Source organism: Bacillus methanolicus PB1 (genome assembly GCF_000262755.1).
Lineage (GTDB): Bacteria > Bacillota > Bacilli > Bacillales > Cytobacillaceae > Bacillus_Z > Bacillus_Z methanolicus.
Genome location: NZ_AFEU01000003.1, coordinates 1 through 115343, shown reverse-complemented (window position 1 = coordinate 115343; position 115343 = coordinate 1). Strand labels below are relative to the sequence as shown.

The following is a 115343-nucleotide window of genomic DNA, read 5'->3' as shown; positions in this document are numbered from 1 at the left end:
AAGATACATTTCCGGAAATTGAGTTAGTAACCATTGATGAAAAATTCGGTGGATGGAAAAAAGCTCAGGAAACACACTTTAATGATGGTGGAACATTTGATCAAATTTATGAGCCTAAATAAAATGTTTGCTGTGATAGGGCGGACTCCAACACAACATATAAAACAAACACTAAAAAACATTCTATATATTGTCTTTGCCGGAGGGAGTCAGACCCTTCGCTTTTTTCTGATTAATAAAGTCATCTTTGGAAAGGAGAGTTCATGATAAGCTTGTCGAAATTAAAAAGGAAAAAACCGAATATACTGCCTGGATTCGGGTTATCTCTAGGATTTACGATGCTATACATCAGTCTTCTTGTCTTACTTCCTCTATCTATGATTTTTTTTCATACAATCAATATGGGGTGGAAGGATTTTTGGGAAACGATAACAGAACCTAGGGTCGTAGCTTCTTATAAATTGAGTTTTGGAGCATCTTTTGCAGCAGCACTTATAAACGTAGTATTTGGAGTTTTAATTGCATGGGTGTTAGTACGTTATCATTTTCCGGGAAAACGTATTGCAGATGGATTAGTTGATTTGCCTTTTGCATTACCAACCGCTATAGCCGGGATTTCTTTAACGGCATTGTATACACCTAATGGATGGATTGGGCAATTTCTAGGATTTAAAGTAGCATTTACTCCTATAGGAATTATCATTGCTTTAACGTTCATTGGTTTGCCATTTGTTGTTCGCATGGTTCAACCAGTCTTGCAAAACATAGATAAAGAAATAGAAGAGGCTTCAGCAAGTCTGGGGGCAAGTCGCCTCCAAACGTTTTTAAAAGTTATTTTTCCAGAAATATTGCCTGCGGTCATTACCGGATTTTCATTAGCATTTGCAAGAGCACTAGGGGAATATGGCTCAGTTGTTTTTATTGCAGGAAACATGCCAATGCGTACAGAAATTACACCTCTCTTAATTATGACAAAACTGGAACAATATGATTATGCAGGAGCAACCGCCATTGCCACGGTTATGTTAGTTATTTCTTTTATCCTTTTATTTCTGATTAATTTCTTTCAATGGTGGACAAATAAAAAATTTGTACATAGTTAGGAGGGATTGGCATGGCTGGATATATACCGATGCAACAAACGAATCCACCGCTGGAATCATCCAGAAGCACAACTGAACCGCGTCTTGTTCGTTTTTTTCTTATTGCGATTGTCATAGTATTTTTAAGTCTATTTCTTGTATTACCTCTTATCGCCATTTTTGTAAAGGCTTTTGATAAAGGCATAGATGTTTATTTCGCTTCCATACGTCATCCTGACGCTTTGGCGGCTATAAAATTAACATTAATTGTCGCTTTAATCATCGTTCCATTAAATGCCATATTTGGAATAGCTGCTGCATGGTTAGTTTCAAAATTTGATTTTAAAGGAAAAAATATCCTAATTACCATTATTGATCTTCCATTTGCTGTTTCTCCAGTGATTGCAGGGTTAGTTTTTGTCTTATTATTTGGTACTCATGGTTTTTTAGGTCCATGGCTCTTTGAACACGATATTAAAATCATTTTTGCTGTACCGGGAATTGTTCTGGCAACATTATTTGTAACACTGCCGTTTGTTGCTCGTGAACTTATTCCATTAATGCAAGCCCAAGGATCTGCAGAAGAGGAAGCGTCATTCACTTTAGGTGCAAACGGTTGGAAAACATTCTTGTTTGTCACACTCCCAAAAATCAAGTGGGGGTTATTATATGGGGTTATCTTATGCAATGCCCGTTCGATTGGAGAATTTGGAGCTGTATCCGTCGTTTCCGGGCATATTCGGGGATTAACAAACACAATGCCACTACATATTGAAATTTTATACAATGAATATCAATTTTCAGCTGCTTTTGCAGTGGCGTCATTAATGTCCATTCTCGCGATCGTTACCTTAGTTGTGAAAAATTTCATTGAATGGAAAACGAAAACAAATAAATAATTCGAAATACTTCGGAAAAGGAGGTTTTTCAAGTGAGTATTAAAATACAAAATATCTCAAAATCGTTCGGCTCATTTAAAGCTCTTGATGATATTCATATTCATATTAAAACAGGTGAATTAGTAGCACTACTTGGACCATCAGGATCCGGGAAAACAACGCTGCTTCGAATTATTGCAGGATTAGAAGCTGCCGATCAAGGATCAATTCTTTTTGGCAATGAAGACATCACTCATATTCGTACAAAAGAGAGAAAAGTCGGATTTGTTTTTCAACATTATGCTTTATTTCGCCATATGAGTGTTTTTGATAATGTCGCTTACGGTTTAAAGGTTCGGCCCAGAAAGTCACGCCCTTCAAAAAAAGAAATTGAAGAAAGGGTATACGAATTACTTCGGTTAGTGAAGTTAGAAGCTTATGCAAATCGTTATCCAACGCAGCTTTCCGGAGGCCAAAGACAACGTGTTGCCTTAGCCAGAGCATTAGCGGTTGAACCAAAGGTATTATTACTAGATGAACCTTTCGGTGCTTTAGATGCGAAAGTAAGAAAAGATCTTCGGCGTTGGCTAAGAAGATTGCATGATAATTTTCAAATCACAAGCATATTTGTCACTCATGATCAAGAAGAAGCTTTAGATGTCGCAGATCGTGTTGTCATTATGAACGAAGGAAGAATTGAGCAAATTGGGAGCCCAGAAGAGGTATATGACCATCCGAACAGTCCTTTTGTTTATGACTTTTTAGGAAATGTGAATTTATTCCGAGGTCGTCTTCATAAAGGAAAGCTTCATCAAGGGAATTTTCAAATCGATGCCCCGGAGTTTTCTGATGCGGAAAATAAAACAGCTATTGGATATGTTCGTCCACATGATATTAGTATCGAAAAAGAAGAAAACAGCAAAGATGGTGTTTCAGCCGTTATCAAGCATATTCATGTGGTTGGTCCTATTGTTCACTTGGAATTAAAAAGAAACGATACAGAAGAATATCTTGAAGCTGAACTAACAAAAGATTTATACAATAACTTGCAACTGAAAACCGGAGAAAAAGTATTTGTGAAACCAAAACAGTTGAGAGTTTTTATACCTGAGGACTATACAATATAGGATTGCAGTATCATTTGGAGGTGCATACTGGGTATACTTTTGGAAGATGAGTGGTTCACTTACTTTAAATCAAGATCAAGGATATTTATCAAACATGAAAAGGCTGACTCATAAGGGTCTGACGCCTCCGACAAAGTCAATATAGAATGGTTTTTTAGAGTTTGTCTATATATGTATTGGAGGGGTCTGATCCTTTGCTTATGGGTCAGCCTTTTTATATTGGAAAAATTAATGTTCTGTTAAACTTGATAAAGAAACATTTTGTATTTTTTCTGGTTCATCAAGAGGATAGATCGTAGCTGTTTCATTTTTTTCATCCACGTGTTGAATATAGATCGGCACTCCATTATAGGTTACATTAGCCATAATCGGTGAAGCAGCAATTTCTTGCGCTCGTTGTACATTCATAATAAGAACCTCCTTTTGATTTGTAACAGTTATAATATTTGCCCGAAATAACTTAAATATTCTTGATAATAACAATTCCAAAGAATTTTTCTTTTAAAATAATTTGCAGCCAGACCGGAGAAAACCATAACTTATGATCATTGTATACCAATTAATGTTCTGATAAGTTCCAATCATTATTTTAGGGGTGAGACAGAAATTCATAACAATAATAACTTGGAATAATTATGTATATGTCAATTAATTTATGGAATACTACCATGGAAAAATATAAAAAAGGAGTCTTCCTAATGTTAATTGAAGAAGGTACTAAATATCGAATATCTCAAGGTATAAAAAGCTTTTTTAATTCAGCTGAAACGCTCACTGTAATCCGTCAAAATGGAATCACAGTACAATTCACTCTTGGGGAAGGCAAAGGTTATGGTTCAATGCCTCTTCAACATTTACACTATTTATTAAAAAGGAACGATCTGACTCAAATGAAAAATAAAAGATCATTATTGAATACGGAAAATGAGGAACAAATTGGGTAATAGGCGAGTGTCATACTTGGCCAATTTTTTTGGAAATGCAGTGAACAAAATAAAAAATAAGCGGAAGTTCCGAAGACTGACACGGCATTATGATTGTGGATGCACCAAAAAAGGAGACCTGCATCGCGTTTTTTCAACCAAGTTCTTCTCTTGCAGACTTAGTTTTGTGCAAGTTAGAAAGAAAAAGGGGCTGTCTCATAAGGGTCTGACCCCATGTGCATTTATCAATAAATAGCACATTTATGCGACATTATGTCCTATTTATTGTGTTATGGGTCTGACCCTTAGGCTTTTGAGACAGCCTCACTACTCAAAATTCGTTAAATTTTAGGAAGGATTAGTTTATTCTCCGCCTTTTACCCAAAGTTCAAGCGGGAGTCCCACGAGGCCTTTTCCAATCCATTCTCTCGCAATGTTATTGGATGGCCCCATCGCTATTCCTGCTCGAGCATCACGGAAAAGACGTTCAATAGGTCCTTTTATATATCCATATCCTCCGGTTACATCCATTGCAATTTTCGTTACTTTATTCGCTACCTCGGAAGTATGAACTTTGAATTCTGTAAGAGGAAGGATTAGCACTCCCTGTTCCTTTCCTTCTGATTGTAATATATCTAATTGCTCAGCAAGGTCGAATTGCCATGGTTTTGCACTTTCGATTAATACTTTGGCTTCTCCTATTTGCTGGCGGATCACTTGGTAATCACTTAAACGGTTGTCAAAGTCCCGATGTATCGTTTTGGTCACATGTTCTGTCGCTAATTGGAGAGCATATTCTGCTACACCTAACCACACCGATCCGAGACCAATCAGGTAAATAGGGGATACACCATGCAATAGGATTTCCTTTCCTCGGTTTTCTCCTCCTAAAATATCACGTTTAGGAACTAATACATTCTGATATGAAATGGGACCGCTATGATTGCCTCGTACACCTAGCGCTTCCCACGGGCTTGCTTTAATTCCAGGAAGCTTTCCATCTACAATAAAGAAATTGATATCGGTCGCATCCCGTGCTTCAGGGCTCCTTGTTTGGACCACGTAAAAATCAGCTTGACCGGCACTTGTAGTAAAAGATTTATCGGCATTTAAAACATAGTCCTCTCCATTACGCTGTGCCTGGCTGAAGTTATACCACCAGTGTCCGCCAGAAGCCTTTTCACTTGTTGAATACGTACCGATCAATCCGCGCTCAATAGGCTTCAACCAGCGTTCCTTCTGATCATCATTTCCATAAAGGGTTATCGTTTGTACTGCTCCTACGTGCATCACATAAACAAGGGCAGTGGAAGCGCATGCTTTCCCGATTTCTTCTGCCGCAATAGCAAACGCTACATGATCAAGCTCCAAACCGTTATATTTCTTGGGAACGAGAATATTTCCCCATCCTTTTTTGATAAGAGCTTCTAAATTTTCTCTGGGAAATTTTCCTTCCCTGTCTGTAATTTCAGCGTTGGGACGTATCACAGTATCTACAATGTTACGGATCTCTTTTCGGATTCCCTCGTAATATTCACGGGTAGTTTTATTATATGCAGGCCGCGTTTCAACAGCTAAAGACATAGATAGTACCTCCTCCGGGACTTTGTTTACATTTCAAGAGTAAATTTTTATAATATAACTGTTGACTTCATTTTTATTAAGCAGGATGCAGCCCCTAAACTGCACCTGCTTTTTCTTTCAGCTGTTCTTCTTTTTCTCTTACAAGCGGAATAACTTTCTCTCCAAATTTCTGCAATTCCTCTTCATAGTGCAGGAAACCTGTCAGGATAATATCTACACCGATTTTTTTCAGTTCGATAATGCGGTCGGCAACTTGTTCGGCTGTCCCTATTAATCCTGTGCGGAATCCATCGTTGTATTGAACAAGGTCCTCAAATGATGAGTTTTCCCACATTCCTTCTCCTTCTGGGGAGGATTGCCCTGCAAATTTCACTTGGCTTTTAAATCCTTCTACAGCTTCTTTATCTGCATGTGAAACTATTTCTTTTAGAACTTGCTTTGCTTCTTCTTCTGTTTCACGGATAATAACGAAGCCATTAACACCGAATTGAATGTCTCTTCCATTTGATTGGGCCAATGATTTTACGTGATCAATTTGCTGCTTTAATTTATCCAAAGAGTTTCCGTTCATGAAGTAAACATCGGAAACGCGTCCGGCCATCTCTCTTGCTGCTTTCGAATTCCCGCCTTGGAAGATTTTTGGGAGGTTAATAGGTTTCGGTTTTAATGGTGCTTCATTTAGACGATAAAAATCCCCTTTAAAAGTAGTGGTTTCCTTTGTCCACAGTTCGCGCAGAACCTGAATAAATTCTTCAGAACGACGATAACGTTCATCATGGTCTAACCATGGTTCTCCGTATCCAATAAACTCTCCTTTAAACCACCCGCTTACAATATTCACTGAAGCTCTTCCGTTGCTGATGTGGTCAATGGTGGAGATTATTTTTGCCATGACACCTGGATGCCATAGTCCAGGAAGAACGGCTGTTATAATGTTAATCTTTTCTGTTACGGCTGCCAATGCAGATGCAAGAGTAGCAGCTTCTAATTGTTTCTCTGCACCATAGCTGGCAAAGAACCTTGTTTGTAGCAAAACATAATCAAAACCAGAGCGTTCAGCAATTTGTGCATAGCGTTTATTCGCTTCAAACGACCAATCAGTCTTTTGCGGAAGATTGGAAATAACAAGTCCGCCGCTCACGTTTGGGGCCCAATAGGCAAATTGTAAACTCATATTAATACTCCTCCCTTTTAATTAATAAAGTAGTTAACCGATCCAAAAATCTTTTCTTCTCCTCCTTTCCTTATAAAGGAAGGCTCATATCAGTTCCCTTAAACATAAAGGACCGACATGAGCCTCCAGTAGACCGGTTGGCGTATTCAGATCTTTATAAAAAAAACTGATACTGTATAAAATGATAAAACCAATAAATCCTATCTGTCAAGTAGGTATTAGAAATAAAAATAGAAATTACTTTGAGCTTCATTTTTTGCTTATATTATGTTATGGAAACAATAATTTTTTAGAATGTTGATTAAATCAGCTTCTTGGGCGGTTTTGTTTAAAAAATAATTTATAATTCCGACTTGACATATAGGTTTAATATAATTTAATATTACCCTAAAGATTTACTTGAAAATTTCAAACATGCCGACTAGGCCACTAGAGGCTCTCAATTCAAGGTGGATTTTATCTTGAACTGAGAGCCTCTTTAATTTAATGGAATTTACATTATAGAAAGGTTGATGAATATGCAGCAAGCAATGGTTATTCAGGATGTTGAGGAACAGATATCAATATGCGGAAGAGTGGTTCATGGAAGGAAGAAGGGGCGGGAGATCGGTTTTCCTACAGCAAATGTTGAAGCTGATGCCGGGCTGTTAGAGAACGGTGTGTATGGTGTTTCTGTGTCTTTAAAAGGAGATCTATATAAAGGCATTATGAACATTGGTGTCAAACCAACGTTTGAATCAAACTTAGAAAAGACGATTGAAGTCCATCTTCTAGATTTTCAGAATGATATTTATGGAGAGTTAATGGAATGTCAGCTTCTCTTTAAAGTAAGAGATGAACGGAAATTTCCATCTATCAAATTATTAAAAAATCAAATTAAGGAGGACATTCGGTATGCAAAACAAAAATTCAAAAGCATGGGCCCTTTCTATAAAAACTGTAAGAAAGAATTCTTTAGAAAAGAGCAAATATCTTAATCTGCCTGATTTACAGTTTTTTCAATGGTGCCACCAACGGTATGGGCTAAATAAAGGTGTTTATAATACGATTGATAACTGGTTTTATGATTACGGGATTGTCAATATTCTTCACCGTCGCATCTATCTTTTAGCTTTTTTGGATTTTGTCAAAGATGCCGGACTGAAACAAGATAACCATAAATTTATCAGATTTGGGAATGGAGGTCTCATCAGAAAGCTTCATGAATTTATAAGGGAAAAAGAAAATGAAAAGTACATTATATAAGCTTCTATTAAAATTCAGCGAACTGAGGGCTTGAGGATTGCAGCGACTGGTCTGCCAGAGCGAGGATGTCTCAAAAGCCTAAGGGTCAGAACCTTATGAGACAGCCTCGCTCTATTTAATATAACGAATGAAAACAGTCATGAGGAAATTAAATTGAACTTAAAACGATATTGCAACCGCCCCAATTCCGATCCCAGTGATAGAAATAAGAATTTCCAGATTATCTAACCAGACAACTGGAGGCTCCCTTTGAATTTTTTATATAGGGAGCTTTTAATTTGAAATGATAATAAAAAAGAGTGATGAGAAGTGAGTAAGAAGATTAAGAAAGGAATGAAACTTTCCATGCATAGAAAGAAGAATTTTGTTCAATTGGTTAAAGACAATCGAGAACAAATATTAAATAGTAAAGAAGAAATAGAACGAATATTTAAAAAGATTGACGAGAAAGTGTTTAAAAAAGAAAGCAAAAGTAACAAAGTGTAATATATAAGGGATGATTTTAGTAGATAATAGAAATATATTTTCCAAGACAAATTTTAAATTCATACTTGACAGCTAGGAAAAGTATGAATAAGATAAAAACAATATTATTTAGTATTTTAAGTTAATTTAACAGAAAGCCGGCCGGACAACCGAAGGCTCCTATCTCTTTTTTCGAGATAAGGAGCCTTTTTTCATATACAAATTAGGGATTAGGGGGAATATTTAGTGATTAAAAATGACAAGCGAATCTGGTGGACCGCATTCATTTTTATTTTATCTTTTCTCATAAGTGGATGCAGTGCGTCCACGTCTGGAGAAACAACAGAAAACAATTCAAATGACAAAGAAAAAAAGGTTGTTCATATCGGTTACCAAAAATTTGGTACCTTAAATATTCTAAAAGCGCAGGAAAACTTGGAAAAAGAATTAGAACCGGTTGGTTATTCTGTTAAATGGACAGAATTTCCTGCCGGACCCCAGCTATTAGAAGCACTTAATGTAGGAAGTATAGATTTTGGTCATACGGGAGAGGCGCCGCCTATTTTTGCTCAGGCAGCAGGTGCCCCGCTGGTGTACTTCGCCAATGCTCCGTCCAATCCTAAAGGAGAAGCCATTATAGTAAAAAAAGATTCGCCCATAAAAACGATCAAAGATTTAAAAGGAAAAAAAATTGCGTTAAATAAGGGTTCAAACGTCCATTATTTATTAGTCAAAGCATTAGAAAAAGCAGGCATTAAATATGAAGATATCGATACAGCCTTTCTCCCTCCTGCAGACGCTCGTGCAGCATTTGAAAAAGGCGATGTAGATGCATGGGTTATTTGGGATCCCTTTTTGGCTGAAGCAGAACGTGCTGCAAATGCCCGTATTCTAACGGATGGAACAGGACTAGTAAAAAATCGTGAATTTTTCTTAGCTTCCAGAAAGTTTGCAAAAAAGCACCCTGATGTATTGAATATAATTTTTAAGGAACTGCAGAAAACGGAAAAATGGGTTGAAGAGAATCCAAAAGAAGCAGCAGAATTCCTTTCTCCTCAAATTGGAATGGATGTTGAGACATTGGAATTAACACTTAATCGAAAAACGTTTGGATTAGAAAAGTTGAGTGAAGAAGTGGCAAAGGACCAACAGCAAATTGCAGATCAATTTTTCAAACTTAAACTAATTCCGAAAGAAATTAATGTAAATGAAGCTATTTTATTATCTGCAAAATAAGAAAGGAGATTCTAAAATATGAAGATTTTTTGGTTTATACCTACACATGGAGATTCACGATATTTAGGAGTAACAACAGGCGGAAGAGCAGTTAGTTACCCTTACTTAAAACAAATTGCTCAGGCGGTCGATCATCTTGGGTTTGCAGGTGCTTTACTTCCTACAGGAAGATCTTGCGAAGATTCGTGGGTGGTGGCTTCATCTTTAATACCTGTGACTTCGCGGATGAAATTTCTTGTCGCTGTACGCCCCGGTCTTATTTCGCCATCTCAAGCGGCGAGAATGGCAGCCACTTTTGATCGTCTGTCAAATGGACGTTTATTAATCAATGTTGTAACGGGAGGAGATCCGGTAGAGCTCGCCGGTGATGGTCTGCATTTAAACCATACTGAGCGTTATAAACTAACTCATGAGTTTCTTACGATTTGGCGGGATTTGTTAGCTAAGGGGGAAGCAGATTTTTCCGGAGAATATTTAAAAATAGATAAAGGCAAATTATTATATCCACCTATTCAAAAACCTTATCCGCCACTTTATTTCGGCGGATCTTCTGAGATTGGGCAGGAAATTGCCGCAAGCCATGTGGATGTATACTTAACATGGGGCGAACCACCTAAAAAAGTAGCTGAGAAAATCGCAAAAGTGAAACAATTAGCTAAAGAAAAAGGTAGAACCGTTCGTTTTGGCATTCGATTACATGTCATTGTAAGAGAAACGGAACAAGAAGCTTGGGCGGCAGCCGATAATTTAATTAAATATGTAGATGATGAATTAATTGCTTCATCTCAAAAGGTTTTCTCGCGTTTTGACTCAGTAGGCCAACGGAGAATGACGGAATTACTTAATGGACGGAAGGATCAATTAGAAATCAGTCCGAATTTATGGGCCGGAATTGGTCTTGTTAGAGGAGGGGCGGGAACAGCTTTGGTAGGAGACCCTGAAACCGTAGCTCTAAGAATGAAGGAATATGCTGACCTTGGAATCGAAACATTCATTCTTTCTGGATATCCGCACTTAGAAGAAGCTTATCGTGTTTCAGAATTATTGTTTCCGCATCTTCCTTTAGAACGTGATTTTACCGTTCCTGATTCTACTAATTTAATAAGTCCATTTGGAGAGATTGTCGCAAATAATGAATTCCCTAAAAAACAAATAACAATTAGGTGATGAATATGAATAAAAAAAAGATTGTTCCTTGGATTGTACCTATTTTATTGCTTGTATCTTGGCAGTTGCTATCTCAAATTGGAATCTTATCTTCCAGGGTTTTACCTAACCCGGTAGATGTCCTCAAATCAGCTATTGAGTTAAGCAGATCAGGTCAACTTTTTGAATACATTGGTGCAAGCACTAAGCGAGCATTTGTTGGATTTCTTCTAGGAGGAGGAATTGGTTTTGCGTTAGGATTAATGAACGGTCTTTCTAGGATTGCAGAAGACCTATTGGATACTACTTTACAAATGATTCGAAACATACCTCACCTTGCTTTGATTCCAATAGTCATTTTATGGTTTGGCATTGAAGAAGAAGCAAAGCTGTTTCTTGTTGCTTTGGGTACTTTTTTTCCCATTTACTTAAATACATTCCATGGAATACGGTCTGTAGACAAAACTCTTATTGAAATGGGAAATGTATATGATTTAAAGGGTTTTGCTCTCTTTTGGCATATTATTTTACCAGGTGCACTTCCTTCTATTCTAGTCGGAGTCCGCTTTGCTCTGGGTATTACATGGGTTACGCTTATTGTTGCTGAGACAATTGCATCTAATTCTGGAATTGGTTATATGGCCATGAATGCTAGAGAATTTATGCAACTGGATGTAGTTGTATTAAGTATTATCCTTTATGCACTTCTTGGAAAACTGTCAGACATAATAGCAAAATTAGCAGAGAGAAGATTTTTAAAATGGCATCAAACTTATCAAAAATAGGAAGGAGGGTTATCCATGGTTTGGAATAAAGAGAAAGAAGCTATTTTAGAACTTTCTGGCGTACATAAATCCTTTGGTGTTCATAAAGTACTTCAAAACATTAATTTAAAAGTTTTTCAAGGAGAATTCATTGCGATTGTTGGGAAAAGCGGGTGCGGAAAAAGTACGTTATTGCGGTTGATAGCAGGTCTTGAGCCGGCGAGCAGCGGTAACATTCTTATTAAAGGTAAACGACTGAAGGGAAGGAACCAATTAGCAAAAATCATGTTCCAAGATGGCCGTCTTCTTCCGTGGAAAAAGATTCGTCAAAATGTAAGCTTAGGATTAAAAGCAGACTGGGAAAAGCAGGTTGAAAAAGTATTAGAACAAGTTGGATTAGCAGACCGAGCAGATGATTGGCCATCTGTACTATCCGGGGGACAGAAGCAAAGAGTAGCACTTGCAAGGGCACTTGTACACGAACCAGATATCTTATTGTTAGATGAACCACTTGGTGCTTTAGATGCGCTGACACGTATAGAAATGCATCAGCTAATTGAAGATTTATGGAAAGAAAAACAGTTTACTGCTGTTTTAGTGACACATGATGTGGAAGAAGCCGTAGCTCTCGCCAATCGAGTAATATTGATCGAAGATGGAGAAATTGTTATGAACTTTCCAATTAAATTACCTTATCCCCGTCAGCGGGATCATCCTATCTTTGCAACTACGATTAGCCAGATACGCAACCATATTTTAGGATTAAATACTTTCTCAAATAGAGAGTTGAAACTTACCAAATAATACAAATGAAAAGAAGGTGATTGTAACTTCACCTTCTTTTTTTTCATACTGACATAAGTATGTTTACTGTCAAGACATGTGTTAATATTTAATATGGGAGGCTTACTTTTTTTTCCTAAAAAAATTGAATGGAGCAAAATACGCCTGTGATTATGAATTCAGGAGGACATGCATGAACAGACAAAATGATATTTCAAACAAGAAGCTGCTTGGGATTGCCGGTGTCGGTTGGATGTTTGATGCGATGGATGTTGGAATGCTTTCATTTATTATTGCAGCATTAAAAGTTGATTGGAATTTATCGGCCGAACAAATGGGCTGGATTGGCAGCATCAACTCAATCGGAATGGCCGTCGGGGCTTTTCTTTTCGGACTACTTGCTGACCGAATAGGCCGGAAAACTGTCTTTATTCTTACTTTATTATTATTTTCACTAGGCAGCGGTGCTTCGGCATTTGTGACTTCGTTGAGCGTCTTTTTAGTTTTAAGATTTCTGATCGGGATGGGGCTTGGCGGAGAGCTGCCAGTTGCCTCCACACTTGTATCGGAAAGTGTTCCGCCAGAAAAACGAGGAAGAGTCGTTGTGTTATTAGAAAGCTTTTGGGCGGTCGGCTGGTTGATTGCAGCAGTCATTTCTTATTTTATCATCCCTAAATTTGGCTGGCAGCTTGCCTTGATATTGAGTGCGATTCCAGCTCTTTATGCCCTTTATTTACGTTGGAATTTACCTGATTCACCAAAATTCCTTTCCGTGAAACAAACAGAAAAGCATTCGGTGCTATCAAACGTTACGGCTGTCTGGTCAAAAGAGTATCTCCGAGAAACTACGATGTTGTGGATTCTCTGGTTTTGCGTCGTCTTTTCCTATTATGGAATGTTCCTTTGGCTGCCAAGTGTCATGATGATAAAAGGATTTAGTTTAATTAAAAGCTTTGAATATGTGCTGATTATGACACTTGCCCAATTGCCGGGATATTTTACCGCTGCATGGCTCATTGAAAAAATCGGAAGAAAATTTGTTCTCATTGTCTACCTGATTGGCACCGCCCTAAGTGCTTCTTTCTTCGGTATCGCGGAATCAGAAGCGCTATTGATTACAGCAGGCGTTTTCCTGTCGTTTTTCAACCTCGGAGCATGGGGAGCTTTATATGCCTATACACCCGAACAATATCCTACAAAAATCCGGAGCACAGGGGCAGGGATGGCTGCTTCCTTTGGTCGCATAGGCGGAATACTTGGTCCATTATTGGTGCCATATCTTAGCGCCAGAGGTTTTTCTATTTATGAGATTTTTACAATTTTCTGCGTATCTGTCTTAATCGGAGCAGCAGCTGTTTTGTTCATGGGAAAAGAAACAAAAAGTCAGGAATTAGCATAACCATCCCTCGTGAAAGTCAGGGAGTTAACGATTTTTCAAAATGAAATATTTGAGTATCACAAACCGTAACTAGAACAATAAATGTGAAGCAATGCCAAACCACAAAAGAGACTCATAAGGAGTCTCTTTTGCGGTTAACCATAAATCCAAATGTAAATTCTATTTTATAGCTTGCACCAGTAAGTGCCCAATTGGACTATTTTTTCTTCTGATCTCATTCAAGTTGCATTTCTCATGTTCAGATGACGGTTGCTCTCGTTCGGATGGAGTTTACTCCCGTTCAACGTTCATTTACTCTCGTTCGGAATGTGTTTACTCCCGTTCAAGGCGCCTTTACTCCCGTTCAGAAGACGTTTACTCCCGTTCAAGGCGCCTTTACTCCCGTTCAGAAGACGTTTACTCCCGTTCAAGGCGCCTTTACTCCCGTTCAGAAGACGTTTACTCCCGTTCACCATTTCTAAATTAGTTATACAGATTTCAAAGGAGAGACAAGGCAAATAACCTTGTCTCTTTTTTAATGAAAAAAAGTTAGCTTTTGTTAAAACTATTCGTCCATTTTTTACGAATATAATAATGAAAGCAACAATTCCAAGCTGGAAGTGGACAAGAAAACATGAATAAAGAGAAAAAATGGATCAAGTTGATCCAAAAGAAAGCAGACGAAAAGGCAGCCAATGAGCTCGTTTCGTTTTACTATCAACCGATTTACGCCTTTGTATATAAGCAAACTCTAAATAAAGAATTATCGATGGATTTAACGCAGGATATTTTCATTAGTATGCTGCAATCCATCCAAAATTTTGATACAAAAAAGTCATCGTTTAAGACTTGGCTCTATATGTATGTGCTGGGAATTGCATTACTTTTCCTTGTTGCATTCATTTCAAGCTTAGCGCCTAACTACATGACCAATATTGGGGTGCAAATTCCGTTAGCATTTGTCCTATTTGGAATAGGAAAAAGTTATTTGGTACAGGATATAACCAATCTATTTCTGCCCAAATATTTTTTGTCCATTGCGTTAGTGTTTATTTTAGCAGGTAGTGCAGTAATCTTCGTTCTTAAATGGAAAAAGGAAAGCATAAAAGATATCTTGTAACGTCAAGAAAAACCGCCTTATCATGATGATCAGGTGGTTTCCTACTACATAGATAAATTTAGCGTCTCCTCATTTCGTCCTATAAATTACAATCCTCTATTTTTCCTATTTTTTTTAACCAATTTTCAAATCATTTTTAATATTCTCTTTAAATCTATTTTCTACGATGAAGGGGAAAGAAATCACTAAAATTTGGAGGAGAGTGAGAAAGCTGTGAAAAAGACAGAAATGATTAGTTTATCCCTTTCTCTATCGTTAGGATTACTCGCGAGTTATACTCCCGAAGCAATGGCAGATGATAAACAGGTTAAACAGCAATCTATGCTGCAACCGATTGTTGACCATGTTGATGTCATTGCCCACCGCGGTGCCTCAGGTTATGTACCTGAACATACGCTGGCAGCATATGAAAAGGCGATCCAAATGAAAGCAGATTATGTCGAACTGGATTTGCATATGACAAAAGATGGCGAGTTAATTGCCATTCACGATTCCACGCTGGCAAGGACGACGAATGTAGAAGAATTATATCCCGACCGCGCCCCTTGGAGTGTAAAAGACTTCACTCTTGCCGAAATTAAACAGCTGGATGCCGGTTCTTGGTTTAACAAGACTTACCCTGAATACGCAAAAAAACAATATGCCGAAGAGAAAATTCCAACCCTCCAGGAAGTGATCGATTTTATCAAAAAGAAAGATAAAAATGCTGCTCTGTACATAGAAACGAAGGCACCTGACGTTTACCCGGGCATGGAAGAAAAACTCGTTGAATTTTTGAAAAAGAACGGTTACTTGAAAAAAGACAAAGTCATTTTTCAATCATTCAGTGAAGCGAGCTTAAGAAAACTGCAGGAGATCATTCCTGAGGATATTCCCCTTATCCAGCTTTATACTCCAAAGATGATTCAAGGTCTAAATCTTGATGATGTTTTTAACCGGGCAGCGGAATATGCGGAAGGTGTAGGGCCGGATAAATCGCTCGTCACCCCGGCATTTATGCAGGAGGCCCATGAACGTCATATGATCGTTCATCCGTATACCGTGAATACAATGGATGAAATGGTCGAGCAATTATCCCTTGGTGTTGATGGGATGTTTACGAATTATCCTGATCGATTAGTAGAATTGAATAAAAAACCGTACATTTCTCACGGGGCAGCCAGCGGCGAAGTGACGGATACATCCGCGGTTTTATGGGCTAGGACAAGCCAATCCGCAAATGTACAATTTGAAGTTTCCGAAGATTCTTCGTTTAAAAAGGCCATCACAAAAACCGAGAAAGCGATTTCCAAACATGATTTGACCGTACAAGTAAAAATTACAGGATTAAAACCGAATACGATTTATTACTACCGTATTCAAGCACTTCCGGGATCCCATCAGGTGTACGGAAGCTTTAAAACAGCACCGGCTGAAAATGAGTTGAAGCCGTTAACGATTGTTTGGGGCGGCGACACAGGCGGCCAAGGCAAAATACCGCCATTCAAAGCTTTTTCAGCAATGGCCGATTTAAGACCGGATTTCTTCTTGTTTAGCGGGGATACGATTTACGCAGATAATGCTACTCCGGCTGTTCCAAATCCGCCATCGAAAACTATTGAGGATTTCTGGGCGAAATATAAAGAAAATCGAACAGACCCTTACTTAAGAAAATTACTTCAATCGACAAGTATATATGCGATATGGGATGATCATGAGGTAATTAATGACTTTTCCGGACCATTTGAGCCGCTTACCTCAACAGGGTTTCAGGCTTTTACGGATTTTTGGCCAATGTTGAAAGAGCGGAGTTCATCCGGAAAGCTTTATCATAAATTTTCATGGGGCGATACACTTGATTTATTCATTTTAAATAATCGCAGTTACCGTGATCCAAATACGAAGCTAGATGGGCAGGACAAAACCATGCTTGGTCAAGAGCAGCTCGAATGGTTGAAAAAAGAGCTATTGAATTCAGATGCCAAAGTGAAACTTGTTGCTTCATCCGTACCGATTTCCATTCCGACAGGGAAGCCGAATGCACGAGATGGATGGGCAAATGGCGACAACATCAATCCTGACGATAAAACAGGGTATGAACATGAATTTGCCAAGATTTCAACATTCATTAGGGAGAATAAAATTAAGAACGTGAATTTTGTCACTGCTGATGTTCATTTTGCAGATATTATTCAATATGATCCTGACCATAATGGTACCGTTGATTATCGCGAACTGGTAAGCGGACCGATTGGGGCAGGTATGGGTCAGCCGCCGACACTTGATCCTACATTTGGGCCGGAACGATTGTATGCAGAAGGAGGGTTTTTTAACTTTGGTGTCCTCAAGGTTGATCCGGGTCGAAAACAAATGACAGTCGAAATTCATGATGAAAACGGCAAAGTTCATTTCCAACGTGATTTTCCAATTGAATAACAGAATATGCTAATCAATGAATGAGCTGTCTACGATAGATGTAGGCAGCTCTGATCTTTTGTATAACATTCTTAATTCTAAGTGGCTGACTTTTATAAGGAAATTGTGAAAATAGGTTCTTCCAGTTATGTGTTGCCATGCGAACTTAATGAGAGAGAAACGGTGTTATGCTTGCTTTTGTTATTAGTTTACATAATACAAAACTATTAGAGTATGGCATTTATGAGTTAATAGAAAGTGGAAATTAATTTCTAAACACTACTTTATTCATTTCTACAAACAATAGCGGGAACTGTTTTCTTAACTTTTTTAAAAGATTTAGTAATTTTATTTACTCAATATTTATAAACCATTATCAATAGTTTAATAAATTTATGCTACTTTTAGAGTGAAACGAAGAAGAAAAGGGTGTGTTGGATAAAATGTTTACTAAAGTGAGTATAAGTTTTTTGCTTTTAATGATTCATTTTTATTTGGTTTGAGTTCTTTATATTCATCTTTTTACATATTGAAGAAAATCTGGATTTATTAAATATATTTAACCATTGCGGTTTCATCACAACAATCAAATTTGGGGCAATGCATACAATCAATCCATACTTTTTCAGGTAAAGTTTCTTTTTTAACAATTTCAAATCCACATTTTTCAAAAAATTCAACTTGATATGTAAAGGATATTAATCTTTTAACCCCAAGTCTGGTTGCTTCATTTACAATATGGTTTACTAGAATGCGACCAATGCCTCGACCCACATGTTCTGGTGGTACAACTAATGAACGTACCTCTGCAAGATCATGACCCAAAACATGTAATCCAGCAATTCCAACTATTTTATTTTCATCTTTTACAACATACATACACTGTAAATACTGATATATTGATAAGAACGAACGAGGTAAAACTAATCCTTTATTAGAATATAATTGAATTAAATCGTGGATATCTTTAACATCGCTTGTAACTGCATTATAGATTTGCATCATTATCCCTCACAACCAAAAAATCTATTTTTATAAATATACAACAGATTGTTTATATATGCAAATATAAGTTTTGAGTTCAGTTTGTTTTTTTCTTATATTTCAAGGATACTTGGTTCATTCCATATCCGGTTTGATATCAAAATGCAAGCATTGTCTTCATGAATAATTATAAGGCTAACATATTATAAAAGATAAACTATCATCCCGTAACACCTTGCCATGTTTCGGGATTTTTTTACTCTAACTGTATAATATATTTTCGTACTAAAATAAATATTAATTATTTTTGAATAATACAGTTGTTATGTCTATCATTTATTTTTATAATATTTAAAAAGATTTATCTATTTTTTATTGGTAGATAATAAATTTTATGAGAAAAATTATTGATAGACAGGGAGAAAGAATGATGAAAGATTATAAAATTGAAATTAACCTAACTACAAAAAGAAAGACAAAACCTCAATTTGACCGCCTTGAGTTCGGAAAGCATTTTACAGATCATATGTTTATTATGGACTATACCGAAGGAAAGGGCTGGCATGATCCTCGGATCGTTCCTTATCAACCAATCACCTTGGATCCTGCTGCCATGATCTTTCATTATGGTCAAACTGTATTTGAGGGGTTAAAGGCTTATCTTACAAAAGATGAAGAAATTCTATTATTTAGACCAGAGCAAAATATGAAAAGATTAAATCGTTCAAATGCCCGGTTATGTATCCCGCAAATCGATGAAGAGTTAGCATTATATGCCCTGAAACAATTGATTGCCATTGACAGGGATTGGATTCCCTCTTTAGAGGGCACTTCCCTTTATATTCGTCCGTTTATCATTGCAACAGAACCATATCTTGGTGTTGCATCTTCTAAGAGCTATCAATTCATGATTATTTTATCACCTGTAGGTGCTTATTATAAAGAAGGCATGAATCCTGTTAAAATTGCTGTAGAAAGTCAATATGTGCGTGCCGTAGCAGGTGGAACGGGGAATGCCAAAACAGCCGGTAATTATGCTGCTAGTTTAAAAGCTCAAGAAGAAGCCAGCAAAACTGGTTATTCTCAAGTTTTATGGCTGGACGGGAAAGAAAATACGTACATTGAAGAAGTGGGTAGTATGAATATCTTCTTTAAAATTAACGGAGAAGTCATAACACCAGCTTTAAATGGAAGTATTTTAGAAGGTGTTACAAGAAATTCAGTCATTCAGCTTTTAAGACATTGGAATATAACTGTTGTGGAACGTAAAATTTCGATTCATGAGATTCATCAAGCTTATAATGAAGGGTTGTTAGAGGAAGCCTTTGGGACAGGAACAGCTGCCGTCATTTCACCAATTGGTGAATTCTTTTGGAAAAACGAAAAGCTTGTTATTAATAACGGTGAAACTGGTCCATTATCTAAAAAATTATACGATTCATTGACCGGTATACAAAATGGAACACAGCCTGATCCATTTGGCTGGGTTGTGAGAGTATAAATATCAAGTCTCTATTAAAAATAAGTGACACCGTAACCTTTCTTCAAAGCAATCATTCTGGAGGATGAAATGAAGAAAACAAGTGGTAAATCGAATGAAAAAGATGCAAGGTTAAAAAAAATCGCCACCAAAGTCATTCGCAGAAATTACAAAGGTTTAAAGAGGTTGAGTAAAAATTGAGCATCGAACCTTTAGAACCTAAGCACATCAGAATGTTTCATGACATGGCTTTGAAAGAGTTTGGAGGTTTGTCTGGTGAACATGAACCAAACCTCATCGATAGCCTTGCATACAAACCATTTTAGGAATATGGTTTTAGTGGAGAATCCATCGAATTATATCCCGGACTTTTTAAAAAGGCCGCTGTATATATGCATACTTTAGCCACAAATCAATATTTTGTGGATGGTAACAAGCGAACAGCATATATTACTGCGGCATCTTTTTTGGAATTAAACGGCTATGTACTTTGCATCACTTATTGGGATTTATTTTTTGCTACGAAACTAATAGCAAACCAGAAATGGGAGCTGGATCGGATAGCCCAATGGTTAAATGAGAATAGTATACCTGAATCTGAATATGTCGAAGGAATGGAAACAGAGAAAGAGATATTAATCGAATTGTATGAAGAGTACATATAAATGGCGAAAGAGCTGGAACTCCAAGAATTTTTAACGGAAGAAGAAAAAGAGGAGCGCAAAGGCTTAGAATACATTTTAGCTGAAATGAAACGAAAAAGATAGCTATCAAAAAACATGGTAGCTTTTTTATGCTTTTCAAGCATATATTTAACATTTATTCCGAGAAGTTTTCCTTTTCGAAGTTAAGTGTAGAAGGAAGTGTTCATTAATATTAATTGATTTTTTATAATATTCTTAAAAATAGAGGTGAAGTGCTTAATGGAAAGTATCATCAGTATGAAAAATGTGTCCTTGATAAGAGAAAATCGAGTTATTTTAAAGGATATTAATTGGGAAGTAAAAGAAAAGGAACAATGGGTCATATTAGGTTTAAACGGTTCAGGAAAAACGTCCATATTAAATATCGTAACCGCCTATGAATATCCGACAAAAGGTGAAGTTTCCGTATTAGGACATAAATTCGGGCAAACAAACTTGCCTGAGCTTAGAAAGCAAATCGGATTTGTTAGTAGTTCTCTTGACCGTTTTAGTCAAACTTTAAAATCGGAAACGGTAGAGGATATTGTGATAAGCGGTAAATTTGCTATGATAGGATTATATGAAAATGTGACCATTGAGGATCGAGAGCAGGCCGAACAGATAATGGCATCTTTTCGAATCAATCACTTAAAAGGGAAAACGTTTGACACATTATCAGAAGGTGAAAAAAGAAAAGTATTTATTGGAAGAGCGTTAATGACAAAACCGAAATTGCTTATATTAGATGAGCCATCTGTAGGATTAGATATTTTAGCAAGGGAAGATATTTTATCATTAACGAAAGAAATTATTGAAAATCAACAATGTCACGTACTATATGTCACTCATTATATTGAAGAAATTGTAGAAGAGTTGACACACGTATTATTGCTAAAAGAGGGACAAATTGTAGCTGCAGGACAAAAAGAGGATATATTAACAGATGAATTGTTATCAGAGACATTTCAATTAACGATGAAAGTTCATTGGGAAAATAAAAGACCATGGATTTCCATACATAAAAACATAGGCTGGACAAAATTTGCGAAAGTAGAATCAAATATATAGAGGAAACTTGAGGATGCCAAGTTTCCTCTATTGCATTATAGTAGTAAAAGACTCAGGATACCAAATTTAATTCTTTGAATCAGTTGATAGCTACGAAACATTTGTGGCATATTGGAATGAGAAATGCTTAAAAAGGTGAAATAGGATGCTTGCAATTCAATGTACAAAAAACTAATGCACGAGCATAGCCGGATGGGAAAGGATAAATAAGCATGGGAATAATAGTTAATCTACAAGAAATCATTGAAGGAATGGATATGCAATTTGAAGGTACAAATACATATTTAAATCGAAAGACTGGAGAAATTATTTCGATATCCGAAGAAGACCTTCGTGCTGCTGAGGATGATGATACGTTTGAACATTTGCCGGAATGGCATCAAGAGGCCATGAAAGTTGCTATAGATGTTATTGAAAACTATGGAGATTACAATCGGCTCCCAACAAACTATGATATCAATGAATATGAAATGATGGAGGATTTTTGCTTTACAATTATTGATGAGAGAAGTAAGAATATGTTATTAAACGCAATTCAAGGCAGAGGTGCCTTTAGAAGGTTTAAAGACCATATTTATCGTTTAGGAATTGAAAAAAAGTGGTATGCCTTTCGTGAAGGACGGTACAAAGAAATAGCAATTGATTGGTGTAAAAATCATAACATACACTGGATTGAATAAACTCAATTGTAAGAAAAAAGATTTAAGTTAAATCATTAACAATTGGAGTGTGTTTGAATTACAAAGGGAGAGAATCACTCCGAAATTCAATTTGTCCAGATAAAGCACCACTTTTTCTTTGCTGATACGAATATCACAGTAGAAATATTGAATATTGTGTTTTTGCATAGGAGGGGAAAGATGTTCACATTATCGGACTTCAAGGATGCATTAGAACAACAGTTACTCCATAATTGAAATAAGAGTCTTTTTTATGAGTTGGCAAATGGACGACTGGTATTAAATCCTTCTAAAGAAACTACTGAGTTACTAAAACATAAAGCACAAGATATCTCAAAATTTATTCAATCTACAAAGGTAGATGGCACGTTTAAACAATTACTTAAGTATGTTACGGACAAAATTGTTAAATTATTTATGGAAGTTAACCAGTATTTAGATTTTAGATCTGATGATTACCATAAGCTTGAAAAAATCTATGGAGATTTATTTGAGCGGGTCTGTAAAATTGGTAATCAAAAAAAAATTTCTGAAAGTGAAATTGATCATTTGTTTTGTTCACATTATAAAAATTTACAGTCCTTTTTATTAGACTCGAATGGAGCTGAAATTTTTAAAAAATATAGGACAAATCCCAATTTGTTCGAGGTAAAATGTGAAGAATATACCCCTGAATTTCAAATAAAATTATTAAATATCAATTTGGAAACGATTAAAGAACCTATTTTAGATTTAGGCTGCGGTCAACAAGCCCTTTTAGTCCATTTCCTTAGAGAGAATGGGTTTGAAGCATTTGGAGTAGATAGAAATGTAGATGCAATGAATTACTTATATAAGATGAATTGGCTTGAAAGTACTTTTATATCAAACACTTGGGGAACTATAATTTCCCACATGGCTTTTTCAAATCATTTTATGCATCATCATTTAAGAACGGATGGAGATTTCGAAATTTACGCTAGGAGGTATATGGAAATATTAAAATCGTTAAAGCTTGGTGGAAGCTTTATTTACGCACCAAGTCTGCCTTTTATAGAACAATTATTAATAACATCGAATAAATCATTTGTCGTAGAAACTAGTGTACATTCTACCAAAGTAATACGGATAAAATGAAGTGAACCTAATTGTGAAGAAATTAAACTATTGGGTGCAATAGATGAGTTTCTTGGTTTGAAAATTAACAACAAACGATAACAAAGCCTATAAAATAATAAATACATTCACCCAATTTTGAATGATAAATTTGAATGATAAACGAGAAGATAGACAGATTTAACATGTAGGGGAAAGATGTTCAGAACGGCTATATAAGCGTTGACAGACGTGTCCAAAAAATTGGCATGTCTTTTTTGGGTACCATGTAAATATACAAAGATTTAAACTCTATAGGCAATACAGCTTATTTTCATGCATCGTTGTACCCAAAAAATTGGTATGAATGTTGGCTAACTCCAACTTAATCCATGATGCATAGTATGCAAAAATAAAACAACGGGCACGGATTATAACGCCTCCACATTTAGACCAACCCGAGTTTTTTAGGGGACACGTACGACTACGACTTACTTGGGAGCAATCAAAGGTTGAAGGTAGAATAACATAAATAGGTTATTTTTAAGGGGTGATTACTCTGAATATTAAGGTGATTGAAAAGGGAGAGATTAAAGTAACTGGGATTGCATGGAATGGTTCATATTCTCAAATGAACATGATTCCTGCCTTGTTTGACCAAATGGAAGCACGTATAGGAGAGGTATTACAAAAAACAAACGAACCTTTTTTAATTGCTCCTTTTCATAGTAGAGAAACAGAATTTACTTAGTATGTGACAACGCCAGTTGAAAAAATTGAAAATATTCCTGATGGCATGATAGGATTTACTATTCCCGGAAAGAAATATGTCTTTGCAACTCACAATGGAGCGTCCAATGAAGTTCACAATACGTATTTACGAATGTTTTCATGGATGAAAGAACATGGATACGAACAGGATTATCATGCATTGAGTATGGAGGTATATAAAGACGAACACAAGGAGATTAATGCTTCAGGCGAAATACTTTGCTTCGATATTTATTTGCCTTTAAAGGAAAGGAAAAACGAAAAATAACAACCTTTCAACGAATTGGAACGATGCTGAAACTACTTAAGATTTCTTGGCTTTCTTTATTGAACTATGGTGGACCCCATCATCAAGACATTAATTTTATTTTTTTAAGGTGGGGCAGAAACCAAAAAGGATATCTGCATTCTAGAGCTTGGGGTGCTCATTGAGGCCAATAAAGTGGGAGTACACATTTTTTTGGAGTGATTCATCCTGCTTTTATTTTTCCTTCTCAGGGGAGGTTCTGTCAAGGGCGAGCGAAGCGAGGGCTCTGCCGAATCCTTGACAGGTTCTCCCGTGAGAAGGATCCTCTATAAAGGATGAATCACTCACAGGCCATAAACAGAGGCAGGTGGTTTATAGCCTAATGATTGATGAGGGCGTTCATGGTTATAGAAATGGAGATAGTTATTGATCTCTTTTCTTGCTTCTCTTGGACTCTCGTATTCCTTCAAGTAGACCTCTTCATATTTAATCGTCCGCCACAATCGCTCGGTAATGATATTGTCAAGAGCCCGACCTTTGCCGTCCATACTGATTTGAACTTTCTTATCCAGTACCAGCTCGGTATATTTCGGGCTGGTGAAGTGGCTACCCTGATCACTGTTTATAATCTCAGGTTGAGCGTGCGACAGCGCCCGTTTGACGGCTTCAAGGACAAAATCGATTTCCAGCGTCTGATCCAGCTCCCAACTAACGACGTAACGGGAATACCAGTCAATAATGGCGACGAGATACATCCAACCGCGTTGAAGCCGGATGTAAGTGATATCAATCCCCCATACCTGGTTGGGGTGAGTGATGTCGAGATTTCTAGAAGATAGGGATAAATCCGTGTTCCAGTTGCGCTTACTAAAGGTTGGGACCAGGTGAAATCCCGGCAATCCCCATCTCCCTCATATGGCGCTGAACGGCCTTTCGGGTTAATGTGTAACCCGTTTTCATTCAGAACGGCCGTGATCCGCCGGGAGCCAAAAAACGGATATTTGGTGTAAATTTCATCAATTCGGTGCTTGATGAACACTTCTTCAGGAGAAGGCTCCACAGGCTTATAATACAAGCTGGACCGATTGAGTCCGAGCAATTCAGCCTGGGTGGCAATAGGGAGTTCTGCATCGTCCCAATCAATCATGTCAATACGTTCTGCCCTACTCCTTAAGGCCAGATTTTTTTTTAAGCCACGACAATTGCGTGGTTAAACGACCGACTTCGGCATAAAGGTTTTCAATTTGTTGTTCATAGTCAGCCTTCATTTGATCTACTTTCTTATTTTCTTTCGCAAACAACTGGGGCATTTGTTCAAGAAACGCATTCCTCCATTGCCGAATCTGATTCACATGGATTCCATGAGAGGAAGCAATTTCACTCATAGTTTTTTCTTCTTTTAGGACCTCTAGCACGATCTGGGATTTAAACTCTGGTGTATATCGTTTTCTTTTCATAAACCTACTTTAACATCTCCTCATTTCGTGTCTAGTTTTATGGGTCCATTATAAAATTTTCAAACAATAAAAGCAGCCACAAATAGTATCCTTTTCTAAATCTTTTCTATTATGATTGCTAAAACGATGTGCTTCTTTAAAGTGTTTTTCCATCACTATATCCCATCCCTTTCTCTATGTCTGTATTTTATTTTTCACTTGGACTTCCTTTTCTTTATAAAACTAAAATGTCTCGTTTGTTGGGAGTTGCGGCATCTTCTCACTCCTAAACTCAAGCTCCCTAACACTTTAATATGAACCTATCCAATACCAATTTCCATCTATTTTTTCTATTTCTTTCAAGTCCCCACCAAAATCACTTCTCGCAGGTCTTTGGCCGTTTGGTGAATACACAAATCCTGAAAAATTATCTGAAATGCCTCGAAATGTAAAGAAAAGAATGGAATAGTTGTCACCATTTTTCTCTAAAACAATCTCTCCGCCACCTTTAGATCATTGATCATAATCTTTAGGTAATTGGATAAGTGATGGATTGTAAGAAACATTTGGCTTAAGTGTTCCATTCTCGATCTTCCTTGCAACCTCTTCTCTATCAGATTTATTTATTTTAAAATCTATATGCAATACAACTTATGTAAAAGGAAAGAAGAGCCATAACATGATGGTAACGGTCTGGATAACGAGTGGCTTCCAATCTTTATTTTTGAGAAGATTGATTACGGATCGTAATGTAATAGCAAAGAAAAAACCAAATATTTAATAACCATAGTAAAGGCATAAGAAATGGTGTTAAGATTTCAATGATTTGCCATTCGAAAATCTTATATAAAACAACTAAAGTGCTACTTACTAAAGATATAAACAATAATCGATTATGTTGCACTCGTTTCCCTCTTTCAATCCTTTTTTTAATTGTACAAAAAACTAAGACATAGTAATGATTTATTTTGGTGAAATCATGTTCGACTAATCTCCCAGTTTGCTAATAAGAAAAAGAGTTATTGTAGCAACCCTTTTTCTTAAACTCAAGCACCAGTTAATTGAAAAAAGCTTTTTTACTCTGCTATTTCAATAAAGTGTAAACACAGCAGGGTACCAGGCCATCATTCTTCAGTACGCAGTTATGAGACATTGACCTAAGACTCCGAAAGGAAGGTAAAAAACCGCCTGCAGGCGGCAATCATTAAATTGTTTGTTTATGCGATTCGGAAATTGTCTTTCTTATGATGAATCGCCTGTCAATATAGAAAGCTGCCAACAATGCCAGTAAACCAATCAGCAGCGGTATACCAAAAGCTTCAAGCGAAAACGGGCTTCCTTCAAGGGTTACATGGTTGGCACGGTACTCAAGTCGTTTAGCTCCATATTTAGCGGTTAACATGTCCTCTTGCTTTGATAAATCTTCAAGCGGCGCTTCGAATACAAATCTATCCGGCGAATCACTGTGCAAGAACAAGAACTCCTTCGCCTTACCCTTCTTGTTCCATTGTTTTATGTCCCCCGCAGCTAAAGTTTTTGCCTCCGTTCCCGGAACGATCATTTTTTCAACCTTCGGGGCATTCGACATTTGATATCTGGCGATCAGGTTAAGGTGATGTTTTGTAACAATGGGCTGTTTCGAGCTTGAAATAGTAAAGACCTTTGTCGTTCCGGAAGCAGAATACGTATCAAATATCGAAGCCAATGCCCCTTCCTCCATACCATTATACAGCAAAACACCCGTTTTTTTCTTGTTCCATTGAAATGCTAGATTTGCTATATAAACTGCTTCGCTCCGATCAATATAATAAGGGTCGATCTTCGGATTTTTAACGAAGTGGTAGGAAGGATAATGCATTTCTTTTGCGATTTTTTCTGCCATAGGTTCGCCTGATTTTTGGGAAATCACATAGAGGACGGCATCGATTCCTGATGTGAGGCCGGCCGAAGCCACGATGTTCCCGTCATGGACATATCGTTGATCCCTTTTCCAGTGAGTGTCAAGATATTTATTTTTCGTTTTATCGAAATATTGCCAGTGTATGGTTGCAGATTTTCCTTTCAATAAACCGGTGTCGGCAAGATTCGCTGACCCGCCACAAATACTTAATAAAGTTGCATCCTTGTGTTGTTGTATCCATTCCCGAACAGGTTGATATTTCTTTTTGTCAACCATAGGCATGTAAGGGATCACGATAATGTCGGGACTTTTTCCTAATAATTGATCCATTTCTTTAAAGGAGTAGTGCGGTATCAAATCGAGACCTCCCGTTATTGACTTCACCTTATTGTCTGGAGCAACAGCAAAAACATTAAACGCACCTGTCATAGCGAACATTTCGTACGGAACCATAAAATCGAATACTTCCGTGGTTGGATTCGATAACAGCACTGCCACAGTAGGTTTATTCGGGTTATAATCGGGTCTTTCCACTTTTTGTAAAGAAGGGACGGGCTGTTTGCGAACGGAAAACCAATAATCCTTCTGTGAACGGCTAAATCCGATTAATCCGCTGCCCCCCACAAATAAAACGAAAATACCTACATAAACAACGACACGCAACAATAACCTCTTCATACATTTTTCCTCCTAAAAAAATTCTGATTTCTTTGCCACAGGTATAATATAAACCTGCTTTTTGAACTCAATATGAACGGAACAAATAATTGAAAAAAAATAAAAAAACCGCCTAGTGGCGGAATTTAAATAGATTCTTTATATTGCAGCTTCCATCACTTTGGCAGTTGAACAGTAAAAGTTGCACCTTCCCCGAGGCGTCCGGATACTTGGATATTGCCATTATGAAAATCTACAATTTTTTTTACGATCGATAAACCGAGTCCGTTTCCCTTCACAGTACTGTTTCGAGATTTGTCAACTTTATAAAATGGCTTAAAAATGTCGTCCTGCTCTTCTTCCGAAATCCCCGGACCATTATTTGTTATGGAGACGACATTCTGATCTTCTTTTACCGCTTCCTTTATATGAATCTTTCCGTGCGCAGGGGTGAATTTGATACTATTACTCAGTAAATTGGTCCATACCTGATTGAGTTGGTCTTCATCCGCTTGAATGGTTATTGCATCAAGCTTAAGGTCAATTTCAATTTCTTTCGCGGCCCATTGAGGCTCCAACGCTATGACGACTTTCCGTATTTGTTCATCCAGTCGATAACTGCTAATCTTCAACGGATGTGTCTCTTGTTGTAAATAGGATAGCAGCAGCAAATTTTCACTTAATCGCGATAACCTCTCGCTCTCTTCCTCAATGATGGTCAAATAATGGAGGCGGCTTTCCTCACTCATTTTCTTCTGTTTTAACGCCTTCGTAAATCCTGAAATGGAGGTTAAAGGTGATTGAATTTCATGTGAGACGTTAGAAACGAAATCTTGCCGCATTCGATCCAGCTTAGCCAGCTCTTTCGCCATTTCATTAAAGCTAACGGTTAAAAGACCAATTTCATCCTTGCGTTTCGTATGAAGCTCAAAATCGAATTTTCCTTTCGCCATATTCTTGGTTGCATTCGTCAATCGAAGAATCGGGTTTACGAAATGGCGTGCAGCAACTAAAATCAGAAAACTGCCGAAAAACAAAATAATGATGTACATGATATGAATGGAGTTCATGATTTCTTCCTCGATACTATTCTTCTCCACCGTTAGAAATAAAGCGTAAGGCTCCCCGTCAACCTGAAATGGAAGTCCGATTATAGGAGGGTAAGGCTCCCTTATATCGATATCTCGAGCGATATCACCGGCAAGCACGGTCTTAATATATATAGGATCAACCTGTATTTCCCCATTTTTTTCATCAAGGAGGGGCTTGCCATCCTTATTATAAAGTTGGAGAAGGTTACCGGAAAGGCCTGAGAAGTTTTGCATAAATGGTATCAAATTAGCTGAAGGTACAGACTTATAGGTTTGGATAAATTTTTTGCCATTCGTAATCAGAATTTCTTCTACCAAATTTGTAATTCTTTCTTGATACAGCAGGGAAGTAACAAAATCTGCAATGAACAGACTCAACATGACGATTCCAACGAATATTAATACAACACGGGTATATAGTGACTTAATATAATGGACCCATAAAACTAGACACGAAATGAGGAGATGTTAAAGTAGGTTTATGAAAAGAAAACGATATACACCAGAGTTTAAATCCCAGATCGTGCTAGAGGTCCTAAAAGAAGAAAAAACTATGAGTGAAATTGCTTCCTCTCATGGAATCCATGTGAATCAGATTCGGCAATGGAGGAATGCGTTTCTTGAACAAATGCCCCAGTTGTTTGCGAAAGAAAATAAGAAAGTAGATCAAATGAAGGCTGACTATGAACAACAAATTGAAAACCTTTATGCCGAAGTCGGTCGTTTAACCACGCAATTGTCGTGGCTTAAAAAAAAATCTGGCCTTAAGGAGTAGGGCAGAACGTATTGACATGATTGATTGGGACGATGCAGAACTCCCTATTGCCACCCAGGCTGAATTGCTCGGACTCAATCGGTCCAGCTTGTATTATAAGCCTGTGGAGCCTTCTCCTGAAGAAGTGTTCATCAAGCACCGAATTGATGAAATTTACACCAAATATCCGTTTTTTGGCTCCCGGCGGATCACGGCCGTTCTGAATGAAAACGGGTTACACATTAACCGAAAGGCCGTTCAGCGCCATATGAGGGAGATGGGGATTGCCGGGATTTCACCTGGCCCCAACCTTAGTAAGCGCAACCTGGAACACCGGATTTATCCCTATCTTCTTAGAATCTCGACATCACTCACCCCAACCAGGTATGGGGGATTGATATCACTTACATCCGGCTTCAACGCGGTTGGATGTATCTCGTCGCCATTATTGACTGGTATTCCCGTTACGTCGTTAGTTGGGAGCTGGATCAGACGCTGGAAATCGATTTTGTCCTTGAAGCCGTCAAACGGGCGCTGTCGCACGCTCAACCTGAGATTATAAACAGTGATCAGGGTAGCCACTTCACCAGCCCGAAATATACCGAGCTGGTACTGGATAAGAAAGTTCAAATCAGTATGGACGGCAAAGGTCGGGCTCTTGACAATATCATTACCGAGCGATTGTGGCGGACGATTAAATATGAAGAGGTCTACTTGAAGGAATACGAGAGTCCAAGAGAAGCAAGAAAAGAGATCAATAACTATCTCCATTTCTATAACCATGAACGCCCTCATCAATCATTAGGCTATAAACCACCTGCCTCTGTTTATGGCCTGTGAGTGATTCATCCTTTATAGAGGATCCTTCTCACGGGAGAACCTGTCAAGGATTCGGCAGAGCCCTCGCTTCGCTCGCCCTTGACAGAACCTCCCCTGAGAAGGAAAAATAAAAGCAGGATGAATCACTCCAAAAAAATGTGTACTCCCACTTTATTGGCCTCAATGAGCACCCCAAGCTCTAGAATGCAGATATCCTTTTTGGTTTCTGCCCCACCTTAAAAAAATAAAATTAATGTCTTGATGATGGGGTCCACCATATTTTTAGTCCTGCTGAAATTACGGAGTGGTGGGATGATGAAGACACAGCCGTTTGTCCTCATTGTGGAATTGATTCGGTTATAGGGGAGAGTTCTGGATTTCCAATTACAAGAATGTTTTTAAAAGGAATGCATATGGAGTGGTTTTAGTAGACAGGCATCTTAATGAATAACAACAAAAACGTGATACTATTGGAATAGTTTTCATTAATAAAATAATTATAATTATGAGACTAACATGTTTAGGAAAATACATTGAAGCTTATAAAAACACTTGGTTAATCGCCATTAATTATCCTACAGATAGATGATTGTAAGCTGAAACCCCTTAATCACCAAGGAGTTTTGTTGTTCGAAAAATTCCGAAAGAAACATTATGTAAACTAGATTTTTAATATTTGCAACTAAATCACAGTGATTTTATAGCCTTTATAAGGGGAGAGGAAAATGTTAGTTAGAAACTCTGCAAGAGCTGTACTTATTAAAAATAATAATGTTTTGGTTGTTAAAGTAAAGGAACCTTATGGGGAGTGTTATTTCTTGCCAGGTGGAGGTCAAGAGTACGGGGAAAATCTTCGGGATACTGTTCAGCGTGAGTGTTTGGAGGAGATAGGAGCAGAAATCGAGGTAGGAGACATGCTCTTTGTACGCGAGTATATTGGAAAAAATCATGATTTTGCTCAATATGATGGTATGATTCATCAGGTAGATTATGTATTTTTTTGTCATTTAAAAGATCCTCAACAAGAAATAAAAACCGAAATAAATCCTGATGAAGGACAAATTGAAGTAGAATGGCTTCCGTTAAATAACCTAGTTCAATACAATTTTTATCCAAAAGCGATGATCGGATATATTATAGACTATCTAAATAAAAAACCCGTTCCTACGTATCTCGGTGATATTGTCTAATGATGGACTAAGTAAAAATTAAGGATGGACGTTGTGTTTCAACTAAAATGAATTTTTATTGCGCATATCCGCGAAAGAGATCAACAAATTTTTTCTAAAATTTTGTATTTTTTTAATAAAGTTCTTTATTCCTAATAAAGAAAATAGCGAATTTTTGATTGAAATAACGTCAGTTGACAGTTATTTCAATCAAAAATCGCTGTCGCATCCTACATGGATGCGTGGATTGAAATTTTTGGCAAATCTATTTAGATACGCACATGCTGATGTCGCATCCTACATGGATGCGACATTAGTTTTAGGACTAAAGTTATTTGACAATGGGAATCATTATCATTTAAGATAAGAGGCATAGTTGATAATAATTATCATTATCATTGCAATATTTTTAATCAACATCAAAATTGTTAGGAAAGGGTGATGCGACATGAGCGTTATACTTACCGAAAATACAAGAATGGTACAAGGACAGTTTTTAGATGAGGAAGAATCGAAAACTCTAGGGTATATTAGGAATCAAAAACCTGAATTGGAATCAGTATACCTAATGAATCTACAGGCAGGAAGAAAGGGGATTTTTCAACGCTTATTTCAGGCACTCATACGAGAAAGGATTATTAACGAAGAAATGGTTTCGTGGCTGGAAGGACCTAGAACAACGATTAGCGTCAACCTACCCAGTGGAATACAACTTCAGGCTGAAATCAAAAAGAGGCATTCACTTGGAAGATTTGATATCGAAGGGGATATAGTGATTTGCAGTCCCGAACCTTCTAAAATAATAACTCATCCTGTTGAACTTCTAGAGTTATTAAGGCAAGAAGGATTGTTAGAAGAGGCCACGGAAATGCAATTTCAGCGATTTAAACTGGAAATCCAAAATGGGGTGGCTAACCTGACTTTAGCATTGACAGGTGCGGCTCAGAGAAAAGATGAGTTAATTACTTTAGCTAAGTTAGAAAATATCCAGACTTCCTTAGAATGGGTGGTCAAACAGAGTAAGGACAAAAAGAACTTTAGTCCACTTGCTTTCTTTGAACAATGGGTCGTTGAGGGCCATCCCCTGCATCCTGGAGCCAAGACAAAGTTTGGACTAGATGTAGAGGAAGTGATTCAGTATTCACCAGAATGGGGGGCGACACCGGATGTAGCTCTGGCAGCAGTCTCTCAAGACTATTGTCAAACAACCTCTGTTGATGCCCATACTGTGACCACTTGGTTGTACCAAGAGTATGAAGGTTTAAAATCAACAGTTGAAAAAATCCTGCATGATTCGGGGCTAAATCCTGCCCAGTTTGAGTTAATTCCCATTCATCCTTGGCAGTTGGATCATACTTTAGGCACTCTGTACAAAGAAGAGATCGAACAAAAGAAAATCATACTGATTTCCGACTTTCGTATTCCAACACAATCACTGGTTTCTTTTCGCTCGTTAGCCCCTATTCAAAACAGAGGGCAGAAAAAGCATCATATAAAAACAGCGGTAAATGTGCAAACAACCAGTGCTATACGTACTGTGTCACCTAATTCCGTGGAGAATGGGCCCATTCTTTCAAAAATACTGACCAGTATTCAAGAAAAAGAAAATCAATTTGGCGGACGTTTTGTTGTACTCCAAGAACGAGCAGGTATTTATTTTCAACCAATTAATCAAAACATATCGGAAGATGAGCGTTGGACACTACAAGCTAACCTGGCCTCTATTTTACGAGAAAACCCTGAGAATCATGTTAAAAATGAAAGAGAAATACCGATGGCCGCTGCTGCTCTTTTAGCAGATTCACCGATTAGCGGCAAGCCTATTGCTATTGAATTGATAGAGGAGTTAGCCAGTTATTATCATTTATCAAGTCTAAAAGAGGCTGCCTCTTTATTTATCCATAAATATGCTCAAACGTCGTTACCGGGATTTTTAACTTTGATGGTGCGGTATGGAATTAGTTTAGAAGGTCATATGCAAAATAGTGTTTCTGTATTTCGTAATGGAGAACTGGTACGCATTCTTTTAAGAGACTTCGGTGGTATACGGATTTTACCACAAAGATTAAAGAAGAAGGATTTCAAGCAGAGTTTTACCCTGGATCATCAATCGTAACCGAAAAAGTAGAACAATTGCGAAATATAATCTCGTATTCTGTTTTCCAAAACCATTTTGCTGAATTGATCACATGCGTTGTTAGAGCTCTCGGAATTGATGAGGAGGATCTATGGAAGCAGATTGTTGCAGCATGTAAGGCCGTTTTTACAGAACTAAAGAAAGATCCTAACATTGCAGAACAGGCTGAGGCAGACGAGCAAGCTCTTTTTCAGCCTATGATTGATTTAAAGGCCCTAACCACTATGAGGCTGCGGGGGGATATTACATTTTATCCATTTACAAAAGTTCCTAATCCTATGCATGGATGGAAAGGTGAGACTGCATTATGAGTACAAATATAACTCAACTTCTTGAAAAAGATGTGCACAATAAGGCATATAGCCCGTTCCATCAGGTACATATGTATAATGATGAAATGAAGATTCTAAATTTTTTAAAAAGTGCTCAACCTCATATGGCAGCTGAATATGTGTTATCTCTTGCAAAAGGGCGTCAAGGTATTTTGCGTCGTTTGGCAGGTTCCATGCTGCGTGAAGATATCATGGGGCTTTCTTCGAATTCGCTTGATTTGTATGTCATTGGTTCAATCTATGCTCTAAATGTTCCGGCCATAGATGAATACTGGCAAAGGATGATTGGTGTACTTAATGCTTATAAAATAATAAGCGGTAAGGTTTATAAGCTATATCCTCTTTCAGGGTGGGAATGTCTGGTCATTCCAGTAAGCCGAACGTATGCGTTTAACCGAGTAGAAGTAGATGGGGTAATTTTACATATTTCTGGATCTGGAGTCAAAACGATTGAACACGCTGCTGAATTACTCGAGCTGATGCGTCATAAAGAAGAAGCTTGGAATGAAAAAGGGAAAAATTCCTGGATGAAGTTGGAGGAGGAGCTGATAAATGGAAGTGCAAATTTGGCGCTTTCATATACTTATTGGAACAGGAAGAAAAAGAAACTTCGGCAAAAAGCTGCAGATCAAGGAATAACTAATTTGATAGATTGGGTTCTGTTCCAAAAGAGGCAAGATCGTAAGTTTGATTCCAGTTTATTTTTCGAGCAATTGTGCATAGAAGGACATAATCTTCATCCTGGTACAAAAACAAAAATAGGTATGGAACCAGAGGATGTATTTCGTTATGCGCCCGAATTTGACGGGGTAACGGATATTCAGTTTGTTGGAATACGTAAAGATTATGCGGAATGGGGTGTCATAGAGGAAAATGAGAAGGATGCGAATGCCGTTCTCTTCAACGAATATCCCGATTTACCAAAGGCAGCCGAACAGGAGTTTACAGAATACGGACTTGATATGAACGATTATGTGTTTGTCCCGGTGCATTCTTGGCAGTTGGAAAAAGCTATATTAGATATCTATCAGCAAGAAATAAAGGAAAAAATCGTCGCTCCCATACGAGGTATAGTGGTGCCATGTGGTGCAACCTCTTCGTTTAGAACAGTGGTACCTCTTAAGAATGAAGAGACTCCAAAATATGCTATTAAAGTAGCTGTCAACAGTCAGATGACTTCCACTGTTCGTTCGATATCTGCCAATACCACAAATAACGCAGCGGTTTTCAGTCGACTTATTCGTTCTGTTATGCAACGGGAACAAAACTTACTAGAGACATTTGTACCTATTTACGAATGCGCAGGGTTTAATTTCAAAGTCAAAGAAACAGAAGAGAGTAAGGATCATGCTCATAAGCTAAAAAGCAGAAATCTGTCCGCTGTATTACGGGAGAATGTGGAAACATTTATAGCGATGGACGAAGTAGCTGTCGTTTGCAGTTCGTTGTTTGCCGAATCACCCATTTCAGAAAAGTCGGTTCTAAAAGAGTTGATAGAAAGGTATGCAGAAGAAAGGAAAGAAACGTCGCTTCACAAGGCAGCGTTTCAGTTTCTCTCGGATTATTTATCAATTGCGCTTCCAGGATTCCTTACTCTTATGGTAAAATATGGAATTGGTTTAGAGGGCCATTTGCAAAACAGTGTGATGGTATTTAAGGAGGGACTCCCTGTCCAAATGTTATTCCGAGACTGGGGTGGGGCTAGAATTTATCAAGCAAGGCTTCAACAACATCTAATTGATGCGCAATTTTATCCTGGTTCGATCACGATGACTGACCAACTTGCGGAAATGCATAACAAGGTATTTTATTCGGTCTTCCAAAATCATTGCGGTGAATTGATTCTTCAAGTGTGTAAGCAATTCGGTTTGGAAGAAGAAGAGTTGTGGAAGGAGGTTCATAGGATTTGCGACAATGTCTTCAAGCAATTGGAAAGCCTGCCTCCATATTCGAAAAACGCTCGCATTGACAAAGAGGCATTATACCAGGCAAAAGTAAACCACAAGGCACTTACAAAAATGCGCCTGGCACCTGAAGGCAAGGACTATTTTTATGCCATCGTTCCTAATCCCCTCCACGAATTTGGCCGGAAGGAAGGATAAGTGTTATGGCACAAGCAGAATTTCAATTTCCAAAACCATCAAGGTTTGCTCTTCATTCAAGAACGTTTAGAATTTTTATGTCTGGAAGTCTGGTAACACGTGTGGGGGATTGGATAGATTTAGCAGCCTTAAACTGGGCGGTTTTACAGTTTACGAATTCACCACTCTACCTGGGATTAATCAATGGTTGCCGGCTGGTTCCTGCTTTTTTGTTAAGTGTCCCTGCAGGTATATTGGCTGATCAGCACGATCGACGAAGATTACTTATTTTGATTCAAATTGGAATGATGTTGTTGACATTTTGTCTTGGCTATATAGTCCAAACCCAACAGCCATTTTGGATTTTTGTGTTCATTGTAACACTAAGGTCTATTCTGTCAGCAATGGATCCCCCTATTCGCAATGCATTAGTTCCAAATCTTGTGCCACATAGCTCCATGACAAGTGCGATTGCTATTAATACAACTGTCATTCATCTGTCTCGTATTATGGGACCTGCAATGGCGGGAGCTTTGCTTTCAGTCACTGATATCGCAAATTTATTCTATATAAATGCTTGGGGAACGTTAGGCGTCCTATTCTCATTGCTTATGATTCGTTCGGGTTCTTTTTCAAACACCAACAAAAAGAAAAAAGAGAAAACAACATTTCGCGAGGCGGCAAATTATGTTAGAAGCCAACCGTCGGTACAATCTTTACTCGTTTTGGCCATTGTACCGATGGTTTTTGGATTTCCTTACACAACGATGATGCCGTTATTTGCCAGAGATCATTTAAAACTTGGGCCAGAAGGGTTTGGAATTCTTCTATCTGTATCATCTATTGGGGCATTAATTGGGACAACTTTGATTTCTTTAGGAAAAGAAATCAAAGGTGCAGGAAAATGGCTGGTGTATTCAATTATAGGATTAGGATTTTCTTTGCTTTTATTCATAGGGACCACAAACATTTATATAGCAGGAATAGCTATGTTTCTAGTGGGATTAACGAGTCAGACATATCGAACCATGAGCCGAATTACTTTGCAAATGCTTGTTCCTGACCAACTGCGAGGGAGGATTTTGAGCATTGCCTTAATGGATAGAGGCTTTATTCCGCTAGGTGCGATACTCATAGGAGCGATTGCAACATGGGCTGGCACTTTATGGGCTGGCGCCATGATGGGGATCGGTTGTATTGCAACTACATATTTAATCGTAACAAGAAGAAGACAAATCTGGCAATTGTAATTACGTATGGGAGTGAATAAACAATGATTGAAAAAATCGTGCAATCTCTCAAGATGGAACGAGAAAAGCCTTTTTGTGCTTATTTATATGATTTATCAAAACTGCGTAACCATGTAAATCGATTATTGACCACCCTTCCTCCAATGTGTCATTTATTTTATGCGATTAAAGCAAATTCAGACCCCACTCTTCTTAAAGCCTTATCTCGAATTGTTCATGGATTTGAAGTAGCTTCACTTGGAGAGATTGAAAAGGTTCGGGCAGTGGACAAGAAAATTCCAATCCTGTTTAGCGGTCCCGGGAAAACGAAGGAAGAGATTGAAGATGCTATTCATCACAACGTCACCTTACTTCATATTGAGAGTATTCATGAATTGCGGTTAGTAAATCACATTGCCAGTCAAAAAGGGACAAGCGTATCCATTTTACTACGTGTCAATCTCCGAAATTCCGTTCCAAACGCGCAATTGAAAATGGCAGGTGTACCAACACAATTTGGAATTGATGAAACAGCAATTCCTCATGCAATTGCTTTAGCTAAAAGTTTGCCAAATGTAAGGCTTATCGGCTTTCATTTCCACGCGATGTCTAATAATGTCGACTCTAAAACCCATGCAGTTTTTGTGGACCATTGTTTTGAAACGGCAAAAAGGTGGGGAGTAGAGTGGAATATAGACATTTCCTATTTGAATGTAGGCGGTGGCATCGGAATTAACTACCTAGATATAGGAAATCAGTTTAACTGGAGGGACTTTACGAATCGTTTGGAAAAAGTACTTGAAAAGAATCGTGACTGCAGTTGGAAGGTATTATTCGAATGTGGACGATATATCACTTCTTCTTGCGGATATTATGCAGCGGAGGTATTGGATATTAAACAAAACCATGGCAAATACTTCTGTGTTGTTCGCGGAGGAATCCATCATCTTAGACTCCCGGCAGCTTGGAAACAGAGCCATCCTTTTACCATTGTTCCAGTAGAAAAGTGGTTATACCCCTTTGAACGTCCTAAAGTAAACGAGACGGCCATTACTGTAGCCGGGGAGCTATGTACTCCTAACGACATACTTGCAAGAGATATAGTAGTTCCAAGTGTGCGGGTTGGAGATATTCTTCTCTTCAGTTATGCGGGAGCGTATGGATGGGCTATTTCCCATCATGACTTCCTCAGCCATCCACATCCAGAACATCTTTACATAGAATCTGACCGTATCGCTAGTCACAATGCAGGAACGGAAGACATAAGAGATCTAGAGAAAAGCAAACCAATATATGGGGATGACCCAAAAGATCACATAAAGTGACTTTTGGTGTTGACCCCTTTTCTGTGTACAGTTAAATAAAGTGATAATACACCGAATTTTAGGAGGGATGGCCAATTACAGCTAGTGTGTTGTCCCTTTATCATAGTTAACTTTTCTTTTTAATAGAGGATTGGGTCATCTTTCGTTCCTTTTCAGCAATGTATCTCGGTTTTCTTGAAAGTGCTACTAAAGAAATAATAAAGCTAATCCCTAAGATTGTTGATAATATCCATGCAAAAAGTTCAATTGGTGTCATTACTTAATGACCTCCTTTTTTGGGATGTATGTAAAAGATATGCCGACATGCTTGTCCAAATCCCAAGAAAGCTAGAAATAAGAAGTCATTTTCATCTCTAAAACACTATGCGAGGCTTCCGCCTTTTTCAGTTTCTCTTCCACTGAGAGTGTCTTTGACGACGGTCTTCCAGGGCTTCCTTTGCCCCTGCGTTCTGCATAAAAGCTTTCCTCACCAGCCTAGGTCACAGAAAAACCCGAATAAGGGACTTTTTTTCAAGTGTCCATTATTCGGGTTACAGTTCAAATTGCAAGAATTGAGTTTAGTTTTTTATAATATTCTTCATTATAATTTAATATTTTGCGTATAATCCAAAACAAGTGGTTCAAATTTTGGTGATCGGAGTGCTCAAAATGTAGTTAGCAAAAACATTTATTTTTCAGAATATAAAACTTAAGAAGCAGATTCTACTAACTCGATGTGAATAAACTAGTTCGATTCAATTTTTCCACACGCCAATTAGGCAAGCACCATTTCCAATTAAATAGCTCCCGCCATTGAGTGACGTACCGAATTTATTCTTACGATTTCTTTTTAATGATGTTTTTTTGGTTTGAATAAGTTGGTCGTTTAACTTAAAAAGATAGCTAACATTTAGCCTAGATCTGTTCCGACAGGATTGTTACAAAATTGCTTAATTCTAAATGATGGAACGAGTAGATTTTGTGCAGATAGGAGGTTATTTATCTGAAATACGTTATCTTTAGCCATTCAGGTTGGTCCTCTTTTCCTTATAGACGTTACATTGAATCATTGCCAGAACGTGAGCGAACTCTTTTCTTCGGAAATCTTAGTAATGATGATCAACAAATCTACGGACTCCAGTCTTTATCCCTCCCGGAGATTGATCGTCTAGAGAAGGGTGAATATGCAGCTATAGTTGCTTCCCCGTATTTACTTCCGATTGTTTTCCAAATTCAGCCAAGGAGTATAATCGCCTTGTTGGATCCTGTTCCGGACGATGAAGATGAGAACTTGTGGCAAAAATTTAGCGGTTTGCTTGCGGCACAAGCACAATTGATCGGTAGCCATTGTGAAGAAATTTATTTGGAGCAATGCCTATGCCACGAGAATGTGATGTTGCTTCAAAATGAAAATAAAGAATATGAGACGATGTGGCCTGAGGTCCTATTGGCTTTGGACCGCGGCGAGTCCTTGGTTCCATGGAAGCGACGTCAGTGGGAGTCTCGCGTTGCTTATTACAAAGATTTACACGAGCAGATCGGTGATGATGAAAAGGTGTGCTATTGGCTCTCCTTATACCTCTATTTTTTAGAACGTTCGATTGCTAAAGAGTATTTATCAATATCTTTCGAGCAAATGATATTGAAGAATGATAGAGATTGCCTCTCCACGCATTATCGTTTTTTCTCGGCAATCGAGGCGAAAGCCGGGAATTTAGATCTTGCGACTCGCAACTACGCCATAACTGCTATAGCGGATGAGGAAAAGCTAAACGTTAAATCCTTGTACGATTTACTAGAGCAAGGTCGCACGGATTTAGTTCAAGCGGAGATCTTCAAGTTGAATAAAGATTATCAGTCTGCTATTAGAGTGTTAAAGTCATCCAGCGATCCGGACGCAAGTCGATTTCTTTTACCCAATTATTTACACACGTACCGCTGGGAAGAAGCGTTGAACCTTTTGGAGAATATGGAACTGGCAGTGACAGAACAGTATTTCGTAGATGGAATTCGCGGCATTCTACATCGGATTCGCGGCAGGCGACATGAGGCGATTCATTTATTGCTTCGCGCTTCCATCCACGATTGGAAAGTCTTGTCCAATATCGCAGAAATTGATCAATGGGAACAAGCGATGGAAAAGGTTATTAGGAGAGTGAGTGATGCTGAGTAACGATGGGATTAGGAAAACAGAAAATAATCGGCTTACAGCTATCATGCAGGTGCGGAATGAAGCTGACAGGTTTTTAGAAGCGTGTCTTCAAGATTTGAGCGAATTTGTGGACGATATCATTATTGTAGATGATGCGAGTACGGACGGAACTGCGAGCATCTGTCGTTCTTTTGCCAAAGTCAGCACGCTTGTAACATTGGAACAATCCAGATTTCACAAGGAATGGGAACTTCGTTCGTTCTTATGGAAAGTTGCCTGTTCCAAGAATCCTGATTGGCTGCTTGCAGTCGATGCCGATGAATTCTATGAGGAGAAAGCGAAAATGTCCATGCGTATGTTAATTGATCAGGATCAGTACGATTGGGTAGGTTTCCGTTTCTTCGATTTTTGGGGGGGTATAACCCATTATCGTGATGATAAACATTGGCAAATTCATCGTCGGCATACGTGTACACTTATTAGGTATATTCCGGGATACTACTATTTTTATCCGAAGATGGACCATCATGCCCCACGTCTTCCTCTTTCTTTTACTGCTTTGCCGGGATTTTTGTCGGAATTAAGAGTCAAGCATTACGGATGGGCCATTTCTAAAGAGGAGCGGTATCGTAAATATTTGCGCTATATGGAACGAGATCCGGAGGGACAATGGGGGAGTTTGGAGCAATATCAATCGATTCTTGATGAAAATCCTAATCTGGTTCCTTGGAGGGAGTAGGAAAATGACACGAGAAATTGGCATTTTGACGCATAGTTTTGCGGATGCTTATAACGGTCAGACGGATAAAATTTACGGCGGCGGCTTGGAACGTTATTTGTATGATTTATCTAAAACAATTCGGGAGATGGGGTGGAAGCCTGTCATACACCAGCTTTCCCAAAGTGGTCCATTTCGAAGAGAAATCGAGGATATTGAGGTCATTGGATACGATTGCCGGGATCAGGACTTAGTGACAGTCTTTAATCGGATGAGTTCCGAGGCAGAAGGGAATCTGATATACGCCAGCTTTATATGGCATCCAATACAATATAAGACAGCCAGTATTGGTATATGTCATGGGATCAATTGGGATAATCCATCGCTTCCTACGGAAAATAAAGCAGATGTGGCGCGAAACATCCAGGGGGCTTTACGGCAACTAAAGAGGATCGTTTCAGTTGATTCTCATTTTCTCACATTTTGCCGGTCCGTATGTACCTTCTCAGATCCCGAACAAATCGTCCTACTCCCTAACGCTGTAGATACACAAGAGTTTATTCCCCAAGAGAGGATTCAGAAGGATTCGAATAGGGTACACATCCTTTATCCGCGGCGGATCAGCATCGAGCGGGGAATCATTCCAATGATGCTTGCAACGGACCGGCTCCTTGCCGCCTACCCTCAGGTTACAATTGAATTTGTCGGAGAACTCATTGAAGATAGCTTGCTCACGAAAACATTTCGTTTATGGCTGGACGCGCATCCCTATCGTGACAGAATCCATTACCAAGCTTATACCTTCGGCCAAATGGTTCAAGCATACCAACGCGCTGATATTGCTGTTATCCCCACAATTTTTTCAGAAGGAACTTCGTATTCATGTCTGGAGGCATTGAGCTGCGGAGTACCGATTGTTAGCTCAAATGTAGGAGGATTGAATGATCTGATCATTGACGGGTATAATGGACTGCTTGTTACACCGACGGAAGATCGTCTCTTTGAAGCGATTCGCACCCTGATCGAGAACTTGGAGATACGTCGTCAGATTGGTGCGAACGCTCGTGCTACGGCGAAAGCTTTTGATAAAAGAATATGGAAAGCGAAATGGACCCGGATTTTAAGCGAATACGTCTCTTAAGTATCGGTAGTAGAACAAGAGGCTCTCAAGATCAACCGTAAATCCGGGAATTTACAAGGCAATCGATGATAAAAAGATGCTTTGGCAATCTGGTGATAGGCGGCTCCTAAGTATGAGGTGAAGTGGTCATCAGAAAGAGAAGTAAACGAGTCAGGTACGTTGAGAATCGTACCACAGGACTGCGCTAGCCAAGTGAAGACTAACAGCTCGGTGAAGTCCTCCTTATTTTTCGGCAGTATTTCGCGCCTTTTCTTTTCGTAAACGCTGCACAATTCTTTTTTTATTAAAGCAGGGGCTTGGGACAGGCCGCATAAAAGTGGTAATGGGACATTCGTCCAGCGAAGCTCGCTGCCCGTATGTCGGTACAACGCGAGAACAGCGTCCCACGCGCCAACTTGAATGAACATCTGCAACACAAGCGATAAGTCTGAAGAAGGTGGTATAAGTTTATTGTCTCCATCCAACTTTTGCTGGATGGAGAAAAGCGGTCCCCGTGCATGAAGTCCAGCCAAGTACCGGGCATCCACCATATCGAGCCTTTTCCATGCGGCGGCCCACAGGTAGCCAACAAGCGTCTGGTCAGCGGGGGATTCCCGTATCAGCTCCCGGAGCTTATGACAAGCATGCTCGTTTTCATTATTTTGAAAATGGTATAAAACTTCCAGCAATGGGGGGAGCTGTAATCTGCCACGATCGGACTCAAACAGAAGGAACTTCAGCAATTCTTTTGCTCTAGCATTCAATACAGCGGGGATCAGAACCGAGAGTTGCTTCTGATTTATCGACTCAGGATGCTTTGCAAGAAAAGTGGTCAGCCGAAAAGAACGATCCATTAACAATTCGAGCGCAACAAATTCAACCCATGCCGGCAAATAGTCGGGCCGAAATGAAAGAGCTTGCTCATAATGATCAGCGGCTTCTTGAAAGTTAAGCAGCATTTCGCATACCCATCCTGCCATATAATGGGTCCGATACGTTCCACAGCCTGAGGAAGATGAATAAATGGCGGAAACATCTCCTAAACGCAAAGATGTCTGCAACGTTTTATAAGCATCCAGAGTCCTGCCTTGCCGTAGCAACAAAGAAGCCTGAATCTCATATAGATCGCTAAAGTCGGCGTAATGGATTAAGCCTTTTTTAATCACTTCGCTTGCATGGACATCCTTTCCCAACATAAAAAGACTATAAGCTGCTTTTAGGTATAAGTCCGATACAAACCCAGGGCCTGTATCTATGGTATCAAGTAACGACAATAGAATGTTTGAAGCTTCTTCATATTCCTCGATTTGAAAGTATTCAGTCGCCAGCGCATACCGGAGCAGAAGATCTTGCGGAGCTTCCCTTAATGCTTCATGGATAATCGATTGGTTGCGATGAGCTTTGTTTTTTCTGTCAATCTCGGATTTTAGATAGCCGTAATGATCAATCTTCAACTTAGAGAATAAGAGGGGGGAGCCGGGGAGCTCCGAGATACTTTGAGCGGCTTCTTCGTGAATTTTTCCACGAAATCGAATACGTGGGTCGTTTCGGAATAAGCGGCATACGCTGTCCGTTATAAATTCCCGGCTATCGGCCTCACCGACGTAGCTTACGATTTGCACGTAGTACCCGTACACACTTGTGTCAGCCAGCAACTTCTCTAGTTCTGTGATATCCCAATTGCTTGCTTTTTCATCTGCATCAAGCACGAGGATCCAGGAACAAGTAGCTTGATCTAGTACCTCATTCCGAGCTTTGGCAAAGTCTTGCTCCCACTTTACCGATATGACTCGGGCTCCGAACTGGCGGGCGATATCAATGCTTCCGTCTTCAGAACCAGTGTCTCCCACAATGATTTCTCTAACAAGGTTGGACACGGAATTTAGACATTGTTCCAAATGAGTCTCTTCATTTTTTACGATCATACATAAGGATATATCCAATGAATGCATGGATGAGCCCTCCTAAAATTCGAGCTTGGGAAGTGGTAACGTGTACCTGGCCCGCCGGTAAACAGAGAATCGGGGAGAGGAGTGTGTAACATGATGTAGGTGGGCGTCGGCCATGGAGAGCAACGTTCGGCTTTTCCTATAAGCTTCTTCAGTTAAAGTATCTGGTGATGATAAAGGGTTTGATAACCATGGCTTTAGCAGTTTCAAAGCCTTCCCTGTCTCCCTGTTTAATAGAGCGTCTTTGATTACGAGGTCCGTTTCAATCACAGGAAACATGACACCAGAACCATCCGAAGTGTTATCACTTTTGGTGGCGGAAATACTATGTTTCGATATCGATGCTTCTAATACAGAAGCGGCTAAGAAACAGTTTTCCTCAATCAAAGCTTTAACGACCAACATTGTGGCTTCTTTCCAGTGCGGAAGGAAGCGTTTTATGAGAAGTTCCGGTAGCTCGTTTTCTTGATGGGCGCATTTCATAACACGTATAATTTTCATTAGTGGAGCTGCCCAACGCGGATGGTGCCGAATCGCTTCTCCGTACCAATGGATGGCAGAACGATCGTCCCCCAATTCTTCGCAGATTTGCCCTAATGCGAAGGCAGATAAATACGTTCCGGTTCCGGCATCCGTATGGTAGATCAAGGGAGCCGGTCCCTTCTGCAATGCAATCAAATATGTCTCTTTAGCTTCTTGTTTCAGGTTTGATGCAAGGAGTACTGTTCCTTTTAAATGATACAGATCGGTATAATCCGGAAAAAAAGTGATTCCTTGATCACATGCCTCAATCGCCTCGCGGTTATTTCCTAGATGAAAGTGACAGCGAGCTATATATTTGTATAGCAAGTGAATGTAACTGGTCCCCGGCGGGACCACAGACAAAGACTCGCGAAGATGCTGCAAGGCGGCATACCAGTCGTTCATGCGCATATACTCGACGGCGATATTGTAATGATGGAATGGATCGTTGGGATGCTCGGCTAATGCTTTTTCCAAAAGCTGAAGGTTTCTGCGGATTTTATCTTTATTCGCAACAGCGGTTCCCGCGTAGCCGTAATGGTGAATTTTTACAGCAGTAATATGAAAAGCGGCATTTGGCTGTCGATCCAGGATGGAGGATACGATCTGTTCGTGTATATATCCGCGGAAACGGTATTCAGGACGATTGCGAAACATTCGTAAAATAGGATTCACGGTCGCCGTCGGAGAATGTAAGGTTTCCCCTGAATGATTATGAACTTGTAAAAAGAAACCTTCAAATTCTAGGTGTTCAGAACAGATCCGCAGCTGTTCCTTGTCATCGGCATCCAGCTCTTCGTCGGCATCAAGAAACAAAATCCATGTTCCCCGCGCCCGATTCAATCCAGCGTTACGTGCCTGGGAAAAGTCACCTTGCCATGGAGCCATTATCACTTGTGCCCCAAAGTTTTTTGCCACTTTAACCGTTTCATCAGTGGATCCGGTATCTACGATAATGATTTCATCTGCGATATCTTTGACGCTCTGTAGACAGCGAGGAAGACAGTCGGCTTCATTTTTAACAATCATGCACAAGGAGATGACTGGTTTCTTCATCCCGTATCCTCCTTCGGTATCCTACCCATTTTGTATGCCATAATGTGCGGTTTAACAGCCGAATAGACTCGTCGATATTCTTCAAATCGTTTGATAACGTTTGAACGTCAGACTCGCGTGATATGGCTTCTTTGAGGTTGACTGCGGCAAGATGAAGGTAGCAAAGAGCGGCACCCGTTCTCGTCCGCGGATTTTCATCACCGTTATTGATTGATGTTTCAAAGATCTCGGCAGCCTGCATGTAGTGTCCTTTATCGAATAATAGCTCGCCAATCATGAACATGGCTTCCTTGTCATAGCGGTTTTGGTGAAGGATATCGAGTAAAAGATCGGCGGATTGTAGTGTTTTTCCCAAATGATAAAGCTCCTTCGCATAAAGTAATAGGTTATCAGGATTCAGTACCGCAAGTCGATTTGCAGTATCCAAACATTGGAGGGAAACAGATTCGCGTATCAGTTTCTGGGCGTATTCGGATAATCGTTGGTCTTTTACAGGTTCCTCAGTGCTCTTTGTTTCGTTTGTAAAGGATCGATTAAGATCGGAGAGAGGACCTCGAATGAAGTCAGGTATTTCAACCAGAAATTTTTCGTTCAGGTAACCGACTAGCTGCCATTGGCAAATGCTTCGAAGAAAGAATAACCTCTCGATATCATCTGTTTCGCTGATATTCGCGTATCGGCTTAAAATTTGGTCTGCATCAGCATAATTTCCATTTTGGATTAAAGCTGTTGCATACCGGAACAGAAGCCTTGGATCTGTAAGCTGAGTTTCCGGGATCAAATCGACGACTTCTCGAAAAGCTCCAACATTGTATAAAGCTTCGGTCAATACCGCATAATCGTCCGAACTTTGTGGTCGGACAATATCCTGAAATAATATGGAAATCTCTTTATCTGAAACGTTTAATTGCTGAAAAGCTTCTGCAATGCCTTGTAAGGCGGGAACGTAAGTATTGTGTACTTGCAGTGCTCTGTGGAACCATCTTGCAGCATCTTCCAGATGACCTAAAAATACGGCTGTTTCTGCCATTTTGTTGAAGGCGTGGTAGCTGTTTATTCCAACTTCCATGACATAACGATCATTATTATGTTCTGTAGCACGATGATAGGACTCCAATGATGCTTCCAGAAGCCCTTGCATTCCCAATGATTCGCCTAACAAATAGGAGAGGTCAGAGTAATCCGGATAAGTGAGCAGTTCCTTTCGAAGTAATGTTTCCACTTGTTGGACTTCTTGAAGTTCAAGCATGATTTTACTAAGATCTCGAATGAGCGTAGGTCGGAATGGTGCAACATCAGGAGTATGAATCAGAGCTTTTTGCATGTAAGCTTTAGCTTCCTCTAAATGGCCTGCCTGACAGTAAGTAATTCCCATATTATACAAATAAAATGGATGATTTGGCTTCTCTGCCAACTCTTTTTTTAATAGCTTTTCGTTTCGTACCACTTTGTTTTTTTTGTTTAGGATTTGAGGCAGATAGCCGTAATGGTCGATTTGAATGGTGGAATCTTTAATAAAGGATGAGCCACATTTATCGACAATCGATTGTCCAATATCTTCATGGATTCTTCCTCGAAATTGATATCCCCTCCCATTTCGGAAGATTCGCAATGCTCTGTGCTTAAGACGATCCTCCGGATGTGGGCCAAGTTTATTGTCAATCAAGACCGTAAACGCTTCTGCATTCGTAGTTTGTAGAACATCTCTAACTGCATCTAAGCCGGAAACTAGGCACTCATCGGCATCCAGATAAAAAATCCATTCGGTATTTGCATGTCGTAATGCTTCGTTTCTTGGGTCCGAGAAGCTATCCTGCCACAACATATTCACTACTTTAGCTCCGTAGGACTCTGCTAAAATGGGTGAGTCATCCGTTGATCCGGTATCTACCACAATAATTTCGTCTGCTCCCTGTATGCTTTCCAGGCATTGCGGAAGCCATTCCGCTTCGTCTTTGACAATAATATGGATTCCAATCTGTCTTTCCCTCATCTTTTTCCTCCTGAAGAAAGAGTACATGGTTTTCCATGTACTCTTTAGGTATATTTTATTATATTAATTGGTCTTGATTAGGTTCCTTGAGCATTCACAATGACATCAATGGTGGAAGGACTCCCTGGTGTTGCAGAGCTGTAGGACAAGCGAGTATATTTCAAGAAACGGGCTGGAACAAGAACATCGACGGATCCGGCAGCTAAAGGATCTATTGATACCGTGTCTACAAAATAATGGGTGCCGTCAGCACTCACTTCTACGCGTGTATTTACTGGGTTCGTGCCACTATTGTAGACAAAGAAAGAGTAGGTTCCTAAAACGCTAGTTGTAACCGGCGACAATGGAGTAAACGCGTCTGCTGTTGTGATACCGAGTGTTTCTTGCTCAAAAAAGCTTTTTTGAGAAATGGCGGTAACGCTACTTAGAGTACCGGCGGTGATGGTGGCTCCGAGCACATTGGTGATGGTCCCGCCAAGAATGTTGGAGACCGTACCAGCGGACGTCAATGTACCGGCGGTGATGGTGGCTCCGAGCACATTGGTGATGGTCCCGTCAAGAATGTTGGAGACCGTACCAGCGGACGTCAATGTACCGGCGGTGATGGTAGCCCCGAGCATGCTGGAAATCGTACCATCCAAAACAAGATTTTTTACATTTCCGCTTGTATCTGTGGCTAAAGCACGAGCGGTGGCGGTAGAATCTCGACCAAAAATGAGACTTCGCAGATTATTGGGATCCGATTGAAAGACAGTTTGGTTTGTCATGAAAAATCATTCTCTCCTTTTAAGCAAGGTTTGCGTTGAAAACCACGCATTCAAAACGTGGTTATTCTACCTGTTTTAGTTACCGACATCTTCTTTAAAAAATTGACTTGAACTAAACATCCTCTATCTTTAGCTACTTGTCTTTTTCCGACAATGGATTAGCTAGATCTTTCCAATTGATTCAAGAATTTCTCTTCGGAATATACAAGTTAATATGAGGTTAGGATTTGGAGGTATTCGTTTTCACCCGTGGTTTACCGAATTTTCTTGTACAAATATGTAGCGACATTTTTTGTTTTTAATTGGGACTAAATGTTTTTGTATTCCCTGTCCTGAAAGGTGTTGCTGGGCTTTTTAATTCAACGTTTACATTTAACTTTCATTTCCCAAATTTTTGTTCAGCCTTGAATGCCGGCAAAATACTTTATGCATTAAATATCGTAAGAAACACGGCATTTACCCAGTCTATTCAAAAATAGATAAAGCTCTCTAATACTACAAAAACATTTAGTCAAAATGATTTTTTAATAGGGTTATCCAATGAGTTCTGGAATAAATAATCGTAAATTGTAGTGACAGATGCATGAGTAAATCGTTCCAATAATACATCTATAAACAAATGGTGTTCTAAAATGGTATCTGAGCTGAGAAGCAAAATAAATATTAATCGAAGGGTGAAGATTAATTATGTCACTTAATAATAAAAAGAAAAAAATTATGACTATTTTCGGTACGAGACCAGAAGCCATTAAAATGTCACCATTAATCCATGAGTTAAAGAAACATAAAGAATTAAAAACTCTAGTTTGTGTTACCGGACAGCATCGTCAGATGCTTGATCAGGTTCTGAATATTTTCGATATTAAACCTGATTATGATCTTAATATCATGAAGGATCGCCAGACACTAGTTGATGTTACAACACGTGTACTTCGCGGTTTAAATCAAGTTATGAATGAAGCCAAGCCGGATATGGTTTTAGTCCATGGGGACACAACTACAACATTTATAGCTAGTCTGGCAGCATTATATAATAAAGTTGCAGTTGGCCATGTAGAGGCGGGACTTCGAACCAAGAATAAATATTCTCCATTTCCGGAAGAAATGAATCGGCAGTTGACAGGAGTTATTGCTGATCTTCATTTTGCCCCAACCGATGTTTCAGCGAATAATCTTCTCCGTGAAAATAAACCGGAAAATGCAATTTTTATAACGGGAAATACAGTTATTGATGCTCAAAAAACAACCATTCGACGAGATTATTCTCATCCAGTTCTTAAAGAATTAAATAGCCTACGTCTAATATTAATGACTGCGCATCGTCGTGAAAATCTTGGAGAGCCTATGGGAAGGATATTTAAGGCAATTCGTCGGTTAGTGGAAAAACATGAAGATATTGCGGTAGTATACCCTGTACACTTGAATCCAGCAGTTAGAAAATCAGTACAGGATACATTAGGTGATCATTCACGTATCCATTTAATTGAACCGCTGAATGTGATAGATTTCCATAATTTCATGTCTCGATCCTATCTCATTCTAACTGATTCAGGTGGTGTGCAGGAAGAGGCACCGGCTTTAGGTGTTCCGGTATTAGTCTTACGCAATACAACTGAGCGTCCGGAAGGTGTAGCAGCAGGAACATTGAAATTGGCGGGAACGGATGAAGATGTCATATTCCAATTAGCTGATGAGTTATTAACCGATAAAAATGCCTATAAGCAAATATCTCAAGCAGCTAATCCTTATGGTGATGGAGAAGCTTCTCGTCGTATTACTGAAGCAATCCTATATTATTATGGATTCCGTAAAGACAAACCGGATAACTTTACATGCTTAAATTAGTGGAACAGCCACAAAAAAAGGTAAATATTTTATGGTTATCCAATTCTGAAAGGAACCTGAAATAAAGGCTTCGGTACTGAAATGATGATATGCATCGATGTCAAGGTCCAGGGTTCCTCTTTGCGTTAGCCTTAATCTCTGCAAGCCTATTTTTTTATCTGTAATTTCTGCTTGCAAAAAAAAAAACAAATCTTAGGTTGGTACCAACTTTGTCCAATACCTATTATGTTGGTCATTTTCATTGCAACAGCTTTCCGTCAAGTCAAAAGGATGTCCTAAACCAAACTTTCAAGTGTGGGTGGACAAAGTCTATCAAATGTTACTTCCTTTATAAAAGCTTGATTACTAGATTTATTTTCATCCTTAGTGATATTTGCCTGTATCGTTTATCCCCTATATACATACATATATGAGCACAGATTATTAAGGAAAGGAAAGCGGATATTACATGACTACTTTCAGTTGGGGGAATAACGAGTTTGGCCAGCTGGGGGACGGGACTAATATAGACAGCAATGTTCCCGTTTCCGTAAATGGATCGACCAATTCCATCGCTATTACTGGGGGTATATTCCATAGTCTGAGTGTTCTTTCAGATGGATTAGTGTGTGCTTGGGGAGCTAACTATTCTGGCCAGCTGGGGGACGGTACCTTAAACGACAGTAATATCCCAGAAATAGTAACTGCCCTAACTAATGCGATCGAAGTTGCTGCGGGAGTATTTCACAGTCTCGCCCTCCTTTCTAACAGCACTGTAAGAGCTTGGGGAGATAACTTTGCTGGACAGTTGGGAGACGGAACATTCAATAGCAGTACGGTCCCTGTATCCGTAATTGGGCTGACCAATGCCATCGCCATAAGCGCAGGGTTAAATCATAGCCTTGCTCTCTTGAATGACGGAACGGTCCGTGCATGGGGCGGTAACTTTTTTGGTCAGCTCGGTAACGGTACCGACATCACCAGTAATGCTCCAGTGATTATTTTGGGTCTAAGCAATGTCGTCGCCGTTTCTGCAGGAGGGGAGCATAGTCTCGCTCTCCTCTATGATGGCACAGTTTGCGCATGGGGTGCTAACTATTCTGGACAGCTGGGGGATGGGACCAATACAGATAGAAGTATTCCGGTGCAGGTGAAGGGAATCGGCGGGTCCGGTGTCCTGAACAATGTGATTGCCATATCAGCAGGGGAATTTCATAGTCTCGCCCTTCTGAATGATGGAACGGTTCTCGCTTGGGGTAATAACGATTATGGCCAGCTGGGGGATGGGACTAACACCGAAAGCAATGTTCCTGTGCAGGTGAAGGGAACCGGCGGGTATGGTGTCCTAAACAATGTGGCCGCCATAGCGGCAGGGGGATTTCATAGCCTCGCCCTCCTAAATGATGGTACAGTCCTGGCATGGGGTAATAACGAGTCTGGACAATTGGGGGACGGTAGCAACTCAGATAGTGACATTCCTGTTACTGTGAGTGGATTAACGAATTCCAATACCATTGCAGGAGGAGGGGATCATAGTTTAGATATTCAACTGCCCCCACCTCCACCACCTCCAACCATTATTTGTCCTGCTGACATCATTCAATTAAATGACCCGGGACTTAGCGGAGCGATTGTCGATTTTCCACCACCTTCAGTATCTGATCAATGTCCTGATGGCTTCACAGTTTTCTGCACCCCACCATCTGGATCTTTCTTCCCCATGGGAACCACGACAGTAAAGTGTACAGTTACAGACCAGTGCGGAGGATTTGCGACCTGTTCGTTTAATGTAACGGTGAAAGATTTTATCGTTGAGTGTTTCTTATCCGATTCGAAAGGAAATCCACTAAATCCATTGGGTGAAGGCTCTATTTTATGTAGTGAAATTGGTGATCGCAAAGATGTCATCGTGTCGCTACCGAACAGGGAGCCAATAACGCTACAAAAAGTCAATATATTGAAATCAGGTTTTGTTGTGGTGGAAGTAATAAGTAGGAATATGTCAAAGAAGACATTGCCGATTCCTTTTCATGTGATAGAGGCCTTACTCCTTTGTGCTCCTGTTGGAACCAGTGTGCATTGTAAAATCACGGATTTTGTGTGTGAGGCAAGAATCATCCGTGACACCAACCAGAATTTTCAACAACTCGATCTCTTTATTAGCATTTGTCAATCTGTGCATACGGAAGCGGAGGTAAAACTTGAAGTTAAAGGAAAACTCTGTGTACCGCGTAAAGAAATAACGACATCCTTATCCGAGCCAATCCCTCATCCTGTTGAAGGAGCTGTTCCTTCCGTTCATTGTATACGTACCTCAAAAGTATATGACTGGGTGACCTTTCCAGTCAACATCAAGCTCAGGCTGGGTAGTGATCAAGTGAAATTCATTTGTTGATTTTACTGTTAAGAGAAGAGACTCACTGGAAGAATAAATATCTAGAAGTTCAATATTTGGGTCTGGTGAGGACCAAGGAAAGGAGATCATCATGCTTTCTAAGTCAGGAAGCCAGCTGTTCAACACACCTGGCTTGCCCGAAAGGATAGCATATCCGCCCCTCCATATGAAGTTTCTAGTACGGATCACCTATGCTTAATAAGCAGTATGCCCAAGTTCGGTGGTTAGTCTACTTGACCTTAATTTTATTGTCCAGTTAAGTGTAGCCGATTCATGTGCTTTCCATAGCCACATGGGTACATTTGTGTTCCTTAATCCAATCAATTAACTGTAGTAAAAAAACAGTTTTAGTCGAAAAAGTTTTAATCTCCTTTCCTTCAGTTGTCATAACGCAGGCAGTAATGTTGTCTTTATGGACATCCATACCACACGCTCTTTCAATGATTAGATCCATTGAAAACTTCCTTTCTACGGCTCTTAATATTAGAGGCTGGTGCAGCAACCAGAATTAGGATTAATCTACCATGAGTGCTTCCCTTAAGGGAGCGACAGTCAGTGGAACACCGTGGTCGTTGGAGTCAGACTAACGGATGGGCTCTAACGCACCATAGTGTATCGACCTTCCTCCCCAGCCGTAGAATCAGTATTGACGATTCTAATTCATTTTCATTCTCTATGGTCCAGCGACGATTTACCGCTGCATGGATGGCTAATGGGCTGATTAGTCGAATATGATTTCACCAAAATAAACTATTACTATGTCTTAGTTTTTTGTACAATTAAGAAAAGGATTGAAAGAGGGAAACGGGTGCAACATAATCGATTATTGTTTATATCTTGTTTATTGCAAAATAAAAGTACATTGTTTTGCAGGATATTTGTGCAGAACTATACTGCATAAAAAAAGGCTTGCCAGCTTATCCAATAACCCCTACTGTTGAGTTTGAGCAGTACTTAACAGAGGGAGGACAAGAAAGGATGCTAGCAATGCCTGAAGTTAATTATATCAAACATTTAAGAGAAGTCGAAGGTATGTCTATCTCTGAGATCGCTAAAAAAACAGGTCGAAATTGGAGAACGGCAAAAAAATACGCAGACGGTGAAGTACCAGTAGAATCACTCCCTTTTCGTCGAAGGGGAATGATGTATGAGGAAGGATACGGAGAAATTGTAGATTGTTGGCTTGAGGAGGACATGAAGCTCAAGAAAAAAGAGAGAAGAACTAATAAAAAAATGTTTGAACAACTTAGAGAAGAACATGGTTTTAAAGGTTCTTATCGAACCGTTAGTGAGTATATTCAGCATCGTAAACCACAAATTAAAGAAGAAAGTACCAGAAGATACGAACGCTTGGAGCACCCTCCGGGTGAAGCCCAAGTGGATTTTGGAAATATGACAGTTGTAAAAGACGGCGCATACAAAGATATCAAATCTCTTATTCTTAGTTTTCCATATAGTAATGCGGCTTTTTCCTATCCTTTACCGGCAGAAAACACGGAGTGTTTTCTAGAGGGCTTGAAACAATTATTTCACCAGGCTGGTGGTGTTCCGACATATTTACGAATTGATAACCTGTCGGCGGCTGTCGTAACGGTAGGCAAGGGAGAAAAAAGAACCTATACGGATTCTTTCTTACGCTTTCAGTCCCATTATGGATTTGAAGTACAACCATGCAATCCCGGTAGCGGACATGAAAAAGGGAATGTAGAGAAAAAGGTTGGCTATACAAGGAATAACTTCTTTGTAACAGCTCCAATAATGGAGGATTTTTCTCAACTGGCTCAGTGGTTGGAAGAGAAAATGGTAAACGATCGAGAGCGGCTACACTACGAAAAAGGAGTACTGATAGAAGAATTGTGGGCTGAGGAACAGAAGCATCTAAAAGCTTTACCAATTAGTGATCTTCCGATCTTTTCAATCGACTCAGCTACTGTAAATAAGTATGGCGAGATTTTAGTTGATGGAGAAAAATTCGTTATCCATAAAGCGAGGATCAAACAGACTTTAGTCATTAAAAAGGAATGGGATAAGTTCACCTGCTATACGAATGACGGTGAAATCATTTATCAAGACTTACGTCCCTATATGTTGACAACAAGGCCTATACCGTGGAACGACATTCTGGTTGACTGGGAGAAAAAACCTCGTGCTGTTAAATATTCTCGTTTCTTTAAATACCTTCCCGAAAGAGTACAAACTTATCTTACGATAAAACCTGATGAGATTAAAAAACGGGTGGCAGGCTTAAAAAAATTGTTGGAGGTGCATACTTTACAGGACATCGATAAATGCTTGGAGATAGAGCAATATATGGAAAAAGAGCCACACGAATTGGGTTCCTTATTGGAAGCTAAGAAAGCAACTTATCCGGAAAAAATGACAGAAGCCCATACCCCTTCTGTATTACTGGACTATGAAACTGATTTAAGCATGTATGATCAAAGGCTATGTCCAACCTTAGAAGGGAGGGATTTCTAATGTCCGTTCGTGATCTGAAAGAAGTGTGTAAAACCTTGCACCTTGCCTATATAGCTGAAAGGTATGAAGAAATCGTCTTTGAGAATAAAGAACAGTTTTTATATGATGTATTACTGACTGAAGTCTCATCGAGGCAATCTGCCAAGGTTTCGAGACTAATAAAAAAAGCCAAATTTAGAGAATTAAAATGGTTAAAAGATTATGAATGGAATGGCCAGATACATCTACCAGCCACCACGACAAAAGAAGAGATTTACGACCTTCGTTTCCTGCATGGGAAGCAAAATTTACTGCTTCTGGGCTCACCAGGAACAGGCAAAACCCATTTAGCAACAGCACTTGGATTAAAAGCCTGCGAGGAAGGGTTTGAGGTTCGTTTCTTTCGCGTCGCAGATTTGGTAGGACAATTAGAGGAAGTGTTAAAAGAAGGTACTTTACAACGAGTAAAACGTCAAATCGATAAGTGTGATTTACTTATACTAGACGAACTGGGTTATGTTCCTTTCCAAAAACAAGGATCAGAATTATTGTTTCACATCATAGCGGACTGTTATGAACATAAAAGTGTTATTGTCACATCGAATTTAGAGTTTGGTCAATGGAATCGAGTGTTTGGAGATAACCCGCTTAACTTCTGCTTTAGTGGATCGCTTGGTACACCATGCCCATATCATTGCATTCACAGGAGAAAGTTACCGGCTGAAAAATGCTCTTTCTTCTGTGAAACTTAAAGGAAATTAATGTAAAAAAGAAAGCTGCAAGCCTATGTATTTTTCGCTGCAATTCTCTGCACTTTTTGCTTGCAAAAAACAATATCTTTAGTAAGTAGCACTTTAGTTGTTTTATATAAGTTTTTCGAATGGCAAATCATTGAAATTTTAACACCATTTCTTTTGCCTTTACTATGGTTATTGGTATTTGGTTTTTTCTTTGCTATTACAGTACGAACCGTAATCAATCTTCTCAAAAATAAAGATTGGAAGCCATTCGTCATCCAGACTGTTACTATCATTTTATGGCTCTTTTTTCCCTTTACACAAGTTGTATTGGATATAGATTTTAAGATAAATAAATCTGATAGAGAAGAGGTTGCAAGGAAGGTCGAGAATGGAACACTTAAACCAAACGTTTCTTACAATCCATCACTTATCCATTTACCTAAAGAATATGATCAATTATCTAAAGGTAGCGGAGAGATTGTTTTAGAGAAAAATGGTGACAACTATTCTATTCTTTTCATTACTTTTCGAGGCATTTTAGATAATTTTTCGGGAATTGTGTATTCACCAAACAGCCAAAGACTTGCAAGAAGTGATTTTGGTGGGGACTTGAAAGAAATAGAAAAAATAGATGGAAATTGGTATTGGTTAGGTTCATATTAAACTGTTAGTGAGCTTGAGTTTAGGAGTGAGAAGATGCGGCAACTCCTAAACAAACGAGACATTTAGTTTTATTAAGAAAAGGAAGTCCAAGTGAAAAATAAAATACAGACATAGAGAAAGGGATGGGAAATAGTGATGGAGAACCACTATAAAAAAGCACATCGTTTTAGCCTTCATAATAGAAAAGATTTAGAAAAAGATACTATTTGTGGTTGCTTTTATTGTTTGAAAATTTTTAGTCCTGCTGAAATTACGGAGTGGTGGGATGATGAAGATACAGCAGTTTGTCCTCATTGCGGAATTGATTCTGTTATAGGGAAGAGTTCTGGATTCCCAATTACAAGAATGTTTTTAAAAGGAATGCATATGGAGTGGTTTTAGTAGACAGGCATCTTAATGTACATACTATATGTCACTCATTATATTGAAGAAATTGTAGAAGAGTTGACACACGTATTATTGCTAAAAGAGGGACAAATTTTAGCTGCAGACAAAAAGATGAAGTACTAACTGATGAATTGTTATCAGAAACATATCAACTATCGATGAAAGTTCATTGGGAAAATAAAAGACCATGGATTTCTGTTTCGTTAATCACATATCCCATCGAACGATAACCCGCTAATCTTTTTTCAAACATCTTTAGCATGATCGGGATCTTTTTATCCACGTAGTCATATACACGTACTTCTTGTTTATTAGCATGAATTCTATGTAACCGTCCTACATATGGTTGCAGTGTACCTTTCCATGAAATCGGCATTGCTAAGAATAAAGTATCTAACCTAGCATCGTCAAATCCTTCCCCGATATATTTTCCTGTTGCAATCACCAATCTCTCGACATCAACAGGAATAGAAGCAAGTCGCTGTAATTCTTGTGTCCGCTCTTTTTTCGTCATGCTACCGGAAAGTACAATAATATTTTTAGCAAATCCCCGAAAAAGTTTCTTTAATATTTCAATATGTTCAATTCGCTCTGTTAAGATTAGTGGACATCGACCCTCTTCAAGACTAGACAACACATCATTAAATAATTGCTGATTTCGGTGTTCGTTGAGTGCTATTTCTGAATAAAGTTGCAGTATATCTTCGTGTGAAGACTTAAAACTCGTATATCTCGGAATTAAACGATGTTCAAACGGCCTTACTTTTGCTTGTGTTTTCCCGTCAATTTTATAACGAATAGGACCGCACTGCATGTGAATAATAGGATGCAAACCATCTTTTCTTATCGGTGTAGCCGTTAGCCCATACACATGCTTGGCTCGAACTTGTTTTAACACTTGTTCAAAGCTAAATGCAGAAATGTGATGACATTCATCGACAATAATTTGGCCATATTGAGTAATAAATGACTTCAACTGACCTTTGTAATTTAAGCTTTGAATTGTTGCTATGTCAATCTTACCTGTTATTTTGTTTTTTCCGCAGCCTATTTGTCCGATTTCTTTTGCAGAAATGAGAAACGTTGATAATCGCTCTGACCACTGTTGCATAAACTGTGTCCGGTGAACAATAACTAAAGTATTGATTTTTCGTTCTGCTATAAGAGAGGAAAATCTTTACATACATGAACAAATGCCAGTACATCATCTTGCCAATTCTTTTTATCAAAATCAATTGCCAAAAGAAACACGTTTCATCTTTTTGCATCGGATAAATGCCAACTGTATGCTTCCCGCTTAAATGATCGTAAAGTACTTGATAATTTAGTGGCAGAATTGTTCGATGCTGACACTCATTGCATTTAATATCCGGTTTTTTACAAATAGGCGGTTTCCACTCATAGGCACATGCAGGTGTATATCCCGTACGACCGTCTTTTGACTCCCAAAGAATCGCATATAAATCTGTTCTTCCTTTAAAAAGGCGCTTAAATAATTGTATTTTGTCTTCAGGAGAAGATTTGTTGCTTATAATTGATGTACTTGAAATTACAGGATGATTGTTTTCATTTTTTTCATCATATTTGAAAGAACTTTTTTTAAATATTCATTTTCTTTCCTTAAACGTTCGCATTCTACAAGTGCTTGTTGCAACTGAATACGGATGTCCATGACTTTACCTCAAAATATTTATTTAACCGTAATGATTTTATAAAGCATTTATAAAGCATTTATAAAGCATTATGTTATAAGTGTAAAAATAGCTAAGAACGCCGGCAATGCATTTACTTAACTATTTTTTGTATGCAATAATAACGGGCAGAGCTCATTTTTTTAAAAAGCAGAACATTTACTTAGGAGTTATTGTGTTTTGTTCTTTTTTAATAAACAAATATGTATAGTTAGTGCAACACCTCTTAAAAGTTTTGTAACTAAATTCCTCAAATTTACATTAACCTCTCTTCAGAAGAAGGACTTTATCAAATTTTTGGCGAATAAAGAAAAATCACTATTAATAAATAAATTATTTTAAATCCAGATGATAATCCGCCGTAACTAACGAGGTGAAAAAAGTTGAATCCATTTTGGACAGGCTTTGGAGTAGGTGCTATATCAATTTTCACTTTGTGCTTTGCTGGTAATCAAATCTATCAAAAATACTTTAAAAAGAAGGAAGCAAAGTATTTGAAATTCATTATTCCTATCTTGTGTGTTGGAATTGCGCTAATTATTCTTTATCTGAACATAGAATCCATCTTGAATCCAGGACAAATTGAAAACGAGGGCATACTTAATTATGTTTTAACGAATCAAGCCATTTTACATTTATTAATTTATGTAGGAGCATTATCTTTAATAGCTGTTGTTTGGATTCTTACAACTTTCCCTTTTAACTTTGATGGGTTGAAAAAATTTTCGGGCTTTGGGTTAACGGCTGAATTTAATGAAAAAGTTCAAGAAGTAGTCGAAAGCAGGTCTCTCATAAACGAGATGTCCTACATTAGAGAAAACATTATGAAAATCATTACTTCTGAACAGTATTACAATGAAACGTTAATCACGGTAATAGTGAAGGAGCATCAAAACTATTCCATAGATATCACTAAGCTGTTTGATGCAGTACTAGAAACGATTCAAACTTCTTATGAATCAAGTGAGTCGACAATTTTAATTAAATATCATTTAGAGCTTGTGGAAAAAGATGATTTAGAAAAAGCAAGGGAAAGATTAAAAGAAATCCAAAAAGAAATGAGTGAAGCATGTTTAGCAGTTATCCAAAAAAACAAGCCCTACGTTTGGAAAGGGACTTTAGCTGTTCCAATTGCACCATTTGATATTGAAAAGGAACAAGATTCTTATTATATTATGTGCATTCATACTGAAGACACAGAGTTTAACCGTAAGGATATCGATTTTCTATATACTGTTATAAATGTGATAGAAAAATTTGTAGATTTGCTATGGTATAAGAAAGTCGCGTTTATAGAATCGGATGACCCTGAACAAGTTGTTTGAAGAATGGAATGAGTGATAAGATGATAATGAGGAGGTTGAATAATTATGTCTAAAACCCTATTTGTAAACCGTCCAATCCCAAGCAGAAATAAAAGCAAATGGGCTAAAAGAGCGGTCAAGCTTGAAATCGACCAAGGAAACAGTTACAACGATCTTCGAGCTAGCATCAAAAAAATAGTCAATGAAGAAATGAAAAAAAACGGTTATAGAAGAAATGAAGACCCGCTTGTTCGAGACTTGAAGCGATTAGCTGAGAAATATCAAACAAAAATGTCATAAACAAAGTAAAGTTTTCATAATAATGGGCAAGATAAAATCATAAAGGGAGTTGATTTTTTTGTCCATTATTAAATTTCCGAGCAGATCATCGAAAAATACTAAGAAAAGAAAACTTATTCTGAATTCAAATGAAAAAGCCTATGTAAATCACCAATATATCCGAGAATTCATGAACGAAAATGGATATAAAAGAGAAAATGATGTCCTTATTCAAAAATTAAACCAATTGATTGTGAAATTTACCAAATAAGGAGACCTAAAAGGTCTTTTTTTATTATAGGAATTTAAATGATAAAAATGAAAAACAACTTAACAGCAAAGTTAGAGGTCGATAAGATTTCTTACAAAGTTTTCAGTGCTTGAGGGAATATATTCAGATTATTTCTCAAATGAATATAAAAAAGGAACAAAATATTATTCGTTTAAAAGAATTAGAACTAACCTAACGGAAATTATTGTTAAGTAATTAAGGATGGGAAATACGTTGAAAAATAATTCTAAATAAAGTGTTCAATCCTTTGCATCAGTTGATATCTACTACGAAACACTTTTGGAATATTGAATGAGAAATGCGTAAAAAAGTGAAATAAGGATGCTTACAATTCAATGTACAAAAAAACTAATGGACGAGCTTAGTCTTAACAGTCCTATAATCAAAGGAAAAAAGTGAAAATCTTCTTTATTCTTGGTATGCTCATCAATTTTTATATAGTCGTAAAAAATGTGTTTTGTTGATGAATAATTTAACCCGGTACAATTTTGTTATTTTTGGTTTAAGAAAAGCGGATTTCAAACATTTCGATGAAATTGTTTTGAGGGAAATTGCAGAAAATCTGAAGGAAGATCAAGTGAAAAAAATAAATGAACAAAAATATATAAACAAATGCGATCAGGTATTATATACCAGCACTAGTGATAGAAGTATTATTTCACAAATAAACGAAATAATTTCGGAAACTAAATACAAAATGGAAGAAGATAAAGTAAATGGAATTGAAACTAATATTTATGAATTAAATCGGTTTCTAAATAGATTTGTTATGTTAAAACTGCTGGAGCTTTATTCAGGTGAAACAATACGTAACGCCTTGCATAATTTATAAAATTTAAATCAAGGTACAGAGGGATTAACACTTTACATGTTTGTATAATGAAAAGACTACAAAAACATTTGGAACAAAATGGCGGCTATTTTTATTGCAATAAATGGATAAATATGGATAACAACATTATTTCTTTTGAGGATATCGAAGGGATAAGAAATGGTTAAACCACAAAGAAGAATAGTGCAAACACTCATGAAAAATGCTGATTAGACAAAGTTATTTTTTAATTCTTTAAAAAGCCGAATGGAAAGGATAAATCAGCACGGGGATAGTTAAACTTCAAGAAATCATTGAAGGAATGGAAATGCAATTCGAAGGTAATAATACATATTTAAATCGAAAGACTGGAGAAATTATTTCAGTATCCCAAGATGACCTTAGGGCTGCTGAGAATGATGATCCTTTTGAACATTTGCCGGAATGGCATCAAGAGGCTATGAAAGTTGCTATTGATGTCATTGAAAACTATGAAGATTACAAACGACTCCCTACAAAATATGATATCAATGAATATGATATGATGGCGGATTTTTGCTTTACAATTAATGATGAGAGAAATAAGAAATTATTATTTAACGCTATTTAAGGCAGAGGTGCTTTTAGAAGGTTTAAGGACCATATTTATCGCTTAGGAATTGAAGAAAAGTGGTATACCTTTCGTGAAGGACGATACAAAGAAATAGCAATTAATTGGTGTAAAAACCATGACATACAATGGATTGAATAAACTCAATTATAAGAACAAGGATTTAAGTTAAATTATGAAGAATTGGAATGTGTTTGAATTACAAAGGGGGAGAATAATCTGCGAAAAAAGGTGCGAATGATAAACCGACCATTGTAAGTAATACGGATAAAATGAAATTAACCTAATTGTGAAGTTATTCAACTATAAGTGCAATAGTTAAATTAACAACAAACGAGATCAAAGCCTTTTAAATAAAAAATTGCATTCACCCAATTTTGAATGATAGACGAGAGGATAGACAAATATTTACATAAATGCTCAGAACGGTTATATATGCGTTGAACGACATGTCCAAGAAAATGGCATGTCTTTGTTATTTTGGGTACCAAGAAAATAAACAAAGATTTAAATTCTATAAGAATACAGCTTATTTTCATGCATTGTGCCAAAAAAATTGGCATGAATTTCTGGTAACGAGACAGAATTGTTTAATAAACGCAAGAACAATCGAATAAATGTTGCCTCTACATGGTTTTTCTTTTTTTTAAAAGCGATTCAATTCATACTGAGTTCACAAAACTGATTTATAGTAATCCAGGAAATGAGATTAATAGTATATATTATTAATAATCAGATTAAAGTATTGGAAAAGTTATGTAATAATTAGATTGTGTTCGACCATAAGTAAAAAGGGGAGAATTCAGTTTGCCAAAGATATTAGTGGTAGATGATGAAGCTCACATCCGTGAGCTGGTTCGTTTATATTTGGAAGATGAAGGTTTGGATGTTGTCGAGAAATCCAACGGAGCGGATGCGCTGGATTATGTGGAGAATCACAGAGTTGATCTCGTCATTTTGGACATTATGATGCCGAAATTGGATGGCTGGGTTTTATATAAGAAGCTCCGCGAACTTGAAGACATGCCAATTTTAATGATCACCGCGAAGGGGGAGACAGGCGACCGAATTAAAGGATTTAAACTAGGAACAGATGATTATTTGGTGAAGCCGTTCGACCCGGTGGGACTGGTTCTTAGGGTAAAGGCTCTTCTAAAGCGATTTCGGATTGCTGCTTCCAATGTGATTAAGCTTGGAGACATTTCATTAGACCGCAAGAGTTATCAGGTTGTAATATAAAGACGGTAAAACGATCACGATCCCTATGAAAGAATTCGAATTACTTTTTAAACTGGGCAGCGACGCCGGACAGTTATTTACCCGGGACAATCTAATTGAACAAATATGGGGCATAGATTATGGAGGGGACGAGAGGACCGTCGATATTCATATCAAACGGCTAAGAGAACGGTTTGCTGAATTTAAATTTCATCCAGAAATTTTTTCTGGCTGAGCTTATAATACGAACGGGTGCTTAAGTAATTGCGTAGGCGGTTTTTTATTTTCAATTAACCGGGAATTTCATTTCAATATGACAATCAGAAATTAACAATGGGGTTTAAGGAGATTTGGAAGACGATATGACTCATGAGTTTATTTTTAAAGATTCATTTATGGATTTGACTAAAACTCATATTCGAGAAACACAAACAAACGAAGAAGTATTACTTCATCCTAAGTGGAGTTTTCCGATTGGAAAATATTTATTTTTTTCTAGAAAAGAAAAATACAAGGGAATATCTACAAAAGAGAATTTTATTCACAACGCCTTTATTGTGTACAATCAAGACGGAAAGGAATTATTACGAGTTAAAGATGTTTCACTCCTAAAGAAAGAATCTATTTTTAAAGAACTTAATTTAGTTTATGAAGAGAACAGCTATCATATAAAGTCTACTCTTGCATTTAATACTATAACTATAAGTAAAGGCGAGGAATTATTATTGACAGCTCATAAAATCCCCTCGATATTTAAAACCCTTCTGAGTTTATATGACTACAAAGTTAATATTCATAATACGTTGGATTTACCATTTCCTGTATGGGTGGCAATTTTCAAGGGGATACATTTGTTAATTAGGCATTAGAGTTGCAGGAAATATATTTCATGTTTTATACATTTTCCCAAAAATATTTATTTAAAAATAGAATAAATAAAAGTTATCATCCGGAGGCTCTCATGAAAAAGAAAGTAATTTTCATTTTAATTTTTATTATAATTTTTTTAGGTATTTATCTTATCTTTAATCCAATGGGTGTTTTCGATTTGATTACAAAATAATCCCCCCAATTAAATGAAGTCTAGTGCTTTTGAATTTAATAAGTATTCTTCGCTACTCTAAGAATGTTAATTTTAAACTATAAAAAAAGGGGCAGTTAAATGAAAATAAATGTTAAGAGAAAGTTATTAAGTTTATTTACAGGTGAATTATTTGCTGCTGTTAGTTTTGCATTGTTGTGGATTATGTATATACAACTTTTTGATTGGACAGAACCCTACTTAACTTCATTTCCGTCATTATATGCGTTTGTTTTATTGGAATTTATCTTGCTTCAAGGCAGTTTTTATTGGTTTCTTAAATTTAGACAAGTTCAACGAGAATGTTACTCTCATTTACCTTATCGACAACTTCGTCTTTTTGTTTTCTTTAAAAGGTTCAACCTTTTCCTAATTGCCATAGGATTACTGTTAATGATATATCAATATAAAATAAATGCAGTTGATTTTTATTGGTTTTTATTTCTTTATGTTTTTGCAATAATTGAATATATCAACTACTACCACATTCGGCTTTCCTATCAAAGCATAGATGAAATAAAAGATTTAATTCGTCAACGAGGACTTCGAAGTTCAAAATTGGCAAGGGAATTGAAAAATCTTTAATGACTTTCTAATGAGTGTGTATAAATTGAGTGTGAATAAATCATACATTTCGAAGAGTTCCTTACCCAATAAACTCCACTACAGCTCCAATAGGATTCATATCCTGTTCTGTAACATTATGTAAACTTGAATTGTAATATATGCAACTAAATCACAGTGATTTTATAGACTTTATAAGGGGAGAGGAAAATGTTAGTTAGAAACTCTGCAAGAGCTGTACTTATTAAAAATAATAATGTTTTGGTTGTTAAAGTAAAGGAACCTTATGGGGAGTGCTATTTCTTGCCAGGTGGAGGTCAAGAGTACGGGGAAAATCTTCGGGATACTATTCAGCGTGAGTGTTTGGAGGAGATAGGAGCAGAAATCGAGGTAGGAGACATGCTCTTTGTACGCGAGTATATTGGAAAAAATCATGATTTTGCTCAATATGATCGTATGATTCATCAGGTAGAATATGTATTTTTTTGTAATTTAAAAGACCCTCAACAAGAAATAAAAACCGGAATAAATCCTGATAAAGGACAAATCGGAGTAGATTGGCTTCCTTTAAATAACCTAGTTCAATACAATTTTTATCCAAAAGCGATGATAGGGTATATTATAGACTATCTAAATGAAAAACCCGTTCCCACTTACCTGGGTGATATTGTCTAATGATGGACTAAGTAAAAATTAAGGATGGATTTTGTGTTTCAACTACGTCTCCGACTTAGGTTTAATTGCTTGAGCACCCATCCCACAGATTTTCTAGGCAGGGCATCCACAGACTTCAAGATTTCAAGCTTTTCTTCGACGTATTCTCTTACTTCAATACATCCAGCTGCTTTTGAATTTTAAAATTTACAAGATTAGCCCATTAGTCAACTAAAGGCATCGACTCTTTCAATTGATGACTGAAAGAGTCGATGTCTTTTTTATGTTAAGTTTTTATTTTGACAAAGTAGCATATAAATATTGCTGCTCTTTTTAAATACCTTTAAAGAACTAATATCATCATGGTATAATTTACCTATGAATAGGTTTTGAGAAGAAGGCTATCTAGGATCATTGCATTAGTAAGTTGTACTGTGTTCAATGTTGATGAGCGTTGTAATGAAAAAAATTTTTTGGTTTTGAACAATACAGTCAACCTATTCAGAACAATAATAAAGTAATTTTGGTTAAATAAGATTTTCATAAAGGATCGGCGAATCATGACCAGCATTATAATTGAATAGAAGGGGATAAAATGAATTATATTGCGCATATCCGCGAAAGCGATCAACAAATACAAACGGTCGAAGAACATTTATTAGAAGTGAAAAGATTAGCAGAATCTTATGGAGAAAAAATAGATGTAAAACATTTAGCAGGTCTTGCCGGAATACTTCATGATTTGGGGAAATATACAAATGAGTTTAGAGAATATATATTAGAAGCTGTAGGTAATCCTGACTCCTTGCCGAAAAAAGGGAGCGTGGATCATTCTACTGCAGGGGGAAAACTGTTATATGAACTTTTCCATACAGAGAAAAATGCCAATCCTTATGAAGGAATAGTTGCTGAAATTGTAGGAAATGCTATTATATCTCATCATTCGTATCTGCAAGATTTTCTAAGTCCGAATCTTGAATCAAAGTATTTAAATAGAGTTCGCGATAAGGATTTAGCTGAATTTGAAATGGCGAAACAAAACTTTTTTGAGAAAGTGATGAGCGAAACAGATTTCTATAATTATGTGGACGAGGCGGCTGAAGAATTAAAGAATTTTTTAACGAAAGAGTACTATAGAAGTTACGAAGAAAAACTCATGTTTTTAACCAAATTTATCTTCAGTGCCTTAATTGATGCCGATCGGACAAACACAAGACTATTTGAGGAAAACAAAACCGATGAATCCATCCGAAGCCATAAAAAGTTATTTGACACCTATTATGAAAGGCTGATGTCAAAAATCCGTTCTTTTAATGAACAGCCGGATGCAAATTCCCATATTAACGTATTAAGAGCGGAAATGTCAGAACAGTGCGAAGAATTCGCTAAGAAACCGTCAGGAATTTATACGTTATCGATACCAACCGGAGGCGGTAAAACATTAGCAAGTTTAAGATATGCGCTAAAACACGCCAAACTTTATAAAAAAAATCATATTATATACGTTGTTCCGTATACAACCATTATTGAACAAAATGCAGAAGAAGTCCGAAAAATATTGAAAGATAGCGCTAATATTTTAGAACACCATTCGAACGTTATTGAAGATGCAAATGATGATGATGAAAATCAAGACGGCATGATAAATGAAAAGCAAAAACTAAAATTGGCTAGAGATAATTGGGATTCTCCCATCATTTTTACCACAATGGTGCAGTTTTTAAATGTATTTTATGCAAAAGGAAGCAGAAATATTAGAAGGCTTCATCATTTAAGTAATTCAGTCATTATTTTTGATGAAGTTCAAAAAGTTCCCATTTCATGCGTTTCTTTATTTAATCAAGCTCTAAACTTTTTAAAAACATATTGTCATTGCTGTATCGTTCTTTGCACCGCAACACAGCCCGCATTGGACTTTGTCGAGCATAAATTGGACATCGAAGCAGATGCTGAAATCATTGATAATTTGCCGAAAGTAAAAGAATCATTTAAACGGGTGGAGATCATTGATAAAGCAACGAATGAAACCTTTAACAATGAAAAACTCACCCATTTTATTGAAGAAAAAATGAAAGAAGTTCAAAGTATTTTGGTCATTTTAAATACAAAGTCAGTCGTTAAAAATTTATATCATCAGCTGAAAGAAAAAGAAAATCGCGTTCCCATTTTTCATTTAAGCACTTCGATGTGTGCCGCCCATAGAAGTAAGATTTTAGAGAAAGTAAGACAGCATCTTCATGCGGGTGATAAATTCATTTGTATTAGTACTCAACTCATTGAGGCCGGGGTGGATGTTAGTTTTGATTGTGTCATTCGCTCTTTGGCAGGGTTGGATTCCATTGCACAAGCCGCCGGCAGATGCAATAGGCACGGGGAAAAGGAAAGACAATTTGTTTATATTATTGATCATCAGGAAGAAAAACTTGACCACTTAAGAGAAATTAAAGTGGGAAAACAAGTGTCCAAAAAAATACTGATTGATATTCGGAATGATAAATCGAATCATGGCGGTAATATTTTATCAACTCAAGCATTAGAAAGATATTTTCAAGAGTTTTATACGGAATTAAAATCTGAATTGAATTATTTTATACCGAAATTAAAAAAGGAAATGACTGAATTATTAACAGCAACGAAAAAACAATATAGCTATCATCAAGCCTATTGTCATAATAAGAAAAAGAGTCTCCCGCTATTTTTAGTAAACAGCTATTATACAGCAGCGGAAGAATTTCATGTCATTGATGATATTACCACATCAGTTATTGTGCCTTATGAAGAGGGAAAAAATATCATTGCAGATTTAAATAGCAGCGGTTCAACGGATGATCTTACGAGGCTATTAAGAAAAGCCCAGCAGTATACGATCAATCTTTATTCTTATGAACAAGAACAATTAGAAAAAAATGATGGGGTGGTCAGCTTTTGGGATGGAAAAATTTTAGCTTTAAAAGAAGGGGCCTATAACGAGGAATTTGGTCTTAATCTCGAAAATGACAGCCAATTCGGTCTAAATATATTTTAAAAAAACCTATCTCTTTTTAAGATAGGTTTTTTAATATTTTTTATCCTAGATTATATAGGTGAATAATTTAACTATTGAAAAAAATATAGGAAATAGGTACCATTTAATTGTTGGAAAACTTTAGAAAGGGGGTGAATTTATGAGGAATGCCATTGAATTCGAAGTATTCGGAAAATATGCCTTGTTTACAGATCCGCTGACGAAAATGGGCGGAGAAAAACTGTCCTACCAAGTACCTACTTATCAAGCACTCAAGGGGATTGTCGAATCCATTTACTGGAAACCTACACTGCTTATGATTGTAGATGCAGTTCGTGTGATGAATCCGATACGCATGGAATCGAAAGGAATTCGGCCAATTGAATATGGCGGCGGGAATACGCTTGCCCATTACACCTATCTAAAAGATGTGCGATACCAAGTGAAGGCTCATTTTATTTTTAACCCTCATCGTCCGGATTTGGCTTTTGACCGCAACGAAAAAAAGCATCATAACATTCTTAAACGCTCCCTTAAAGCTGGCGGCAGAAGAGATATTTTTCTAGGCACCCGAGAATGTCAAGCATATGTAGAACCTTGTAAATTCGGGGAAGGCGAAGGTTTCTATGACCAATATGAAGAAATTCATTTCGGCACCATGGTTCACGGGATTAATTATCCGGATGAAACCGCCAGAAATGAAATGGAAGTGCGTCTATGGAATCCGGTGATGAAAAACGGTGTCATTCAATTTATTCGGCCTGACGAGTGTATCCAAATCCGAAAAATCACGGATATGGAACCGAAGCATTTCGATGAAACCAATGTCGAATCTGCAGATGAACTATTAAGTAAAATAGAAAAAGGGGGTGACTAAATGAGCTGGTTATTGAATTTATATGAAACTTATGAATCTAATTTAGACCGGGTTGGAGAAATTGAAAAAAAGTATAACGATCAAGAATTTACGCTGTTGCCAATTTCCCACACAACGCAAACTGCCCACATCGAAGTGCAAATTACCGAAGATGGAGAATTTCATTCGGCAGCTGTAATTGATAAAAATGATGCTAATACTTTAATTCCCTGTACAGAAGATTCAGCTAATCGAGCCGGATCCAAAATTGCACCTTATCCACTTCATGATAAGTTAAGCTATGTGGCAGGTGATTTTGTCGCATACGGCGGGAACATCAAAAATGAAGAACCGTTTACATACTATATCAAGCAACTGGAAGAATGGGCGAAATCGCCATATGCCCATGCGAAGGTCAAGAGTATTTATACTTATTTAAGCAAGAAACAATTAATTCGGGATTTAGTGAATGCCAATATTATATGGTTGGATGATGACGGCCATTTAATAGACAAATGGGATAAAAAAGCTGAGTCCATGTATGGCGATAAACCCCCTATATTCTCAGTTATTACCGGCGGTCAAGAAAGCGCTTTTGTCAGATTTAATGTTTATTCACCAAATAAAATACTAACGAAGGTGTGGAAAGATCATGAGATGTATGAATCTTTCATTCAGTATTATAAAGATTTGTTAAGCGACGAAGATCTTTGCTATGTGACAGGAAAAAGATTGCCAAGCACTGATAAACATGCAAACAAAATAAGAAATGCTGCTGATAAAGCGAAATTAATTTCAGCGAATGATACAAGCGGTTTCACGTTTAGAGGACGTTTCAGTCAAAACAATGAAGTCGCATGCATTAGTTATGAAGTATCCCAAAAAGCACATAATGCACTAAAATGGCTGATCAATCGCCAAGGGAAAATCGTTGATCAGCGCGTTTTCCTTGTATGGGAAAACAGAGACATTGAAACTCCTGATCCTACAGAAGATGCCTTTGATCTTTTTTCGATGGATCCAACACAAATAGAAAAAATGGAAAGGAAGTCTTATACCAATCAAGAATTTGCAAAAGAATTTGCGAAAGCTTTAGATGGCTATAGAAATGATTTAACTTCTGAGTCGAACGTTAATATTATGATCCTTGATTCAGCCACTACAGGTCGATTGGCGGTCCTTTATTATCGAAATATGAATAAGGAACTTTACTTAGAGAGGCTCATCAAGTGGCACTCGACATGTGTATGGAGACATCAATACCGCAAAGATGAAAATAATCGTTATGTTTTATTTTATGGTGCTCCGGCAACGAAAGATATCGCCTATGCTGCCTATGGACCGAATGCGAGTAACAAAGTAGTGAAAGGTTTAATGGAACGTATGCTTCCTTGCATTGTAGATGATCAAAAAATCCCGTTAGACATTGTCAAAAGCGCTTTTTATCGTGCTTCCAATCCTGTTGCGATGGAGAAGTGGGAATGGGAAAAAACATTGAGCATTACATGTGCTTTGATCAATAAACAGGAGGGATATGATGTGGCATTAGATACAGAAAATCATGACCGAGATTATTTATTCGGCCGTTTATTAGCGATTGCAGATGTTTTGGAAAGACGTGCCTTAGGATCTGATGAAACACGATCCACTAACGCTATTCGATATATGAACTCTTTTTCTAAACATCCTGCAAGAACATGGAAAACTATTCAAGATAGTCTGCAGCCTTACCAAGCAAGACTAGGAACAAAAGGTTTATATTTATCCAAATTAATAGATGAAGTTGCTTCCAAAATAAATTTTGATGATTTTAATAATAAACCATTATCCGGCAAATATTTATTAGGTTTTTACAGTCAACGTCATGAATTATATCAAAAAAATGACGGGACAAAAGAAACATCCAATTAGAAGGAGGAAATGACTATGACCATTTTAGACCATAAAATTGATTTTGCTGTTGTTTTATCGGTTACAAAAGCCAATCCAAATGGAGATCCGTTAAACGGCAATCGACCAAGACAAAATTACGATGGACATGGGGAAATTTCAGATGTAGCCATTAAACGAAAAATTAGAAATCGCCTGCAAGATATGGGGGAAGCTATTTTTGTTCAAGCAAATGATAGAAAAATAGATCATTTCAAAAGTCTAAGAGAACGTGCTGAAGCTAATCCAGAACTAGATAAAATACTAAAATCGAAAGATAGTTCAAGTGAAGAGTTTGCAGCCATTGCTTGTAAAGAATGGATGGATGTCCGAAGTTTTGGTCAAGTTTTCGCGTTCAAAGGTACAGGTAAGGGCGCAGGTGTCTCCGTCGGCGTAAGAGGACCAGTGTCTATTCATACAGCAACAAGTGTAGATCCAATTGATATTACTAGTATGCAAATTACGAAAAGTGTGAATTCTGAGCCTGGGAAGGAAAAAGGTTCCGATACGATGGGGATGAAACACCGTGTAGACTTCGGAGTTTATGTTTTTTACGGCAGTATTAATACACAGTTAGCCGAAAAAACGGGATTTACAAATGAAGACGCAGAAAAAATTAAACAGGCGCTTGTTACATTGTTTGAAAATGACTTATCAGCTGCCAGACCCGATGGAAGCATGGAGGTGCATAAGGTTTACTGGTGGGAGCATAATTCCAAATATGGTCAATATTCTTCCGCAAAAGTACATCGCTTATTGAATATTCAACGGAATGTGGAAGAACCAAAAACGATTGACGATTATACAATTACTTTAAATGAATTGGAAGGTTTAAAAGTTGATGTCATCGATGGATTATGATGAAGAAAACAATTATCTTATGCTGTCTGGTATTCAGCACTTTCAATTTTGCAAACGCCAGTGGGCTTTAATTCATATTGAACAACAATGGGAAGAAAACGTAAGAACCATTGAAGGGCAATACCTCCATCGAAATGCGGACAAGCCATTTACGAGAGAGAAGCGCGGGAATAAACTGATTGTTCGCGCAATGCCTATAAAATCAAATGAGCTTAAAATAACAGGTATTTGTGATGTGGTAGAGTTTATTAAAGATGACAGCAGTGTTGAAATAGATGGCACGGAAGGAAAATACGTTGCATATCCTGTTGAATATAAACGCGGAAAACCAAAAATGAACGATTCAGATGTTTTGCAATTAACAGCACAAGCTATGTGCTTAGAGGAAATGTTACTCTGTGAAATCAATATAGGATACGTGTTCTATCATGAAATTAAACATAGAGTGGAAGTCCCTCTGACAGAAAATAAAAAAAATAAAGTAAGGTCCATAGTCGCAGAAATGCAAGATTATTATAAGCGAAGGTATACACCTAAAGTAAAGACAGGTTCTTTTTGCAAAAACTGTTCCCTTCAAAATTTATGTTTACCGAATTTAATGAATAAACGAACTGTCAAAAGTTACATTGAAGGGAAGATCAACGAATGAAAAAACTTTTGAATACGTTATTCATCACTCAACCTGACGTGTATTTATCGTTAGATGGAGATAATATTGTTCTTCTCAAGGAACAAGAAATGTTGGGGAGACTACCGCTTCATAATTTAGAATCGGTAGTTTCCTTTGGCTACACCGGTGCAAGCCCGTCTTTAATGGGTTATTGTGCGGAAAGAAATATTTCATTAGTATTTTTCACGATGAACGGCCGATTTCTTGCAAGAGTAGTCGGTAAAAGCAAGGGAAATGTAGTTTTAAGAAAGAAACAATATCGGGTATCGGATGATGAAGTCATGTCCGCGAAAATTGCTCGGAATTTTATCATCGGCAAGATTTACAATCATAAATGGATGATTGAAAGAATGACAAGAGATTATCCATTGCGAGTCGATGTGGCCCAATTCAAAGAAGTTTCCCGATATTTGTCATCTATTATTCTTGAGGTAAGAAAGTGCGAGGATTTAGAAAGACTAAGAGGTTTGGAAGGCCAAGCAGCCATAAGTTACAATAAATTATTTAATCAGATGATATTACAGCAAAAAGATGATTTTTGTTTTCACCATCGTTCGCGCAGGCCGCCGTTAGATAACTTGAATGCTATGCTTTCATTTGCTTACACGTTATTAGCCAATGATATGGCGTCAGCGTTAGAAGGTGTAGGGCTAGATGCATATGTAGGTTTTTTGCATCGAGATCGGCCCGGGAGAGTATCTTTAGCTTTGGATGTTATGGAAGAACTGCGGGGTGTATATGCCGATAGATTTGTCTTGTCATTAATCAATAAAAAAGTTGTTAACTCAGAAGATTTTCTTAAAAAGGAAAACGGAGCTGTTATCATGACAGATGAAGCAAGAAAGAAATTTTTGGCGGCTTGGCAAAATAAAAAGCAGGAAAAGATAACCCATCCATACCTTGGTGAAAAAATATCCTGGAGGTTAGTGCCACATGCACAAGCCTTACTTTTAGCGCGCCATTTACGTGACGACTTAGATGAGTACCCACCTTTTTTATGGAAGTAGGTGTAACATTTGTTGGTATTAATTACGTATGATGTAAGTACTGTTAGCAGCGCAGGACAAAAAAGACTGAGGAAAGTTTCAAAAGTATGTCAAAACTATGGTCAGCGCGTCCAAAATTCGGTATTTGAATGTATTGTAGATTCCACTCAATTTGCCTCTTTAAAAATAGAACTTGCAAATATTATTGATGAGGAACAAGATAGCCTCAGATTCTATCAGTTAGGTAATAATTATAAGTCAAAAGTGGAACATATTGGTGTAAAACCATCAGTTGATTTAGAGGGACCTTTAATTTTTTAGTGCGAATGTGTAGCGTACATAAATTTTCTGATATATTCGCACCTCAAAATTGATATCTTTTGGCCAAATTTAATATTTTTATAATAAAGTTCTTTATTCTTAATAAAGAAAATAGCGATTTTTTGATCAAAATAACATTAATTAACAGTTATTTTGATCAAAAATCGCTGTCGCATCCTACATGGATGCGTGGATTGAAATATCGTTAAGTCCGTAATTTTTCATTTCTTCATACCGTCGCATCCTACATGGATGCGTGGATTGAAATTTTCCGTAAATCTATTAAACTACTACACCGAGAAGTCGCATCCTACATGGATGCGTGGATTGAAATTTTCTAATAAAAAATTAAACCAAGTGGAATGATCAGTCGCATCCTACATGGATGCGTGGATTGAAATGGAACGAATTTTTCTCCGTCAAAATAGCCTCGATGTCGCATCCTACATGGATGCGTGGATTGAAAATCTTATAACCCCCATTTGCTTTTATCGGTCGCATCCTACATGGATGCGTGGATTGAAATATTCACAAAGTAGACCTAACTCAACTAAGCACAAGTCGCATCCTACATGGATGCGTGGATTGAAATGTAATGTGCATTAGGACTTCATAATTGTGAAAGCGTCGCATCCTACATGGATGCGTGGATTGAAATCTGCTGTTCAAGCATGAGTTTGATTGGCTCTTGGGTCGCATCCTACATGGATGCGTGGATTGAAATTTCCGGGAAGTATAGGGGAACTCCATCCGGAACACGTCGCATCCTACATGGATGCGTGGATTGAAATTGATGCTTGCGGAGAGCGATTAGGAAAGAGGATTGAGTCGCATCCTACATGGATGCGTGGATTGAAATATATGCTTATCAATCCTACAAATGAAACATTTTTGCGTCGCTCCTACATGGATGCGTGGATTGAAATTTGAACGTTGAGCGCCACATTCCCGGCTATATCAGTCGCATCCTACATGGATGCGTGGATTGAAATCCGCACCCAATCGTCTTTAATATCGCTCATTGCCCGTCGCATCCTACATGGATGCGTGGATTGAAATTCGGTGAACTCAACGAAAACTCATCGGCTTGCTTGGGGTCGCATCCTACATGGATGCGTGGATTGAAATGATTGGCAACGCTCTGAGCTTAATGGGCTTTCCGGTCGCATCCTACATGGATGCGTGGATTGAAATCAATATGTAAATGACTTTAACAACATGGGATTATGTCGCATCCAACATGGATGCTTGGATTGAAATAAGTGGAACAAGTGATGTCACATTGCCAGTCAAAAAGGGACAAGCGTATCCATTTTACTACGTGTCAATCTCCGAAATTCCGTTCCAAACGCGCAATTGAATATGGCAGGTGTACCAACACAATTTGGAATTGTTGAAATAGCAATCCCTCATGCAATTGCTTTAGCAAAAAGTTTGCCAAACGTAAGGCTTCTCGGTTTTCATTTTCACGCAATATCTAATAACTGCGATTCTAAAACCGACGCAGATTTTATGGACCATTGTTTTGAAACGTCAAAAAGGTGGGGAGCGGAGTGGAACATAGATATTTCCTATTTAAATGTAGGCGGTGGCATCGGAATTAACTACCTTTTTAACTGGGGGGACTTTACGAATCGTTTGGAAAAAACACTTGAAAAACATCGCGACTGCAGTTGGAAGTTACTGTTCGAATGTGGACGCTATATCACTTCTTCTTGCGGATATTATGCAGCGGAGGTATTGGATATTAAACAAAACCATGGCAAATACTTCTGTGTTGTTCGCGGGGGAATCCATCATCTTAGACTCCCGGCGGCTTGGAAACAGAGCCATCCTTTTACAATTGTTCCAATAGAAAGTGTTATACCCCTTTGAACGTCCTGAAGTAAACGAGACGGTCATTACTGTAGCCGGGGAGCTGTGTACTCCTAACGACATTCTTGCAAGAGAAATAGTAGTTCCAAGTGTGCGGGTTGGAGATATTCTTCTCTTCAGTTATGCGGGAGCGTACGGATGGGCTATTTCCCATCATGACTTTCTCAGCCACCCGCATCCAGAACATCTTTACATAGAATCTGACCGTTTGGTGTAACCAAACATGAAGTTCAAGCAATCCTTGATAGAAATGATGCAGGTCATGCATCTTAGAGCGGAAGTATTTTTATACATTTAGGAAATTTCATTAAGAATTATTACCAAGTCATAGGAATAGATGATAAAATAAGTATAAAATATAAAGTGAGGTGATTTTTCTTTGTTTAAATCCAAAGCACGTATTACTGCAATAGGTTCGTATGTTCCTGATAGAAGGTTAACAAACTACGATTTGGAAGAAATAGTTGAAACAAATAATGAATGGATTGTTAAACGAACTGGTATTAAAGAACGAAGAATAGCACATGAAGAAGAGTTCACAAGTGATATAAGTTGTCAAGCTGTAAAGAATTTAATGGAACGATACGATAAATCAGTCGATGATGTTGATATGATTATCGTCTGTACATTTACTCCTGATTTCAAAACTCCGAGCGTAGCTTCTTTAATCCAAGCAAAGTTAGATATTAAGAACACAGGGGCTATTGATTTAAACGCTGCTTGTGCGGGATTTACTTATGGATTGTATGTAGCCAATGGGTTGATAACATCTGGTTTAAACAAGAAAATTCTTGTTATCGGTGCTGATACATTATCTAAAATTACTGACTATACAGACAGAACAACCTGTGTACTATTTGGTGATGGTGGAGGAGCAGTTCTCGTTGAATATGATGAACAACAACCAAGTTTTATTTCTTCACATCTAGGTTCAGAAGGAGAAAGTGGAAATAAGTTATATTGTACAAATCTGTCTAAACGTATGAACGATGAAGACTTAATAAATAGTGGTTATATTGTTCAAAACGGCCGAGAGGTATACAAGTGGGCTGTTACCACCGTACCAAAAGGAATGCAATCTGTTATGAAAAACACTTCAATAGATTTAAAAGATGTTGATTGGTTTGTTCCTCATAGTGCAAATTTAAGAATGATTGAGTCTATATGTGAAAGAAGCGGGTTTCCTATTGAACGGACATTATATAGCTTGGTGGATTATGGAAATACTTCATCAGCAACCATACCATTGTCATTAGATAAAGGTGTACGTGAAGGGAAAATAAGAAATGGTAATAATCTTTTATTATATGGCTTCGGAGGCGGTTTAGCACATGCAGGATTGTTTATCAATTGGAATCTTTAAGGTGAAAATAAAACTTCTTAATAATTTATCTATAAAGACTTTTGTTTAAATAAAGGAAAAACAATAGGGTGGAGCGGAAGAAGCCGCTCTTTTTTGCCTTACCCGTTTACCTTAAAAGTCTGGTTTTCCAAATTCACTTGCTCCTATGGATTTTTTCTAGTTTACATAATATATATTCTCGGAAGTTGGATGCAAAAAAACAATTATTATCTCATCTCCAAAGTATACTAGATAAAATGAGACAGAATGAAATTTTTTAAATGAATGGTTCTTAACTTTTTATTCTTTACATGTCAATAAATTAATGAATTTTTTTAACCAATATTGATGACTGGTAAAAAAATCGATATATACCATTGCTAAATTAGCCAATTCCAACAACAGTAAATCGTATTAATTACGTAATATTTATTTTTCAATCCCTTTCTTTGTTTTATATGTGCACTCCTCTAAGTTGACATAATATAATTATGATGACTATTCTTTCCTGTATTAAACTCCGTGTATTTCTTTTGTTGAATCCCCGAATATTTAGAAAAATAAAAGACGTCTTACATAAAGACGACTTATTTAGTTTCAAATTCAGTTTTCCAATGATCCACAAATTCATTTGGAGTCATTATTTTTAATCCATTAAATTTAAAACTGTGAATTCCACTTTTTTCGTCACTACTAATAATATATTTAGCACGACCAGCTATGCCACATGCTAAAAACATGTCATCATCCGGATCTTTACAATAATTTACAATTTACAGTGAAATATTTTGTATTTACAGACTCAGAATAATAAAAAAAATAAGCAATCTCTTTCAAGTTTGCTAGACTTTGACCGTTTGGAATATTGAACTTATTCATTAATCTCTTAATAGCATACATTAATTCGCCTATTGTTTCTTGTGAAAACAATAGGTGAATTTTACGCTTATACAGAATTTCATCAAAAATGTAATTCACATTTTCATTATCCGCAAACCAATAGTCTGCAAATAGATTGGTATCAATAACTACTTTAGGCTTAGTTATTTCGTTAATTTTTCAAACCCATTGCTTTTTTTGCTTCATCTGCTGTAAAGCCTTTTTCTTTCATGATTTGTTGCATCATTTCTTTTGAACGTTTTACAAATTCAAATACTTCAGGTTCACGAACTACTTGAGATGCTGCCATATCCTTTTCCTCCTTATCACACATATGCTATACACCTCCTTAAAAGTGGTATATAGTATATGTTTTTTTAACCTGATTATACCACAGAAAAATTCTATTGTGGAAGATTTTAGTATAAAAATTCTGTTTAATCATTTGGTAGAGGATAAGAAATATCTTTTATTCAATATTTTCGTGATGGCATTGACCCGCTTACCACATCATATAAAAATTCATCTTTAGCCTGAAATTGACCTATTTTCGCTGCTTTTTATTCATTTCATAAACTTTAGAGTTAACTAAGTTCCATTTTCCGTTTTCATAAAACCAGATTGATTCGACAAATGCGATTCCTTCTGCACTATAAGCCCCACTAACCCTTTGAACGCCGAGTAATCCATATTTATTTTCTTTCACGATAACCGGCTTTAATGTACTATATGGAAATATCATTAACTCCGAAGGTTCATTAAGTTTACCGTTTACATATAATCCAAGCCTGTCATAATCAGCTTTCCTGTCTTTGAGATCAAATGTATACTTTTGGCCAGTCTTATCAACAACTAATGATGCCCAATAATTTTCCTCAAACTGGCTTGTTATGACTAAAGGTTCGGGTACAGTTAAGTCAGTTAAGTTAAAATCTTTTAGAGTATACAAATAATAGTTGGATAAACCGCCGCTTCCTCCGGTAGGGATTGAGATAAATAGATCTTTCACTTGATCATGGTTTAAGTCTTCATATTTTACTTGCGGTTCATATCCGCCTTCTAATTCCACTTTATATTTTTTTCCATTCGAAGCATCGATTTCTAGAAAAATTTCTTTTAAAAAATTTGCCCCTTCTTCAAATGGAATGCCAATGATTGTAACTTTGTCTTTCTTCCCATCGCCTGTCACATCCACCTTTTCTTGTGAAACGGTGATACTCTTTTTTGATTCACCTACTGCGTAGGCGCCCGTAATGGCAGAAAGAGATATTAAAAAGAAAGCGGAAAACGCAAACAGTAATTCTTTTTTCATGTTGATCGCTCCTTTTTGGAATCATACGGTTATCGTTCCTCTTTCTGCCAAAAAACATGCAGAATAACCGAAAATTTTTGATTTCCGAAACTAAAAATGGGACTGACTCAACGTTGATAGGTCAGACCCTTCCATTTGTTTATCGTTGAAGGAAGTTCGATCCTTATGAGTCAGCCCCGTTGTTAATTCAGTTAAATTAATGTTAATTTTTATCAGAAGTTGCTTCCTGCAAAGCCACTGTCTCGATTTTCCAAAGAACTTTCGCATTTCCGGTTTCCGTCACATCAAAAAGGAAAGTTCCATTTGAATAACGGTCACTGTTTCGTAAACTTGAAATATTTATGTTTTCAAGATGACCCTTTTCCGTTTGCACGATAATGTTGTCATCATTTGTAACGATTTCTGCACCGATCACTCGGTGAGGGTTTGATTTTAATTCCCGAAGCATGACTACCCCACGTTTTGCACGTGATCCCGGTTCAAATTCGGTCAATTTCATTTTCTTGATTGCGCCTCGTTGAGTTGCAATGACGACTTCTTCCTCTGATGGCTGTTCAATGATTTTTCCAGCGGCAACGAAATCGCTTTCTTTTAAATTGATTCCTTTTACACCAGCTGCCCGTGCTCCGACGATATTGACTTCTTCTTCATGGAAACGCAGAGCATACCCAAAATGGGTCGCTAAGAAAATTTCTTTACTGCCATCTGTTAAATGAACATCAATGACATGGTCATCTTCTTTCAAATTGATTGCTACCAGCGGTCTTGAATAACGCTGGGCTTTGTAATGCTTTAATTCCGTTTTCTTAACCATCCCGTTTTTCGTTACAAATAACAGATAAGAATCCTCTTCAAAATCTTTTATAGGAATTGCCCGGATAATTTCTTCGTCCCGATCAATTTGGATGAGATTTGCAATATGCTGCCCAAGGTCTTTCCAGCGAATATCAGGAAGTTCATGTACCGGACAATACAAATAGTTGCCTTTATTCGTAAACATAAGCAGAACATCTGTTGTATTCATGAATAACTGGGCAAGCAGACGGTCAGAATCTTTCATAGCCAGGTCTTGGCCATTCGACGCTGCATAGGAACGCTGGCTTGTCCGTTTTACATAGCCTTCCTTTGTTACGGTTACGATGACATCCTCATTTGCAACGAGGACATCTAAATTAATTTTGATTTCTTCAATTTTTTCCTCGATTTTTGTGCGGCGTTCATCTTTGAAACGCTTTTTCACTTCTTTTAATTCTTTTTTAATTACGGAAGAAAGTTTTTTATCACTTTCAAGGATCGCCGTCAGCTCTTCAATTTTCTTTGCCAATTCTTCCGCTTCTTTTTTCAATGCTGTAATATCCGTATTTGTTAACCGGTAGAGCTGCAAGGAAACGATCGCTTCAGCCTGCGGCTCCGTAAATTCAAATTTTGCCATTAAGTTATCTTTGGCATCGCGTTTATCTTTTGATGCACGGATGACAGCGATTACCTCATCGAGGATGGATAATGCCTTCATTAAACCTTCTACAATGTGCTGCCGTTCCTTTGCTTTTTGCAAATCATATTTTGATCTTCGCGTTACGACTTCTTTTTGATGCTCAATATATGCATCAAGAAGCTCCCGAAGTCCCATAAGCTTCGGTCTTTTTTTATGTATAGCAACCATGTTGAAATTATATGGAATTTGCAAATCGCTGTTTTTATAAAGGTAATTCAGAACGCCTTCTGCATCGGCATCTTTTTTGAGTTCAACCACAATCCGCAAACCCGTCCGATCCGTTTCGTCCCGGACTTCAGCAATTCCTTCAACTTTTCGGTCAATGCGGAATTCATCGATTTTTTTCACAAGATTGGCTTTATTCACATCATAAGGAATTTCGGTGATCACTATTTGCTGTCTTCCACCGCGGATATTTTCAATTTCCGCTTTGCCGCGGACAATGATCTTCCCTTTCCCGGTTTCGTATGCTTTTTGGATTCCTTCAACACCTTGAATAATTCCGCCTGTCGGAAAATCAGGACCTTTAATAACCGTCATTAAGTCCTGGACGGTACAATCAGGATTTTCCATTCTCATAATAACCCCGTCAATCACTTCTTCTAGGTGGTGGGGCGGAATATCGGTTGCATAACCGGCGGAAATTCCTGTAGAGCCATTTACTAAAAGATTCGGAAACATCGCCGGAAGAACGGTCGGTTCCTTTGATGTATCATCAAAATTGGGGATAAAGTCTACCGTTTGTTTGTCAATATCCCTTAAAAGTTCAGCTGAAATAGCTGACAGCCTTGCCTCTGTATAACGCATGGCAGCCGGCGGATCGCCGTCAATGCTTCCATTGTTTCCATGCATTTCAATCAAGAGATTCCGCAGCTTCCACTCCTGGCTCATACGCACCATCGCATCATAAACAGATGTATCACCGTGGGGATGATAATTACCGATTACATTCCCGACGGTTTTGGCTGATTTCCGAAACCCTTTATCGTGCGTATTTCCGTCAACGTGCATCGCATACAGGATGCGCCGCTGAACAGGTTTTAAACCGTCTCTTGCATCCGGAAGGGCTCGTTCTTGAATAATGTATTTGCTGTATCTCCCGAATCGGTCGCCCAGCACATCTTCAAGCGGCAAGTCACGAAATTTTTCAACCGTACTCATTATTCAGCAACCTCCTCTGCCACTGAAATATTCTCGTTTTCTAAAATGTTCTCATCATCATCAAGGCCGAAAGCAACGTTATTTTCAATCCATTTTCTCCGTGGTTCAACTTTGTCGCCCATCAAGGTCGTAACCCGGCGTTCTGCACGGGCTGCATCGTCAATCCGGACTCGTATAAGTGTACGAGTTTCCGGATTCATTGTTGTTTCCCACAGCTGGTCGGCATTCATTTCTCCTAAACCTTTATAGCGCTGAATCATATAGCCTTTTCCGACTTTTTTGATTGCGCCTTGAAGTTCTTCATCACTCCATGCATATTCGACCACTTCCTTTTTTCCGGTTCCCTTGCTCACTTTATACAACGGCGGGAGGGCAATAAACACCTTGCCGGCTTCAACGAGCGGCTTCATGTACCGGTAAAAGAAAGTAAGGAGCAGCACCTGGATATGGGCACCATCAGTATCCGCGTCAGTCATGATCACGATTTTATCATAATTTACATCTTCAAGATTAAAGTCGGCGCCTACACCTGCTCCGATTGCATGAATAATCGTATTAATTTCTTCATTTTTGAAGATGTCTTGAAGCTTTGCTTTTTCCGTATTAATGACTTTGCCCCTCAGCGGAAGGACAGCCTGAAAACGGCGGTCCCGCCCTTGCTTGGCAGAACCTCCCGCGGAATCGCCCTCAACAAGATACAATTCATTTTTTTGCGGATTCCTTGATTGCGCCGGGGTTAGTTTACCGGAAAGCATCGCTTCGGAGCGCTTGCGTTTTTTTCCGCTCCGTGCTTCTTCCCTTGCTTTCCTTGCAGCCTCTCTCGCTTGATAAGCTTTGATTGCTTTTTTAATTAACAGTGAACTGATATCCGGATTTTCCTCAAGGAAATAGGAAAGATGTTCGGAAACAACTGCATCAACTGCAGAACGTGCTTCACTCGTCCCCAGCTTTCCTTTTGTTTGCCCTTCAAACTGCAAAAGATTTTCCGGTATCCGAACGGAAATGATTGCGGACAATCCCTCGCGAATATCAGCTCCATCAAGGTTTTTGTCTTTTTCTTTTAACAAACCAACTTTGCGTGCATAATCATTGAAAGCGCGTGTCATGGCAGTTTTTGAACCTGCTTCATGGGTTCCGCCATCTTTTGTGCGGACATTGTTAACGAACGAAAGAACATTTTCCGAATAGCCGTCATTAAATTGAAAAGCAAATTCTACTTCAATCCCATTTTGTTCCCCTTCAAAACTGATAACAGGATGTAGAACATCTTTTTCTTCATTCAAGTATTCAACAAATGCTTTAATCCCTGTCTCATAGTGGAACACATCCAGAAAATCATTGCGTTCATCTAAGATTTCGATCTTTAAACCCTTCAATAAAAAAGCAGATTCGCGCAGCCGCTCGCATAAGGTTTCATAGTTGAATGTTGTCGTAGTAAAAATATCGGGATCCGGCTTAAAGTGGATTGTCGTTCCCGTCTGGTTTGTTTTTCCAATTTTCTCCAAAGTGGTTACAGGTTTACCGCCATTTTCAAATCGCTGTTTATAGACAAAACCGTCTCTTTTTATCGTTACTTCAAGCCATTCAGACAGTGCATTTACGACAGATGCACCGACACCGTGCAGCCCGCCGCTCGTCTTGTATCCACCCTGACCAAATTTACCGCCCGCATGAAGAACAGTTAATATTACTTCAGGGGTAGGCTTGCCCAGTTTATGCATCCCGGTCGGCATTCCTCTCCCCTTATCAACAACACTGATTGAGTTATCTTTATGTATTTTCACGATGATATGGTCGCCATAACCGGCAAGAGCTTCATCGACTGCATTATCCACTATTTCATATACTAAGTGATGAAGACCGCGGCCATCAGTGCTGCCAATGTACATTCCCGGTCTTTTTCGAACAGCCTCTAAGCCTTCCAGTACTTGTATGGCATCATCGTTGTAATCAAAAGCATGCTGATTTCTTGACACGTACATACCCCTTTCACTACTTGCAAACACATTTCAATGATTCTCGTTATCGAACATCTGAAAATGTATTCGGTTTCACATAAACATATTCCTTTTAAATCATGGAAAAATATATTAAAGGAACATGTGTTCTCATTTCTATTTTATCATATATTCCCGAAACGTCTATGCTTTATTGTATCGTTTTATTTCAATTTGGCAAATCGTTCTTTGGAAAAGCGGGAGTGATCGTTTAGCCCCGAAACAAAAAAAGGGTCAGACCCTGATGAGTCAGCCCCTTGCTTTATGTTTATTTTGTCAACGCATGCTCTACTTTGATGCAGCGATCCATGATAACTGTATAACCCTTTTCTTTTAATAATTCATATGCTTCTTCATTTACCACGCCTAACTGTGCCCAGAACACATCTGCGTCAATTTCGGTAAATTCCTTTGCAATTTCCGGCAAATATTCAGAACGCCGAAAAACGTCAACAATATCAACATGTCCCTCGATGTCTTTTAAGGAAGGTACGGCTTTGATACCGAACACTTCATCTACATTCGGATTGACCGGTATGATTTCATAACCGGCATTTTTCATCGCTTCTGCAACCATATAAGAAGTTCGTTCAGGTTTATCGCTTAATCCCACTACTGCAATTCGTTTTGCTTTTTTCAATATATCCCTTATTTCTTCTCTGCTTGGATTCTCAATCTGCATAATAATGACTCCTTTTCTTATGCTTCCGTAAAAAGGGAAGGCGTTTACATTTACAATTCTATTCTAACCAACTTTCATTTTTTCATCTAAAAAATGCTTTGCAGATTCTTTCGAGAAGGTCTAATCTTAAAGTGGGATAGAAGCGATTTTTGTATTTATTTTTTTGTAACATTGGTCTGTTGCTTAATATTTAATGCTGACCATGCTTTCTCATTAGCAAAAAATCTGGACCAGCTTGCTACTCCGGCCAAATTATATTTTCTGGCTAGCTCTGACCTCTTTTTTAAGGAATGTTCATCTTCAATCCAAATTTTATACGTCGCTTTTTCTTTTTCAGAATCATATTCCGCATAATTTTGACCTGTGGATGGATCATATTTTGGCTGCACTTTATTCGCATCAAGCCATTCTTTCACTTTATCCATTGATAATGCTTTGGAGGTAAGCTTTGTTATGCCGTTATTAAGGTGCTGTTCTTTCCAAAGTCTTGAATATAATGGCACTCCAAGAATTAATTTTTCGCTTGGAACAATCTCCAATAACTTCTTAAGATTTTCCTCTACCCACGGAAGGCTTGCAACACTTCCTGCTACAGGAGAAGTTGCCCAATGCTCATCATATGTCATTACTATTAAATAATCGACAAGATCGGCCAGTTTATCCCTTTCATAAAATGCAGACCAGTTTCCTCCGGCGATAAACGTAATATCCATTGAAACGATTAATCCTGCATCATGAAAAAACGGAACTGCTTCCCTAACAAATTGTGTTACAAGTGGTCCGTCTTCTTCATTTACATTTTCTATATCAAGATTGATTCCGTCTAATTGATACATTTTACTATAATGAAGAAGCTGGCGAATGATGGTTTGCCTTGTTTCATAGTCTTTAAAAGCTGCTTTTGTAAGTTTTGGATCGAATGCATTTGAAAACAGTCCCCACACTTGATATTTTCGTTTTTTTGCCCACTTGACGTAATCTATAGAGCCGAGATTCTTTACTGATCCGGTTTCAGAAGCAAGCTCAAACCAAGTTGGGGCCACGACATTTACGCCGGGCATAGGCGGAATTCGATCTGTGTCGGGATTTTTTTCATAAACAGCTTCCCATGTTAATTGAACAGGTCCATTTATTTTTGGCAATACTGCTTCTTTTTGTTCCCTCTTTACCGTGATTGTGAAAGTTTCTTTTTCCTTAACTAAGTCTTTACGAATATAGCCCGCTTCTCCTGTTTTTTTCCGTACAAAATAGTAGTCTTCCTTTTTTTGTTCGATAAAGACAGATTCATTCAATTTTGTCTCAGCAGTATACGGGCTTAGGAGATTTGGTTCCGTTCTGAGGCGGAGTTTTTCAGTTTGTACATCTTCGTTTGTGATGGTTCCTTTTTTTATTGTTTCTCCAACTTTTTGGATCCAAATCGCCCCGCTTTCATTGAGAATCCGGTATTGGAGCGGATAAAAAGGCAATATGGTATCAAGCGACAAATAGAGTTCTCCTTTATTTGATATTGTTGGTGACAAGTGCAGTTTGACAGGCTTTTGATTGATAAAATACGTCAAAGATTCAGAGGGCATTTGAACGACTTTATCTGCTGTTGTGATGATCACTGAGTTTGATTTTTCATCATACGCAATCGATTCATCTATCTTTTTTAATAGGGAAAGCGGTATATAAATGATGCTTTTTTCAATCATTGCATTCCCGGCCTGTTTTCCTTGAAAAATAATCGGGTTCTTACCGGTGAAATATTCTTCTTTGACCGGTGAAGCAAAAGGATAGAAGATTAGTAGAATGCTTGAAATAATCAGAAAGAATGCCAGAAATAATCCTGCCAAAATCCATTTCTTCGGAACTGTTTTTTGCCTTTCGTATTCAACTCTAGCCAAATTCAACTCCTCCCTGCTTCTATCCTAAAGAATCTCTCTGGAAATGAAAAGGAATTATTTCATAAATTATTCCCCTTCACTTTAACGCGTTACCACTTAAACAAAGAGCGGGTCTGACCCTCACCGCTTTAACGCGTTAACGCAGAGCGGGTTTGGATCATGGTCAAGACTTATCCTATACGAACTATGCAGGTAACATATGGTTATTTGTGGTATTAATTTCCCATCTGCAAGATAGTTCAAAGTACCGTTGAAGTTATTTTTTAAGATTTTATAATTGATAACGAAAATCATTATTAATAAATAAGGGGTGTAAATATTGTTTATCCAGTTTCTGAAAGTAAATCCACATGTGAAATACTTATTAACGCTTATCCGAATTTACCTGGGATGGACCTGGTTAAAAGCCGGATTTGGAAAAATCACGGAGGGAAAATTTGATGCTTCCGGTTTTCTAAAAGGGGCTTTATCTAAAACAACAGGAGAACATCCTGCAGTTCAGGGGTGGTGGGGAAATTTTATTGAAACAATAGCTCTGCCAAATGTTGAATTTTTTAATATTTTAGTTCCATGGGGCGAGTTTCTCGTCGGCCTGGCTCTACTTTTAGGATTGTTTACTACATTTGCGACTTTGATGGGAGTAATCATGAACTTTTCTTATATGTTTTCAGGGACTACCAGCACTAATCCTCAAATGTTATTATTAGAAATTATTATTTTAATCGCTGGATTTAATGCTGCAAAAATTGGTGTCGATTATTGGATCCTCCCTTTTGTAAAAGAAAAATTTCTTAATCGTGAGCCACAGAACTTAACTACTTAAAACAAAAAAAGAGGGCTGGCGGGTCTGGCTCAAAAGCTAAGCACCAGACCTGACTGCCCCTGAAATAACTGAAGGATTCCTTCTTCAGTATCAAATTATTAGCGAACAACGCAATGCAAAATGTATTACTTCCACGTATTAATAAGTATTATGAACTACTTGTTACTAATTTAGACTCTCTCTCCTCCACCTTTTCCAAAATTTTTTCTAATTTTTCAAGCGGCACCTCTGTGCTTTCTGAAATATTTTTCAAATCTTGATAGGAAAGTCCACGCGAGCTACGGAGAAGACTCTTTTGTTCATGATCATGTAACAATATTTTTACAGCATCTGGTCTTGAATAATGACCCAATCCGTCAAACACAACTTTCGCTGCATTAAGTTCATTCGCATGACAATCAGCGTAGACAATCGTATCCTCGTTATAAACTGGTCCTGCGATATATTCACCAAATGGATTTACAATAGCGGCGCCAACTACAGCCCAACTAAAATCCATCTCTGGACTATCGATAAAATGCTTATGTTCAGGTTCAAAGTCTTGTTCTCTTAATAAACCGGCTGCGCTGATAACAAAGCTTGCTGAATCAAACAACCCTGTCCTAAAAGTAACCATGATAGATAAGTCTTCTAGTAAAAAAAGCGTATTCTCTGATGAAGTTTTCTGCTTAAGTTAAAACTGATCGGGTTTAGAGGAAGAGGTCAAATCGATCTTCCACCTGCCCCCCTACGATCATCTACTTATAAGCAATTCTTTTTTCATTTTCCATTTGGCGTGCGATACTAATGTCCTTACTCTCATCTTTCGTTTCAACACTTTACACAAGAACCTTAAGAAATACCTTTAATCCCAATTGTACTTTTTATGCATGTGAAGCTATACGTTCATGTGTATACTGAAAAGCATGAGCAACACGTAAAACAGTGTCATCTTCTCCATGTCTTCCAACGATCATCATCCCGACAGGCAGCCCCTCGGATTTTCCACACGGGACGTTCATTGCTGGGTGTCCTGTAACATTGAATGGTGCAGTATTATGAATCATTTCTAAAGCTCTCGTAATAATTTCTTCTCTTGAAGCATCTGGAGAAGGAATTTTTGTCGCCTTCATCGGTATAGTAGGCATAATCAGAACGTCATATATTTTTAGTGCGTTATCATAAGCTTGTTTTAATTTTCGAGCTAGGTTTTGTGCGATAGCATAATATTTCCCGTTATATTGATCCTGCATATTTTGTCCAAGCAACATTGTCATTTTAACTGTTTCAGAAAATTCATTTGCTCTTATTTTGCGCGCTTTACCATAAGCATCTAGAAGTTTAGTACTATAGTGCCCCTTCCAATTCGTTCCCATGCCATTTTCTTTGACCATTAAGGAGGTAAGCCCCTCTATACCAATCCCATTCCAAATGTGAATACCATCCCGATGCATTGGAATAGATACATCTTCCACTGTCGCTCCGCTATTTTCCAAAGAATAGGCAGCTTCTCTCACTAAATGATCTACATCCTCCTCGGACAGCCCGTCCCAACCAAAGCCTTCCTTTACGATTCCGATTTTTATGTCCTTAGCATGACCAACAAGTGCTTCTGTGTATGGTTTCACTTCTAAAACCGACTGCCTTGGATCTAAGCCATCTTCACCTGCTATCACTTCAAGCAACAAAGCGACATCCTCAACAGTTTTAGCAATAGGTCCAGTGTGATCTAGCGTCTGTTCAATCGGAAAAATCCCTGTATATGGAACAAGTCCGTATGTAGGTTTTAGACCATATACACCGGACCAACAGCTTGGCATCCGAATAGATCCACCTTGGTCACCCCCTATTGCCATGTCAACTTCACCTGCTGCAACTAATACTGCACATCCACTAGAAGAACCACCTGATGATCTAGTAGGGTCGTGTGGATTTAAAACAGGTCCTGTTGCAGAAGTATGACTGCCTCCAGATAAGCACAAATCTTCGCAAACAGCTTTGCCAACAATTTCTCCACCAGCATCAAGTATCCTAGTTACAATAGTAGCGTCTTCGTCAGGTACAAAACCTTCTAGAATTGCTGAACCATTCATCATAGGAACACCTGCTAGACTTATATTATCTTTTAAAACTATTGTTTTTCCTGCTAATTTTCCAGTACTTTTTCCTTTTATACTAGTTTTCCAATACCATGCATTGTACGAGTTTTCTTCAACACCTGGGCGATACCCTGGAGTGCGCGGATATTTTACTGGGAGACTAGGTTCAACAAGCTGATTTAAACGATTGTAGGATTCAAGTGCACCTTTCATTGATTCTTGATATGAAGATAGTTCATCAGTCGTGAGAGTAAGATTAAACTCCTCTGCAATTTTTTTTAATTGTTCAATCGTTGGTTTTTTAACAGCCATCCGTTTTCCTCCATTCTACTATTTTATATTTAAAACTAAGGTAACTGCCTAAAAGTCGTTTTCCCCTGCTTCTTTAATTCATTTATAAGCTACTTCAATAGACTTTTCTTTGTTGAAGACAACAAAAACGAATTTGTTTAACTTTACCTTCTGATTTTTGCTATAACTGCTTTTTCCTCCTTTTTATTATGTAAAAATTTATAACATCGAATCTATATGTATTGTTACATCAATACGGAATTTGCGCCATTATTTTGTTAGATAATTTGACGAATAATCGGGATCTTTCCAGTGAAATATTCTTCTTTTACCGATGAAGCAAAAGGTTAGAAGAATTATTTAAAACAAAAAAGAGGGGCTTGCGGGTCTGGCTCAAAAGCTAAGCGCCAGACCTGACTGCCCCTGAAATAACTGAAGGATTCCTTCTTCAGTATCAAATTATTAGCGAACAACACAATGCAAAATGTATTAAATACACGTATATAAAAGTATTATGAACTACTTATCAGGACTCTCTCCTCCCTTTTTCCATAATTTTTTCTAATTTTTCAAGAAGTACTTTTGTGCTTTCATTAATGATACTTTCACCTCCTTTATTTTATATGTATTGTTACATGAAACTAGAGTCCGTACCATTATTTTGTCAGACAACCTAACATAATTTTTTGAATTTTTAAAGTATATTTTTCACGTAAAGAAAGTTACAAAGAAATTGCAGTTGTTTTCCTGTATGTAAAAATAATGAAGAAAATTGATCATTATCGGTTATCTAAGTATTAGGAACTGGTTCAAATGGTTTTAACGCGTTAACTCTTTAACACAGAGCGGGTCTGGCCCTCAGTGCTTTAACGCGTTAACACAGAGCGGGTCTGGCCCTCATTGCTTTAACGCGTTAACACAGAGCGGGTCTGGCCCTCGTTGCTTTAACGCGTTAACGCAGAGCGGGTCTGGCCCCCATAATAAATGGTTTTTCTAAATCCATGTCCGTGATACAATAAAAACACGACTAGACAAAATTGAAGGAGAAGTATTCATGGCAGTTTATGGACTCATTGTTATTCTAGCTTATTTGCTCGGATCCATTCCCTCAGGGTTAATTGTTGGAAAGGTATTTTACAGAATCGATATTCGGGAGCATGGGAGCGGAAATCTCGGGGGGACGAACACATTTCGCACACTGGGGGTTAAAGCGGGACTTGCAGTTACGATTGCAGATATTTTGAAAGGCACATTAGCAGCATCCCTTCCTCATATCTTTGGTTCAGACTTTCATGTACTAGCTGCTGGCGTATTTGCCGTAATCGGACATATGTATCCTGTTTTTGCGGGCTTAAGAGGCGGGAAGGCAGTTGCTACGTCCGGCGGGGTGCTTTTATTTTATGCACCAATTATGTTTTTAATCATTTTAGCGGCCTTTTTCATCAGCTTATTCATGACAAAATACGTTTCCCTTTCTTCTATGATAGCAGCCGTTACAGCGATCATTTATTCTTTCATAGACGGAGACATTCCTCTCATCATTGTTGTGATGATTCTATCTTCCTTTGTTTTTTACCGCCACCGCGCAAATATTAAACGAATTATGAACAAAACCGAGCCAAAAGTAAAATTGTTTACAAAAAAGGACTAATTAAACGGTCCTTTTTTCTTTTTTCGCCCTTTTTTGAATGTTCAAAAAATTTTTTTCGAGAATTATTGATAAGAAATGGTTTATTTTGCTAAAATATAAAAAAACAGTTCCATTTCCATCTTAATCTATATTTTTTTATCAAATTTTGTTTTAAATGTAGCATATATTCCAATAATTCTAAATATGATAAAGCAGGTTCTTGCAATTAATGTGAGTATGAACATACCATTAACTGCAAAATCGAAAGATATTTTAAGACAAGGATGATTTGGTATGACATTAAATAATAACCTGTTAAAAAATTTGCCTTTTCCGTATTTTGTAATTGACCGGAACTTCAAGATTCTTTTTCAGTCAAACAATTCCCTTGAAGTATTCTCTTCTGAAAAAAATTTTCTTGAACTTGCCGACGAATCTTCACGAAAGAAATTAAGAAATTTCTTATCTGACACCAATGACTCTCATTATTTAAACATTTGTATGCTAAAGAAAAATTTGAAAGCATTTTCAGTCCGTCTATATAAATTACGATCAGACAATGAATTCCATTTATTTTGTTTTCCTTTTGAGCTTGACTCAGACGATCGATTACAAGTTGACTCTTTATGCCAAAAATATGACAATGAAATGAATATTCAAGTAATAAAAGAAGTTCTTCCTAATAACGATTATTTTGCGTCGATTGGGAAGCTTGCGGCCGGTATCGTGCATGAAATTAGGAATCCGCTTACAGCTGTAAAAGGATTTATCCAGCTGCTAAAGCCTTATTTATCAGAAATAGGCAAAGAATTTTACGCCGATGTTGCCCTTGAGGAAATCAACCGGACAAATGAAATTATTTTTGAATTCTTAAATAATGCGAAACCAAACGATCGCATGAAACAGCCTGCGCATTTAAATAAGATTATTAAGGATGTAGTCATTTTATATAAGAGTGAAGCTATCTTAAGAAATATTAAAATTACAGTTGAATACGATGAGAAGGATACTGTGCTGCAAATAGAAGAAAAGCAATTAAAGCATATATTAACAAATATTTTGAATAATGCGATCGAAGCACTCAATAACCGAGAAAACTGCGTCCAGGGTTTCATTCATATTGCAGCAGAATCATTTGAAAACCATTCAGTTATTACTATTGAAGATAATGGGTGTGGAATGAGTAAGGAAACACTGGAACGTTTGTTTCTTCCTTTTTATTCAACTAAAGAAAATGGAACCGGGATTGGAATGCCCTTGTGTAAAAAAATTATTGAGGATAACGGCGGGCAAATCGAAATCTCCAGTACTGAGAATATAGGAACTAGCATCAAAATCGTTTTGCCGGTTGTTCGGGAGGCTAAATTGACGTCAATTGTTTAAATAATAAAAGATAATTAGATGTACCAAATCAAAATATGTCTCATAAACACTCTAACAGCAGGGGTGAAACTACGTAAGTGCCGTTCGGTAAACGGCGGTTTAATAACTGCGACATAAAAATTGATATCTTTCGAATCAACTGCTTGACCCTCGATGACCCCAATAGGAGTTGTCGAGGGCTTTATATTTTTAAAGTATTATCTACTAACACGAAAAAAACCCAAAAGCTTACTGCAATCACTTATTTTGTTGTTTGTTTACAGTTTCGTCATATAGGTAGTTTTTTTAATCAAGTATTCAAAAATGCTTTAACACGAATGCCTTCTATTGTTTTTCCAACACATATGAAAGTACTCCCGGAATGGCTTCGATCAAATCGCTGGCAAGCACGTCCCATTGCGAATGGCCTCGCGAAACAAGCCAATCCGCCGCTTTGCCATGCACCCAGACGGCATTGCTGATCGCCATTTGAGCCGAATCGTGCTGCAACAAAAACGCGGCAATCATCCCCGTCAGCACATCTCCGCTTCCGCCTTTCGCCAACGCCGGATTTCCGGTTGTATTGACATATTGTGAACCGTCCGGAGCAGCGACGATCGTATACGGTCCTTTTAAAACAACATAGATGCCGTACGCTGTCGACAATTTCTTTGAAAGGCCGAACCGATCTTGCTCGACATCGCGAATCGACATATGAAGCATGCGCGCCATTTCTCCGGAATGAGGGGTGACCACTGTTGCCGCTTTTCGTTCACGGATCAACTCAGCATAATCGTCCCAGAAAAAGAGTGCATCGGCATCGATTACAAGCGGCACTGGCTGCTTCAATAAAGTACGGACAAGCTTCTTTGTGCCATCCGTTCTTCCCATTCCAGGGCCAACCGCAATCGCATCGATATCGAGCGATGACATATCCATGGAGCCGGAGAACGCCCCGTCCCGCGCAGGACACGGATAGTACATTGCTTCAGGAACACGGTTGGCAACAACGGAATAAATGTCATCCGGCACCGCCACCGTTACCAATCCAGCACCGCTTCGCAGCGCCGCTTTGGCCGTAAATGTTACCGCTCCTGTCATTTGCCGCGAACCTCCAATCACTAAAAGTTTTCCGTACGTTCCTTTATGAGATGACCGTTTCCGTTTTGACAGTGTCCGCACGACATCGTCCTCTTTCCATACAAAACGGGGTGCAGCATTCCGTTTGACGGCAAGCGGCGGAATGCCGATATCGACAAAAAGAAGTTCACCGTAATTGTCTGCTGCCGGGAACGTATACGCCCCTAGTTTCGGGCATTGAATCGTAATCGTGGCATCGGCGTAAACGGCGGTTTCAACCTCTCCTCCGTCAGACGGCGTTCCGCTCGGCAGATCGATCGCATAGACAAAAGCTCGTGAGCGGTTGACAAGCTGAATGATCTCTTTATACGGCGGCCGTACATCCCCTTTGATGCCAATACCAAGCAAGGCGTCAATGATGACATCGTATTGTAAAATATGTGCGGCAAACATTTGTTCATTTCCTGAATATGGTTTCCATTCATATCCTGAACGCTCATACACCTCAAGTGCCGTTTTCGCCGCCCCTTTCACCTTTTCTTTTGGCGGAACGAGCCATACATCTACATCATAGCCATAACTTTTGAACATCCTTGCGATAACCAATCCGTCGCCGCCATTGTTGCCTTTCCCGGTTAGTACGGCAACCCGCGCCGAATAGGGAATGCGTTCACGCAGCTTATGAAACAGTGCCTGCCCGGCGTTTTCCATCAATGAATCGGCGCTGATGCCGATTTGTTCAGTCGTGTCGCGGTCAATTTCGTACATTTCTGCGGCTGTAACGATATACATCAAGATCACCTCATCGACTTAATATGTATTTGCCCGGTTTATTCATTTATTTTCCTCGAAATAGGAAAAATAGCGCAAGACTGTCATAGATAACGCGGGATTTTCACCCTATAGATTGCACCATGCCTTGTTTATCAAAAAAGCGATTGCCGTTTTTATGGCAACCGCTTTTTATCGTACAGGAAAAGTTCCTTGAAACATACTCTTTGCACATATTGACCTGGTTTCTCTTATTCCGTATTTCGGGAAAAACTCCTTACTTATACGCTTTACACCATAATCAATTGAAACCGCCCATTTCCGAATACATCTTTTACATATTCAAGTTTCGTATGGTCAAAATAGACGAAATCCTTCTCATGAATCAGAATCCGGACTCCATCAAACTCGTAAATTTGGTCACTAGTTAACGGCTGCTCTTCCAGAGACAGCTTCAGTTGCGGCCCTCCTCAGCCAATGCCCATTGTGAGCCGGACATAGCGTTCTTCTTGATCGTACTGTTTTTCTTTTTGAATGGCTTCTGAAAGAATCTTATGCGCAGAGCCAGTAATTTTAAACATGATATCACCTCGAGTACTTTTATCATAACTACCATCGATATAAGGTTGTCGATCCTATTTTAGAATAAGACTTAACATTCAAGTTGGCAAGTTTGACGTTTTTTAGAAAAATGAATGAGTATATACGCCTCGTTGCTTTTTTCATTTATACTAATAACTAATAGTAGTTGTTACAGAAAGGATGATCATTTTGAAGATACAAATCAGTGATAAGGCAGCTGCGTGGTACAAGGATGAAATGCTCCTAAAAGAAGGAGATTTTGTTAGGTTTTTTGCCCGATATGGCGGATGCAGCACCGTTCAGCAAGGTTTTTCTTTAGGCGTATCAAACGAGGAGCCGAACGACATTGGTGCTGAAACAAAAAAAGAAGGAATCACTTTTTATATAGAAGAAAAAGATTTGTGGTACTTTGACGAGAATGATCTTCTAGTTGATTTTAACTATAAACTTGGAGAACCTGAATTTCATTATTCCAAATAATAATAAGGGCACGACTCCTGCTAACATTAGAAATATTTAATATGTTTGTCGATATGGCTTATTGGAGGGGCCTTAGACAGCCCCTTTTTTTACCATATATGATCATGCAGCCCCTCTTTTTCAAGAATCTCCACTTGTTTTTCCCCAAGCAAATCGAAATGAGAGTAGCCGTCTTTTCTTTTATGTATCCATTCCGGTTTCAACTCGTATTTTTCTCCCCATTTTTTTAATTTTTCAATGTCATTGCAGCCCACTTTCGTCACTGTTTTGCAGGCGGGAAAACGGTCATCCAGCCAATAATGTGTTAGAAACGCAATCTTCCCGCAGTCAATTTCGTCTTTCCAGCGGCGAAGCTCTTCTTTTGTAATTCCAAATGCCAACCCATGTCACCCTTCGTATTTATTTATCCCTTTTTTTCGCGTTTTCATATGCATTGTGCCAATCAGGAAACATTTTTTTGATTGCAATCGGACGGAAAGAATCCTTTCTTACGCACACATGTTTAGAAACACCGGTTGCGGCCAAATCTCCCGAGCCGTTAATTATTTCGTATCCATATGAAACGCGAAATCCATCATATTCTTCAATCCATGTTTTCACCGTTACTTTTTCACCGAAACGGACAGCCTTTTTATAAGAGGCTTGAATGTCAATGACAGGTGCAAGAATGCCTTCCTTTTCCATATCTGCATATTTAAAACCAAGATCCTCGATCAGTTTTGTACGGCCAATCTCCATCCAAATCAAATAATTCGCATGATATACTACACCCATTTGGTCGGTTTCTGCATAACGTACATCAATTTCTGTAGTGGATACCAGCATGTCTATTCCCCGTTTCGTTCTTATTTCCAACTTTATCTTAACACATTTATTTTTTGTTCTCTAAAAAAATAACCTTGCCAATGGCAAGGTCGAATATAGTCTGGTTATTGGTTATCGTTATGCTGTGCACGATATTCATCCTTTATTTCAGCACGCATTCCCTCGATAGCTTCACGGCGGCGTTCATTCTTTGCTTCAATTTGCGCCCGCTCTTCCTCATTAGAAAATTCATATGCAGCTTCTGCGTCTTCCATATTTTCAATCGTATGAAAAATCATTGATTGAAGCTTTTCGACGTTGTCACTACGGTCATCCGGTTTCGGCTTGTTGTTTGCCATTACAATTCCTCCTTATCAATTGAATCGTACATTTGATAGTTTGTTTCAAAAACAAAAAATTTTTCGAGGAAAAAAGCGGTGTTTTCTTAAAACAAAGAATAAACCCGCCAAACGGGGGTAGTTTTTGGCGGGTTTTTGCATGAAATTAAATATTATTCACCTTTCGTCTGAATCACTTGTGCATGCTGGCCTGATTTATCCTGCATTTGCTTTCCTTTATTGCCTCCAAAACCGCGGGGCTGCGTACCAATATGGTTAGGTACAAAATGCTTTCTGCTTCCTTTAGGATTGCTCATCTTATCCCTCCTCCTTTTAAGTATTTGCCTTAAAAGGAGGATTCATAATTGGAAAAGGATGTGATTATTATTCTGCTTTTCCTAGAATTTTTTGTTCAAGCCGCTCTTCAATTTTTTCTAACGCATCACGATCATTTAATAATTGTTGTTTATTTTCAGAGACTAGTTCTGCAAAACTACGTTTCCTTGGCTTTCTCATCACGATCACCTTCCTTTACTTATATTTTAGCAGTTATTATGCCCTTAAACGATCTAAATTATTACAACTTTTTGAAAATTTCGTTCGTTTTGCTTTTAAGAAAAAATCAGGGTTTCCTTTCCGGAAAAAAAGCAAAAAAAAAGCATAGCGATTGTCACTAAGCTTAAAATAGCTAATATTCGTTATTTGTTTTTATTTCCAGCGATCAAAAAATGACATACAATCACTAATAAGAAAGCGCTTAATGGAATAACAGTCAAAATTCTCGTTAATGTTTCCTGTGTTAATTCTTTTCCTTCGACAACAAGAGTAGAGTGAACAGGAACAAAAAGGATTAAAAACAGCAATCCACTTGTCAAAAATACTTTTGAAGCTCTTTCAGAATGTCTGCCGCTTAATAATAAATACAAAACATACGGTACTGAACACAAAAGGGCAAGGTATAAGTAGTTAACGTCAGATAATCCTTTATCCATGAAATAATTGCCAAATAAAAAGCGAAAAAGTATAGACGTTCCATACACAACTAAAAAAATACCTACAATACTTGAAATTACTAAGAAACCTTTAGAACGATTCATCATTTTAACCTCCCTTTCATTCAAATTTATATATTCTATAATTAATATTTATTACTAAAATCCCAAAATTATGCGAATATATTGTTAATTTTAAAAAATATAAAGAGGCTGTCTCTAAGCCTAAGGGTCAGCCCTCATGAGACAGCCTCAATAAGGTAAGTTTTATTATTAATTTCACCTCAAAAGTGAACCAGAAATGGTTCCCTGAAACTGTTTTATAAATCATCTAAATATTGTTTCATTTTGTCAATGGTCATTGAACCTAAGTATTTACTTCGGATCATCCCTTTTTCATCAATAAAAAATGTAGTGGGAATGGTTAAAATTTGATACTTCTTGTTCACTGAATCATCTTCATCCAATAATATTGGAAAAGTCACACCCATCTCTTTTGCAAACCGCTGCACATCATATTGCGGATCGATATTCACTGCCAGGATGACAATTTCCTCTTTTTTTTCCCGATAAAATTGCTCCATCTCAGGCATTTCCTCTTTACAAGGAGGGCACCACGTTGCCCAAAAATTTAACATAACTTTTTTGCCTTCAAATTGTGATAATTTTACAGTTTCACCGGTTAATGTTTTTATTTCAAAGTCAGGTGCCTTCACTCCCGTTTGCAAGCCCTGAAGATTATCTGGCTGTCTTGGTGTTTCTTCTTTTTCCATTGCTTGGACGAATGCAACAGTTAGCATAGCGAACAAGGCGACCGCAGCAAATACCTTCTTAATCATGATTGCTGCACCTCCTTTAGGTCAATCCTTTTGCATCAAATGTATTTTACCCAAGTAAACAGCTCGTAGAACATCAAAAATTTGACAAATTGACAACCGCAGGAAGGCATGTTTGAAATTTAAGAAAAAAGCTTTGGCAGTTCTTCTTCGTAGTTGCCTTTGATAATCCCTTTTTCTGTAATGATGGCAGTGACGAGTTCATACGGAGTAACATCAAATGCAGGATTAAATACTTTTACTCCATCAGGTGCTGTTTGCTTTCCAAAGCCATGCGTAATTTCTTCCTTGCCACGCTCTTCAATCGGAATGTCTGCTCCTGTAGCCGTCTCCATATCAATGGTCGAAGTTGGTGCAGCTACATAAAATGGAATGTTATGTGCTTTTGCTAACAGAGCGACACCATAAGTCCCGATTTTATTTGCCACATCTCCATTTGCGGCAACCCTGTCGCACCCGACAATAACTGCCTGTACCCAACCTTTTTGCATGACCATTGCTGCCATGCTGTCTGTAATGAGTGTGACATCGATTCCTGCCTGCATGAGTTCCCATGTTGTCAAGCGTGCCCCTTGTAACAACGGGCGGGTCTCATCAGCGAAAACTTTGATGTTCCACCCTTTTTCCTTCGCAAGGTAGATCGGTGCAAGTGCCGTTCCATATTTGGCGGTTGCAATTCCGCCGGCGTTGCAATGGGTCAATACGCCCATTCCATCTTGAAAAAGCGTCAAGGCATGTTCGCCGATGGACCGGCAAACTTCTTCATCTTCGCGGCGAATGAAATGGGCCTCTTCTTCAAGTGCCTGTTTAATCTCTCGTACAGGCCTGTGGCTTTCCAATTTTGCCCGCTCATCCATTCTTTTTAAAGCCCAAAATAAATTGACCGCGGTCGGTCTTGACGTTGCCAAATAATCTGCTTTTTCTTTAAAATCTGTGTAAAATGCTTCAAAATTTTCTTCCGGGGAATTTTTGATTCCGAGCAATAAGCCATAAGCAGCAGCGATCCCAATCGCCGGTGCCCCCCGCACCTTTAATTGCTTGATTGCATCCCATGTATCTTTAATATCATGAATTTCTAAAAACTCCGTTATCGTCGGAAGTTTTGTTTGATCTAATATTTTTAATACGCCATTCTCGTAAGTAACGGATTTGATAAAACTTTCTGCCATTCCAATATTCTCCTCTGTTAATTTTCAGATGTTTTTAAATTATTTTACCATAAAATTAGTTGTTATGAATTTTTCTTCTCATAATTGATACATTAACAATTAAGATGGAATTAACAAATGTGTTGTAATGTGCTTCATCCAATCTTCACAAAAATGAAAAGGCAGATGATTGCCATCTGCCTCCAAAATTTTTCAAACGATTTACGAATGCCATTTGTTTATGATTTTTCTGGATAGAAGAGAACCTTACCGAAAAATCCGTTTTTGATAATCATTTTTTCAAAAATTTCTGGTCCATCTGCAAGAGAAACACGATGAGTTATGAATGGTTTTACTTTAATTTGTCCTTTATCCATGTAATGAATGGTTGTGCTCCACTCTTTACCTGGAAATGAAGATCCTAGTACAGTTAATTCATTTCTTACGATTTTTTCGAAATAAAATCGTTCGATGTTTACGTCCGAGTATGGAATTCCCAAAAATAAGACTTGCCCTCCTTTTTTTGCCAGCGCAAATACTTGAGCAGATGTAACAGGAGAACCGGCTGCCTCAATGACTAAATCAACGCCTTTTCCATCCGTTAATTCCATTAACTGTTCATAAGCCGTTTTTTCTACTGAATGAATAACAGTATCCGCACCGGCTTCTTTTGCATTATTTAATTTCTTATAATCGATGTCGATTGCATACACTTTTCTAGCACCGAAAATTTTAGCCCATTGAACAGCTAATAAACCAATACTCCCACATCCCATGACCGCAACTTCTGCGCCAGGCTGTATAGAAGTTCGGTAAAACCCATGTGCAACTACAGCGGAGGGTTCTATACATGCAGCAGTATCAAAATCAATCGTGTCGGGAATAGGAAGTACATGTTATTCTGGGAGCTTTACATACTCGGCGAATGCTCCAGGATGCCTGGCTCCAATGACTGTTAATTTTTCGCATTGCGATAGGAGTCCTTTTTTACAACGATCACACTTACCACAATAAAGTGTCGGACAACCTGCTACACGATCTCCAATTTTTACACGGCTGACGCCAGATCCGATGGCAACTACTTGACCGCTGAACTCATGTCCCCACACCATTCCTTCAATATAAGGACCAACCTTCGCATATCTTGATAAGTCAGAGCCGCAAATTCCTGCAGCTCTGACTTTGATTTTAACTTCATCATTTTTCTCAATAACCGGTTCCTCTGATTCTTCGAATCTTAAATCTCTTTTTCCATACAACTTTAATGCCTTCATTACATTTTGCATCCTTTCAGTTTAGCGCGTATGACCTCCTGTATGCTCAACAGAAAAATGAGATTGTTTGTTATGTTTAAAATAAGAGGCCAATGCTAAACATACAACAATCGTATTAATCGGCATCTGATTTTGAATATATAAATCCCCCAACATTCTCCCATACGGTCCAAGTGCAAAATCAAGAATCTTTTCAATCATAATGCCGCCACCGTCCTTTCCCCTTTAATTCCCGGACAGGTATATAACTGTATTTTGGCATATCTCTTCGGCATTCTAACACTCAATTCAATGAGACTACGTTCGTTTACATTAATCAACAGGTGTTAACAACACTTTAATAGCCTCTCCACTTTTAATTACGTTGTACGCTTCATCCCATTGGGCAATGTTAAATTGATGAGTAACAAGCGCTTTTGCATTTACTTTCTTTTCATTCATTAAGGCTAATACTGGTTCCCAGTCACTTGGTTTTTGGCTTCTGGATCCAACCATCGTAATTTCTTTTTGAATAATCTTTTCCGAATTGATAAGAATCTCCGGTTTTGCAAAAATACCTACCTGTACAAATTGCCCTTTCTTTTTCAATAATTCCAGCCCCATATTCACTGCTGAAACAGTCCCTGTGCACTCAAGAACAACACCAGCACCATACCCATTTGTCAAGCTATTTACAATACTGTTTATGTCTTCTTCTTGAATATTAACAGCATAATCAATTCCCAATTCTTTCGCCTTTTCCAGACGAAGTTTATCAGTAGACAATCCGGTAATAATAACGGTTGCTCCATATGTTTTTACTACTTGAGCCGTCAGAAGCCCTATTGGTCCGGGACCTAAAACAACAACAACAACATCTCCTTCTTTAATTGCTGCTTTATTAACCGCATGATACGCACAGGCAAGCGGCTCAGTCATTGCAGCAGATACATAGTCTACATGTTCAGGCAGCTTATGAATACTTTCTTTCCTGGCGATTACATATTTTGCAAAGCTCCCATTTTGCTGTGTTCCTAATCCTTTTCTGCTGCTGCATAAATTGTAATCTCCCGATTGACAGTAATTGCATGTTCCACAAATGTAATAAGTCGTTTCTGAAGTTACTCTGTCTCCCGGTTTAAATTCTGTTACATTTTCACCTACTTCTACTATTTCCCCAGAAAATTCATGCCCTAAAATAACAGGCACCTTTACTTTATAATGTCCTTCATACGTATGGAGATCGGTACCACATATCCCACTATATTTCACCAGTATTTTTACTTGGTCTTTACCTGGTCTCGGTTCTTCCACATCTACAATTTCCAGATTGCCAAACCCTGGCTCTTTCTTAACTAAAGCTTTCAATTTTCTATCTACCTTCCGTTTTTTGGAATTAGAAAAAAAGCTTAATTAAATAAAGCAAAAATTCTATAGATTACGTAGTTAATTAAGTTGCCGCCTTGGTCGATACTGGATATTTTGCTTGCACCTTCAGGCATATTAAATTTGGCATCTATGGCCATTTGTGTGTGAAGATCTGCAAGATCTGAGGCCATGTAAAGGGATAAAGCGATCAAAACAGTGCCAACAATCACAGAATGCACAATATTCCCGCGTGATGCACCGACGATAAATGCGACAATAAAAGGAATCGTAGCTAAATCACCAAATGGAAGAACATTATTACCCGGTAAGATGACAGCTAATAATACTGTTATCGGAACAAGGATTAATGCTGTTGAAATAACGGCAGGATGACCGATGGCAACAGCCGCATCAAGCCCGATATAAATGTTTTTAGCACCAAATTTCTTTTGAAGCAATTCACGAGCTGATTCCGAAATAGGCAGAAGCCCTTCCATAAGAAGTTTTACCATTCTAGGCATCAGAACCATAACTGCTGCCATTGACATACCAATTTTAATCGTATCGCCAACGGAATAACCGGCAAGCAAACCTAATATTGAACCAAGAATAAGACCTATAAAAATCGGTTCTCCGAAAATTCCGAATCTTTTTTGGATAGCTTCAGGATCTGCATTTAAGTTTTTAATAAAAGGAATTTTTTGCACCAATTTCACCAGTGGAATCCCAAGAACTGCATAAGAAACAGTACTTCCCGTAGCAACCGATATTCCCGGCAATCCAAAGTACTTTTCCAGCATTGGAGCTGTCCAATCGGCAATTTTTAAACATACAATCTGGAATAAAAGTGCTGCGATTAATCCTTGAGTGATGCTGCCTGATAAAGCGTAAACAATGGCACCCATAAACGTAAAATGCCAAAAGTTCCATATATCCACGTTCATCGTTTTCGTTGTTTTGGTGACAAGCATAAACACGTTTAATAATAATCCGAGCGGTATCATAAATGCTGCGATTGGAGAAGCCCACGAAATAGAAGCTGCTGCCGGCCACCCAACATCAATGACATGTAATTCAATTCCGAATCTCTCGACCATTCCTTTGGCCGCTGGACCAAGGTTGCTAACAAGTAAATCTACCACCAGGAAAATTCCAACGAACGCCACACCAATCGTTAAACCCGCTCTAAAAGCCTTTCCAGGTTTTTGACCAAATAATAAACCAAGGATGAAAATCGCAATTGGCAAAATAACAGTTGCACCTAAATCTAAAAATGATTGCAACGCATCAACAAATTCCTTCATCGTTATTAACCCCCATTATATTTTTTTGGATTCCACGAGGAAATCACGGAATTCAAATTTTGCTAAACCAAAAGGCTCTGGAACTAATTCTTTAATTGTTCCAATATTTCTTTTTTCACTTCATCTAACCCGAATCCCGTTAAAAATGCTCTTGCATTGATTACCGGGAATGGATATTCATTTTGAACAATGGTTGTTGTAACTAACAAATCAGCTGTATCAATATAAGAACCTACTTCAGTAATCTTAATTTGAACAATGTCACATTCAATGTTATTTTCTTTGCAAAGATCTTCGATCGCTTTATTCACAATTGTAGATGTCGCAATTCCTGTTCCGCAGGCTACTAATACTTGTTTTTTCTTCATGTTAATCTCCCCCTCTATTGTATTTGAAAATGTTTAGTTAATCGTTTTTTTATGTTTGTCTTATTTTCTTCTAATATTAGAAACTGCAATTCTTCTTCGTTTTGAAATAATTCCATTAGTTTCTGAAGAACAACGAGATGAGAGTCTTTCTCATCTATGGCAAGCATAAATACGATTTGAACAGGAGTATCTGCGTCCATCTCTCCCATCACACCAAATTTCACGGGTTCTTTTAATATCGCTATACTTATTGCTTTTTTATTTACGTGCTCTGAATCAGTATGAGGGATTGCAACAGAAATTCTATTTGTAGGCAGACCGGTAGGAAAAGTTTTTTCTCTCTCAATAACAGCGTCGATAAAGCTTTCTTTTACTAATCCTTTACTAAACAGATTTGCGGCCATTGTTCTTAATAGTTCTTCTCTGCTATTTACATCGATATCCTTCAAAATTAGTGATTCATCAAAGTGTAATTCACACACCTATTTTTCACCTCAACATTTTCTGACGAACTATTGATCCTCCGCATAATTTTCTATATTCGCAATTTTCCGAACTTTTTGCAGATCATAATTACGGTATTCTTGCTTGTTTTTAATTCACTCGTTAAATGGGCTAATGAATGTTCTGCCTGTTTGCTTAATAACATAGCAATATTATGTTTATTCGTTGCATTTTGGTTAATTCACTTAAATTCTCATATCTAAATTCTTCATTTAGAGCGTGCTTAGATTTTAATTTTTTATCCATTAGAAAGTAACCATTATTCGTCCGTTCAATTATCGGTACATTTTTACTTTGTAACCACAACTTTTGAAGCTATATCCAATCTGCCTGAAACTTTACAGAAATTTCTTCTCTAAATCTTTACTGATAATATTTGGATTTCCAAACATCTCTCTTAAGAGTTGGATACATCTGACATCAAGTATCATCGTGTTCTTCCTTTTTCTAGGTTCATTGTAGCACAAGAAAATGATCCTATGTATACGCTTTCATTCATTTTTTTGTTGTGATTTTTGTGCAATTTCGACATTATACACTATGCTCATAGCAACAATCAGCGGTACTCGAAGATGCATTCGGCCGGCTTGACTCACGTGGTATATCCACCAAAAAAAGCAACGACCTTTGACCCGCTAATCTCATTATAAATTGGCGGGTCAAAGGTCGAAACATTTTCATTCATCGTGGTAGCTGATATGCGATGGAGCTTTGGGTCAGCCTCATTTATATTCAGCAAGAGGAGGAATTGAATGTAATACCAATTTATCCAATCGAACCCTTGTGGCCACAGAATTGGGTAGTTGTGCTTTGAATTCTTCATAATAGATTCCGAAAACTTTCTAATGGCAATTTTTACATTTTTCTCATCGCCAACAGTTTTAAATTCTTATTTGTAGAGATTCCTTTCTATCCATTCAACATGAGACTTTTTCCTTTATGGTCCTCAAGTCAGATACAATTATGAGTGAAGTGTCCGTCAAATGCAAACAATGACCCTAAACACTTTCCATTTCTTCTTTGTTTCTCCGAAACGAAAACTGCTTGAAAAAACCTTGTGTGCTATATACCGTATTGGCTGCTGTACAAGCAACAACATGACGGGCAGTTTGTAATGGGTGAGTAGATTGTGAAGAACTCAGCATTCGGAGCTTCTCAACTGTAAAACCTTTTTTTATTAAAGCTTCGTCAAACTCCTTCTGTGCAGCCTGTTTTGCCTTGAACAGCATCATCTGGATTCTGCTGTATACGTTAATCGCACCGTCTCCCGTCGTTTCAATTGGAAGAAAAATTGCTTCCGGGTAAAGTTCAGTAATTAATGACTGGACACCGTCTGAAACACCGGATGAAGGCATACATCCGAAAGGCTTAACAGATATTGTCATGTTCACTTTACGTTTTACTACATTCAAAATGAGCTTGCCAACCTCCATATGCCCCTCTCCACCTCTCAGGTGATTGTTATAGTGATCGTGAGCGACCTTCGCAATCTCATCCATATCAGGCAAGTGATAGCCATGAAGTCCAATGGCTTTGGCATACGTTTGGAACATCACTCGTACAGCAAGATCTGCTAACTGTAACATCCGCAGACGCAGCTGAGGGTTCTTTCCTTCCAGCCCTTTACTACCGGAGTCCGCTCGGCGTAAATTCATCCGTTTGAGGGTATCATAGCGCCCCTCCCAGATCAAAAATAAAATCCATGCCGTCACAGATTGTACTTCTACTTCGGCTCCTTCTTCCTCCAAAAATTGTTGCAGGCGATAGTTGCCATCTCCCTCCGTTGTCATCGCCCAAAACTCACCGATAATACTTACTTTTGGTTTGACGATTGTCCGGTCTACTTTCACCGCTTTCAGTTCTTTGCGGCATCGGTATAAGGCTCGTATGAGCGATTTCTGTTTAATGAAGGCTTCATGCAAATATTGTTTACAGCGTTCCAGGGCAGCATTGGTTGATCCGGCAACCACTTCATAAGGACGGATCCGGTAACCGAGGGCGTTCAAAATGTCGCCGATTAAAACAGCCTTTAAAAAGGTTATGAAAAAGGAGCTGTCTAATTTAAGGGCAGATTCTTCACCTGTAGCCTGCTTTAAGCCGCTCTGTTGTTGGAACAGAAGAACCCGAAAACCTTCAAATCCGGCATCCTGCAATGCCTTACGATATTCTGTCACGTACGTTCCAAAGCGGCAAGGACCACAGGAACCGCTTGTTATGAAAAGATAATTGCGGACAATTTCTTCTTTCGATTTTCCTTCTACGTCCCTTAGGTGGGTAAGATATTTAATCAAATTTCCCACGGTGAAATAGGTCGGGTTGCATTGTCCCCGATTTCCAAATTCCTTGCCATAGCGCAATGACTCTGTATCCGGGCATTCCATATGCTTGACATTGTAGCCTAATCCTTTCAAAGCTCCCTCAACCAAATAGTCATGTGCCATCGTAAGTCCTCCGAAAAGGATGGTCGTGGAATCTTTGTCCTTGGCAAAGAATTGCCGCGGGACGGGGTCAAACCATTGATTTTTAGTTTGGTTCAACCCTAAGGCAGCTTCTTGTTCCTTCTTAAATCGATTCAATTCTTCTTCAAATAGTTGCGCAACATCTGTTTGATCAATATCCTTAACGCCGGGATGTTTTTTTGCCAATTTCACGTTTTTGTCGACTCCTTTTTAATATTATTCAGATATCGCTTTTTTCTCATGAGAGCTGCTTAATCGTTCATGAATCGAGCCGCGCATTAATTCAAGACGTTTTTTCTCAATGAGAAGCTGTAATTCTTCCTTTTTGCGTGCTAGATCTTGAAGACGCTCTTCATGAAGTCCCAAGCTATGGGCATACGTTTTGACACGAATTTTGATCGAACCGCTCGGCTTATTCGCATCAATATCATGGAGGGCGGAATAAGGTGTACCAGCGGTTGAAATAATCGAGTCAATCAGCCCGTATGTAGGGGCATCATGTCCACATTTAAAACTGGATAGATCCAATACGGCAACATTTGGATGGCGGGCGGCAAATTTGGCTGCCCACACTTTCTGTACACTATTTGAACTAAAGTTTTCCGGCCACACATCCGTTACTTCCAATGCATATTTCACTCTTTCGCTCTCCAAATCATGTTTAAAGAAGCGGCGCAGCCAGGCTTCATCTTTCGGAATGGAGCGCATGGAAAGAATCGGATAACCCAGCACTTGAAATTCATCTAATACACCATGGTTAAGACCCGGATCTGAATGATAAGGACGGCCAATCATTAAAATAGCTAGCTTATTTTCCGCTTCCACCTGCTCCAAAATCATTCTTCCCTTCTCCTGCATTTCTCGATCAAAAAGCTCCATTGCCTTCCAAGCCTCGTCTGCCGCAAAATCACTTTCATCTTCCGTGATTCGCAAGAAATCCTTAAACGCCTCATACAACTGTTTTTTCAGCATATTCGGCTCTGTAAACGTCACCGCCGGATCAAAATAGGTAATCCCCCTTGTCTTGAAAAAGTCTGTTTCTTTTGTAAACGCTGCTTTAATTACATTCGGAGCCCCGGCCACAATCGGACAGCTCGAGGAGTCCATCACATTGTTTAGATGGGTCGGAATATGGGTGATGCATGGGAAAAAGATCGCGTGAAGCGGCCTATTTTCACGATGATGCTTAAATAGCAAATTATGCACATGTGCCTGTGCTACTTTTGATGGATAGCATGGATCGATGGATCCGTACTTTCCTCCCTCCTGCCACATTTCCTCACTCGTATAGTCACTGAATACGATGCCTCGCTCACTGACACCCAACGTCTCAAAATAAGTCCGCCAAAAAGGGGCAGTAGACCAAATATTGAGCACTTTCGGAATACCGATACGAAGTTGCTTCCTCCATTCCATCGCTTCGGATGAGGAGCGTTGAAACGGGCGCATATATTTCGTTCTTCTTGTGCCAAGCCAGCCTGATTTTACCTTTACATCCTCAATCATATGCCCTTCTTCTGGCAAAGGAGTGAAATCATAAAAGTGCTGAAACATGCGACGAGCTTCATATTCAACCAGATTCGGGTATTGCTTTTTCAACTGATTATGCTCCCGAGTCAACTGTATCATGGCTTCTTTGTCTTCTACCGTTCCCTTTTCACAGCTAAAACCGGAAATATAACGGGCTGTTTTGCCATCAGGAGTAGAAGTGTCGATAAACGTGCGGCTGCAATTGTTCGGACAAAAGTTGCAGCGTGTAGATTCATCATTTCGGGATATATATTGCATATTGATCGCTGCATCCAGCCCAAGAAACGTAGAATATCCTCTGCGTTTCACGACACGAAGAGTTTCCATCGCCGCTCCGATTGCGCCTGCCTCGCCTGTATGCGGATGGACATACACCTCGGCATCCGGAACCCGTTCTTTAATGTAATCAACTTGCGCTTTGACAGCAGCCAGATTGTGCTGAGTTCCGCCCTGCAGAACAAATTTTCGGCCTAGTTCAGCCATGCGGGGAATTTGGACCACATACTGCCACACATTTTTCGGCAAGACGAGGGCTAGTCCGGCTAACAATTCTTCTTTGGCGTAACCTTCCTTTTGGAAATTTACACGATCCGAATCAAGGAACACGGCACATCCATAGGAAAATTTCGGACTCAGTTCAGCTCTGAATGCTATTTCGGCATACTCTTGGATTGGAATTCCAAATTGATCGGCCATCGCTTGTAAAAGCATTCCGTTTCCAGCTGAACATTGGTTGGACAATCGGAAATTGCGTATATCCCCGTTTTTGAGAAAGAGAACTTTAATATCTTGTCCGCCAATATCACAAATCACGTCAACATCACCGAAATAGTGGACAGCACTCATCATATGGGCGACCGTTTCCACAATATTCACATCTGCTTTTAATGTTTTTTCCAAAACATCGGCCGCATATCCCGTGGCTCCAAACCCAATGATTTCCAGCTTGGCGCCGGCTGTATGGACCTTATCCCGGATCCGTCCGAGAAGCTCTTTCGTATCTTGAATTGGATTTCCCTTGGACAGCTGATATTCCTTTAACAGAATCGTGCCATTCGTATCAACTAACACAGCCTTTGATGAGGTGGAACCTCCATCCAAACCAATTACGGCTCTAATTGTCTGACCCGGTTCAAACGAAGCCGGTACAAATTTCGGAATACTGTATTGACGGCGAAATTGTTCTAATTCTTCCTCGCTTTTTACTAGAGGAGGGCCCGCTTTTTCCCCGAGCTTTGCTTTACGCCCATGTGTAATAAATGTTTTTAAATCTTCCAGCCCTTTATAAACACCTACTCCCTCTGGTTCATGCAAGCCATAGATTACAGCGCCATAAGCCGCATAATACTGGGCATTTTCCGGGATAAAAATCAACTCTTCAAGTGGGATATCTTTCGGGTAATCGTATCCTCGTTGTTCCCACAATTCAGGAATTCGTTTTCGCCAACATTGTTGCAGGAAAGGTAAATATGTATTCGGTCCACCTAATAGCAGAACCTTATGACGCAACGTATTCCCCCTAGTCAGCACTGAGAGATTTTGCATCACAATGGCATCCGCCAATGAACACATTATTTCAGATGAAGGGATACTGCTTTTCACTAGATTCACGATATCTGTTTCAGCAAATACGCCGCATTTTGCTGCAACATGATGAAGCTTTGAATCATCAAATTCCAACTTGGCTACTTCTTTCTCCGGCATTCCGACTTTAATCATGCACTTATCAATCGTGGCACCGGTACCAGAAGCACATTTGTCATTCATCGACGTAATCGCCTGCTTGTCTCCTGTTTCTTCGTTTTCTTTAAAAATAATAATTTTGGCATCTTGTCCTCCCAGTTCAATAACACTGCCAACATCAGGGTGAAGTTGTTCCACTGACATCGTAACCGCATTCACTTCTTGAACGAACTTGGCTCCAATATGCTCGGCAATGGGTCCACCGCCAGATCCGGTAATAAATACACGCATATCTTCCTTCTTCACATCAGAAAACTCATTCCCAATCCGAATTAAAAATTCTAGCACCTTTTCAGCCTGTTTCGTATGATGTCGTTGATAATCCGACCAAAGAATTTCTTTATTTTCGGGGTTTACCACTGTAGCCTTGACGGTTGTTGAACCGACGTCAATTCCTATAAATAAGGAATTAAGGCATTGGATACTTTCCTTCACAAAATCACTTCCTAACCATTAAATTACAATTCTTATTATATGTAATTAACTAAACAACATATTCATAGTGAAAACTCCAATTCTTTCTCGAAAGAACATGGGTGCTTTTTTATTTGGAAGGAGTTTTGTAAAAGAGTGGTCTGAAAAATAATTACGGCAGAGACAATTCGTACATCACAGTTATTTACTTACATTTACCTGAACAAGTTATCGATTAAAAAATTCTTATATGAACTTTTATAATGAAGAGCAAGGTGCTGAAAAAAAATCTTGCAAAACGCTGGATTTTTTACTTGCAAAACACATCTTTTTAGCCTATTTGGATAAACCTTGCTGAAGTGTTCTCATCAAAAAATCCCCCTTTCAAAAAAAGAGGACACCAATCAAACAGCAATATTGCTGCTCAATCAGTGTCCTCACGCTTTCGTTCTTGGTCATATTTGGTTTTGTTTCCATTAATCAATGGTACACACCAACGAAAAAAAGAGATTAATCAAGCAATAATTATTTTCACATCCTTTCAAGCACCAGCTTCACACAAAAAAATAATTGGTAAAATTTGAAAATAGTGCGAGGTTTATTTGCTATACCTTTTTTTGTGTTTTTTCCGTTTAAAGACAAATTAATTTCCACTTTCGTTTGCAACCATATTTCAAACACGCTTGATAACCGCCCAATGCAAGACCGAATTTTGAAAAGAATTTATGAATGATTTTCATCCCTTTCTCCTTGCAACAAAACTATCTTTTTGTTTCGTAATATCTTCGTACTGTACATTAATCTTTTAATGAGATATATCCATAAACCTCGCCCCGCCCCAAGTCCGTACCTTTTTTTTTCAAATTAATGTTGTGTTTTTCCTTTTCTTTCTAAATTTTCTCCGTTTCCATATGTTGTACCTTATGTAAAATGGAGAAGCTTTAATCTGTTTCGATTCAAACTCCCCATATATCTTTGTTAATATATTTTACATTAGATTTTTTTTCATTTTTTGACTCTCTATATTTATCTGTTAATTCTAATAATTTCTTAACAGCTATTTCAAACTCTTCTTTTGTCAACTGTTTATTAGCAAAAGACTGGCAAAGAAGAGCCAGTGCAATTGGCATTGTATCAATGTTTACCTTCACATTCACATCTACATCAGAATTTCCGCTCTGATTAACTGTTGCCTCCGATAATTGTTTTGCTAAGAGATCTTCTACTTTTTCTTCCTTAGAATCTCTAAGACCATGCCAAAAGTTTAGTTGATTTAATTGGGATCGCATGACAAATCCTCTTTTCAAAAGAAATTTTTTAGATGGGGTATAATAAATATACCCCATCATTCTTAATAGTCTTCTACATCTTGTTTTTGTTCCTGTTCTTGTTCTTGTTCCTGCTCTTGGTCTGCCTCTGCACGAGTTCGTGCTCTTGCTTTTGAATTGGAATCGACTTCAATATTTAAGTGAACATCCGCATTTCCACTGTTTACAACTTTCGCAACTGCATTGTTGATATTTTTGTCAATATTTTTATTTTCACTATCTACATCTGTATCAGTTCGAAGGTCGTTGTCAGTGTCAACATCTACATCTGCTTTTGCTTTTGCTTTTGAATCGCTATCTGATTTTGAACGGCTTTTGCTTTTGTTTTCGTTTTCATTGTCTCCTCGATTATTTTTTGGGAACCATGGTGAGCTCATTTTCTATCCCCCTTTCGTTTGTCCTTGATAATATGTTATTCAGAAAAAATAAAATCTCTTAGGACAAACCTCCTGATAAAAAAACGGATTTTAACAATGGGCAAGCTAAATTATTTAATCATTTTAAGATCCCATGAAAAGAAATTCCTGAATGATTTAATCCTTGGAACATAGCTCCGGTCTTATGAAATTCTATTTCACCGGGAATGGGAAGTTAGTTTGACGAAATGTTATATCTATATGGTTGGAAATGGTGATAGTCCTGAATACGAACATTTTGGAGGAGGCTGACCCTCTCCAATTTGTTAACTAGCTGATAATATTTCTCCTCGATTTGTTCTACTCATTTTAAACCCTCTATAATGGACCCATAAAACTAGACACGAAATGAGGAGATGTTAAAGTAGGTTTATGAAAAGAAAACGATATACACCAGAGTTTAAATCCCAGATCGTGCTAGAGGTCCTAAAAGAAGAAAAAACTATGAGTGAAATTGCTTCCTCTCATGGAATCCATGTGAATCAGATTCGGCAATGGAGGAATGCGTTTCTTGAACAAATGCCCCAGTTGTTTGCGAAAGAAAATAAGAAAGTAGATCAAATGAAGGCTGACTATGAACAACAAATTGAAAACCTTTATGCCGAAGTCGGTCGTTTAACCACGCAATTGTCGTGGCTTAAAAAAAAATCTGGCCTTAAGGAGTAGGGCAGAACGTATTGACATGATTGATTGGGACGATGCAGAACTCCCTATTGCCACCCAGGCTGAATTGCTCGGACTCAATCGGTCCAGCTTGTATTATAAGCCTGTGGAGCCTTCTCCTGAAGAAGTGTTCATCAAGCACCGAATTGATGAAATTTACACCAAATATCCGTTTTTTGGCTCCCGGCGGATCACGGCCGTTCTGAATGAAAACGGGTTACACATTAACCGAAAGGCCGTTCAGCGCCATATGAGGGAGATGGGGATTGCCGGGATTTCACCTGGCCCCAACCTTAGTAAGCGCAACCTGGAACACCGGATTTATCCCTATCTTCTTAGAAATCTCGACATCACTCACCCCAACCAGGTATGGGGGATTGATATCACTTACATCCGGCTTCAACGCGGTTGGATGTATCTCGTCGCCATTATTGACTGGTATTCCCGTTACGTCGTTAGTTGGGAGCTGGATCAGACGCTGGAAATCGATTTTGTCCTTGAAGCCGTCAAACGGGCGCTGTCGCACGCTCAACCTGAGATTATAAACAGTGATCAGGGTAGCCACTTCACCAGCCCGAAATATACCGAGCTGGTACTGGATAAGAAAGTTCAAATCAGTATGGACGGCAAAGGTCGGGCTCTTGACAATATCATTACCGAGCGATTGTGGCGGACGATTAAATATGAAGAGGTCTACTTGAAGGAATACGAGAGTCCAAGAGAAGCAAGAAAAGAGATCAATAACTATCTCCATTTCTATAACCATGAACGCCCTCATCAATCATTAGGCTATAAACCACCTGCCTCTGTTTATGGCCTGTGAGTGATTCATCCTTTATAGAGGATCCTTCTCACGGGAGAACCTGTCAAGGATTCGGCAGAGCCCTCGCTTCGCTCGCCCTTGACAGAACCTCCCCTGAGAAGGAAAAATAAAAGCAGGATGAATCACTCCAAAAAAATGTGTACTCCCACTTTATTGGCCTCAATGAGCACCCCAAGCTCTAGAATGCAGATATCCTTTTTGGTTTCTGCCCCACCTTAAAAAAATAAAATTAATGTCTTGATGATGGGGTCCACCAT

Annotated in this window: 99 protein-coding genes, 11 pseudogenes and 1 CRISPR repeat array (1 of these 111 running past the window's edge); of the genes and pseudogenes, 65 read left to right on the top strand and 45 right to left on the bottom strand. The window is 38.3% G+C overall.

The features are described 5' to 3' along the window. The 4 genes from PB1_RS10360 to PB1_RS10345 form a co-directional block, all read left to right on the top strand. A protein-coding gene (locus PB1_RS10360) for a sulfate ABC transporter substrate-binding protein (RefSeq protein WP_004436284.1) crosses the window boundary here: on the top strand, positions 1-122 show its final stretch. It extends 958 nt beyond the left edge of the window; the window shows 122 of its 1080 coding nt (coding positions 959-1080); its start codon lies beyond the left edge, outside the window; it ends in the stop codon at positions 120-122. Positions 123-263: 141 nt separating this feature from the next. Next, positions 264-1103, top strand: coding sequence for a sulfate ABC transporter permease subunit CysT (gene cysT / locus PB1_RS10355; RefSeq protein WP_004436280.1), 840 nt, complete (start codon positions 264-266; stop codon positions 1101-1103). A gap of 11 nt (positions 1104-1114) precedes the next feature. After that, entirely contained in the window at positions 1115-1981 is an 867-nt protein-coding gene (gene cysW / locus PB1_RS10350; protein WP_004436278.1) for a sulfate ABC transporter permease subunit CysW, read from the top strand. A 32-nt stretch (positions 1982-2013) separates the two neighbouring features. Further along, positions 2014-3087, top strand: a complete 1074-nt coding sequence (locus PB1_RS10345) for a sulfate/molybdate ABC transporter ATP-binding protein (protein WP_004436277.1) — start codon at positions 2014-2016, stop codon at positions 3085-3087. Between the two features lie 228 nt (positions 3088-3315). On the opposite strand, the gene PB1_RS10340 is transcribed toward PB1_RS10345, so the two are convergent. After that, positions 3316-3495, bottom strand: coding sequence for a small acid-soluble spore protein H (locus tag PB1_RS10340; protein ID WP_004436273.1), 180 nt, complete (start codon positions 3493-3495; stop codon positions 3316-3318). Between the two features lie 290 nt (positions 3496-3785). On the opposite strand from PB1_RS10340, the gene PB1_RS10335 reads away from it, so the two are divergent. Continuing rightward, positions 3786-4031 carry a hypothetical protein gene (locus PB1_RS10335; protein ID WP_004436271.1) on the top strand — a complete coding sequence of 82 codons (246 nt, stop codon included), beginning with the start codon at positions 3786-3788 and terminating at the stop codon, positions 4029-4031. Positions 4032-4373: 342 nt separating this feature from the next. Here the strand turns inward: PB1_RS10335 and PB1_RS10330 are convergent, their stop codons facing one another. Together PB1_RS10330 and sfnG are read right to left on the bottom strand one after the other, a co-directional pair. Then, positions 4374-5594, bottom strand: a complete 1221-nt coding sequence (locus tag PB1_RS10330; protein WP_004436269.1) for an acyl-CoA dehydrogenase family protein — start codon at positions 5592-5594, stop codon at positions 4374-4376. 94 nt (positions 5595-5688) lie between these two features. Further along, entirely contained in the window at positions 5689-6768 is a 1080-nt protein-coding gene (gene sfnG, locus PB1_RS10325; RefSeq protein ID WP_004436268.1) for a dimethylsulfone monooxygenase SfnG, read from the bottom strand. Positions 6769-7286: 518 nt separating this feature from the next. Here sfnG and PB1_RS18120 point away from each other — a divergent pair. The 11 genes from PB1_RS18120 to PB1_RS10275 all read left to right on the top strand — a co-directional run bounded on the left by PB1_RS18120 (position 7287) and on the right by PB1_RS10275 (position 17320). After that, positions 7287-7745, top strand: coding sequence for a riboflavin kinase (locus PB1_RS18120; protein WP_050979102.1), 459 nt, complete (start codon positions 7287-7289; stop codon positions 7743-7745). Beyond that, on the top strand, positions 7663-8013 hold the full coding sequence (locus PB1_RS18115; RefSeq protein WP_238533125.1) for a hypothetical protein: 351 nt from the start codon (positions 7663-7665) through the stop codon (positions 8011-8013). The genes PB1_RS18120 and PB1_RS18115 overlap by 83 nt, the downstream gene beginning before the upstream one ends. A gap of 309 nt (positions 8014-8322) precedes the next feature. Next, positions 8323-8499 carry an FbpB family small basic protein gene (locus PB1_RS17505; RefSeq protein WP_004436266.1) on the top strand — a complete coding sequence of 59 codons (177 nt, stop codon included), beginning with the start codon at positions 8323-8325 and terminating at the stop codon, positions 8497-8499. 225 nt (positions 8500-8724) lie between these two features. Then, positions 8725-9714: a sulfonate ABC transporter substrate-binding protein gene (locus PB1_RS10310; protein ID WP_004436264.1), complete on the top strand. Its 990-nt coding sequence runs from the start codon at positions 8725-8727 to the stop codon at positions 9712-9714. Positions 9715-9732: 18 nt separating this feature from the next. After that, on the top strand, positions 9733-10881 hold the full coding sequence (gene ssuD, locus PB1_RS10305; RefSeq protein ID WP_004436261.1) for an FMNH2-dependent alkanesulfonate monooxygenase: 1149 nt from the start codon (positions 9733-9735) through the stop codon (positions 10879-10881). A gap of 5 nt (positions 10882-10886) precedes the next feature. After that, positions 10887-11645, top strand: a complete 759-nt coding sequence (gene ssuC / locus PB1_RS10300) for an aliphatic sulfonate ABC transporter permease SsuC (RefSeq protein ID WP_004436260.1) — start codon at positions 10887-10889, stop codon at positions 11643-11645. A 15-nt stretch (positions 11646-11660) separates the two neighbouring features. After that, positions 11661-12428: an ABC transporter ATP-binding protein gene (locus PB1_RS10295; protein WP_004436257.1), complete on the top strand. Its 768-nt coding sequence runs from the start codon at positions 11661-11663 to the stop codon at positions 12426-12428. Between the two features lie 124 nt (positions 12429-12552). Beyond that, positions 12553-13806: an MFS transporter gene (locus PB1_RS10290; protein WP_274413102.1), complete on the top strand. Its 1254-nt coding sequence runs from the start codon at positions 12553-12555 to the stop codon at positions 13804-13806. Between the two features lie 263 nt (positions 13807-14069). Next, complete coding sequence (locus PB1_RS17500) at positions 14070-14267, top strand: hypothetical protein (protein ID WP_162139927.1); 198 nt, start codon at positions 14070-14072, stop codon at positions 14265-14267. Positions 14268-14419: 152 nt separating this feature from the next. Then, positions 14420-14905 carry an RNA polymerase sigma factor gene (locus tag PB1_RS16590; protein ID WP_004436251.1) on the top strand — a complete coding sequence of 162 codons (486 nt, stop codon included), beginning with the start codon at positions 14420-14422 and terminating at the stop codon, positions 14903-14905. 213 nt (positions 14906-15118) lie between these two features. After that, positions 15119-17320 carry a glycerophosphodiester phosphodiesterase family protein gene (locus tag PB1_RS10275; protein WP_004436249.1) on the top strand — a complete coding sequence of 734 codons (2202 nt, stop codon included), beginning with the start codon at positions 15119-15121 and terminating at the stop codon, positions 17318-17320. A gap of 528 nt (positions 17321-17848) precedes the next feature. Here PB1_RS10275 and PB1_RS10270 read toward each other — a convergent pair. After that, positions 17849-18301 (bottom strand): N-acetyltransferase, encoded by a 453-nt coding sequence (locus PB1_RS10270; RefSeq protein ID WP_004436246.1) that lies wholly within the window; start codon positions 18299-18301, stop codon positions 17849-17851. A gap of 412 nt (positions 18302-18713) precedes the next feature. Between PB1_RS10270 and PB1_RS10265 the strand changes: the two genes are divergently transcribed. The 7 genes from PB1_RS10265 (at position 18714) to PB1_RS10235 (ending at position 24307) form a co-directional block, all read left to right on the top strand. After that, on the top strand, positions 18714-19784 hold the full coding sequence (locus tag PB1_RS10265) for a branched-chain amino acid aminotransferase (protein WP_004436243.1): 1071 nt from the start codon (positions 18714-18716) through the stop codon (positions 19782-19784). Positions 19785-20113: 329 nt separating this feature from the next. Continuing rightward, on the top strand, positions 20114-20428 hold the full coding sequence (locus PB1_RS10260; protein ID WP_274413136.1) for a type II toxin-antitoxin system death-on-curing family toxin: 315 nt from the start codon (positions 20114-20116) through the stop codon (positions 20426-20428). Between the two features lie 258 nt (positions 20429-20686). Further along, the gene (locus PB1_RS10255) at positions 20687-21514 is read left to right on the top strand and encodes an ABC transporter ATP-binding protein (protein ID WP_004436235.1); all 828 of its coding nucleotides are present in this window, start codon (positions 20687-20689) and stop codon (positions 21512-21514) included. Between the two features lie 212 nt (positions 21515-21726). After that, entirely contained in the window at positions 21727-22194 is a 468-nt protein-coding gene (locus PB1_RS10250; RefSeq protein WP_004436233.1) for a UPF0158 family protein, read from the top strand. Between the two features lie 258 nt (positions 22195-22452). Then, positions 22453-23310: a class I SAM-dependent methyltransferase gene (locus PB1_RS10245; protein ID WP_004436231.1), complete on the top strand. Its 858-nt coding sequence runs from the start codon at positions 22453-22455 to the stop codon at positions 23308-23310. Between the two features lie 508 nt (positions 23311-23818). Continuing rightward, on the top strand, positions 23819-24019 hold the full coding sequence (locus PB1_RS10240) for a hypothetical protein (protein WP_155816425.1): 201 nt from the start codon (positions 23819-23821) through the stop codon (positions 24017-24019). Between the two features lie 3 nt (positions 24020-24022). Further along, positions 24023-24307, top strand: a complete 285-nt coding sequence (locus tag PB1_RS10235) for a GyrI-like domain-containing protein (RefSeq protein WP_004436227.1) — start codon at positions 24023-24025, stop codon at positions 24305-24307. 323 nt (positions 24308-24630) lie between these two features. Here PB1_RS10235 and PB1_RS10230 read toward each other — a convergent pair. From PB1_RS10230 to PB1_RS10215, 3 genes and pseudogenes are all read right to left on the bottom strand, one after another. Then, positions 24631-25743: pseudogene (locus PB1_RS10230) on the bottom strand (IS3 family transposase). 1183 nt (positions 25744-26926) lie between these two features. Further along, positions 26927-28300: a DJ-1/PfpI family protein gene (locus PB1_RS10220; RefSeq protein ID WP_004436225.1), complete on the bottom strand. Its 1374-nt coding sequence runs from the start codon at positions 28298-28300 to the stop codon at positions 26927-26929. 155 nt (positions 28301-28455) lie between these two features. Beyond that, positions 28456-29751: a sensor histidine kinase gene (locus PB1_RS10215; RefSeq protein ID WP_050979101.1), complete on the bottom strand. Its 1296-nt coding sequence runs from the start codon at positions 29749-29751 to the stop codon at positions 28456-28458. Positions 29752-29851: 100 nt separating this feature from the next. On the opposite strand from PB1_RS10215, the pseudogene PB1_RS16985 reads away from it, so the two are divergent. From PB1_RS16985 to PB1_RS10175, 8 genes and pseudogenes are all read left to right on the top strand, one after another. After that, positions 29852-30964 (top strand): annotated as a pseudogene (locus PB1_RS16985) (IS3 family transposase). 257 nt (positions 30965-31221) lie between these two features. Continuing rightward, positions 31222-31371: pseudogene (locus PB1_RS18105) on the top strand (cytoplasmic protein); the annotation flags it as partial. Positions 31372-31668: 297 nt separating this feature from the next. After that, the gene (locus PB1_RS10200; protein WP_004436218.1) at positions 31669-32133 is read left to right on the top strand and encodes an NUDIX domain-containing protein; all 465 of its coding nucleotides are present in this window, start codon (positions 31669-31671) and stop codon (positions 32131-32133) included. A 427-nt stretch (positions 32134-32560) separates the two neighbouring features. Then, positions 32561-34228, top strand: coding sequence for an IucA/IucC family protein (locus PB1_RS10195; RefSeq protein WP_034645243.1), 1668 nt, complete (start codon positions 32561-32563; stop codon positions 34226-34228). 17 nt (positions 34229-34245) lie between these two features. Next, complete coding sequence (locus PB1_RS18305) at positions 34246-34560, top strand: ferric iron reductase (RefSeq protein ID WP_034645239.1); 315 nt, start codon at positions 34246-34248, stop codon at positions 34558-34560. After that, a complete protein-coding gene (locus tag PB1_RS10185) occupies positions 34557-36683 on the top strand; it encodes an IucA/IucC family protein (protein ID WP_004436215.1) in 2127 nt (708 codons plus the stop codon). Before PB1_RS18305 ends, PB1_RS10185 begins: the two co-directional genes overlap by 4 nt. Before the next feature lie 5 nt (positions 36684-36688). Next, complete coding sequence (locus PB1_RS10180) at positions 36689-37912, top strand: MFS transporter (RefSeq protein WP_004436214.1); 1224 nt, start codon at positions 36689-36691, stop codon at positions 37910-37912. Positions 37913-37935: 23 nt separating this feature from the next. After that, positions 37936-39216, top strand: coding sequence for a type III PLP-dependent enzyme (locus PB1_RS10175; RefSeq protein ID WP_004436212.1), 1281 nt, complete (start codon positions 37936-37938; stop codon positions 39214-39216). A 106-nt stretch (positions 39217-39322) separates the two neighbouring features. Here the strand turns inward: PB1_RS10175 and PB1_RS17800 are convergent, their stop codons facing one another. Then, positions 39323-39472 (bottom strand): hypothetical protein, encoded by a 150-nt coding sequence (locus PB1_RS17800; RefSeq protein WP_004436209.1) that lies wholly within the window; start codon positions 39470-39472, stop codon positions 39323-39325. A 978-nt stretch (positions 39473-40450) separates the two neighbouring features. Between PB1_RS17800 and PB1_RS10170 the strand changes: the two genes are divergently transcribed. Genes PB1_RS10170 through PB1_RS10160 form a run of 3 tightly spaced genes read left to right on the top strand, consistent with a single transcriptional unit; the run spans position 40451 to position 43206 of the window. Beyond that, positions 40451-41368 (top strand): hypothetical protein, encoded by a 918-nt coding sequence (locus tag PB1_RS10170; protein ID WP_162139926.1) that lies wholly within the window; start codon positions 40451-40453, stop codon positions 41366-41368. Further along, complete coding sequence (locus PB1_RS10165) at positions 41358-42086, top strand: glycosyltransferase family 2 protein (RefSeq protein WP_004436205.1); 729 nt, start codon at positions 41358-41360, stop codon at positions 42084-42086. Before PB1_RS10170 ends, PB1_RS10165 begins: the two co-directional genes overlap by 11 nt. Positions 42087-42090: 4 nt before the next feature. Continuing rightward, the gene (locus tag PB1_RS10160) at positions 42091-43206 is read left to right on the top strand and encodes a glycosyltransferase family 4 protein (RefSeq protein ID WP_004436204.1); all 1116 of its coding nucleotides are present in this window, start codon (positions 42091-42093) and stop codon (positions 43204-43206) included. Here the strand turns inward: PB1_RS10160 and PB1_RS16585 are convergent. The 4 genes from PB1_RS16585 to PB1_RS10140 all read right to left on the bottom strand — a co-directional run bounded on the left by PB1_RS16585 (position 43203) and on the right by PB1_RS10140 (position 49472). Next, a complete protein-coding gene (locus PB1_RS16585; RefSeq protein ID WP_004436202.1) occupies positions 43203-45137 on the bottom strand; it encodes a glycosyltransferase family 2 protein in 1935 nt (644 codons plus the stop codon). The two genes, PB1_RS10160 and PB1_RS16585, sit on opposite strands and share 4 nt — an antisense overlap. 12 nt (positions 45138-45149) lie before the next feature. Beyond that, positions 45150-46712: a glycosyltransferase gene (locus tag PB1_RS10150; protein WP_004436200.1), complete on the bottom strand. Its 1563-nt coding sequence runs from the start codon at positions 46710-46712 to the stop codon at positions 45150-45152. Continuing rightward, positions 46675-48705, bottom strand: coding sequence for a tetratricopeptide repeat protein (locus tag PB1_RS10145; protein WP_004436198.1), 2031 nt, complete (start codon positions 48703-48705; stop codon positions 46675-46677). The genes PB1_RS10150 and PB1_RS10145 overlap by 38 nt, the downstream gene beginning before the upstream one ends. 77 nt (positions 48706-48782) lie before the next feature. Then, complete coding sequence (locus tag PB1_RS10140) at positions 48783-49472, bottom strand: DUF6385 domain-containing protein (protein WP_004436197.1); 690 nt, start codon at positions 49470-49472, stop codon at positions 48783-48785. A gap of 687 nt (positions 49473-50159) precedes the next feature. Between PB1_RS10140 and wecB the strand changes: the two genes are divergently transcribed. Then, entirely contained in the window at positions 50160-51317 is a 1158-nt protein-coding gene (wecB, locus tag PB1_RS10135; RefSeq protein WP_004436195.1) for a non-hydrolyzing UDP-N-acetylglucosamine 2-epimerase, read from the top strand. A gap of 448 nt (positions 51318-51765) precedes the next feature. Next, positions 51766-53691 carry a BMQ_0737 family morphogenetic spore coat protein gene (locus PB1_RS16580; RefSeq protein WP_004436192.1) on the top strand — a complete coding sequence of 642 codons (1926 nt, stop codon included), beginning with the start codon at positions 51766-51768 and terminating at the stop codon, positions 53689-53691. 274 nt (positions 53692-53965) lie between these two features. On the opposite strand, the pseudogene PB1_RS10125 reads toward PB1_RS16580, so the two are convergent. Beyond that, positions 53966-54145, bottom strand: a pseudogene (locus PB1_RS10125) (IS110 family transposase); the annotation flags it as partial. 524 nt (positions 54146-54669) lie between these two features. Here PB1_RS10125 and istA point away from each other — a divergent pair. From istA to PB1_RS17490, 5 genes and pseudogenes are all read left to right on the top strand, one after another. Then, the gene (istA, locus tag PB1_RS10120) at positions 54670-56169 is read left to right on the top strand and encodes an IS21 family transposase (protein WP_003350881.1); all 1500 of its coding nucleotides are present in this window, start codon (positions 54670-54672) and stop codon (positions 56167-56169) included. Beyond that, positions 56169-56910: pseudogene (gene istB, locus PB1_RS10115) on the top strand (IS21-like element helper ATPase IstB). The gene istA and the pseudogene istB overlap by 1 nt, the downstream one beginning before the upstream one ends. A gap of 59 nt (positions 56911-56969) precedes the next feature. Beyond that, positions 56970-57551, top strand: coding sequence for a hypothetical protein (locus tag PB1_RS10110; RefSeq protein WP_004436181.1), 582 nt, complete (start codon positions 56970-56972; stop codon positions 57549-57551). A 135-nt stretch (positions 57552-57686) separates the two neighbouring features. Further along, a complete protein-coding gene (locus PB1_RS10105; protein ID WP_004436180.1) occupies positions 57687-57932 on the top strand; it encodes a hypothetical protein in 246 nt (81 codons plus the stop codon). Between the two features lie 18 nt (positions 57933-57950). Further along, positions 57951-58168: pseudogene (locus PB1_RS17490) on the top strand (hypothetical protein); the annotation flags it as partial. Here the strand turns inward: PB1_RS17490 and PB1_RS18100 are convergent. The 3 genes and pseudogenes from PB1_RS18100 to PB1_RS18300 form a co-directional block, all read right to left on the bottom strand. Continuing rightward, complete coding sequence (locus PB1_RS18100) at positions 58105-59085, bottom strand: DEAD/DEAH box helicase (RefSeq protein WP_274413135.1); 981 nt, start codon at positions 59083-59085, stop codon at positions 58105-58107. The pseudogene PB1_RS17490 and the gene PB1_RS18100 sit on opposite strands and share 64 nt — an antisense overlap. A gap of 154 nt (positions 59086-59239) precedes the next feature. After that, positions 59240-59392, bottom strand: a pseudogene (locus PB1_RS18585) (TOTE conflict system archaeo-eukaryotic primase domain-containing protein); the annotation flags it as partial. A gap of 95 nt (positions 59393-59487) precedes the next feature. Continuing rightward, entirely contained in the window at positions 59488-59610 is a 123-nt protein-coding gene (locus tag PB1_RS18300) for a hypothetical protein (RefSeq protein WP_004436176.1), read from the bottom strand. Between the two features lie 402 nt (positions 59611-60012). On the opposite strand from PB1_RS18300, the gene PB1_RS10095 reads away from it, so the two are divergent. The 19 genes and pseudogenes from PB1_RS10095 to PB1_RS10010 all read left to right on the top strand — a co-directional run bounded on the left by PB1_RS10095 (position 60013) and on the right by PB1_RS10010 (position 78307). Then, complete coding sequence (locus PB1_RS10095) at positions 60013-60954, top strand: hypothetical protein (RefSeq protein WP_004436172.1); 942 nt, start codon at positions 60013-60015, stop codon at positions 60952-60954. Between the two features lie 45 nt (positions 60955-60999). Then, entirely contained in the window at positions 61000-61233 is a 234-nt protein-coding gene (locus PB1_RS10090) for a hypothetical protein (RefSeq protein WP_004436170.1), read from the top strand. A gap of 671 nt (positions 61234-61904) precedes the next feature. Beyond that, a pseudogene (locus PB1_RS10080) lies at positions 61905-62336 on the top strand (DUF6933 domain-containing protein); the annotation flags it as partial. A 307-nt stretch (positions 62337-62643) separates the two neighbouring features. Next, complete coding sequence (locus PB1_RS10075; protein ID WP_004436165.1) at positions 62644-62925, top strand: hypothetical protein; 282 nt, start codon at positions 62644-62646, stop codon at positions 62923-62925. Positions 62926-62940: 15 nt separating this feature from the next. Next, positions 62941-63066, top strand: a pseudogene (locus PB1_RS18095) (UPF0158 family protein); the annotation flags it as partial. Positions 63067-63732: 666 nt separating this feature from the next. Next, a pseudogene (locus PB1_RS10070) lies at positions 63733-64378 on the top strand (response regulator transcription factor). Between the two features lie 115 nt (positions 64379-64493). Next, on the top strand, positions 64494-65012 hold the full coding sequence (locus tag PB1_RS10065; RefSeq protein ID WP_238533124.1) for a hypothetical protein: 519 nt from the start codon (positions 64494-64496) through the stop codon (positions 65010-65012). Between the two features lie 293 nt (positions 65013-65305). Next, the gene (locus PB1_RS10060; RefSeq protein ID WP_004436159.1) at positions 65306-65809 is read left to right on the top strand and encodes a hypothetical protein; all 504 of its coding nucleotides are present in this window, start codon (positions 65306-65308) and stop codon (positions 65807-65809) included. 189 nt (positions 65810-65998) lie between these two features. After that, a complete protein-coding gene (locus PB1_RS10055) occupies positions 65999-66463 on the top strand; it encodes an NUDIX domain-containing protein (RefSeq protein WP_004436158.1) in 465 nt (154 codons plus the stop codon). Between the two features lie 574 nt (positions 66464-67037). Beyond that, positions 67038-69467, top strand: coding sequence for a CRISPR-associated helicase/endonuclease Cas3 (locus tag PB1_RS10050; protein ID WP_004436155.1), 2430 nt, complete (start codon positions 67038-67040; stop codon positions 69465-69467). 139 nt (positions 69468-69606) lie between these two features. Then, positions 69607-70323 (top strand): type I-C CRISPR-associated protein Cas5c, encoded by a 717-nt coding sequence (cas5c, locus tag PB1_RS10045; RefSeq protein WP_004436153.1) that lies wholly within the window; start codon positions 69607-69609, stop codon positions 70321-70323. After that, positions 70324-72213, top strand: coding sequence for a type I-C CRISPR-associated protein Cas8c/Csd1 (gene cas8c / locus PB1_RS10040; RefSeq protein ID WP_004436151.1), 1890 nt, complete (start codon positions 70324-70326; stop codon positions 72211-72213). A gap of 15 nt (positions 72214-72228) precedes the next feature. Continuing rightward, positions 72229-73092 (top strand): type I-C CRISPR-associated protein Cas7/Csd2, encoded by an 864-nt coding sequence (gene cas7c, locus PB1_RS10035; RefSeq protein ID WP_004436149.1) that lies wholly within the window; start codon positions 72229-72231, stop codon positions 73090-73092. Next, on the top strand, positions 73082-73741 hold the full coding sequence (cas4, locus tag PB1_RS10030) for a CRISPR-associated protein Cas4 (protein WP_034645515.1): 660 nt from the start codon (positions 73082-73084) through the stop codon (positions 73739-73741). The genes cas7c and cas4 overlap by 11 nt, the downstream gene beginning before the upstream one ends. Beyond that, positions 73738-74769, top strand: coding sequence for a type I-C CRISPR-associated endonuclease Cas1c (gene cas1c / locus PB1_RS10025; RefSeq protein WP_004436146.1), 1032 nt, complete (start codon positions 73738-73740; stop codon positions 74767-74769). Before cas4 ends, cas1c begins: the two co-directional genes overlap by 4 nt. 9 nt (positions 74770-74778) lie before the next feature. After that, complete coding sequence (cas2, locus tag PB1_RS10020; RefSeq protein ID WP_004436144.1) at positions 74779-75069, top strand: CRISPR-associated endonuclease Cas2; 291 nt, start codon at positions 74779-74781, stop codon at positions 75067-75069. Positions 75070-75238: 169 nt separating this feature from the next. Beyond that, positions 75239-76329: direct repeats of the CRISPR family, unit length 32 nt; unit sequence GTCGCATCCTACATGGATGCGTGGATTGAAAT. Positions 76330-76431: 102 nt separating this feature from the next. Beyond that, positions 76432-76944 (top strand): type III PLP-dependent enzyme domain-containing protein, encoded by a 513-nt coding sequence (locus PB1_RS10015; RefSeq protein WP_274413100.1) that lies wholly within the window; start codon positions 76432-76434, stop codon positions 76942-76944. Then, entirely contained in the window at positions 76928-77161 is a 234-nt protein-coding gene (locus tag PB1_RS18580; protein WP_274413099.1) for a hypothetical protein, read from the top strand. Before PB1_RS10015 ends, PB1_RS18580 begins: the two co-directional genes overlap by 17 nt. 162 nt (positions 77162-77323) lie before the next feature. After that, the gene (locus PB1_RS10010; protein ID WP_004436137.1) at positions 77324-78307 is read left to right on the top strand and encodes a ketoacyl-ACP synthase III; all 984 of its coding nucleotides are present in this window, start codon (positions 77324-77326) and stop codon (positions 78305-78307) included. 566 nt (positions 78308-78873) lie between these two features. Here PB1_RS10010 and PB1_RS17485 read toward each other — a convergent pair. The 8 genes from PB1_RS17485 to PB1_RS09985 form a co-directional block, all read right to left on the bottom strand. Next, on the bottom strand, positions 78874-79026 hold the full coding sequence (locus PB1_RS17485) for a hypothetical protein (protein WP_004436135.1): 153 nt from the start codon (positions 79024-79026) through the stop codon (positions 78874-78876). 16 nt (positions 79027-79042) lie between these two features. Then, the gene (locus PB1_RS18575) at positions 79043-79312 is read right to left on the bottom strand and encodes a hypothetical protein (protein ID WP_420796300.1); all 270 of its coding nucleotides are present in this window, start codon (positions 79310-79312) and stop codon (positions 79043-79045) included. A 25-nt stretch (positions 79313-79337) separates the two neighbouring features. Further along, positions 79338-79475 (bottom strand): hypothetical protein, encoded by a 138-nt coding sequence (locus PB1_RS17480; protein WP_155816423.1) that lies wholly within the window; start codon positions 79473-79475, stop codon positions 79338-79340. Between the two features lie 234 nt (positions 79476-79709). Further along, positions 79710-80477 carry a hypothetical protein gene (locus PB1_RS10005; protein ID WP_004436131.1) on the bottom strand — a complete coding sequence of 256 codons (768 nt, stop codon included), beginning with the start codon at positions 80475-80477 and terminating at the stop codon, positions 79710-79712. Between the two features lie 202 nt (positions 80478-80679). Next, positions 80680-83133 carry a DNA topoisomerase IV subunit A gene (gene parC, locus PB1_RS10000; RefSeq protein ID WP_004436130.1) on the bottom strand — a complete coding sequence of 818 codons (2454 nt, stop codon included), beginning with the start codon at positions 83131-83133 and terminating at the stop codon, positions 80680-80682. Next, the gene (gene parE / locus PB1_RS09995; protein ID WP_420796299.1) at positions 83133-85115 is read right to left on the bottom strand and encodes a DNA topoisomerase IV subunit B; all 1983 of its coding nucleotides are present in this window, start codon (positions 85113-85115) and stop codon (positions 83133-83135) included. Before parE ends, parC begins: the two co-directional genes overlap by 1 nt. A 283-nt stretch (positions 85116-85398) precedes the next feature. Then, positions 85399-85812 carry a CoA-binding protein gene (locus PB1_RS09990; protein ID WP_004436128.1) on the bottom strand — a complete coding sequence of 138 codons (414 nt, stop codon included), beginning with the start codon at positions 85810-85812 and terminating at the stop codon, positions 85399-85401. A 155-nt stretch (positions 85813-85967) separates the two neighbouring features. Next, a complete protein-coding gene (locus tag PB1_RS09985; RefSeq protein ID WP_004436126.1) occupies positions 85968-87698 on the bottom strand; it encodes a glycosyl hydrolase family 18 protein in 1731 nt (576 codons plus the stop codon). 319 nt (positions 87699-88017) lie between these two features. Between PB1_RS09985 and PB1_RS09980 the strand changes: the two genes are divergently transcribed. After that, positions 88018-88521 (top strand): DoxX family membrane protein, encoded by a 504-nt coding sequence (locus tag PB1_RS09980; RefSeq protein WP_004436124.1) that lies wholly within the window; start codon positions 88018-88020, stop codon positions 88519-88521. 148 nt (positions 88522-88669) lie between these two features. On the opposite strand, the gene PB1_RS09975 is transcribed toward PB1_RS09980, so the two are convergent. Both PB1_RS09975 and PB1_RS09970 read right to left on the bottom strand, forming a co-directional pair. Then, positions 88670-89137: a carbon-nitrogen hydrolase family protein gene (locus tag PB1_RS09975; RefSeq protein ID WP_004436123.1), complete on the bottom strand. Its 468-nt coding sequence runs from the start codon at positions 89135-89137 to the stop codon at positions 88670-88672. Between the two features lie 247 nt (positions 89138-89384). Next, positions 89385-90911, bottom strand: coding sequence for an amidase (locus PB1_RS09970; RefSeq protein ID WP_004436122.1), 1527 nt, complete (start codon positions 90909-90911; stop codon positions 89385-89387). Between the two features lie 1033 nt (positions 90912-91944). Between PB1_RS09970 and plsY the strand changes: the two genes are divergently transcribed. Together plsY and PB1_RS09960 are read left to right on the top strand one after the other, a co-directional pair. Then, entirely contained in the window at positions 91945-92541 is a 597-nt protein-coding gene (gene plsY / locus PB1_RS09965) for a glycerol-3-phosphate 1-O-acyltransferase PlsY (RefSeq protein WP_004436120.1), read from the top strand. 273 nt (positions 92542-92814) lie between these two features. Next, positions 92815-93903, top strand: coding sequence for an ATP-binding protein (locus tag PB1_RS09960; protein ID WP_004436119.1), 1089 nt, complete (start codon positions 92815-92817; stop codon positions 93901-93903). Positions 93904-94227: 324 nt separating this feature from the next. Here PB1_RS09960 and PB1_RS09955 read toward each other — a convergent pair whose 3' ends face one another. Continuing rightward, positions 94228-95754, bottom strand: coding sequence for a bifunctional ADP-dependent NAD(P)H-hydrate dehydratase/NAD(P)H-hydrate epimerase (locus tag PB1_RS09955; protein ID WP_004436117.1), 1527 nt, complete (start codon positions 95752-95754; stop codon positions 94228-94230). A 750-nt stretch (positions 95755-96504) separates the two neighbouring features. Between PB1_RS09955 and PB1_RS09950 the strand changes: the two genes are divergently transcribed. Further along, positions 96505-96795: a HesB/YadR/YfhF family protein gene (locus PB1_RS09950; protein ID WP_004436113.1), complete on the top strand. Its 291-nt coding sequence runs from the start codon at positions 96505-96507 to the stop codon at positions 96793-96795. Between the two features lie 89 nt (positions 96796-96884). On the opposite strand, the gene PB1_RS09945 is transcribed toward PB1_RS09950, so the two are convergent. From PB1_RS09945 to PB1_RS09855, 18 genes and pseudogenes are all read right to left on the bottom strand, one after another. Then, a complete protein-coding gene (locus tag PB1_RS09945) occupies positions 96885-97175 on the bottom strand; it encodes a hypothetical protein (protein WP_004436112.1) in 291 nt (96 codons plus the stop codon). A 19-nt stretch (positions 97176-97194) separates the two neighbouring features. Beyond that, the gene (locus PB1_RS09940) at positions 97195-97620 is read right to left on the bottom strand and encodes an acyl-CoA thioesterase (RefSeq protein WP_004436110.1); all 426 of its coding nucleotides are present in this window, start codon (positions 97618-97620) and stop codon (positions 97195-97197) included. Between the two features lie 104 nt (positions 97621-97724). Then, positions 97725-97958, bottom strand: coding sequence for a small acid-soluble spore protein Tlp (gene tlp / locus PB1_RS09935; protein WP_004436109.1), 234 nt, complete (start codon positions 97956-97958; stop codon positions 97725-97727). 152 nt (positions 97959-98110) lie between these two features. Then, complete coding sequence (locus PB1_RS09930) at positions 98111-98254, bottom strand: acid-soluble spore protein N (RefSeq protein ID WP_004433820.1); 144 nt, start codon at positions 98252-98254, stop codon at positions 98111-98113. 67 nt (positions 98255-98321) lie between these two features. Beyond that, positions 98322-98453, bottom strand: a complete 132-nt coding sequence (locus PB1_RS16970; protein ID WP_004436107.1) for an FbpB family small basic protein — start codon at positions 98451-98453, stop codon at positions 98322-98324. Between the two features lie 182 nt (positions 98454-98635). Then, entirely contained in the window at positions 98636-99034 is a 399-nt protein-coding gene (locus PB1_RS09920) for a hypothetical protein (RefSeq protein ID WP_004436105.1), read from the bottom strand. 215 nt (positions 99035-99249) lie between these two features. Beyond that, the gene (locus PB1_RS09915; RefSeq protein ID WP_004436103.1) at positions 99250-99768 is read right to left on the bottom strand and encodes a peroxiredoxin family protein; all 519 of its coding nucleotides are present in this window, start codon (positions 99766-99768) and stop codon (positions 99250-99252) included. 119 nt (positions 99769-99887) lie between these two features. Next, a complete protein-coding gene (gene mtnA / locus PB1_RS09910) occupies positions 99888-100934 on the bottom strand; it encodes an S-methyl-5-thioribose-1-phosphate isomerase (RefSeq protein ID WP_004436101.1) in 1047 nt (348 codons plus the stop codon). Between the two features lie 218 nt (positions 100935-101152). Beyond that, positions 101153-102187 (bottom strand): annotated as a pseudogene (locus PB1_RS09905) (galactitol-1-phosphate 5-dehydrogenase). Positions 102188-102208: 21 nt separating this feature from the next. After that, positions 102209-102388 (bottom strand): hypothetical protein, encoded by a 180-nt coding sequence (locus PB1_RS09900; protein ID WP_004436100.1) that lies wholly within the window; start codon positions 102386-102388, stop codon positions 102209-102211. Positions 102389-102499: 111 nt separating this feature from the next. Beyond that, positions 102500-103534, bottom strand: a complete 1035-nt coding sequence (locus PB1_RS09895; RefSeq protein WP_004436098.1) for a zinc-binding dehydrogenase — start codon at positions 103532-103534, stop codon at positions 102500-102502. A 41-nt stretch (positions 103535-103575) separates the two neighbouring features. Further along, positions 103576-104838 (bottom strand): PTS galactitol transporter subunit IIC, encoded by a 1263-nt coding sequence (locus PB1_RS09890; protein ID WP_004436097.1) that lies wholly within the window; start codon positions 104836-104838, stop codon positions 103576-103578. 83 nt (positions 104839-104921) lie between these two features. Beyond that, positions 104922-105206, bottom strand: coding sequence for a PTS sugar transporter subunit IIB (locus tag PB1_RS09885; protein WP_004436096.1), 285 nt, complete (start codon positions 105204-105206; stop codon positions 104922-104924). A gap of 14 nt (positions 105207-105220) precedes the next feature. After that, positions 105221-105688: a PTS sugar transporter subunit IIA gene (locus PB1_RS09880; RefSeq protein ID WP_004436095.1), complete on the bottom strand. Its 468-nt coding sequence runs from the start codon at positions 105686-105688 to the stop codon at positions 105221-105223. A 1020-nt stretch (positions 105689-106708) separates the two neighbouring features. Next, complete coding sequence (locus PB1_RS09870; protein WP_004436092.1) at positions 106709-108361, bottom strand: hypothetical protein; 1653 nt, start codon at positions 108359-108361, stop codon at positions 106709-106711. Between the two features lie 24 nt (positions 108362-108385). Continuing rightward, on the bottom strand, positions 108386-111877 hold the full coding sequence (locus PB1_RS09865) for a BadF/BadG/BcrA/BcrD ATPase family protein (protein ID WP_004436091.1): 3492 nt from the start codon (positions 111875-111877) through the stop codon (positions 108386-108388). Between the two features lie 935 nt (positions 111878-112812). Beyond that, positions 112813-113145 carry a hypothetical protein gene (locus PB1_RS16575; protein ID WP_081485636.1) on the bottom strand — a complete coding sequence of 111 codons (333 nt, stop codon included), beginning with the start codon at positions 113143-113145 and terminating at the stop codon, positions 112813-112815. Between the two features lie 62 nt (positions 113146-113207). Beyond that, entirely contained in the window at positions 113208-113561 is a 354-nt protein-coding gene (locus PB1_RS09855; RefSeq protein WP_004436085.1) for a hypothetical protein, read from the bottom strand. A gap of 411 nt (positions 113562-113972) precedes the next feature. Here PB1_RS09855 and PB1_RS09845 point away from each other — a divergent pair. After that, positions 113973-115086 (top strand): IS3 family transposase gene (locus tag PB1_RS09845; RefSeq protein ID WP_155816422.1). Its coding sequence is split into 2 segments (ribosomal slippage): positions 113973-114241 and positions 114240-115086, totalling 1116 coding nucleotides; the frame shifts between segments, so codons are not numbered across the junction. The last annotated feature ends 257 nt before the right edge of the window (positions 115087-115343 follow it).

What these genes read in the sequence shown, in the direction of transcription:
- cysT (WP_004436280.1), top strand. Translation starts at nt 264, where the DNA reads ATGATAAGCTTGTCGAAATTAAAAAGGAAAAAACCGAATATACTGCCT.
- cysW (WP_004436278.1), top strand. Translation starts at nt 1,115, where the DNA reads ATGGCTGGATATATACCGATGCAACAAACGAATCCACCGCTGGAATCA.
- PB1_RS10340 (WP_004436273.1), bottom strand. Translation starts at nt 3,495, where the DNA reads ATGAATGTACAACGAGCGCAAGAAATTGCTGCTTCACCGATTATGGCT.
- PB1_RS10335 (WP_004436271.1), top strand. Translation starts at nt 3,786, where the DNA reads ATGTTAATTGAAGAAGGTACTAAATATCGAATATCTCAAGGTATAAAA.
- PB1_RS10330 (WP_004436269.1), bottom strand. Translation starts at nt 5,594, where the DNA reads ATGTCTTTAGCTGTTGAAACGCGGCCTGCATATAATAAAACTACCCGT.
- sfnG (WP_004436268.1), bottom strand. Translation starts at nt 6,768, where the DNA reads ATGAGTTTACAATTTGCCTATTGGGCCCCAAACGTGAGCGGCGGACTT.
- PB1_RS18120 (WP_050979102.1), top strand. Translation starts at nt 7,287, where the DNA reads ATGCAGCAAGCAATGGTTATTCAGGATGTTGAGGAACAGATATCAATA.
- PB1_RS18115 (WP_238533125.1), top strand. Translation starts at nt 7,663, where the DNA reads ATGCAAAACAAAAATTCAAAAGCATGGGCCCTTTCTATAAAAACTGTA.
- ssuD (WP_004436261.1), top strand. Translation starts at nt 9,733, where the DNA reads ATGAAGATTTTTTGGTTTATACCTACACATGGAGATTCACGATATTTA.
- ssuC (WP_004436260.1), top strand. Translation starts at nt 10,887, where the DNA reads ATGAATAAAAAAAAGATTGTTCCTTGGATTGTACCTATTTTATTGCTT.
- PB1_RS10295 (WP_004436257.1), top strand. Translation starts at nt 11,661, where the DNA reads ATGGTTTGGAATAAAGAGAAAGAAGCTATTTTAGAACTTTCTGGCGTA.
- PB1_RS17500 (WP_162139927.1), top strand. Translation starts at nt 14,070, where the DNA reads ATGGAGTTTACTCCCGTTCAACGTTCATTTACTCTCGTTCGGAATGTG.
- PB1_RS16590 (WP_004436251.1), top strand. Translation starts at nt 14,420, where the DNA reads ATGAATAAAGAGAAAAAATGGATCAAGTTGATCCAAAAGAAAGCAGAC.
- PB1_RS10270 (WP_004436246.1), bottom strand. Translation starts at nt 18,301, where the DNA reads ATGCAAATCTATAATGCAGTTACAAGCGATGTTAAAGATATCCACGAT.
- PB1_RS10265 (WP_004436243.1), top strand. Translation starts at nt 18,714, where the DNA reads ATGAAAGATTATAAAATTGAAATTAACCTAACTACAAAAAGAAAGACA.
- PB1_RS10255 (WP_004436235.1), top strand. Translation starts at nt 20,687, where the DNA reads ATGGAAAGTATCATCAGTATGAAAAATGTGTCCTTGATAAGAGAAAAT.
- PB1_RS10250 (WP_004436233.1), top strand. Translation starts at nt 21,727, where the DNA reads ATGGGAATAATAGTTAATCTACAAGAAATCATTGAAGGAATGGATATG.
- PB1_RS10220 (WP_004436225.1), bottom strand. Translation starts at nt 28,300, where the DNA reads ATGAAGAGGTTATTGTTGCGTGTCGTTGTTTATGTAGGTATTTTCGTT.
- PB1_RS10215 (WP_050979101.1), bottom strand. Translation starts at nt 29,751, where the DNA reads ATGTTGAGTCTGTTCATTGCAGATTTTGTTACTTCCCTGCTGTATCAA.
- PB1_RS10200 (WP_004436218.1), top strand. Translation starts at nt 31,669, where the DNA reads ATGTTAGTTAGAAACTCTGCAAGAGCTGTACTTATTAAAAATAATAAT.
- PB1_RS10195 (WP_034645243.1), top strand. Translation starts at nt 32,561, where the DNA reads ATGAGCGTTATACTTACCGAAAATACAAGAATGGTACAAGGACAGTTT.
- PB1_RS10185 (WP_004436215.1), top strand. Translation starts at nt 34,557, where the DNA reads ATGAGTACAAATATAACTCAACTTCTTGAAAAAGATGTGCACAATAAG.
- PB1_RS10180 (WP_004436214.1), top strand. Translation starts at nt 36,689, where the DNA reads ATGGCACAAGCAGAATTTCAATTTCCAAAACCATCAAGGTTTGCTCTT.
- PB1_RS10175 (WP_004436212.1), top strand. Translation starts at nt 37,936, where the DNA reads ATGATTGAAAAAATCGTGCAATCTCTCAAGATGGAACGAGAAAAGCCT.
- PB1_RS17800 (WP_004436209.1), bottom strand. Translation starts at nt 39,472, where the DNA reads ATGACACCAATTGAACTTTTTGCATGGATATTATCAACAATCTTAGGG.
- PB1_RS10165 (WP_004436205.1), top strand. Translation starts at nt 41,358, where the DNA reads ATGCTGAGTAACGATGGGATTAGGAAAACAGAAAATAATCGGCTTACA.
- PB1_RS10160 (WP_004436204.1), top strand. Translation starts at nt 42,091, where the DNA reads ATGACACGAGAAATTGGCATTTTGACGCATAGTTTTGCGGATGCTTAT.
- PB1_RS16585 (WP_004436202.1), bottom strand. Translation starts at nt 45,137, where the DNA reads ATGCATTCATTGGATATATCCTTATGTATGATCGTAAAAAATGAAGAG.
- PB1_RS10150 (WP_004436200.1), bottom strand. Translation starts at nt 46,712, where the DNA reads ATGAAGAAACCAGTCATCTCCTTGTGCATGATTGTTAAAAATGAAGCC.
- PB1_RS10145 (WP_004436198.1), bottom strand. Translation starts at nt 48,705, where the DNA reads ATGAGGGAAAGACAGATTGGAATCCATATTATTGTCAAAGACGAAGCG.
- PB1_RS10140 (WP_004436197.1), bottom strand. Translation starts at nt 49,472, where the DNA reads ATGACAAACCAAACTGTCTTTCAATCGGATCCCAATAATCTGCGAAGT.
- wecB (WP_004436195.1), top strand. Translation starts at nt 50,160, where the DNA reads ATGTCACTTAATAATAAAAAGAAAAAAATTATGACTATTTTCGGTACG.
- PB1_RS16580 (WP_004436192.1), top strand. Translation starts at nt 51,766, where the DNA reads ATGACTACTTTCAGTTGGGGGAATAACGAGTTTGGCCAGCTGGGGGAC.
- istA (WP_003350881.1), top strand. Translation starts at nt 54,670, where the DNA reads ATGCTAGCAATGCCTGAAGTTAATTATATCAAACATTTAAGAGAAGTC.
- PB1_RS10105 (WP_004436180.1), top strand. Translation starts at nt 57,687, where the DNA reads ATGGAGAACCACTATAAAAAAGCACATCGTTTTAGCCTTCATAATAGA.
- PB1_RS18300 (WP_004436176.1), bottom strand. Translation starts at nt 59,610, where the DNA reads ATGGACATCCGTATTCAGTTGCAACAAGCACTTGTAGAATGCGAACGT.
- PB1_RS10090 (WP_004436170.1), top strand. Translation starts at nt 61,000, where the DNA reads ATGTCTAAAACCCTATTTGTAAACCGTCCAATCCCAAGCAGAAATAAA.
- PB1_RS10075 (WP_004436165.1), top strand. Translation starts at nt 62,644, where the DNA reads ATGCAATTCGAAGGTAATAATACATATTTAAATCGAAAGACTGGAGAA.
- PB1_RS10060 (WP_004436159.1), top strand. Translation starts at nt 65,306, where the DNA reads ATGAAAATAAATGTTAAGAGAAAGTTATTAAGTTTATTTACAGGTGAA.
- PB1_RS10055 (WP_004436158.1), top strand. Translation starts at nt 65,999, where the DNA reads ATGTTAGTTAGAAACTCTGCAAGAGCTGTACTTATTAAAAATAATAAT.
- PB1_RS10050 (WP_004436155.1), top strand. Translation starts at nt 67,038, where the DNA reads ATGAATTATATTGCGCATATCCGCGAAAGCGATCAACAAATACAAACG.
- cas5c (WP_004436153.1), top strand. Translation starts at nt 69,607, where the DNA reads ATGAGGAATGCCATTGAATTCGAAGTATTCGGAAAATATGCCTTGTTT.
- cas8c (WP_004436151.1), top strand. Translation starts at nt 70,324, where the DNA reads ATGAGCTGGTTATTGAATTTATATGAAACTTATGAATCTAATTTAGAC.
- cas7c (WP_004436149.1), top strand. Translation starts at nt 72,229, where the DNA reads ATGACCATTTTAGACCATAAAATTGATTTTGCTGTTGTTTTATCGGTT.
- cas4 (WP_034645515.1), top strand. Translation starts at nt 73,082, where the DNA reads ATGGATTATGATGAAGAAAACAATTATCTTATGCTGTCTGGTATTCAG.
- cas1c (WP_004436146.1), top strand. Translation starts at nt 73,738, where the DNA reads ATGAAAAAACTTTTGAATACGTTATTCATCACTCAACCTGACGTGTAT.
- PB1_RS10015 (WP_274413100.1), top strand. Translation starts at nt 76,432, where the DNA reads ATGGCAGGTGTACCAACACAATTTGGAATTGTTGAAATAGCAATCCCT.
- PB1_RS17485 (WP_004436135.1), bottom strand. Translation starts at nt 79,026, where the DNA reads ATGTTTTTAGCATGTGGCATAGCTGGTCGTGCTAAATATATTATTAGT.
- PB1_RS17480 (WP_155816423.1), bottom strand. Translation starts at nt 79,475, where the DNA reads ATGGCAGCATCTCAAGTAGTTCGTGAACCTGAAGTATTTGAATTTGTA.
- PB1_RS10005 (WP_004436131.1), bottom strand. Translation starts at nt 80,477, where the DNA reads ATGAAAAAAGAATTACTGTTTGCGTTTTCCGCTTTCTTTTTAATATCT.
- parC (WP_004436130.1), bottom strand. Translation starts at nt 83,133, where the DNA reads ATGAGTACGGTTGAAAAATTTCGTGACTTGCCGCTTGAAGATGTGCTG.
- parE (WP_420796299.1), bottom strand. Translation starts at nt 85,115, where the DNA reads ATGTACGTGTCAAGAAATCAGCATGCTTTTGATTACAACGATGATGCC.
- PB1_RS09990 (WP_004436128.1), bottom strand. Translation starts at nt 85,812, where the DNA reads ATGCAGATTGAGAATCCAAGCAGAGAAGAAATAAGGGATATATTGAAA.
- PB1_RS09975 (WP_004436123.1), bottom strand. Translation starts at nt 89,137, where the DNA reads ATGGTTACTTTTAGGACAGGGTTGTTTGATTCAGCAAGCTTTGTTATC.
- PB1_RS09970 (WP_004436122.1), bottom strand. Translation starts at nt 90,911, where the DNA reads ATGGCTGTTAAAAAACCAACGATTGAACAATTAAAAAAAATTGCAGAG.
- plsY (WP_004436120.1), top strand. Translation starts at nt 91,945, where the DNA reads ATGGCAGTTTATGGACTCATTGTTATTCTAGCTTATTTGCTCGGATCC.
- PB1_RS09960 (WP_004436119.1), top strand. Translation starts at nt 92,815, where the DNA reads ATGACATTAAATAATAACCTGTTAAAAAATTTGCCTTTTCCGTATTTT.
- PB1_RS09955 (WP_004436117.1), bottom strand. Translation starts at nt 95,754, where the DNA reads ATGTATATCGTTACAGCCGCAGAAATGTACGAAATTGACCGCGACACG.
- PB1_RS09940 (WP_004436110.1), bottom strand. Translation starts at nt 97,620, where the DNA reads ATGCTGGTATCCACTACAGAAATTGATGTACGTTATGCAGAAACCGAC.
- tlp (WP_004436109.1), bottom strand. Translation starts at nt 97,958, where the DNA reads ATGGCAAACAACAAGCCGAAACCGGATGACCGTAGTGACAACGTCGAA.
- PB1_RS09930 (WP_004433820.1), bottom strand. Translation starts at nt 98,254, where the DNA reads ATGAGCAATCCTAAAGGAAGCAGAAAGCATTTTGTACCTAACCATATT.
- PB1_RS16970 (WP_004436107.1), bottom strand. Translation starts at nt 98,453, where the DNA reads ATGAGAAAGCCAAGGAAACGTAGTTTTGCAGAACTAGTCTCTGAAAAT.
- PB1_RS09920 (WP_004436105.1), bottom strand. Translation starts at nt 99,034, where the DNA reads ATGAATCGTTCTAAAGGTTTCTTAGTAATTTCAAGTATTGTAGGTATT.
- PB1_RS09915 (WP_004436103.1), bottom strand. Translation starts at nt 99,768, where the DNA reads ATGATTAAGAAGGTATTTGCTGCGGTCGCCTTGTTCGCTATGCTAACT.
- mtnA (WP_004436101.1), bottom strand. Translation starts at nt 100,934, where the DNA reads ATGGCAGAAAGTTTTATCAAATCCGTTACTTACGAGAATGGCGTATTA.
- PB1_RS09900 (WP_004436100.1), bottom strand. Translation starts at nt 102,388, where the DNA reads ATGATTGAAAAGATTCTTGATTTTGCACTTGGACCGTATGGGAGAATG.
- PB1_RS09890 (WP_004436097.1), bottom strand. Translation starts at nt 104,838, where the DNA reads ATGAAGGAATTTGTTGATGCGTTGCAATCATTTTTAGATTTAGGTGCA.
- PB1_RS09885 (WP_004436096.1), bottom strand. Translation starts at nt 105,206, where the DNA reads ATGAAGAAAAAACAAGTATTAGTAGCCTGCGGAACAGGAATTGCGACA.
- PB1_RS16575 (WP_081485636.1), bottom strand. Translation starts at nt 113,145, where the DNA reads ATGCGATCCCAATTAAATCAACTAAACTTTTGGCATGGTCTTAGAGAT.
- PB1_RS09855 (WP_004436085.1), bottom strand. Translation starts at nt 113,561, where the DNA reads ATGAGCTCACCATGGTTCCCAAAAAATAATCGAGGAGACAATGAAAAC.